Here is a 111,649-nt window from a genome sequence, read left to right as displayed (position 1 = left end):
GCCGAGGCCACGGTGGACCAGATGAAGACCGTTGCCAGCCCGAAAGCCATGGCCTTGCCGCGATTGGTCATGGAGTGCTCCTTGTTTCTTCAACAGCCCGGTACCGATAGCTTTTTTTGCACCATGAGGGCAAGACGCAAAAACGCCCGGCAGCAATTCGCTGCCGGGCGTTCGCCAGCTTCTTTGGTGTGCCTAAAGGATGACGTGGCGCTTGATGTGCCCAACGGCCTCGTCGATATCGTCGGTGACCCTGAACAGGTCCAGATCTTCTTCCCTGCAGAAGCCGTCGCGTACGAGACGTTCCTTGAACCAGTCCACCAGCGGTCCCCAGAATTCCGTGCCGAGGAGCACGATAGGGAAGGGGCGGATGCGCTTTGTCTGGATCAGCACCAGCGCCTCGGAGAGCTCGTCGAGGGTGCCGTATCCGCCGGGCATGGCGACGTAAGCCATGGCGTATTTGATGAACATGAGCTTGCGGATGAAGAAGTAGCGAAAGTCGCAGCGTACATCCACGAACTCGTTGGCGCCCTGCTCGAGCGGCAGGTGAATATGCAGGCCGATGGATTCGCCGCCGGCCTCCTTGGCGCCCTTGTTGCCTGCCTCCATGAGGCCGGGGCCGCCGCCGGTGATGACCGAGAATCCGGCCTCGGCGAGTTTGGCGGCGAGCTGTTCCGTCTGCTGGTAGAGAGGTTCCTCCGGCTTGATCCGGGCGGACCCGAAAACCGACACGGCGGGGCCGATGTCGTTGAGCGTTTCGAAGCCGTCCACCACTTCGGACATGATCTTGAAGAGCCTCCAGGACTCCTTCATGGAGAGGTCGTCTATGAGGTACTGTTTTGACCTGGGCATGGTTTCTCCTTGAATTATGCGGGCATTGCGGTGATAACAATGCATGGTTGCCTGATTCGCCCTTTTGGGGCATGAACGTGGGCGCCGTGGCCGACCGGGTCGGCACAAGTCGTTTAGCATTGAATTTCGTCATCGGGAAGGGCGGTAGAACCTTCTTTCGGAGCCGGGAGCGAGTCATATGAAAATCACCTTCATGGGAGCCGCACGTGCGGTTACCGGATCCTGCTACATTCTTGAAAGGGAAGGCGTCCGTTTCGCGGTCGACTGCGGCCTGCATCAGGGCAACAAGGAAATCGAGGCGCGCAACCGCAACCTCGAGGACTACGATTTCGAGAACCTCGATTTCATTCTCGTGACGCACGCGCACATCGACCACAGCGGCCTGCTGCCCGCCGCGGTTTCCCACGGCTACAAAGGCCCCATCTACATGACGGAGCCGACCAGCGACCTGCTGGACATCATGCTCCTCGACTCCGCACACATTCAGGAGATGGAAGCGGAATGGGCCAACAGAAAGCGCAACCGCAAGGGCGAGGAACAGGTTACCCCCCTTTACACCACCGCGGACGCCGAGGCCACGACCCCGCTCTTCAAGCCGGTCAAGTACGGGACGGGCTTCGAGCCTGCCGACGGCGTGAAGGTTACCTTCAAGAATGCCGGTCACATCCTCGGCTCGGCCTTCATCGAAGTGGAATACGTGGAAGAGGGCAAGCACACCAAGCTCGTCTTCTCCGGCGACCTCGGCAGGCCTGAACAGCTCATCGTGCAGGACCCTTCGCTGCTGGACTGTGCGGACTATCTTTTTCTCGAATCCACATACGGCAACCGCGTTCACAAGGATGCACAGAATACGCTCGACGAGTTGGCCGAAGCGATCCGGTACAGCTATTCCAAGGGCGAAAAGGTCGTCATCCCTGCCTTTGCCGTGGAACGCTCCCAGCAACTCATCTATTCCCTCTTCCTGCTGCACAAGGAAGGGCGGCTGCCCGAGGATATGCCCGTCTATCTCGACAGCCCGCTGGCGATCCGCGCCACCGAGGTCTTCCGGAATCATCCCGAGTTCTTCGACGAGCAGACCATGGGCTATATCGAAAACGGCGAAAACCCGCTGGACCTGCCGAATCTGCGCCTGACGCTGTCCACGGACGAATCCATCGCGATCAACAACACTCCCGGGCCGGCCGTGGTCATTTCCGCGAGCGGCATGGCCAACGCGGGCCGCATCAAGCACCACCTGCGCCACAATCTCTGGCGGCCCGGCGCGAGCGTGGTCTTCGTTGGGTATCAGGGCGTGGGCACCATGGGGCGGCGCATCGTCAACGGCGCGGAAAAGGTCCGCATCTTCAACGAAGAGGTGGCAGTCAACGCCAAGGTCTTCACCATCAACGGATTCTCGGGCCATGCCGGGCAGGACGAGCTGCTGGACTGGCTGGAGGGCATCCGCGACAAGCCGGTGAAGATCATCGTTGTCCACGGCGAGGAAAAGGCGCAGGACGCCTTTGCGGAAGTCATCAGGGAGCGCTTCGGCTTTGATATCCACATCCCGGAGTACATGGAGGAGCTGATCCTCGAACCGGGACGCGAGATGACCCCGGTGGTGGATGCCGCCGCGGCAAGGCCCCGCGTGGACTGGGATTTCCTCGTGGCCGACTCCGAGAAGCTGTTCGAGGAGTTCCGCAAGCGCCTCGAAGATGTCAAGGAACGCCCGTGGCCGGAGCAGACCGATGTTCGCGACCGCCTCATGGAGATCAACCGGGCCATGGTCGAGCTCATTTCGGAGATGTAGGTCATGCGTATCATAGGCGGAGAATTCAGGGGCCGCACCATACGCACCTGCGAGGGACCGGGATACCGGCCCGCCACGGGCAGGGTGCGAGAGTCGATCTTTTCCATGCTGGAGGCGCGCGGCGTGCGCTGGCTGGGGCTTCGGGTGGTCGACATGTTCGCAGGAAGCGGCAGCCTCGCGCTGGAGTCCCTGAGCCGGGGAGCGCAGACTGCTCGGTTCATCGAAAAGAACCGCAAGGCAGCCGGCGTCATCCGACAGAACCTTTCCGATCTCAAACTCGGCGGTGCAAGAGCCCGCGTATTGTGCAAGGATATTTTCACCGTGCTTTCCCGCCCGCCGGAAAAGCCGTTCGGGCTTGGGTTCATCGATCCGCCCTACGGCAAGGACCTCATGGCCCCGGCGCTTGAGAAGGCCCTGGAAAGCGGCTGGTTCGAGGATGGAGCGTTCATCCTCGCGGAAGTTGAAGCCCGTGTGACCGCACCCGACGAGGGGCGGCTCGGGCGTCTGGAACTCATAGCGGACCGTGAATACGGTCAGACCAGGATACTCGTATGGAGAACCTGAACTCAAGGCTGGCAATATACCCCGGCACCTTCGATCCGGTGACCAAGGGGCATGTCTCGCTCATCAAGCGCGGACTCGGAATTTTCGATCACATCGTCTTTGCCATCGCGCGCAGCTCTCCGAAAAAGACGCTGTTTTCTCTGGACGAGCGCGTACAGATGGCGCGCGAGGTCTTCGCCGACGAGGACCGCATCATCGTGGAGCCGTTCCATGGCCTGCTCATCGACTACGCCAGAAGACGCGGAGCGGGATCCATCCTGCGCGGGCTGCGGGCCGTTTCGGACTTCGAGTACGAATTTCAGATGGCGCTGATGAACCGCAAGCTGGACCGCGGCGTGCAGACCGCCTTTCTCATGACCGATTTCAAGTGGATGTACCTCAGCTCCACCATAGTGAAGGAAGTGGCCTGTCACGGCGGCAACATCAAGGGGCTCGTCCCCGAGGCCGTGGTTTCCCGACTGTACGCCAAATACGCCACGCCGCCTTCTCTGGAGGAGGAGACATGAGCCGAAACGGGACCGTCGTCTGTCTCGTGGGACCGACCGGGGCGGGCAAGACCGCCTCGGCCCTCGCCATGGCCGCGAAGCGTCCCGTGTCGGTGATCAATTTCGACTCAAGGCAGGTCTACCGGGACTTCCCGGTCATTACCGCCCAGCCGGACCCAGAGGAGATGCAGGCCTGCCCGCATCTCCTTTACGGTTTTCTGCCAACGTACGAGACCCTCAACGCCGCCCGCTTCACGGAGATGGCGAGGAACGCCGTGGCCGAGGTGCAACGGGCCGGACGGCTCCCGGTCTTGGTGGGCGGAACTGGCATGTACCTGAAGACGTTGCTTTTCGGGATCGCTCCCATCCCCGAGATCCCCTCCGAGGTGCGTGCGGGTGTGCTGCGGCGTCTGGAGGCCGAGGGGCCGCAGAAGCTGCATCGTGAACTTGAGGGCATCGATCCGGAATATGCCGCAAGGATTCATCCCAACGACAGCCAGCGCAATGCCAGGGCCTTGGAAGTGTGGCTCGGCACCGGCAGAACCATGACCGACTGGCACGGCGAGCAGCATAAGAAAGCCGAGTACGACTATCTGAAGATCGGGCTTGAAGTGGCGCTGGACGATCTCACCCCGCACCTCGAAAAGCGTATCGGCACAATGCTTGGACGCGGTGCGCTGGAAGAGGCGAGAGCCGCGTGGGAAACGTGTGCCGACCCCGAGGCTCCCGGTTGGTCCGGCATCGGCTGTGCAGAGCTGTTGGAGCATCTGCGTGGCATCTCTTCGCTGGACCGGGCCGTGGAGAAGTGGGTTCGGAACACGCGAGCCTATGCCAAGCGTCAGCTTACGTGGTTCCGCAAGGAGACCGACATAGAGTGGTTCAGCCCCGAGGCGTCGGAGGCCGTGGCGCAAAGGGTTGAGTCGTGGCTTGCTCAGCTGCCAAGCAACGACAGGTGACGCGGTTGAAGATGCCAGAGCAGCAAGGACTGTGAAAACGTCGGGCTGGTCTCGATGCAGGTGAGCCCGCCGTTGGCGAAGTGCAGCTTTACACCGTCCGCACCTCCGAGCAGGCGGGATGCCACAAGTTCCAGCGAGGGCAGGTGACCCACCACGAGAATCAGTTCGGCAGCGTACTCCTCAAGTGCCTCCAAAGTTTTTTCGGGACGGGCCGAGGGCTTGAAGCGGGCGTCCGCCGTGATGCCTTCCACCGGGTAGCCGATGGTCTTGGCGATTATCTCGGCGGTCTGAAGCGCGCGGAGCTTGTTGCTGGTGATGATGCGGTCGAAGTCCATGCCGAGGGAACGCATGGAGATGGCGTTTCGCCGGATCAGGTCTATCCCGACAGGGCTCAGGGGCTGTTCCGGGTCGGCTTCCTTGGGCAGGCAGGCGCCGTGCTGCATGAGGTGGACGAGCATTTGCTTTCCCCTTTTTCCGGCAAGCCTAGCGCATGGGCGGTTCCACGGCAAGGCGCTCAAATTACGGGTTGCGATATCCGACACGGAACGGTACATGCGGACTGACCCGGAAATTCGGCATTCCTTAGGAAGTAACACATGATCATACGCAAATCATTATTGACCCTTTTTCTTCTGCTCGCGTTCACGCAGATGGCATTCGCCTTTCGCGGACACGTTCAGAGCCATGAGGGTGCCTCCGTGCACTGGGGCAACGGAGAGGTGGTCGCATCCGTGACCGTGGAACCCGTCGGCGACGTCCTCGACCCGGTGCGCCGCAAGTCTCTCGCCGTGCGCGAGGCCGCCGTCACCGCGAGAAAGCGGATGCTGGACGTCATCGAGCAGGTCCGCATCGACTCGGATCAGACCGTCGGATACCGGCTGGCTGAAGATCTGGAGGCATCCGAAGACGTTCGCATGTTGCTCCAGAATTCCCCGCTGACACTGCCCCTGCCTTCCGAGGAAGGGGCGACGGATTCCATGGGTGAAGTCTCCGCTTCCATCTCCATGCGCGGGGCCATGGCCGAACGCATGCTGCCGACCACCATCCCTTTCCTTAGCGGCATTCCGCCAAGACTGGACAAGGCCGAACAGGCGCCGCCCGAAGACATGGTCGACCCCACGGCACTCGGCGTCAGGCCGGGAACCGGCTACTCCGGCGTCATCATCGACGCGCGGGGGCTCGACGTCACTCCGGCGCTGTGTCCGGTTGTCTATGACGAAAACGGCGTGGGCGTTTACGGTCCCTTTGTGGTCAGCCGGTCCGTGGCCGTCAATTCCGGCGTGGCCGCTTATTCCAATTCCGATGAATGGGTCGTGGTTCGTAGCCGCGTAGGCGAAACCCCGCTGGTCGTGCAGGCCACCGGCAAGGCCACCGCGACCGATCCCGTCATATCCGCCTCCGACGCCGCTCTGGCCCGTGTGGTGCTCGGAAAGAAAGGCATCGGGGATCAGGCCCGCGTGGTCATCGTCCTCGACCAGGAGGCGGCTGAGGATGCTTCGGTCCTCGACGCCGAGACCCCCGCGGGCGAGCAGGGCGGCGGCATCCAATACGAAAGTTTCGACCTTGAGGAGTAACTCGGTGCGAACGTTTTTTCTGACTATACTTCTTACCTGTTTCGCGGTGCTTCCGGCCTTTGCAGGAAACGTCGAGGTCTCCGTGGTGGAGGAGGAGAACGAATCCTCCATGGATCTGCAAAGCCGCGCTATGAACGAGGCGTTTGCCGAAGCGGTGCACAAGGAAGCGCTCAGGCTGCTTCCGCCGCTCGGTGAGAAGCGCTCCGAGCTGTTGCGCGAAGACCTCAAGGAAAAGGCGGGCTATTACGTTCTTGGGTATGACAAGGTGGAGACTGTGCCTTCCGAGGAAGGACTCACCATGCGCATGAACGTCAAGGTCAACCGTCAGGCTCTTCGCGACGGTCTCAAGTCCATGGGCGTTTTTTCAACCGCTGAAGAGCCGATCTCGGCAGATGTCCGCGTAAAGGGGTTGAACGAGGAGGACCGCGGCGAGCTGGAGAGGCTTATGCTCCTCACCGGCATCGATCCGTCTGCCGACGTTGATTCGCCGGCCATAATGATTTCCAAGGACGGAAAGGAAATGTTTGATGCGCAGATGCGCATCCCCGGCCGTGTCTGGCGCGGACGCGGAAAGGATCTCGGCGTTGTGTGGAATGACCTCTGGAAGCGGTATTTCACCCGCCAGATGGCTCAGACCCCCAAGACCGGCATGGCGACACTGCGCATCGCGGGGTGGTTTACGCCCGATGGCGTGCGCGAGTTCGACCGTGTGCTGCGCAAGTGGGACGGGGCGTTGTCCGATGTTCAGCTGCTGGAACTGGACATGCAGGCTTCCGGCGTTTCCGGGATCTGGTCTGCACGCATCCTCAACCGGGAGCTGCTGACCGGAAGGCTGGAGGCGTTTCTGCCGGACCGAGGTCTTTCCTATAGTATTGATAAAAAGGCCAACGGGGAAAACGAGTAACCCTTCGGCCTGAAACGGATACAAAAAAAGCGGCGTCCCTCGGGACGCCGCTTTTTTCGGCTCGTTGAAATTTATTCTTTCTTTTCGTCATCCTTGGGGGTGACGTCGATCTCCTCGGGTTCGTTGCTCGCCTTTTTGAAATTGCTGATGGCCTTGCCGATGCCGTCGCCGATTTCCGGGAGTTTCTTGGCTCCGAAGATGACGAGTACGATGAGAAGAATGATGATGAGTTCCCAGACTCCGAATCCGCCAATCATATATGTTCCTCCGGTGTTGGTGTCCTTTGTCAGGCTGAAATCGCATATACACCCCGTGTGGCGGCAGGTCAAGACGGCTGCGACCGCCGCACGGTCGGACACCGTGATTCCCGTACTTTACATTTGGTCCCGCCGAACGTAAACCTTCCCCTGTGCGCCCGGCGCATACGCGGAGAACGCATGAGCGATATCAAACGAATGCCCGCCGACGACTGCCGCCATCATTGCCGCGGACGATGCCTGTACGAGGAGCGCCTGAATCCCGGTTATCAACGCCGCTGGCGCTGTAGCGTGATGATGCAGTGGGAGGCGGTCTTCGACGATTTTCTTCACCGCGCCGAGGCGTTCAGCGTCGGGCCGGATCAGGTCGGCAAGCTCTGGAAGACACGTTTCGAGCGTCTTGTGGGGCATAAGCCGGACTGTCCTGAGTATGAAGCCGACGCAAGCGGGGTGCCGCCGTTCTGCCGACATCATCACGATGCGCTGTGCCTGCTCGGTCTTGAACGGTGCGAAGGACGGTGCCGTCGCTTCGCTCCCGTAAAAAAGGATGCCGAGGAAACCTGATTTTGCAACCGGAGACTGCCATGCTTATACATTTCCCCGCCATGCATGCCGAACTTGCCTCCACGGGCGACGTTGACGAAGCTGCTTTTTTCGACCCCGGCCTTGCCGCCGATGACGGGGAGCGCTTTCGTCCAGACAATCTGCCGCTCGACGGCCGAACTGCCCGCGCTTTGGTGCGCGACTCGGTGAGCTTCGGCGAACAGTTCAAGAATCCGTCCGAAATGGCCTTTTTCGGCGCTCATACTCCCGAAGATTATTTCTCCGAGTCGGAGAGCACCATCAAGTCCCAGTTGCTTGTGGGCATAGGTGCCCTGCCACCTCGCGGCGGCAGCGTGGACGAGGATGCACCTCTTCGCCGCGCGCAGTTCATCCTGCTGCTGGCATGGGCCACTGAAGAGCGTCTCGTGGAGACCTCCGAACTCGAGAGGGGAGTGATGGACTCCTGGCAGCGCATGTCCGGCGAACTGGGCATCGAAGAGGATGACGAACGTACGGGCGAGCTCGGCAGGATTCTGAGCAACACTGCGCCTTCCTCGACTTCTGACCAGAGGCTGGCGTGGCAGCGCGTCATGGAAGGGATGGCCGCTTTTGTGCCGGAAGACGCCGTGCTCGTCTGCTCCGACCCCGAAATCATCGAGACCTGGCGTGAAGCCGGGCTGAAATTTACCCCCGCCGACACGGACGAACTGCCCGGGGAGGCGGAAGTGGTCACCGCTCCGGCATGGAAACTCGCCGGACGCTCCCGCGCACCGGAGGAACTGCCGTTTACCGAGCGCGGGATAACCGTGGCCTGCATCAGCAAATAAAGAACGATTCAGGGAGTATTCCGTGATTTATCTCAACGACCTGATGAAGACCGACGTATTCGAGAACATCAAATGCATCGTTTTCGACTGCGACGGAGTCCTCATCGATTCCATCGAAGCCAACACCGCCTATTACAACATGGTGAAGGAGCACTTCGGCCTTCCGCCAATGGACGACAAGGAAAAGGCCTTCGCTCACAGTGCCACCATGGCCGACGCCATGCGGCACATCCTGCCGGAAAAGCACTGGGAAGAAGCCTTCGAATACCAGAAGAAATTCGACTACGCCCGCGTCATGCCTTACATCAAACGCATGGAAGGGGTCTTCGAACTTATCTGGTGGCTGCGCGGGGCAGGATGTCAGCTGGCCATCAACACCAGCCGCAAGGACACCATGCCGATGGTGCTCGAGTCCATTGAACTGCAGGACACCTTCTTCCCCGTCATCACGGTCAACGAGGTGCGCCGTCCCAAGCCGCACCCCGAAGGCATGTACCAGATCATGAGCACCCTGGACCTCAAGCCCGAGGAGACCGTTTTCATCGGTGATTCCATCGTGGACTGCCAGGCCGCGCGCAATGCGGGAACCAGAATCTGGTCCTACCGCAATGAAAGTATGGACGCCGACCTGTATATTCCGGATTACTGGGCGCTCAAGCGCGGCCTCATGCGTCTGTACGAAGGTCCCGTTATCAGCTTTTAGCTCTTGATAAATCATCCGCCCTGTGACAGGGTGCAGTCATAGTGGGTTTTGCCCGCAAATGTGGAGGATATATGTCTCATCTGGTTTTCGCCATTGCTAAAATTCTCAGCATCGTCCTCAATGGATATATGTGGATCGTGATCATTTCGGCCCTTCTTTCCTGGGTCAACCCCGATCCTTACAATCCCATCGTTCGTTTTCTCCGCGGCCTGACCGAGCCCGTATTCCATAAAGTCCGGCAATGGATTCCCTTTGCCGTCGTGAGCGGCATCGACCTGTCGCCCATAGTTGTCATTCTGGCCATCCAGGTTCTTGACATGGTGCTCGTCGCCAATCTCATGGATCTGGCCTTCTCCATGCGCGGAGGCGCAGTGATGTAAGGGAGGTGTCGCCGTGACCGTTACCAAGATAGATCTTCTCAACAAACGTTTTTCCAAATCCATGCTCGGCTATTCCAGAGCCGAGGTGGACCAGTTCATGCTTGAGGTTGCCGAAACGGTCGGGGAGCTCGTGGATGCCGGAAAGGACATGCGCAAGAAGATCAAACGCATGGATGCGATGCTTCAGGAGTATCGTCAGCGCGACGAGTCGCTTCGCGATACGCTCATGAACACGCAGAAGGTCGTGGACGACATCAAGACCTCGGCACACCGCGAGGCCAAGCTCATTCGGGACGAGGCGGAGAGCAAGGCGGAAGAGACCATCAGGAAAGGTCATGAACGCCTTGCCAGCGTCTACGAGGACATCGAGAGCCTCAAACGTCAGAGGACCCAATTTGAAGCCCAGCTGAAAAGCCTGCTGGATGCACACCTACGAATGTTGGAACATTCCGACCCGGAAGTGGACCGCATCGAAGAATTGGAATCCAAACTGACGTTTTTGAAAAAGGCCGAATGAGCGAGCAACTCACCACAGAATCCCACGAATACATACGCCAGTCGCGACGCGGCGGGTGGCGTCTTTCCATCTGGGCACAGCCCGGCGCCAAGCGAAGCGAGGTCGTCGGGCCGTACCGGCAGAGTCTCAAGGTTCGCCTTGCCGCTCCCGCAGTGGACAACGAGGCGAACAAGGCGCTTGTGGCATTTCTTGCCAGACTGCTGGAGATCAAGCCCCGTCACCTGACTCTGGAGTCGGGGCATGCAAACAGGAACAAGGTGCTGGCTGTCGAGGCCGGCTGCAAACCGGACTTCAGCCGCCTGGAAAAAGCAGGCTGAGGAAAGGTCAATCATTACCAAAGGAGTGCTCATGGAAGCCAGAGAAATTGAACTCATCGAGAAGTTCCAGGTCGAAGATGCAGAGCTCAAGGCCCTATATGAACAGCACGTACAGTACGAAAAATTGTTGAATAAGCTGGAAGCCAAGAGCTACCTCAGCTCGGCCGAGCAGCAGGAAGTCAAGGAGCTGAAGAAGAAAAAGCTCGCTGGCAAGACCAAGCTCCAGTCCATGTTGGAGCACTACGTTACGGGAGATTAGAATGGAGATGACCGGGGCCCAGATTTTATTGAAGTGTTTGGAAAAAGAGGGCGTGGACGTAATGTTCGGCTTCCCGGGCGGAGCCGTGATCGACATCTACGACGAAATCCCCAATTTTTCCGTAGAGCATGTCCTAGTGCGCCATGAACAGGGCGCCATCCATGCCGCGGACGGCTATGCCCGCGCCACCGGCAAGGCAGGGGTATGCCTAGTCACTTCGGGTCCCGGCGCCACCAATACGGTCACCGGAATCGCAACGGCCTATATGGACTCCATTCCGGTGGTCATCTTCACCGGCCAGGTGCCAACGCCGCTCATCGGCAATGACGCCTTTCAGGAGGTGGACATTGTAGGTATCACGCGGCCGTGTACCAAGCACAGCTATCTGGTCACAGATGTAAACGATCTGGTCCGGACCGTCCGGCAGGCGTTCTTTCTCGCGCGCTCCGGACGGCCCGGGCCGGTCCTTGTGGACCTTCCCAAGGACGTCATGAACCGCAAGTGCAAGTTCGAGTGGCCCGAAGACGTGAGCATGCGCAGCTACAACCCCAACGTGAAACCGCATGTGGGGCAGGTGCGCAAGGTCGCCAAGCTCATCCGAAAGGCCGAGCGGCCGCTGATCTACTCCGGCGGCGGCGTGGTGCTTTCCAAGAGCCATGAGGAATTGCGCTGGTTGTCCGACAAGCTGGGCATCCCGGTCACTTCGACCCTCATGGGGCTCGGCGCCTATCCCGGCGACGGCGACAACTGGCTGGGCATGCTCGGTATGCACGGCACCTACGCGGCCAACATGGCGGTGAACCACTGCGACCTGCTGCTTGCAGTCGGAGCCCGCTTCGACGACCGGGTTACCGGCAAGGTCAGCACCTTCGCTCCGCACGCCACCATCGTGCACATAGATGTGGACCCCACAAGTATTCAGAAGAACGTTTCCGTTCACGTGCCGCTCGTGGCGGATTGCAAGAGCGCGCTCGCATCCCTCAAGAAGGAAATGCAGGCCCTCCACGAACAGGAGGACTGGAGCCTCAAGCATGACGAGTGGTGGTGCCAGCTCAAGGAATGGGACCGGATGCACCCGCTGACCTACAACGATGTGGAGGACGGCATAAAGCCGCAGTACGTCGTTGAGATGATTCAGGATATCACCGAGGGAGAGGCCATCATAGCCACCGAGGTGGGGCAGAATCAGATGTGGGCCGCCCAGTTCCTGAAGGTCAAGGAGCCCAATCGGTTCCTGACTTCTGGCGGACTCGGCACCATGGGCTACGGTTTTCCCGCGGCCATGGGCGCGCAGAAGGCCTTCCCGGACAAGCTGGTGGTCGATATCGCGGGTGACGGCTCCATCCAGATGAACATCCAGGAGATGATGACCGTGGTCTGCAACAAGTTGCCGGTCAAGATCGTCATCCTCAACAACGGATTCCTCGGCATGGTGAGGCAGTGGCAGGAGCTCTTTTATGATCGCAACTACTGCGAAACCTGCATGGACGCGCAGCCGGACTTCGTCAAGCTGGCGGAGGCCTATGGCGCGGAAGGGTACCGGATCACGCAGAAGAAGGATGTCGGCCCAGTGCTGAAGAAGGCTTTCAGCACTGACAAGCCCGCCATCATCGATGTGCGCGTGACGAACGAGGAAAACGTCTATCCCATGGTCCCGGCGGGAGCGTCGTTGACCGAGATGCTTCTGGTGTAGGGAGGTTAAGCGGTATGCGACACACACTTTCCATCATGGTCGAAAACGAGCCCGGAGTCCTGTCCAGGGTCGCCGGTCTCTTCAGCGGTCGCGGATTCAACATCGAATCCTTGAACGTTGCCCCCACGCTCGAAAAGGGCGTTTCCCTCATGACCATCGTTGCCGAGGGAGACGACGCCATCATCGAGCAGATCGTCAAACAGCTCAGAAAACTCGTGCCCATCATCAAGGTGGTGGACATGACCGAACTGCAGTCGGTGGACCGAGAGATGATCATCATCAAGGTCAACGCCGAGGATTCCAAGCGCGCGGAGATTCTGCGCATTACGGACATTTTCCGCTGCAAGGTCGTGGATGTGAGCATGGACGAGCTTTCCATCGAATGCACCGGCGACCGCGGCAAGATATCCGCGATCCTGAACCTGCTATCCAGGTTCGGCATCAAGGAAATCGCCCGCACCGGCAACGTGGCCATGCGCCGCGCCATGCAGGCCGCCGAGTAGCGACACCCCCCGATTTCCCGCTGGACATTGCGCCCCCCGGCCTGTAATTGGCCGGGAGGGTTGCGCTGTCGTTATGTCGGGGGATTCTACGTCACCCCACCCCGCAGTTTGTATGCGGGAAAACCCCTCAGGAGAGAGCAATGAAGGTGTATTACGAGAAGGACGCGGATCTGAAATTTCTCAAGGGCAAAACCGTCGCCATCATCGGTTACGGATCCCAGGGCCACGCCCATGCCCAGAACCTGCGTGATTCCGGCGTGAACGTCGTAGTCGGTCAGCGCCCCGGCGGCCCGAACTACGAGCTCGCCAAGGAGCACGGCTTTGAGCCGGTGAGCGCAGCCGAGGCAGCCAAGCAGGCCGACCTCGTCATGATTCTGCTTCCCGATCAGGTACAGAAGACGGTCTTTGACAACGACATCGCCCCGAACCTCGAGGAAGGCAACGTCATCGCGTTCGGTCACGGCTTCAACGTGCATTTCCAGCAGATCGTTCCGCCCAAGGGCATCGACTGCATGCTGATTGCGCCCAAGGGACCGGGCCACATGGTCCGCCGCACCTTTGCCGAAGGCGGAGCGGTCCCGGCGCTGGTCGCCATCGAGCAGGACGCCTCCGGCAGCGCCCTCGATATTGCTCTGGCGTACGCCAAGGGCATCGGCGCCACCCGCTCCGGCGTCATCGAGACCACCTTCCGCGAAGAAACCGAGACCGACCTCTTCGGTGAGCAGGCAGTGCTTTGCGGCGGCCTGACCGAGCTGTGCAAGGCCGGTTTCGAAACGCTGGTGGAAGCCGGCTATCAGCCCGAAGTCGCCTACTTCGAATGCCTGCACGAACTCAAGCTGATCATCGACCTCATGTACGAAGGCGGCATGGCGGCCATGCGTTACTCCATCTCCGACACCGCGGAATTCGGCGACTACGTCACCGGCCCCCGCGTCATCTCCGATGAGAGCCGCGCAGCCATGAAGACCGTCCTCAAGGAGATTCAGAACGGCAAGTTCGCGCGCGACTTCATCCTCGACAATCAGGCCGGACAGCCCATGCTGCGCTCCCAGCGTCGTCTCGGCGCCGAGCACCAGATCGAGGAAGTCGGCACCCGTCTTCGCGAAATGATGAGCTGGCTCAAGAAGTAGCTTCGTTTCAATTGGAGTATATGAAGGGCGGTTCCCGAAAGGGGGCCGCCTTTTTTGCGTAGTTTCAAAAAAGGCGAAGGCCGGAGCCTTCGCCTTGAAGAATGTTATCTCGGTCAGGGGTTAGGACGGGCTACCCTGTTTCATGACCTTGTAAGTGCACAGCTTGCACTTGACGTTCTCGTTGCGAAGGTAGTCGGCTTCTTCCATGCTGAGCAGTTCCCATGCGTTGGAGCGCTCAAGGTCGATCATGTGGTCGCGGTAGCCGTAGTCTTCATATGCGCCGTCGCGGATGGTGAAGCAGATGTGCCCGCCGGGCTTGGTGATTCGGATCAGCTCGTCAAAACCCTTGGCGTCGACGTGTCCGTAGGTGAAAGTGCCTGCGCAGACGATGCCGTCGTAGGCGTCGTCCTTGATGTCCAGCGGCTTGCTCAGGTCGGCTTGCATGAGTTTTTTGTACACGCCTTTCTCTTCGGCTTCGTCGAGCATCTCCTGCGAATAGTCGAGCGCGTCGATGTTGTCGTACTTCATGCGCTTGAGCGACTCAGCCACAAGGCCGGTGCCGCAGCCTGCGTCGAGAATGCGTCCCTTGGAGTCTTCGCAGACTTTGTCCAGAGCGCGCGCGGTGAGTTCGTGGGCTACGTAACCGAATGCGTCCACGGTATCGGCGTCGTAGTTGCCCGCCCAGTCCTTGTAAGCGTCCATGAGTTCTTCGTGGTTGGTGGCGGTGTAGACCTTGTCCAGCGTCTTGTTGTCGGTAACCATGATTCCTCCTAGGCGTTTTGGACTTCGTAGATGCAGTATTTGGCGCTGACGTCTTCTTTCCTCAGGTAGTCGGTATCGACCATCTCCTTGAGCTCGAATGCCTTGTCGGCTTCGAGGTCGAGCATGCGCCGCCTGTAGCCGTATTCCTGATAAGCGCCGTCGCGAATGGTGAAGCAGATGTAGCCGCCGGGCCGGGTGATCCTGACAAGCTCGTCAAAGGCCTCGGGCCCGACATGTGCGTAGGTGAAGGTGCCGACGCAGATGGTGGCGTCGTAGGAGTTGTCCGCAAGCCGCAGGCGTCTGTTCATGTCTGCATGAAAGACGTTGTCATAGACGTCCTTCTGCTCGGCCTCGCGGAGCATGTCCCGGGAAAAGTCCATGGCTTCCAGGCGCTGATAGCCCATTTTGTTCATAACCTCGCCGACGAGTCCAGTGCCGCAGCCCGCATCGAGAATCCGGGCGGTAGGCTTTGCGAGGTAGCGGTCCAGCAGCCCTGCGGCGACCTTGGGACCGACATATCCCATGCCGTCGCAGCAGTCAGTGTCGTACTCGGATGCCCAGCATCGGTAGGCTTCCACCAATTCGTCGGCCGTCTGTGCCTCATAGGTCGCGACCCATTTTTCCGGTGTCTCTTGCATCATAACCCCCGTAAGGTTTTTGAAGCGCAAGAAGCTTCGCGATTATCAGAAATATCTCTTATGCATTTCTTCTCTATGCAGTTCCTCCACAATGCATTTTTGAAAAGTAGCATTGTTTTTATCAGTTAATGTCCATTGCAAAATGCAGGTTGTGAAAAAGCCTGAAAAAGAGAAATGCATCTCCTTTTCGCCCCACATTCCTGGCGGACCGGCCAATTCTGTTTCGATTAGTGCGGAAGAAATAGTCCGTTGCATCGTCTGTTAAACGGATTACCAGAGCTTGTCAAATCGGATAGGGCTATTTTGCAATAGTCCTGCATTTGACGATAAGAGGCTCTTACCGCTTATAAACATTGAAAATCGATATGCCGTCAAACGAGACTTCTAAAGTCTCATGGAAAATTCGATAAGTTTTTTCCGGCTTGAAACGTCCTTCTTACCGAACCGAAATATCACTGCCACAAAAAGAACGCATCGTTCCGGCTCGCGTAAGCATATGCCTGATGCTGTTGAAGGGCCGGGGTGAGTCTTTACAGAGTCGTCACGGAAAAATCGGTAAACCCGGGTTTTTCCGCTTGACCCAACGGGGCGTTATAACTATTCAGTCTGCCTCGCGAATGAAGGAGGGCAATAGCATGATGGAAAATACAATTATTTTGGGTGGTTTAATATTTCTTTCAGAGGTCGTGGCGCTGACGCTCGGGACTGTCAGAACCATGATGACCGTGCAGGGTGAGACCAGGATGGCGTTCTTGCTCGGCGCGCTCGAGATGACCATCTGGGTGCTCGGGACGTCGGCGGTCATATCAAAGGTCGGTCAGGAGCCGGTGCTTGGCATCTGCTATGCTCTCGGATTTGCCGTGGGCAATGTGACCGGCATCTGGGCTGAGCGGAAAATGGCGCTGGGGCACGTCGTGGTGCGCTTCATAAGTCCTGCATCCGGCGCGGTGCTGGCGCAGGCCATGCGTTCGGCCGGGTTCGGCACTACCGTCGTAGCCGGCGAAGGCTCCGAAGGTCCGGTCACCGTACAGTTCGTGGTCTGCCGTCGTCGCGACTTCAAGCAGGTGATCGGCATCGCAAGAAGCATTGATCCGAACGTGTTTTACACATATGAAAGCGCGGGCGTGGCCTGGTGTCATTCCCCTTCTCAGGGGCAGTGTCCGTCCGAGGCCAGAGCTGTTGCAGAAGCTGGCTAAGGGGCAGTGTGGCGGAGCCATTTTTCAAATGGGTACCACTCGGTCCCAAACCTGGATACAAAAAAACCGGCCTGAGCAGGCCGGTTTTTTTGTGGAGTTTCTATCGATTTAGTGGTGATGGCAGTCGTGATGGTCGCACTCGATCAGCTGGTCCTTGACTTTACCGGCCAGATACTGTCTGGCGATGTCGTCCACGCTGCCGGAGCAACCGCGAACAACTTCGATGCCGTTCTTCCCGAGCACCTGAACCGCGCCCATTCCCATGTTGCCGGCCAGCATGACCTTCACGCCCATGTCGGCCAGTACCGTGGCGACATTGGACTTGCATCCGCAGCCTTCGGGAGCCGGGAGGGTTTCGGTTTCGGAGATGGCACCTCCCTCAATGGTCATGATGGTGAAGTGCTGGCAGTGGCCGAAATGTTCGTCCACGAGATTGTCGCGGGTGGGGATTGCTATTTTCATGAGTACCTCGCTTGCTTGATTGAGAAAGAACCCCTATACATCATACCGGAAATAAATGAAAGGCTGGCATAAAATCATACTTTTCTTGTGTGAATAGCGGTTGCCCGGCTGAAGGATGGGGAATAAGGTAGAGCAAAGGAGGGTTGGGGTGGCAAAGCGATATGAATCGGCCATGCATACGGCTGAACATGTTCTCAACGGCGTCATGGTTGATATGTTCGGCTGCGGCAGATGCTTCAGCGCTCGGATCAATCCGGGAAAGTCTAAATGCGACTACCGCTTCGAACGCGCGCTCTCTGACGACGAGGCGGATGAAATCGCGCGACGCGTCAATGAGCAGGTGTTGCGCGATCTTCAGGTTTTGGAAGAGGTTGTCACCGTGGAGGAGGCATCCGGACGGTTCGATCTCGGTCGGCTTCCTGATGGCGTCGACCATGTGCGGGTTGTTCATGTCGGCGATTTCGACAGCTGTCCGTGCATCGGAGAGCACGTGGACAGAACTTCGGAAGTGGGTGTGTTCCGGCTGACCACACATGACTTCACGAACGGGGTCCTTCGCATCAGGTTCCGGCTTGATTGAGGCGATTCATATCGCCTGCCTACGTCTGATTTCCTGGCGGAGCCGCTCGCCGCATGACACGCATTCCCACACCTCTTTGATTATCAGCGGATTCCGAAGCGGGTTGAGATACCGGTGGTATGTGTTGGCTTCGCAGCGCTTGCAGTACTTGACTTGAAAGAGACATCCCATGAACATGCAACCCTCCGGCAGGAAAGATGAATTGTTCATGTTGCAGGAGTATGACGCGTTTGTGACGCATTTCCCGTCGACTTACTAATATCAGCCCCGTTGCCCGGGTGGACGCCTCGTGGTAGGAAATATTGTGAATTACAAGATGTTGGTAATGCCCGTTTTATGGGTCTTCTTTTGTGTCCAGTCGGCAGCCGCTTCCCCGGATCGTGTCGTTTATGCTTTGTTTTCCCGTGGGTGGCCTCCGTTCGAGATGGTTACGGACGAGACTCCGGGAGGGCTCGTGCTGGATGTGCTTGAGCGAGTGCTGCCGCCCGATGTCCAGCTGGATGTTCGCCCGGACCCTGCCCCCAGAACGCTTCTCAAAAAGAATGAACCTGTCCATGTGAGAGCGGAAGCTCCTGAATGGATGTACGGAGACTATGAAGGCCTGCTCTGGTCCATTCCGGTCCTTGAGGTCAAAGACGTCATCTTTTCCCGTGCCTCCGACCCTCTTGAATTCCAGTCGCTCTCCAATCTTGCCGGAAAGCGCGTGGGTTGCATAACCAATTATGTCTACCCACAGCTGCAGTCGCTCTTCGATTCGGGCCTCTCTGAACGATATGACGTGAACAACGAACAGCTGCTTTTCAGAATGCTCCGTGCCGGACGAATCGACGTGGCGGTTATGGATCAGGCTTTGGGCAGATGGATCATTCGTAAAGAACGTGAGTTCGCCGCCTCCGATTTCCATGCTTCCTCCAATCCCGTCAACAGCGTCGGGTTGCGGTTTGTATTCAGCGGCGGCGAGGCGATGAAAAAGCGGATGCCGCAGATCAATGAACGCATTCGCAGGCTTCTAGAGTCCGGCGAGATCGACAGGATCATGTCGTACTATCAATGATCCGTGCATCTGCCTGCTGTGAACTGACTGCAGGTGAGAGGACAGAGAAAACGGGCCCCGCAAAAGCGGGGCCCGTTGTTTTTGGCCTTGTTTCGATCGGAGATGAATGCCGTTAGGCCGGCTCTTCTTCGGGCTTGGCGCCTATGACGAACTTCACGAGGAAGAGGGCCAGTGCGGCGACTGCGCCCGCGATACCGGCTATCACCGAGATGTCGTAGCTCAGGTTGAGGCCGATGGTGGCGTTGCAGATGAAGGTCACGCAGACCGCGGTCATGAATGTTGCAGGAACCGTAGCGATCCAGTGCAGCTTTGCGCGCTGAGCGAGATAGACCGCGGCGGTCCAGAGAACCAGCGTTGCGAGGCTCTGGTTGGCAAAACCGAAGTAGCGCCAAATGGTGGAGAAGTCCTGTGTGGAGATGATGTATCCCAGCACAAACAGGGGGACGGCGACCATCAGACGCTTGGCGACGGCGTTCTGCTTCATGTTGAAGGCTTCCGCCACGATGAGGCGGGTGGAGCGGAAGGCGGTGTCGCCGCTGGTGATGGGCAGGACGATGACGGCCATGATCGCCATGAAACCGCCGACCTGTCCGAGCAGGCTCTTGGACACCTCGGCCACCACTGCCGCGGGGCTGCCTGCGGACACGACGGCGGAGAGGGCCTCGGGAGAGTTGTAGAAGGAGAGGCCGAGGGTGCACCAGATCAGACCGATGATGCCTTCGATGATCATGGCGCCGTAGAAGACTGAGCGTCCTTCGCGCTCGTCCTTCACGCAGCGGGCCATGAGGGGCGACTGTGTGGAGTGGAAGCCGGAAATCGCGCCGCAGGAGAGGGTGATGAAGAGCAGCGGCCAGAGCGGCTTGTCGTCGGGGTGCGTATTGGTTGTGAAGTCAAGAGCCGGAAGAACGTCGTGGCCGGAGAAGAACAGGGCCACGACCAGCGCCACGGTCATGGTCAGCAGCAGCGCGCCGAGCAGCGGGTAGAAGCGACCGATGACCTTGTCGATGGGCAGGATGGTGGCGAGGAAGTAGTAGCCGAAAATGGCTGCAACGAGCAGGCCGGTGTCGATGCCGGTGAGACCGTTGAGCAGCTTGGCCGGGCTGAGCACGAAGACCACGCCGACGAGCATCAGCAGGACGAAGGAGAACACCCGCATGACCTGACGGGCGGACATGCCGAGGTATTCGCCCACCACTTCCGGAACGCTGGCGCCCTTGTTGCGTACGGAGAGCATGCCGCTGAAGTAGTCGTGAACCGCGCCTGCGAAGATGCAGCCGATGACGATCCACAGCAGCGCTGCCGGACCGTAAAGCGCGCCAAGGATCGGGCCGAAGATGGGGCCGATGCCGGCGATGTCCAACACCTGGATGAAGATCAGCTTCCATTTTGGAAGCGGCATGTAGTCGATGCCGTCGCGCATGGAGTAGGCGGGCGTGGCCACGCTGCCGTTGGGAGCGAAAACCTTGTCCACGAACTTGCCGTAAGTGAAGTAGCCCGTGATGAGCAGAGCTACGCAGAGAAAAAAGAACAGCATAGGAAACCTCCGAGAAATTTTCGTTGCACCCCCTGCGGGGTGAAAATCTCATTAGAGGTTTTCCTGCGCGCGTATCAACGGTTTGCGTCTGAAGTGACTTTTCGGCCGGATGAAATGCCCTGTGGCATGCTCAACAGGTCAGTGAGCGCTTGCTGCCGCGGCTTTGGGAACTTCGGGAATGCGGAAACGGATATCCGTCCCCATGCCCGGCGTGCTGCGGATGTCGAGCGTGTACTGCGGCCCGTAGATCTGCTCCAGCCGGTTAAGGCAGTTGCGAACGCCGATGCCCTGCGACCGGGACTCCACGCAGTTTTTGGAGTAGAACTGCTGGAGGGTCTCGCCGTCCATCCCCGCGCCGTTGTCGGATACGGAGATAACGAGGTGACCGTTCTCGCATGAGGCGGCTATGGTCACGGTGCCCCCTTCCTCGCCGGAGAGCAGGCCGTGGCGCACGGAATTCTCCACCAGCGGCTGGATGGTCAGGGGCGGAATCGGCCACTTGCCGCATTCATCGCTCACCTCGATCTCCGCCCTGATGCGGTCTCCGAAGCGGGCCTGCTCGATGGCAAGATAGCTGCGCACCTGATCCAGCTCTTCCGAAAGGGGAATGAAGCCTCGGCTCAGGTCAAGGTTGCGGCGCATGTAGTAGGAGAGGTCCTTGAGCAGGTCGCGGGCCTTCTCGGAGTTGGTGCGGCAGAACGAGGTGATGGTGTTCAGCGAATTGAACAGGAAGTGGGGGTTGATCTGCGACTGCAGACGGCGGATCTCCGCATGGGCCAGCATCTGCTCCTTGACCTGAATGTCTTCGAGTTCAAGCTGGGTGGAGAACAGGTTGGCCAGCCCCTTGGCGAGCTCGACGAGCGTATTGTTCAGCGGCGTCTTGCGGGTGCCGTAGAACTTGAGGGTGCCGATGATCGCGCCGTCCTTGTAGAGCGGGACAACGATGGCTGAGGTCATGGGGCAGTCAGGATCGTCGCAGCGGATGTGCTCCCGCGTGTCCAGAAAGAGGGGCTCTCCGTTCTCCAGCACTTCCCGCGTGGCGAGAGTGCGTACGGTGTGCCCTGCGAGGTGATGATCCTCTCCCGCGCCCACATGGGCCAGCACGTTGCGGGTGTCCGTCACCGCCACGGCGGCCACCTCCACGCGTTGCCGGATGATGGTGGCCATGGCCTCTGCCGAGCCGATGGTCAGCCCGGACCGGAGATAGCTAACGGTATGGTTTGCGATGTCCAGAATCTTCTGTGCGTGGATGGAGTCGCGCCGCTCCCGGTCGCGGGAAAAGATGTTGATGATCTCCACGAAGAGCGCCGCGCCGACCGTGTTGATGATGATCATGGGCGGTGCGATGAGTTGGACGAGCGCGACGGCCTCGGGAAAAGGACGCGAAAGAATCAGGATCAGCGCCATGTGCAGGCTTTCGCCGAGCAGAGCGAGCGTGGCCGCGGCTTTCCAGTTCATGGTACGGCCGGAGAACCACAGGCTGACCAGCCCCGCAGCGAGGCCTTCGATGGCGGTGGATATGCCGCAGGGCCAGGCGCTGAACCCGCTGAGGTCCGTCACGATGCGGTGCACTCCGGCGATCAGGCCGGAGCCGATCCCGACAACCGGGCCGCCGAACAGGCCGCCGGTGATGACGACCATGGCGCGCAGGTTCGCCACGGATTCGAAGACGAAGTTGCCGGTGTAGGTGCCGAGGATGCCGCACAGCCCGAAGAACACTGTCAGCAACAGCGTGCGGCTTCTGCTCTGGCCCTGCGAAAAGCCGATGCGCTGGGCCGGGGTGATGGTCATGAGAAGGAATACACCCCCCACGAGCAGCCCGAAGCGCTCGGCCAGCGTGAGAATGATTTCATAGGTGCTCATGAGTCCCCTAAAGCTCGATGGCTTGCTTGAATTCCCTGACGCGGGCCTTGCTGACGGTGACCTCGGTCTCGTCGGTGTTGTCGAGGGTCAGCACGTATTTACCGTTGAACCACGGGGCGTAGGCCCGGACGCGCGAGAGGTTCACCAGCTGGGACCGGTTTGTTCGGAAGAAACCGAATCCGCCCAGTCTGGCTTCCAGTCTGTCCAGCGTAAGATCGGACTGGCAGGGATAGGCGCCGCCGGAGGTGTGAGCGTAGACGCGTCTGGACGAGTATTCAAAGTAATCCACCTCGCGGGGGTTCAGGAGGACGTTCTTGCCGGAATGTTCGACGCTCACGCGAGCCACGCCGGGCTTGATGCCGACTTCCGCGAGCAGTTTCTGGAGAGAGGTGGAGGAGTTCTCGCTCTCCTCGGCTTCGTCGAGGCGCTCGCGCACCCGTTCGAGGCTTTTCTTCAGCCTGTCTTCGGGGACCGGCTTGAGGATGTAGTCCACGGCGTTCTCCTCGAACGCGCGGATGGCGTATTCGTCGTATGCCGTGATGAAGACCACCAGCGGGGCCTCGCGTTCCTGCATGATCTCCGACAGAACGTGGAAGCCGTTTTTGCCGGGCATCTGGATGTCCAGAAACACGAGATCGGGGCGAGCCCGCCTGACGAGTTCAACCGCGGAGGCCGCGTTTCCCGCAGCACCGACAACCTCCACGTCCGAATACCCGGAGAGCAGGTATGCCAGCTCGTCGATGGCGGGCGGCTCGTCGTCTACCAGTATGGTTCGGATGGTCCTGTTCTGTGTCACGAGGATTCTGTAAGGACTCTTTTGAGGATTGGCAACAGTGCAGACGCGGCGAGCGCAACCGCTCGTCAGGCCGTGAAATGGTATTTTCCGGTATTACGGAATGATGGCGGTTCACGCAAAATCGCGTTTTTAACGTTCTGTTGCCGGAGCGGAGGCCGCTTTGGACAGACGCGCGATTATTGCAATCTATATAATTGATGCGGATCTGATCGGTGGTATCGTGGCGGGAAATCGAATTGGCATAGCAAATCCGACATCAAAGAGGTTTCCATGAATCTTTTACAGACGCTCTCGATCCGTAACAAACTGCTGCTTTCCAGCGCCGTGTTTCTGGTGCTGATTTTCGGACTCGCCTTTTTCCTCAAGGACAGTTTTGATCAGCACATATCCGTGGCGAGGCAGGAACAGCGGGGGAACGAGTACCAGCAGCCGCTTCAGCGTATCCTTGCCGAGGTGCCGCGCTGGCAGGTCGGCGTGCTCTCGGGACGCGATGCGCTTGCCCGCGAGGCCGAGCGGGCCGTGGACGCGGCTCTGGATCGGTTGAAAGAAAGGCAGGAAGAATACGCGAAGGCGCTGGAGGTTACGCCCGAAGGACTCAGGAAGCGAAGGCGGCGGCACCTCTCTCCCGAAAAACTGCTGGACCGCTGGCGGGAAATCGAAGGGGAGCGGGATTCGGAAGCCGCAGTCGAAATCTCCCGGTTCCGGGATGATATCTCGGAGCTCGTCTCTCACATAGGCGATACTTCGGACCTCATTCTCGACCCTGTTCTTGACAGTTATTATCTCATGGACATGACCCTCTTGGCGATTCCCACCGCTCACGTGCGCCTGAGCAGGCTGGCGGAGTTCGCCATGGGCGTGCTGCAGGAGGGGACGATATCTCCCGCCGAGCAGGCTCGGTTGAGGGTGCTGGCGAGTCGCATCGCCTCCGACAGGGAGCACGTTCAGGAGTCCATGGACAAGGCCATGACCGAAGACGCCGGAAACCTCGGCCGGTCGGACACTCTGCATGCCAAGGTGCCGCCGGCATTCGAGCGGTACCAGCAGGTCAACGCACGGCTGGTCGCTACGGTGGAACGCATGGCGGACGGCGAGCTTGATGAAGGCGTATTCATCGAGGATCTTCTGGATGCGTCCTCCGGGGCCATGGAGCTTTGGCTTACAAGCAAGGCGGAATTGAACCGGCTTCTTGAGATTCGGGCCGACCATTATCAGAATCAGGAACTTGTGGCGCTGGGTGTCACCATCGTGATTCTTGCGCTGGCGCTGACGCTCGTCTTTTTCATTGGTCGGTCCATCCTCATGCCGCTTCGCAAGGTTGTCGGGTATACCGAGGAAGTGGCCTCTGGAAACCTGGATGCTTCCATTGATGGTGAATTCACTGGCCTGCTGGGCAAGCTGCAGCACTCGACGCAGACCATGGTCGAGAACATCAAGGAGCGTCTGGACGAGATCGAGGAGTCAAAGGACGCGGCGATGCATTCGCAGCAGCAGGCCGAGATCGCGCTGGATCAGGCCCGGGAGCAGGAGCAGACCATGGAGCGTCAGAAAGAGTCGCTCGCGGAAACCGGGCTTCAGATCGTTCAGGTCGCCGAGCGTGTAGCTTCGGCCTCGGAAGAGCTTTCCGCATCCGCGGACGAACAGGCGCGCGGTGCCACCTCGCAGATGGAACAGTCCAACTCGGTGGCCACCGCCATGGAAGAGATGGTCGCGACAGTCGTGGAGGTGGCCGACAACGCTGCCACGACGTCACGCGTGGCGGAAGAGGCTACCGTCTCTGCGCGGGATGGCTCCGAAATGGTCCGCACCGCCGTGGATTCGGTTGAGAGCGTGTCCCGCTCGGCTGAAGATCTGGAAGAGGTTCTGGAGACCCTCGACGGACAGGCCGGGGAAATCGGCCGTATCATCATGGTGATCAACGACATTGCGGATCAGACAAACCTGTTGGCCTTGAACGCGGCCATCGAGGCGGCCCGAGCTGGCGACGCAGGGCGCGGCTTCGCCGTGGTCGCGGACGAAGTCCGCAAGCTGGCGGAAAAGACGGTCAGCGCCACCAAGGAAGTGGAGCAGGCCATCGGTCAGATTCAGAATGGTTCTCGTCGCGCGGTGGATTCCATGGGCACGACCAAGCAGCAGGTCGACCGTTCCACCGAGTCTTCAAACAAGGCGGTGACGGCTCTTGAAGAGATCATGAGCCGCATCGAGGACATGAACAACCGTGTGGCACAGATAGCCACGGCCGCCGAGGAACAGTCGGCAGCAGCTGAGGAGATCAACAAGAGCGTGGACGAGATAACGGGTATCGCCACGGAGGCCGCTGATGGAGCGGAACAGGCAGCCATGGCTACGTCGGATCTCGCGGAACTCTCCTCGGAACTGCTGGAGCTGTCCATGCGCTTCAAGTCGGACAGGGAAGACAGCTCAAAACTACGCGATTCAAAAGGTAAGATGCGCGGCATCCTGCCGAAATTCTATTCGGAGTTCATCCGGGAAGAATATGGCGAGGAGGCGCACCGAACCGTGATGGAGCGGATGGGCAATCCCACCTTCATGCCGACCAAGAATTACCCCGACCAGGTGCTCAGACAGATGGCGGATCTGGTGCACGAAGTGACCGGAGAGTCGGTGAGGGATTTCTTTACCAAGGTGGGCCAACATACCATGTCGGCCTTCGTGAAGATGTACCGCAGGTATTTCAAGGGAGACAACCTCAAGGAATTCCTGCTCTCCATGAACAACATCCATGCGAATCTCACAAAAGACATGCCCGGCATCAAGCCGCCCAAGTTCGAGTATGAGGACAAGGGCGACACGCTCTCCATGACGTATGTTTCTTCAAGGGATTACGGTGAGTACTTTGTGGGAATTCTCAAGGCTGCCGCGGATTACTTCGGGCAGCGCATCAGCGTGAAGGAGACTAAGCTCGGTCACGGCAGGGTTCGCGCCGACATCACCTTCAGGTAATTCTGACGGAAATTGAGATTGTCGGTTTCCGCCCGGAACTCCGGGCGGAAACCGAATCTTGCAGACTAGCCTTCCTCTTCAGCCTGTTCGATGGATTCGCGAATGAAGGAGTCGATGGATCCGAACAGGTGCATGGCGGTTTCCGCCGCCTTCTCTTGCTCCATGCCGGAAGCAATGAGGGTGCAGGTGGCCGCGGTCAGGTTGGAAGAGACGAGCATCCGGGTGTCCGGATTGCCGGGAAGCATGAAAGGATTGTCTTCGTTACTCATGAAATGGTCCTTGTTTTTCTGTTAGAAAGTGGGGGAACGGATAGCAGATCAAATGTCGATTTCCAAGGGGGATCACGATCGAAGGCTGGTCCGGCGAGGTGTGGGTTTTTGCCGTGAAAGGTTGGGTACATTCTATCCATGCCCTGCAAGGTGAACTGTTCATGGCTGCATGAACTACGGAGTTTAATTGAGTGAACGCATCCGCAGACGATAGGCCGGAGCGAAGGAAGGGGAGACGCTCGGACAGGGTGAAATCCGGTTTTCATTCGTTTCTGGCTATTGCAGTCATGACGGTCATGATGCTGTTTCTGGACGGCATGTATTCGCAACAGCTCATGAAGCAGGAGCGCGCCGAAATCGCCCGCAAATCCAAACAGGTGGCGATGACCATAAATAACGCCATCAATAACAAGTTTTCCCTGTTGCAGGGGCTCAGGGCGTTTACCGGCACCTACGTCAGACACGACTCCTGGGATTCCAACTTTTCCGAGACATTTGAAGTTTTCGCGTCCGGTCTGTACGCATCCAGCGGCAGCATCAGGAATTTCATCGTGGCACCCGACGGGGTCAACCGGTTCGTGTTCCCTCTTGAGCGTAACAGGAAAGCGCTGGGACACGATCTCGTCAATGACCCTCGCCCCCGGGTGCGCGCCGATGTTCGTCGTGCCATTGAAACGGGAAGGATTACTCTCAGCGGACCGTATAAACTGAGGCAGGGAGGTCTCGGTCTGGTATGTCGCGTTGCGGTGTACGATGAGGGATATTTCTGGGGCCTCGTTTCCATGGTTGTTGATCTGCCGAGCGTGTTCGAGGAGATCCATCTTTCCGCTTTCACGGAGAGTTATCACCTGAGTCTGTTTGATCAGAGTGGAAACATGTTCTACGGCGAGGAGGGCTCGCTCGGACAGGAGGTGCTGAAGAGTACGATTCCGATGCCTGAGGGGTACTGGACGCTTGCCATGGCTCCCGAAGAAGGGTGGGGCGCCGATGACGGATGGGCGTTATGGCCGTTCAGGGTTCTTGCCGCACTCGTCGTTCTGTTGACGGGCGTAGCTGTTTATCTCTTTTCGCATAAAGCCGAACGGCTGCGAAGGGCTGTCGCCGAACGGACCGCCGAATTGGTTCAGGTCAACTCAAGGCTTCAGAGCGAGAACGAACGGCGCAAGGCTGCGGAGGAGACGCTCAGGCGTGAACTGGCCGCAAACCATGCGCTTGCGGACATTGGCGTGGCGCTCACGGAGCCCGGGGCGGACATTGTCAGCGTGTCCGACGTTGTTCACCGCCACGCGCTCGGCATAACAGGCAGCAGGGCGGGGTATGTCTCTTCCATTGACCCGGAAACAGGCGACAATGTCTGCCATACCGTTACCTCCATGCTTCCCGGCGATGCCTGTCAGGTCTCCGCCGGGAGGGTGGCTTTTCACAAAGGAAAAAACGGCTACCATGGTCTCTGGGGGCACAGTCTCAACACCCTTTCGGGCTTTTATACCAATGATGTGCGCTCCCATGAATTCTTCAAGGGGTTTCCAGAAGAGCACTTTCCGGTGGAAACCTTCCTTTCGGCCCCGGCGGTATTCGAGGGCGAACGCTATGGGCAGATCGCCCTCGGCAATGCCGATGACCCGTATGACGACAAGGATCTGAGCATGGTCCAGTCCCTCGCTCGTCTTTACGCCATGGCGGTCTACCGGATTCGTTCAGAAAAGGCTGTTATGGACGCCAAGGAGCTTGCCGAGTCCGCAAGCAAGGCCAAGACAGAGTTTCTGGCAAACATGAGTCATGAGGTGCGCACCCCTCTCAACGGAGTGAAAGGCATGCTCCAGCTGATTCAGGGGTCCAGTCTGGACAGCGAGCAATCCGATTATGTACGGACGGCTCTTGAATCGGTAGACCGGCTTACGACGCTCCTTGCTGACATTCTGGATATTTCCAGAGTTGAGGCGGGCCGAATGCCATTTCGGTTTGAACCGTATGTTCTCAGGGAGGCGGTGGAGAAAGTCAGGCAGCGCTTCGCGCTTGCGTATGCTCAGGCCGGCATTCAGCTTTCAGCAGATGTTGACGGGGATTTGCCGGAAGTCGTCGTCGGAGACAGGTTTCGGGTTGAGCAGGTTCTGGACAACCTCTTGGGCAACGCCCTGAAATTTACGGACGCCGGGACCGTCTCGGTTTTCGTCAATCGGGATTCCGACGAAGAGACAGGGGCGGCCATGGTGCTGTTCCGCGTACAGGACACGGGGATCGGGATTTCTGACCAGCGTCTCGAAAAGCTGTTCGAGCCTTTCGAGCAGGGGGACCAGGGGTTCACCAGACAGTATCAGGGTGCCGGTCTTGGTCTGGCCATCAGCAGGAAGCTCGTTGAGCTTATGGGCGGGAGAATCTGGGTCGAAAGCGAACCCGGAGTCGGTACGGTGTTTTCCTTTACGGTTCCCTTTGAAGAAGGGCAGGCCGTGGAAAATGAAAATGAAACGCTGGTGCAGTCTCCAAATGAGATTGAGGGGACCCCTTGTGTTCTGTTGGCCGAGGACGACCGGGTCAGCAGGCTTTTCATCGAAAACGCGCTGAAGCGCCTGGGCCTTTGTTACGAGTCGGTCGAAAGCGGCGACAAGGTTGTCAGCGCCCTCAAGGGAGGCGACTTCGACGTCATGCTCATGGATGTGCAGATGCCAGTCATGAACGGTATGGAAGCAACCCGACTTATACGCGACGGAAAGGCCGGTCCGCGTTATCGGAAGATTCCAATCATCGCCATTACGGCCTACGCCATGAGCGGAGACAGAGAGATCATGCTCGAGGCGGGCATGGACGACTACCTCTCAAAGCCCATGAATATTTCCGAACTGCACGAGAAGCTGGCGAGTGTGACGTCTTTCGGCAAGACAAGCGAGGGCTGACCGGAATCCCCTGATACAATGAAAACGCAAAAGGCATCGACCACGGGTTGATGTCCTGTGCGTTTGCGCGGCAAGCGTTGGTACTCCTGCGAGATACTGGCTTTACTGTGTAAACAGGTATAGCCCTGATGAGAGGATCATGGTAGCAATACAGCGGGTTGTAACTCTTTCTGGTCGAGGCCACGGATAGGCCCCCGTTTGCAGTCCGGGGGCAGATATTTGCGAGCCTGCGGCTGTCGCAGTCACTGAAAGGCCGTCGGAATTGACGGTCGCAAACGCATAGTAGAGCGATATCGATGAAATTCCTGCCTTCCCAGTTGCTGTACTTCTTTCATGACCGTCGCGCGCAGCGCAATCTTCACTCACTTGTCCGGTTCATCCTGTTCCTGTGCTTCTTCATAGTACTCTACAGTGTCCTCTTTCATGTACTCATGGAGATGGAAGGCCAGCATTATTCGTGGGTTACCGGAGTGTACTGGACCCTGACCGTCATGTCCACGCTGGGGTTCGGCGACATTACCTTCACATCGGATATCGGAAGGATCTTCTCCCTCTGCGTGCTGATGTCCGGCATAGTCTTTTTGCTGGTGATGCTGCCGTTCACCTTCATCCAGTTCTTCTATGCGCCGTTTCTTGAAGCGCAAAGCAAGTCACGCGCTGCGAGGGAACTGCCGGAAGAGACGTCGGGACACCTGATCATCATCGGCTCTGACAGGGTCGCCCTGAGTCTGGCAACGCGCGTCAGGCAGTTCAACTATCAGTATTGCATCCTCGTGGGTGAAGTGAATCACGCTCTGGAGCTGGTCGATCAGGGCTACAAGGCGGTAGTTGGCGACTCCGACAATCCTCAGACCTTCTCGCTCCTGCGAGCCGAGAAGGCTGCCATGGTCGTCTTGTTGAGCGATGACATGAAGAACACGAACGCGGCCTATACCATCCGCGAGGTGGCTCCAGACGTGCAGGTGGTGGCAAATGCCGATTCGGAGGAGTCTGTCGACATTCTCCAGCTGGCGGGCGCGAGCCACGTCTTCCAGTTTATGCGGATGCTCGGGGAAATGCTCGCACGACGCACACTCGGGACTGGTACCCGCAATAACGTCATAGGCAACATCAACAAGCTCAACATTGCGGAAGCACTCGCTGCGGATACCCCGCTCGTGGGACAGACCGTCAAGGACAGCGGAGTGCGCGACGCCACCGGCATGAACATTGTCGGATTGTGGGAGCAGGGTCGCTTGATGCCGGCTCTGCCGGATACGGTCATCGGCTCGAAGACGATTATGATACTGGCCGGAACCGATGAGCAGCTCAAGGCTTACGATGAATATGTCGGCGAAGCTCCACCAATGAACGCGCCGGTGCTCATCCTCGGCGGCGGTCGGGTGGGGCAGTCCGCGGCACAGGTCCTCGCCGAACGGGATGTGGATTACAAGATTGTGGAGAAGAATCCCAAGCTCATCCGTGACGAAACGCACTACATCCACGGCAGCGCATCGGACATAGATGTGTTGAAAAAGGCCGGCATCGACAGTGCGCCGTCGGTATTCGTCACCACTCATAACGATGACCTGAACATCTACCTGACGATTTACTGCCGGAGGCTCAGGCCGGACATCCAGATAATCAGCCGGGCGACGTTTGACAGAAACATAACGGTTCTGCACAAGGCCGGCGCAGATCTTGTCATGTCCTACGCTACCATGGCGGCCAACACGATCATCAACCTTCTCAGCCCGGGCAAGGTCATGACCCTGACCGAAGGGCTGAACATCTTCCGCGTCGAGGTGGGCCCCTCGCTTGCCGGCAAAACCCTCATCGAAAGCAACATCCGCGACGACACCGGCTGCAGCGTCATTGCTGTCTCCCAGGGCGGAGAGATGGAAATCAATCCGGACCCGACGCTCCCGCTGGAGAGAGGCGCATCGCTTCTGGTTATCGGCGCAGCAGAAGACGAACGCCGGTTCCTAGAGAAGTATCAGGCTTGATGAGCAATCCTGATCGCTTTCATGCAGGAAACTGGGGAAATTGGTTGCTGTGGTTGTTTCCTCGCGATGTGTGAATCCGTTGCCGTTTGCCGCGTCATTTATAAAGGGAGATTGAATTGAGATGAAAGATGGTAATGATAAGTACCAATTGGAAAACTGGGTCGACGAGCGCGGTGATCGCGAACTGCCTACTTCGGATTATTGGGACAATCCGAGCAATGAGGAGGGCAAAGCGTTCAATGTGATTGAAGGTGGATTTGAAGCGCTTGAGAATTCATCGAAACTGAGGGTTCTTTTTGAGCAGGCGAAAGATCTTCTGAAGCTCGGCGAGGTGAATCTGAACGGACGGATTCTCTCTTTGGCTGCCGGAACGTGTTGGCTGGAGTCCTGGTTGCTGAAGGGTGCCGCGTTTGAACATCTCACCGCCGTGGATTTTTCCGAGCACCGCATTCATCGCATTGCACCCAAGACTTTGGATCACTACGGAATAACCACCGGCAGGGTCACGCTTGCTTACGGAGATATTCTTGATCTGAAGGTTGAGGCGAAGAGTCAGGATGTCGTGCTTTTATGTCAGGCCTTCCATCATGCTTCCGAACCTCGCAGACTGCTAGACGAAGTCAAACGAGTTTTGAAAGATGATGGAAAGGTCATCATCCTTGGCGAACACTATTACAGTGCTTCTGTACGCATGAAGGCCATTTGGCGACATTTCCGCCGCTGGATTCGCAATCGAAAGAATTACCGCCGCATCCATTCATTTCTTCCCGAGTACCAAATGCTCTTTCCGCCTTCCTTTGAAAAGGGAGACATTCACTACTCGCTGTATTCCTATGATGTCATGTTCCGGTTTGCCAGCTTGGACTACCTCCATCAGGTTTCACCATGCAAGACCCTTCAGGGCTTTGTGCTCTGGAAAAACTAAACTGTTGAAACGGTGTAAGTCTACTGGATCATTAGGCATTTGGAATGAACTCAAAAGAAAAGGACTACAGATAGTTATCTGTAGTCCTTGTGAATTCATGGCGGAGAGGGTGGGATTCCCGCTGTACGACGTGTAACCCTCGGAATTATTGACTTTTTATGTCTGCTTCCGATGCCTTGGTGTAGCAGTTTGGGGAGCAGTTGGCAAGCCCACCACGCCTGTTGTTAGGCGAGTTCGCGCAATTTTCTCATTTCAAACTGCATCTGTCCGGGTACGCCTTTCGGCTGCCCACTTCCGGTTATCAAACCAGGGGCTTGTTCTTTTCCTTCAAGGGACAAGCTGATTTTTTCGACGGGGCCAAAAATGTTGTTCTTAGGGCCGTTCCAATGGGAAACGTCAATCGTAGCAGTGAAGCTGTCGGGACCACCTTCATCGCATGTTGGGCAAGTACCTTTGAAAAGAATCTATTCTACCCGGTCACTGGAATAATGACACGGATAAACAAAAAATAACACGCTATACCGCAAGTACCCGATAGAGCGTCTGGCGGCTAACCCCATACTCCTGGGCCAGGGCCTTCTTCTCCGCTCCTGCCGCCACCTTGTCCTTAATCTCCTGGACCTGTTCGGGTGACAGCGTGGGCTTCCTGCCCTTGTACTTCCCTGCGGCCTTGGCCTTCGCTATTCCCTCTGCCTGACGCTCTCTGATTATCGACCGCTCAAACTGCGAGACTGCCCCAAGCATCTGGAAGAGAAGCGTTTGGGTTGCATCCATCTTCCCGGAGAACGTCCAGCCTTCCTTGTGGAAACAGACGGTAACGCCTCTTCCAGTGAGTTCCTTCACGAGGTCTTCAATATCCCTCATACTCCTGGCGAGGCGGTCCATACTGTGAACGTGGAGCGTGTCACCGTCACGGAGGTAGTCGAGACACGCCTGGAGTTGCGGCCTCTTGGTGCTGGCTCCGCTGATCTTGTCCTCATACCGCTTGTCGAGTTCTACCCCGTCAAGCTGACGGTCGGTGTTCTGGTCTACCGTACTGACTCGGATGTATCCAATGTTCTTGCTCATGGTCCCTCCAGTGGTTCAATGTCGTGTTGCATTTGAATCTAGACCTAAGTGAGAATCGTGTCAAGAAAAAAATAATGGAGTCTATTGTGACACGAAAGACGTTGATTCTTGGAGCGTGTCGAGTGTTTCAGTAGGGTACACTTAAATAAGACACGGTAGAAAGCTATGAGCTATGCCTAGTCCTCCCTCCCTATTGGTAAGCCCCTCCTTGCTCATGATTCACCTGTCGTCGGCTCCTGGCTCATTGTAGGCCAGCGGCGGCCCCTATGGGGGGAAGCAGTGTTTATGTTATATCAAAAAGCGTCTCAGATTTTTCAGTCAAAATATTCCGGTCAACCTCCCCGATCTGGTCACTGTCGAGAACGGCAAGGCCACGACCACCAGCCTCAAGGTGGCCGAGGTGTTCGGGAAGAACCACTACCACGTCATGCGTGACATTCGTTCTCTCGTTGAAAAAGGAGTCTCCAATTTTGGATTGTCCTCTTACATCAACGCTCAGAACAAAGAACAGCCCATGTACCTCATGGACCGTGACGGCTTCTCCCTGCTCGTCATGGGCTTGAAAAGGGAGGGGCAGACTATGCCACCCCTCCAGAGAACCTATTCTAATTCTGCAAGTATCTTGAATAACTGATTCATCTTGTAGTTGTACTGAAACACATACTCCACGCCGTGTTTATCGGTGAAGGCAATTGAGCCATCCCCACGGCGTTCTACCGCAATGCTTTTGGTAGCCCCTTTCACGGTGACTTCCAGGGTGGTGGTGGGCAGGGTAGAATGAACGATAGTGGTTTCAGACTTGGCGGTATCAGGCATTTGTTACTCCTATTCGTGGGTAGTGTTATTGTCCAGAGACGTTGACAATCCCCATCTTCACAGCCGTCTTCCAGTTGATCTCGCCCTGAGTGGCAGTCAGCAGGACAACCTCATTGCCCACCTGTCGAGCCTCCAGGATACCTTCCCCAAGGTCAGCGTTCAGGATCGCCTCAGGGTTCACCTTGTCGAGGTCTGCCATGAACTCCCCGGCAAGGGCCTTGTATCCGGCGGTGGTGCGGCTTACGGCGTGGTCCATGATGGCCTTATGAAGCTCTCTGGGCTTGTTCTCCCGGACCCATTCAAAGCATTCGTCAGGGTCAATGCCCATATCAGAGACAGCCTTGTATGCCTGGGATTCAAACTGAGAGCGGAGGTTGCCCACGATCTCAGCCATTTCCCCCGGTTCCTTGCCCACCTGAGAGGCGGCACGACCGATGTAGTGTTCAAGGTCTTCGCCGGATGCAATGGTGTTCAATGCGCCCATGATGGTAGACTGATCGACCATGCTTCCGAGAGCGTGAAGCATCTTCTCGTTATCTTCGTCCAGAAGCTCCTCACGGCTTTCTTCCGGGTTCTCCTGATGGTTCTCCCCGGTAGAAGTCTCAGGAGCGTTCTGAGGGGATTCTGAGAACGTACCGTCAGGGTTTTGATGGAGCATACCAGCGACTACCAAATCCCCGACTCGTGCCTCTACGCCTCCCGGAAGGGTGACAAGGGAATCCTCGGTGATGCCACTCTGGTGCATGATCGGAGTGCCGGAGGAGGTACGGGCAGAGGTCAGGAAGTTGTCATTGGTGGCCTGGGAACGCTGATGGTCATCCCATACGTCACATTTGCAAGGGTCATCGTGGATGGTGATGTTCCCGGAAGAATCACAGGTCATGCCGTGTCCGTTGAAGCTGATGTCTCCGGTCCTGGGAGTGACAGGTTCTTTCGGGGCGTAGATGTTGGACATGCCTTCATCGTAGGTTTCGTAGTCGTACATGGTGTTTCTCCTGGTTATCGTGGGGGTTGAGGGTTGATGATGGGGAGTGCCGAATTTTCGGCCTACGTCATTCAGGGACTGCGCAATTTTGCGCACACCCCATTTAAAGGACTCCCCAAAATTGGGGGCATCTTGCGGGGACTGTCCATAATTGGACACTCCTCACACAGGGTCAGTGAAAGGTTCATCCATCCCTTGAAGTCTTCCTTGAAGTATCTGCCGCTCCTCCCGTTCCCGCTTGAGGATGTACCGGGAGACACGCAGGGCCAGGACTCCTATGCCCGAGTTGCATAGCTTCTCTGACAGGAAGTCCTTCACGCCTACCGTGATGCGGTCCTTGCGGTAGATGGTCTTGCCTTCCCATTCCTTGCGGGAGGACGGGAGGCGAAGGATACGGGTAACGAGGGAGTGTCGAAACTCTCGGTCGCTCCTGAATCGTCTGGGGTCATCCTCCTGCATGATGAACATGGCAATAATGACCGTCAGGATTTCGGAAGGAGTCACTCCGGCACTGCGGAGCTTGACCAGCCAGTTACTGACTCTGGGCCATGCGGCTTGGGATTTGTGGTTGATCTCATGCCATCGGGCTTTTGCCATGAGGTCGCCAAGCAAGACCCTGGCAGAGACAAGGGCAGAGTGGTTCTTGTTGGCCTCAGTAAACGCCTGGGCTTTTTTCAGATAAGGCTTGAGTTCTCCCTTGGTCACGGTCTTCCCCAAGGGATGCCCGGTATCCCTGTTCCTGTCATCATGGTAGCGGCAATACTGGGAGAAGTTTTTGCGGAACTCATAGCATCCTGGAATAGAGCAGTGTTCGGGATTGGCCTTCAGACGTGCAAGGCGTTTTCGGTCCTTTTCGTTCATGGTTATGCCTCCGCTTCTGTGGTTCATCCCAGTCTGTATTTGCCGTCCTTCCCTTTGGATGAGAAGCGTCCGTAGTTGCTCAAAGCCGAACTGCCGAGGGAAAGACCAGAAGCCAAGAGGCTCGGATTGTTCACAGGTGCCGGGGTGTACCTCTGGAAGCTCTTGCCTCTGTTCTGGGCCTCGCGACGGAAGCCCTTAATCTGGATGTCGTTCTGGACAGCGTCCATTTCCAGACTGTGCCTCATGGAGTCCCTGTACCGCGCTTCCTGCCTGTAGAAGTCGGCCATCAGGTTCTCAAACGAGACCCCAGCGGATTCACTGGAGGCCAAGGCAGTACCCGCCTTCTGGAGTCTTTCGATCTTGAGGTCCTGTATTTCCTCCGCTGTTGCCTCCCGTTTCTGCATGATTTCCATGTTGGCGGCAGCAGCTTGTTCTCGGTACGTCTGGTTGGCGATCTCGGCGTTCTGGAGCATGGCCCGTTGGTTCTCTTCAGCCATCCGTGCCTGATACTCGGCCTGTGCGTTCGCCTGTTCCTGCGACATCATGTAGTTCGCCCCGGCAGACGCCGCGCTCATCGCCATTGAAGCTACAAACATTTGAGTTGCCGTCATTGCTTCACACATGGGCGAATCCTCCTACTGATTCCATTCTTCGTCTTCGTAGGTGGGGAGGTCTGCGGCCATCTTCTCAAGAGCTTCCTGCATGGCAAAAGGGTCACGGAGAGCATCCTGAGTGATACCGTTGTCGCGGAGAAATTGCCGGACCACGTTGAGGAAGGATGCCTTCGGAGGTTCGTCTTCTGCTTTGAGCTGGGCAAGCATGGTGTCTCTGAGAGCGAACCAGAGTTCCTTGAGTTGGTCTTGTTCTGCTTTCTGCATTGCACTTTCCTCCAGTTATTTGATCGAGCTTTTTCCTCTCGACCCTGCAAGCATGAGGAACCTGATAAGTTCACGGTCTGACTCGTCGCCAGGCTTGAGGCTCTTGAGATGGTCGGAAAGAATGCTCAGAGAACGCCGAACGATGACGGAGGGCGACACGGAACGTCCGCCGAGCTTGTCACCGTACCAATTACGGATGAAGTCCAGATCTGCTTCAAGCTCCTGGGTGGTGCAGAAGGCGTACTTCCGGTTTCTGCCGGACCCTTTGAGGCGTACCTGGGGCTGGTTGTTTTCAATCTTCAATGCTTCATTGTGCTTGGTGTTTTTGGACATGGCGAAACTCCTGTATGTGGTGTTGAAAAGGTGAACATTCGATAAAAACAGGCAGGACAGCTCTGTTGAAGACTGCCCTGCCTAATGTCCCACGATGAAAAGGAGACGTAGGGACGAACGAAGGAGGAGGAAAGGAAGAGGGAGAGCAGGGAGGGAGAGGGCTTTCGTTCCTCGTCCTTCCTCCCTGTCTCCCATCATGTCTATGGTGGCCTATAGAGAACCTACAGGTTACTATAGGTTTCTATGATAAGGGGTTAGAGAAGAGGTAGGATAGGTAAACCTACAGATTACTACAGGTATCTACAGTATACCTATAGTATATCTATGTGTTTACCTTGGGAGGGGAGGGAAGGGTCTCCCCTTTCTTACTAGTGCGTCTTAATTATATTATATTGAAATTCTTACTGATTTATTCTTTGGGTATTGTTTAACTTCTGACCACCTGTCGAAAACGGTAGGAAGCCCCTTCCCGACAAACAAAGCCCCGATGAAGGGAACCTGGATGAAAACGGAATTGTGGGTGATCTCAAAGACGAAGCTCTTGACCTCAAACAGCATGATATACCTCCAGTTAAGATTGAAGTTTGGGTAAAGAGAACTGGAAACAGTATATGCCGGATTTAGAAGGTAAGGTCAATAGTTACAGTGTCATATGCAATCTTGCCAAGTGATGCCTTCGGTACGGAACAGGTACAGCTTGGCCTGGAGTTCAGGGCGAACCTTCTTGATCGTGAACAGCCAGCCATTGGCGTACTCGATGGGGAGCATGACTGCCGGGATGCGAGAGCCATCAGGACGCATCGTCACCATTTTGGTTACGGTGGTCGAGAGGACCGGATCAGCCATGATCTTTCTGTGTTGGACTTGCCACGCAATACCAAGCGCATCGCACACATGGCGCGGCGAGAAGTACGCCTTGTTGTCCTCGGTGACAGCCGCCAGGACACGTTCGCCTATATTTCGCTCATATTTTGCTTCTGACGCATTTTTCTGAGTCTCCCCTTGTCATCTATCGTTTGAAAAGGAAAAACTCCTTAGAATCAAAATATGGGCGTTTTATGACTTCAAGTGGTCAATCTCCAGACCAGGATAGCAAAGATTCTCAATGCCTTCCTTCAACCGCTTGAGGGGATACCCATTGCCGCCGTACTTGCGGCCTTCAGTGGTCGGAGCATGGCCCGTCAAAGCGTCACTGATTTCCTCCTGGACTCCACCTTCACGCAGGCCGTCTTTGAAGGCGTGGCGGAAACTGTGGAAGACCTTGAGCTTGTCAAAGCCTCCATGTTTCCTGGCGTATCTTCCCCACCATTTCGACCATGAGGCAGTACGTTTGTCACCGGAAGAGGCGAGGTAGGGGAACAGCCGGGTATGCCCATCTTTCCTGATCTCTTCGACGTAATCCAGAAAGCCAAGCTCGATGATCTTGGAGTGTATCGGTACACGGCGTTTTGAGCTTTCCGTCTTCCTGCGTTTCCCTTCGTCGAGGGTGGACATATCCAGATATTTGATGCCCTGGTCTTCCCGAATGTCGTTCAAGGTCAGTTGTCCGAGTTCCTCCAGACGTGCGCCAGTGTAGACCGCAAGCAGTGGCAACCATTTTGCCGCTTCTCCCGCTCCGGCCTGGGGCCTGTCGTTCCTGGTGTAGATCGGGAAGCGGAAAATGGTATTGAGGTCTTCGACGGAGTAGGGAAGACGTGCGGTTCTCTTCACCTTCATGGCCTTGACCTTCACGCCTGATGCCGGATTTGCCTCGATGTAGTCGTTTGCCTCTGCCCATCCAAGGACAGCCCCGATTGCTCCCAAGGCTCGATCATTCACTGTGCGAGGGGACATGACGGGCGTTTCAGGGTTTTTCCTCACATACTCAAGCAGTTGAGGAACAGTCATGTCCTTGAGCTTACCCACTCTCCGAGATGGATATTTGAGCATGGCGTCCTTGTAGTCGCGGACATGGCGTTTCGTGATCTGAGATACCGGAAGATCGCCGTGAAGCTCCACGAAGCGACGAACGTATGTCCCGAAATCCTTGACTGTTTTCTCCGGTCCTCCTGCCCGTATATGTTCGTCAGCCCACATTGCGTGAATACGGGAGATGGTAGGAGCGTCCTTGTCAGATTCCGTAGGTGTAGCAGTGACGGGGGAAGCGGGTTCTGGAGGTGTCTTGACCACTTTGCCTTCATGCCTTGCCTTGAGAGCTTCCAGGGTCTCCACCTTGGCTTTCAGAAGGGCATAGGCCAGTTGTTTATAGGCTTCGCTCCCCTTGGCAACCTTCATCCCGATTTCATCCAGGAGTTCGTCAAGGTCTCCAGAGATTTTGCTAAGATTTCCCGTTGCGAGGTGTTCCCTTGCCTCGACAAAGGCAGAGGTGATTGCATCGTACCATAACTGAAATTCTGTAGCAGAAAGGCCGCTAATGCGTGACTCTTCATCAGCCTTAAGGGCCTCATGCCGCCATATGGCCGTGATGCGTTCCACCTCGATCTCGGACAGTCTCTTGACCGCCTCAGCGTCCCTCTGGCGGCGTTTCTCGGCAAACTCCTGGTCGAGCTTCACAGACTCCATGTGAACACGTTGAAGGGCCTCCTGGCGGTCGCTTGTCTTGAGGCTAAAGAATATCTCTCGCTTGCCGTAGATGTCCTGTAGATCGACCGGAACCTTTGCGCGAAAATAGTAGTTCCGGCTCCCCTTCCGACGATGTAAACGAGTAGGTCTGGACAAGTCTTTCATGCCTCCCGGTGTAGCACCTTGGTGTAGCAGTTGGGAAGCAGAAAAGACAAAGCCCCCGGTCACTTTCAGTGATTCCGAGGGCTTAAAAAGCAAATGGCGGAGAGGGTGGGATTCGAACCCACGTACGGGGGATACCCGTAACTCGATTTCGAGTCGAGCGCGTTACGGCCGGACTTCGCTACCTCTCCGCATTTGGTGCGGCAATATGGCTAGTGCCGAATGGGATGCCGTTTATAAACGCTGTCGGCGTCGGATGCAAGTATGAATTTTAACGGCTTTTGCGACGGCTTCGGAAAAAACGTTGCAGGACCGAGGCGCACTCTTCTTCCATTATGCCGCCTATCTGCCAGAGGCGATGATTGGAGAAGCTCAGGGAGTGTCCTTCAAGGTTGGAAACCAGAGCGCCGCGCTTGGGGTCCGTTGCGCCGAAGACGACACCGGAAACCCGGGCGTGGAGGATGGCGCCCACGCACATGAGGCAGGGTTCGAGCGTCACAGCAAGGATGGTCCCGGGGAGCCTGTAGTTATTCAGCCCTGATGCGGCGCGGCGCAGACAGAGCACTTCGGCATGAGCTGTGGGGTCGTTGAGCGCGATGGGACCGTTATGTGCCGATGCGATCAACTCGCCGCTGGAATCGAAAAGCGCCGCGCCGATGGGAGCTTCCTCCGCATCGGCCGCGGCGTGTGCTTCGTGCAGGGCGACGTCCATGAGGGCTCGCCAGTTCATGCCCTCGGGAGGAACGGGCGCCGGACGCAACCTACTTCTCCTTCAGATACCGCACGCCGCCTTCGAGCAGGGCGGTGCCCAGAGTGCCCACGTCACCGCGCGTCCAGTGCGGGTGGTTCGTGGGATGGTTGAAGGCTTCCGGGTGCGGCATCAGGCCGAGAATGCGGCCGCTGGGGTCCGTTAGCCCGGCGATGCCAAGCGGAGAGCCGTTGGGATTGTAAGGATACTCCATGCTCACTTCGCCCGTCTCGGGATGAATGTATTGCAGGGCGATCTGCTGCGATTCGTTCAACTCGTCGAGGAGCTTCTCGTCTCTGGGGATTATCTTGCCTTCGCCATGACGTACCGGGACGTAGAGGGTGTCCATGTCCTTGGTGAAGACGCAGTGCGAATCCGGATTCGCCTTGAGCGTGACCCACCGATCTTCGTACTTGTTGGAGTCGTTGTAGGAAAGCGAGACCTGGCGTTCGAAATACCTACCGCCCACTGCGGGGAGCAGTCCCAGCTTGACCATGAGCTGGAAGCCGTTGCAGATGCCGAGGATGACACCTCCGGCGTCGAAGAACGCCTTGAGCTGGTCCAGAACCGGCTTGCCGTTTTCATCTTCGGACCAGCGCCAGCGGTGAGCCGCCGCCTGGGCCGCGCCCAGATCGTCCCCGTCGAGGAATCCGCCGGGAAAAATCAGGTAATTGAAGTCTTCCATGCGGACCAGACCGCGTGAAATATCGGAAAAGTGCACTATCGTGGCGTCGTCCGCCCCCGCCTTTTTGACGGAATGGGCGCATTCCTGTTCACAATTGGTGCCGTATCCGGTAATGACCAGTGCGTTGACGCGGGCCATGGATTCATCCTCCCGTATTGACATATCCGTGCGGCCCTGCAAAATACTCGTGGCCGCGTTGCTTGCCGACGTACATACGTGCGGGCGCGGCAGCAGTCAACAATCCGGGCAGGAGCCCGGTATCATTTTATTAAGTCAATAGGTTCAACCAAGGGGCAAACCGAAATCATGAAAACCAAGTTCATCTTCACAACGGGCGGCGTTCTCTCTTCTCTGGGCAAAGGCCTGGCTGCCGCTTCCATCGGCGCATTGCTGCAGGCTCGCGGGCTCAAGGCCACCATCCAGAAGCTCGACCCGTATATCAACGTCGACCCCGGGACGATGAACCCGTTCCAGCACGGTGAAGTGTACGTGACCGACGACGGCGCGGAGACCGACCTCGACCTCGGGCATTACGAGCGTTACCTCGACGTGCCCATGAGCCAGCGCAACAACTATACCTCCGGGTCCATCTACAATACCGTTATTCAGAAGGAGCGCCGCGGCGACTACCTCGGCGGCACGGTGCAGGTCATCCCCCACGTCACCAACCAGATCAAGGAATCCATCCTGAGCATGCCCCGCGACGAGGATGTGGCCCTCATCGAGATTGGCGGCACCGTCGGCGACATCGAAGGTCTGCCCTTTCTGGAGGCCATCCGCCAGCTGAAGAACGAGCTGGGCAAGGAAAACGTCCTCTACATCCACCTGACGCTCGTGCCTTACATGAGCGCGGCGGGCGAACTCAAGACCAAGCCGACCCAGCACTCCGTCAAGGAACTGCGCAGCATCGGCATCCAGCCGGATATCATCCTCTGTCGCTCCGAGGTGAATCTTGACGAAGACATCAAGCGCAAGATCGCCCTTTTCTGCGACGTGGACCGCGACGCGGTGTTCAGCGCCGTGGATGTGAAGAATATCTACGAAGTGCCGCTTTCCTTCTATGAGGAAGGGGTGGACCAGAAGATCGCCATTCTCCTCAAGCTCCCGGCCAAGAACGCCGTGCTGGAGCCGTGGGAGGAGCTGGTGGACAAGCTGCAGAATCCGAGCGGAACCGTCCGGATCGGCATCGTCGGCAAATACGTCGATCTCACCGAGGCATACAAGTCCCTGCATGAAGCCCTTGTGCACGGCGGCGTGGCCAACGAGGTGAAGGTGGAGCTGGAGTACGTCAACTCCGAGAAGATCACGCCCAAGAATTACGAGCGCAAGCTCAAGCACCTTGACGGCATCCTCGTCCCCGGCGGCTTCGGCTCCCGCGGCGTGGAAGGGAAGATTCTCTCCATCAAGTATGCCCGCGAGAACAAGGTCCCGTTCTTCGGCATCTGCCTCGGCATGCAGTGCGCCGTCATCGAGTTCGCCCGCAACGTGGCCGGGCTTGAGAGCGCCAACTCCGAAGAGTTCGATCAGACCGTGCAGAACAACGTCATCTACCTGATGACCGAGTGGTACGACTTCCGCACAAAAAAGACCGAAGTGCGCGACGAGAGCTCCGAGAAGGGCGGCACCATGCGTCTGGGCGCCTATCCCTGCAAGCTGCACAAGGACACCAACGCACACAAGGCTTACGGCGTCGCCAACATCGACGAGCGCCACCGCCATCGCTACGAATTCAACAACAAGTTCTCCGACGTCCTCAAGGAGAGCGGGCTCGTCCTCTCCGGCACCTCGCCGGACGGCGAACTGGTCGAGATCGTCGAAATCCCGGATCACCCGTGGTTCCTCGGCTGCCAGTTCCATCCCGAGTTCAAGTCCAATCCCATGCGTCCGCATCCCCTGTTCCGCGACTTCATCAAGGCCGCGAAGGAAAACAAGTCGGACGACTAGGAGCCTGATGGAATCCGCCAAGCTATACGAATCCTGCCGGTCCGGCCTGTTTTTCATGGCCGGACCGTGCGCGCTTGAGAGCCGGGAGCTGGCGCTCGATGTGGCCCGTCATCTGGCGGACATGGCGAAGCGCCTCGACCTGAACCTGATCTTCAAGAGCTCCTTCGACAAGGCCAACCGGACCTCGGTGACGAGCTTCCGAGGACCGGGCATGACGCGCGGGCTGGAGATACTGGCCGAGGTCAAGGAAACCACCGGACTGCCTGTGGTGACAGATGTCCACATGCCCGAGCAGGCTGCCGTGGTCGCCGAAGTGGCGGACGTCATTCAGGTGCCCGCCTTCCTGTGCCGCCAGACGGACCTTCTCGTGGCAGCCGGGGAGACGGATCGGATCGTCAACGTCAAAAAAGGGCAGTTCCTCGCCCCCTGGGACATGGACAACGTGGTCGGCAAGCTGCGTTCCACGGGCAACGAGAAGATATGGCTCACCGAGAGGGGCGCCATGCACGGGTACAACAACCTTGTGGTGGATTTTCGCTCCGTGCCGGAGATGCACGCCTTCGGCGTTCCCGTGGTGTTCGACGCCACCCACTCGGTGCAGAAACCGGGCGGTCAGGGCGCCAGTTCGGGCGGCAATCGCGAATATGTCCCGGTTCTGTCCCGCGCCGCCGTTGCCGCCGGCGTGGACGGAGTATTCATGGAAGTGCATCCCGATCCGGATAACGCGTTCTGCGATGGCCCCAACAGTTTGCATATTGATAGCGTGGAGCCGCTCGTCAGGCAGCTGCTCGCCGTCCGGGAGGCCGTTGCATGAGTCGCGCACAGGAGCTTGCCGCCAAGACGGAACTGCTCGTGCTTGACTGCGACGGCGTGCTGACCGACGGCGGTCTGTACTACGACGAGTCCGGCATGCGCATGAAGCGGTTCAACGTGCAGGATGGTCTGGGCATCAAGATAGCGCAGGCCGCCGGGCTTGAGGTCGCCGTCATCACCGGGCTGAACCAGCCGCCGGTGGAGCGCCGCATCAAGGAGCTGGGCATCCGGCATTACTATCCGGGTAATCATCACAAGGTGCCGCTTTTCGAAGAGATCTGCGAAAACGTCGGGGTCAGCACGCAGAACGCCGCCTTCATGGGCGACGACTGGGTGGACGCCGGGGTGATGGGGGTGGCCGGGTTCGCGCTTGCCGTTCCCAACGCCCAACCGGAAATCCTGAGCATGGCTGACTGGATATCCACGAAACGCGGCGGCGACGGGGCCGTTCGCGAGGCCATAACCTTCATTCTCAAGCACCGGGGTCTGCTCGAAGAACAGTGGAACAAGTGGGTGGGGTGACATGAAGCTTCGGCCGTTCCTGCTTTGGGGAGCGATCTTTTTCAGCGGGATCGTCTTCGGGTTCATCGTTAAGGAGTATGTCTCCCATTCCGAGCCCGAAAAACCTGCGTCCACCGACAAGCGGACCATGGAGGACAGCCCGCTGGTTTCCAGCGCGGAAATCAGCGCGGAGGACATTCTGCTTGAGCAGGGTAGCGGAGGTGCCCTCGACTGGAGGTTGCAGGCACGCAAGGCCGCCTACGATCAGGACAAGGGGCTCGTTGTCGTCGAGCGTCCGCAGCTCACCGCCTATTTCGGCGATGACAGGCAGGAAGTATACGTGCGTGCCGACAGCGGAGAAGTGGACCAACAGAACGACAATCTCACGCTCTACGACAACGTGGACGGCCGTTTCGGCATGTTTACCGTGCAGGCCAAGAACTTCGACTATGTCGGGGCCATCGATAAGGTCGTCATCAAGGGCGGTGTTTCCGTGACCCGGCCAGACCTGAAGGTGAAGGCCCCCGCCGTCGAAATAGATCTCCTCTCACGGCGGATGGTGGCCGCTGGTGGCGTCGAAGCGGTCGTGAGTACCAGCGCGGTCGGCTCTGACAGGGCTGACGAACAAGCGGAGCAGTAAAATGATTTTCAATCGAGTCTTGTATTTCATGGTGGCGGCGCTGTTTGTGGCTCTCCCTGCGACCGATGCCTTCTCCCAGCAGCGCGGTGAACTGCGTGAGACTTCCGTGAATCTGAACGTTCGCGAGGCCAGAAGTCCCGGTGCCGAGCATGTTCGCACCCTCATGAAAGGCGATCGCGTCCGTGTGGGATACCCGCAGGATGGCTGGGTGGCCGTCTTTGAACCCGGTGCCTCTGAATTCCCCGAGTCTGCGGCTATCGGCTATGCCAACGCCAAGTATCTCGAAAAAATTCCCGACCCGCGCGAGTCTGCTGAAAACAAGGCCGAGGCGCCTGAGGGAGTGGAGCCGGCCGAAGGCGTCGGGCAGGTCGTTTCCGACATTCAGGACGTTCCGCCCAAGCCGCGGCAGGCACCCACCGGCGTCCCCGTCAAGGTCAACGCGGACCGCATGACCTACGACGAGCAGGGCAAGGTCGTGGCCTTCGAGGGAAACGTCGTTGCCAAGCATGAAGGGCTCACGCTTACCGCCGACAAGGTCTCCGCCTTTTTTGTCACGGGTGACAAGCGGTTCGATGTGAAAGGTATTGATCGCATCATTGCCACCGGGAATGTCCACGCGGAGAAGGGGAACACTTCCGGTGACTGCGGCAAGCTGACCTATCTGGTCGAGCCGCGGATTCTGGTCATGGAGCAGGACCCGGTCCTGCGCGACGGCCCCAACAGCATCACCGGCGACAAGATTCGTTTTTATGTTCGGGAAAACCGCAGTGAGGTGGTCGGCGGCGAAGGCAAGCGCGTCGAAGCCGAGTTCTTCACCAACAGCGGTCTGGAGATTCAGTAGATGGAAAAGGGCCTCTCCGCCTCCGATCTCAGCAAACGTTACGGTCGCAAGGAAGTCGTTCACAGCATTCGCCTGTCGCTCGGCCGCGAGGAAGTCGTCGGACTGCTCGGGCCCAACGGCGCGGGCAAGACCACGACGTTCTACATGCTCGCCGGGATCGTCAAGCCGTATTCGGGAGACGTCTATCTCAACGGCAGGAATATCACAGACCTTCCGTTGCACGAACGGGCGCGGCTCGGCGTGAGTTATCTGCCGCAGGAAAGCTCCATCTTCCGCAAACTGACGGTTCGCGAGAATCTGCAGATAATCCTTGAGCAGACGGATATGACGCCGCGCCAGCAGCGCGACCGCGCCGATGAGCTTATGGAGATGTTCTCCATAACCAAGCTCGCGGATCAGGCTTCCATGTACCTCTCCGGCGGGGAAAGGCGCAGGCTGGAAATAGCCCGGGCGCTTATCATGAGTCCGGATTTCATTCTTCTCGACGAGCCGTTCGCCGGCATCGACCCCATCGCTGTCATTGATATTCAGGAAATCATCTCCGTGCTCAAGAGTATGGGCATCGGGATTCTCATCTCTGACCACAATGTCCGGGAAACTTTGAATATCTGCGACAGAGCCTACCTTGTGTACGAGGGCACCATCATCCTCGACGGCACGCCTGCCGACATCGTGCAGAGCTCCCGGGCCCGGCAGATCTATCTGGGCGAAGACTTCTCTCTCTAGTTTTTTTCGAGAGTTCCACCCTTTGGTCGTTTACAGTCGCCCGGAAGGTTGGTACAGTTTTTTCATGCTCATTGTGTTGTGTGTGTAAAATCAACATTTGCAGTTGGTTATCCGGTCTTTCTTGCGGTAGTGGAAAGCATGTGGCATACTTCAACACAAGTGATTCGGGTTGTGTACCCCGAGCAAATGACCAATTTTATGTCGAGAACCGGGTGGGACGCCCGCATGAATAGAGAAACCGTATGGGGCTTGAACTCAGGCAACAACTCAAGCTGACGCAGCAGCTGGTCATGACGCCGCAGTTGCAGCAGGCAATCAAGCTGCTGCAGATGTCGCGTCTCGAGCTGGTTGAAACGGTTCAGCAGGAGCTTCTTGAAAATCCTTTTCTGGAGGAATCCGAAAACGAGGCCGTTCAGGAGGCTCCGGAAAAGGAGTCGGACTCCCTCAAGGAAGCGGGCGAGGGGACCGATGAATCCGTCATGCGTGACGCGGACTGGGACAACTACATGGGCGAGTTCTCCAGCTCTTCCAAGCAGTCGCAGGTCCGCGAATACGAGTCCCCGGAAGAGGGCCTGACTTTTGAGGCCCGTCTCGCGTCTAAGCCTTCCCTTGAAGGGCACCTCGGCTGGCAGATCCGTCTCTCCGACTTCTCGGAGCAGGAGGTCGCCATTACCGATGTAATCATAGGCAACCTTGACTCCAACGGTTATCTTCAGGCCAGCATGGAAGAGCTCTGCGAGATGATTCCCGGTGTCGACGAGGATCTCGTCGAGTCCGTGGTCAGGCGCATCCAGCGTCTCGACCCTGTCGGCGTTGCGGCCCGTACTCCGCGTGAATGTCTGCTTGTGCAGATGGAGATGCTCGGCATCGACGATCCCATTCTTGTGTCGATAGTCACCGAACACCTTGAGGACATCGAAAAGAACCGCTTCAAGCCGCTTGCCCGAAAGTTCAAGATTTCTCTGGAAGAGCTCAAGGGGTATCTTGAAGAGCTTCAGAAGCTCGACCCCATGCCTGGCGCCAATTTTTCGAGTACCGAGCCGCACTACGTCAGCCCCGACGTGTATGTTTACAGCTACGGGGACGATTTCGTGATCGTGCTCAACGAGGACGGTCTGCCGCGTTTGCAGATGAACCAGTTCCTCGCCGACACCGTGCAGGGAAGGGCGGATCTGGACAAGGACTATTTCCGCGACAAGATGAGCTCCGCGGCATGGCTGATGAAGAGCCTGTACCAGCGCCAGCGCACGCTCTACAAGGTCATGGAGAGCATCGTGAAGTTTCAGCGCGAATTCTTCGTGGAGGGCGTGACCAAGCTCAAGCCCCTGATCCTCAAGGAGGTCGCCGAAGACATAAACATGCACGAGTCCACGGTCAGCCGCATCACGACGAGCAAGTACGTGTCCACACCGCACGGCATTTTCGAGCTCAAATTCTTTTTCAACAGTGCTCTCGACCTCGGCGACGGTTCGCAGGTCGGGTCGGAAAGCGTCAAGGCGCTCATAAAGAAACTCATAAGCGAGGAGGAGCCGAAAAAACCGCTCAGCGACGAAAAGATCGGCGAGATACTCAAGGAGCGGCTGGACGTGAACATCGCCCGCAGGACCGTGGCAAAGTACCGGTCCGCCATGGGGATTGCATCATCGTCCAAGCGCAAGAGCTATTTTTAGTCAAGGCTTGTTCACTACCCATAACCAGGAGGGTATTCCATGAATATCAGCTTCACCTTCAAGAACTTCGATCCTTCTCAGCATCTGCGGGATTATGCCAACAAGCGCTTCGCCAAGCTCGGCAAGTTCTTCAAGGACACCGACAATGCGGATCTTCAGGTGAACCTCATGGTGGAGAAGCTCCGTCACAAGGCGGACGTCATCCTGGATGCGGACACCATGCACCTGACGGCGATCGAGTCCTCCGAGGACATGTACGCCACCATTGATCTGGTGCTGGACAAGCTTGAGGCGCAGCTTCGCAAGCAGCGCGAGAAGATGAAGGGCAAGACCAGAAAGGTCCGTCAGGAACGGGAGGTTCGCATGAACTACCTGAACTATGGCGAAGACCGTCTTTCCGAGCCCACCATTGTGGGAACGGACAGCTACGTGCCCAAGCCCATGTCCGTGGACGAGGCTGCCATGCAGCTTGACACCATGGATCATGAGTTCCTCGTCTTCAGGAATAGCGAAACCGAGGGCGTCAACGTCATCTACAAGCGCGACAACGGAGACTTCGGCCTCATCGATCCCGGATTCTGATCAATGAAACTTGGTGACTACCTTGAAAAGGACCTGATTCTCTCCGACATGGCCTCGGCCGACAAGGCCGGGGCCCTCGGAGAGCTTGTCGTTCCCTTGCAGGAACGCTTCCCGGACATGGATGCCGACAATGTCCTGCGCGTTCTCAAGGAGCGCGAGGAGCTCGGCACCACAGGCATCGGCGACGGCGTCGCCATTCCACACGGAAAGCTGGACTCTCTGGAACAGATCGCCGTTGTGGCAGGCCGAAGCCGGGAAGGGCTCGACTTCGAGTCGCTCGACTTCAAGCCGTGTCATATATTCTTTCTGGTGCTCGCTCCTGAACAGGTCGCGGGGATGCATCTGCGCATTCTGGCGCACATCTCGCGGCTTTTGAAGGACGACTCCTTCCGCAAGGCCTTCATGGAGGCGGAGGGACAGGATGAACTCTGGAAACTGCTCAAGAGCGCATAACCCGCCATGACACCACGCAACGCCTTCACGGTCATCATTGTAACCGGCCTTTCAGGGGCGGGGAAGAGTACCGCCATCCGGGTCTTTGAAGACCTCGGCTTTTTCTGCGTGGACGGGCTGCCGGTGAGCATGGCACCCAAGCTCGCGGAGCTCTTTCGGCAGAAGGATGACCCCCGGCAGCGCGGGCTGGTGCTCGGACTGGACCTGCGTCAGGACGACTTTCTCGAAGAGTGGAACGAGGCGCTGGAGTCCATGGACAGCATGGGCGCCCGCGTCGAAATCTTTTTCGTGGAGGCTCGTCTCGAAACGCTCGTGACGCGCTATGCCATGACTCGTCGTCCGCATCCGCTGGAGAGTGCCAGCCTCGGACTGGAGCAGGCTCTTGAGAAGGAACGTGATCTGTTGGACCCGATCCGCAAGCAGGCGGCCCTTGCCATCGACTCCACCCAGTACTCGGTGCACGACTTGCGCCGGGTTATTCAGGAAAAATGGACCACGGTGCAGGAGCCGGGCAGGGGGATGCGCGTCCACGTGCTGTCCTTCGGCTTCAAGTACGGAATGCCGATTGAGGCGGACCTCGTGTTCGACATGCGCTTTCTGCCCAATCCCTATTTCGACGCGGACCTCAAGGCCGGCTCCGGAAAGGATGCCGACGTGGCCGAGTTCGTGCTCGGCAGAGAGCCCGGGAGCGAATTCATCGGCAGGTTCAGGAATTTCATCGACTACATCCTCCCTCTTTACGCTGACGAGGGGCGCTACAGGATAACCATCGCCATCGGTTGCACCGGCGGCAGGCACCGCTCCGTGGCCGTGGCCGAGAATCTTTTCGCCAATCTGAAGGATAACGGATACTCCGTGACTCTGGAACATCGACACATGGAACTTGGGTAGGCACTCATGGCTGAGAGCGAACAGGAAATCGGCGCGGGCGTCCTTGTGGTGACGCACGGAGCTTTTGGAGAGGAACTCATCAAGGCGGCCGAGACCGTGCTCGGTCCTCAGGAGCGGGCCGAGTCCGTGGGCGTCGACGTCGACCGTGGCGTGGACAAGACCGTCGAGGCTATTCGGGAAGCCATCCAGCGCACCTCCGACAAGCGCGGCACCATCATTCTGACAGACCTTTTCGGCGGTTCCCCGACAACGCTGAGCCTGTCCCTGCTCAAGTCGGAAAAGGTCGAGGTTGTCACCGGCGTCAACCTGCCTATGCTCGTCAAGGCGCTCCAATCGCGCCAGAAGCCGCTTGCGGAGATCGCCTCTGATGCGGCCGAGGCCGGGCGGCAGGGCATCAAGGTGGCCGGTGCGCTGCTCAATGCCAAGCCGGGCTCCAAGAAGGGGAAGCACTAGATGGCGCTTATTCGCATCGACAGCCGCCTCATCCACGGTCAGGTCATAGAGTCGTGGCTGCCGTATACCGGGGCAACGGTGATCGTGGTGGCCAACGACGAACTTTCCGCCGACATCATGCAGCAGCAGATCATGTCCCTCGCCATCCCCGGTGGCGTGGAATGTCTCTTCGTGCAACTCGATGACCTCGAAGCGCAGCTTTCCGAGTTGGACAAGGAGGATGTCCTTGTGCTTGTCTCCAACTGCGCCGATGCGCGGCGCGCCTATGATCTCGGCTGGTCGTACGATGATCTGAACATTGGAAACGTGCATTACAGCCCCGGTAAAAAGCAGTTTTCTCCAAGCGTTTCACTTTCTTCGGAAGAAGAGGGCTGTCTGCGCTACCTTTACAAAAAGGGCGTCGTGCTCGACTTTCGGTGCGTGCCCAATGATCCGGTACAGGTGAGGTTCCCCGCATGATCGCATCGCCGTACATCTGGTTTGCCGTCGTCGCTTTTTTTTTGCGCTCTTCGCGCTTTTCAGAAGCACCGTAAGCATCGGGCTGCTTGAGCGGCCGCTTGTCATCGGGCTTTTCTGGGCTCTCGTTACCGGACATTTCGAAACATGCATGGCCATTGCCATATTTTTTGAACTGTTCTGGCTGGACCTGCTTCCCGTGGGGGCATACATCCCTCCGCATCTCACCGCCGCCGCCTTTGCCTCTCTCGCCATCGTCAGCTGGTTCGAAATGGTGGACCCGTCAAGAATCATGGTGGTTCTGTTTGCCTCCATGCCGCTTGCGTGGTTGGGTGCACAGCTTGAGGGTGTCCAGCGAATGCGAGAAAAGAAAAGTTACAACAAGCTGCTCAATTGGTCGCGCAAACCTGTTCATCACGGCCTGCCGGGCCAACTGATTCTTCGCTCGGCCATGACGCATTTTATAACGGCATTTGTTCTGTTCTATGTCATACTCATTGGATATACTTGGGTTTTCGAGATGATCCTGCCGCGCATTGGCGGTCTGCTCTCTTCGCTGAAGGTCCAATGGGCGCATCTGCTTATTGCCGCGACCCTCGGAGGGGTCATGGCATTACGTGTAAGGCGCGCATATGCTGTACTTTTTGCCTGTGCGGCGCTTGTGCTCTTTTTCTCATTCCGCCATGCTTTCTGACTTGGCAGCCGGTGGACTTTGTGATAAATGGAACATTCTTGATTTTAGGGTGTAGCCGTTTGCTGCAAACCAATCCATTTTAGGAGGACTTGATATGGCTATCGTAGTTGTTGGACACAAGAATCCGGATACCGACACCATTGCTTCCGCCATTGCGGTTGCTGATCTCTGGACCAAGCGCGGCATGGAAGCCAAGCCCATCGCTCAGGGCGAAATCGCTCCCGAAACCGCTTTTGTTCTGGAAAAGTTCGGTTTTTCCGCCCCCGAAGTGATGACCGACGCCACCGATCAGAAGATCGTGCTGGTCGACCACACCGACCTGTCCCAGTCCATGGACAACCTTGAAAAAGGTGAACTCCTGGGCGTTGTGGACCACCACAAGCTCGGCGACGTCACCACCCCGAACCCGCTCGAAATGTGGGTCTGGCCTGTCGGCTGCACCGGCACCGTCATCAAGGCCATGTACGACTTCTACGGCATCGAAATGCCCAAGAACGTCGCCGGCATCCTGCTCTGTGCCATCCTGTCCGACACCGTCATGTTCAAGTCCGTCACCTGCACCGACGCCGACAAGAAGGCCGTCGAAGAACTGGCCAAGATCGCCGGTGTCGCCGACGTGATGGCTCTGGGCATGGAAATGTTCAAGGTCAAGTCCGCCGTTGACGGCGCTTCCGCCGACGAACTGGTTTTCCGTGACTACAAGGACTTCGACATGTCCGGCAACAAGGTCGGCATCGGCCAGCTGGAAGTCGTTGACCTGTCCATGCTGGACGCTCACAAGGAAGCCCTGCAGGCCGAGATCGAAAAAGTGAAGACCGACGGTCGTCACTCCGTCTTCCTGCTGCTTACCGACATCATGAAGGAAGGCTCCGAAATGCTGATCGCTTCCGACGACGCTTCCGTTGTCGAGAAGGCTTTCGACGGCGTCAAGGTCGACGGCAACTCCGTCTGGCTGGAAGGCGTGATGTCCCGCAAGAAGCAGGTCGCCCCCAACTTCATCAAGGCTTTTGAAGGTTAATCACCGCAAGAGCTTGTTGTAGCGCAAAGTCAGGCCCGGTGCGATCGGCGCACCGGGCCTTTTTTGTGCCTGAATTTCACAAGCGCGATTATTAATTGCCGGTTCCGCGTTTACACGCTTGCTCCTGAACGGTATATAAGAGGATGTGCGAAATCCTTTTCGAACCGTAAATTGGAGGAACGACCAATGGCCAATTGTCATGAAATGAAGCCCGGCGACATCTACTACTGCGAAAAGTGCGGACTTGAACTCAAGGTTGAAAAGTCTTGTTCGTGCAGCCCGGGCGGTGAGGAATCCTGTACGGTGCCGCTTTCCTGCTGTGGGCAGGAAATGACCAAAAAGTAGGTCGATAGAAATCCCCCTGACGATCTTCGGCAGGGGGATTTTCTAGTCTTGGGTGTCCCGCGCGAATTCCTGAGCGCAGCGCCAGAAGCCTTCCGGGTTGCCGGTATCGTGAACTTCCTCAGCAACGGGTAGGCCGTAAATCGGGATGTCGGCTTCAAGCATCGCGCGCCGGACCATGCCGTCACTGAGTTCCTGCCGTCCGATCTCGGCAAGCCCTCTTTCTATGAACTCGAAGTAGTGGGGCAGCGCGAGGTAGATGCCGCAGGTTCGCATTTCTCCTTCATGCCGAGGTTCGAAGTGTCCTTCCCTTTTGGGATGAATCGATCTCAGACGAATGCGGTTTCCTTCAGAGAAGTCCTCGAGGTCCACGCGGCCTGAGTTGCTTATACAGTGCTTGTTCTCGTCGTTGACCTGCATGAGCGCGACAAGGTCGGCGGGTGCCTTGGTGAATTCGTCGAGCATCTTTGCCATCACGCCTGAGGGTCTGCACACGTTGTCGGGATAAACCACGGCGAAAGGATTGTCTTGGACGACATTACGGGCAAGAAAGATGGCTCCGCACTCGCCGTCGAGCTGTTCCTGTTCGATAAAATGGAAGCTGCTTTTCTCAAGTACGGCATCCAACTCGCTTTGATGCTCATCCTTCATGCCACCGGGGTATTGCCCTTTGTCAAACAGGGTACGGATGATTTCCTTGCCGCGCCGGGTGATGATCGTGAAATCTCGGATTCCTGCCTGAAAGCCTTCGACCACAGCATGCTGAATGGCCGCCCGACCGCCAATGGGGAGCATCTCCTTGGGGAAATGACCGGGGATGCCCGGAATCGCGCCCGCCATCCTGCGTCCGAGCCCGGCTGCGGGAATGACCATGTGCTGTATCTGGTTCATGGAGTATCCTCTTTGTTTTCCGGACCATATCCTGCGTGAGCCCGCTTGTCACCGACAGGTTTTCTTTTTGCGGATGCTGGGCTAGATTGCCGGAAACCCTCTGGAGATCAACAGTGCTCAGCAGCTTTTACAACGCTTTCGACACCGAGTGCCAGAACCACGGTCAGAACCGTAAGGAGAAGGGGCGCACCCCGTTTGAACAGGATCGCGACAGGATCATATATTCTCCGGCCTTTCGACGACTGCAGAACAAGACTCAGGTCTTTCTGTCCGGGGAATTCGATTTCTATCGCACCCGCCTGACCCATTCCATAGAGGTCTCGCAGATCGGGCGGTCCATCTGCAATCACCTGAACCGGTTGCACGACGGCCCTCTCGGCGACGATTTCATCGTGGACCAGAATCTTGTGGAGGCGGTCTGTCTGGCGCACGACATCGGGCATCCTTCGTTCGGCCATGCGGGCGAGGCCGCGTTGAACGAGCTTATGTATGATCGGCGCGCCGGGGGCTTTGAGGGCAACGCCCAGAACCTGCGCATTCTCAACGACCTGTTCTACCGTAGCGGGGCGGAGTGGAAAGGCATGAACCCCACACGCGCCTTTCTGGACGGGATGCTGAAGTACAAGATTCTCCACAGGGACTCTGGGAAGAAGAAGCACCATTTCATATACGACTTCCAGCAGCCCACGCTGGATTTCGTTTCCGGTCAGCCATCCTTCCGGGATGCACTTGAAGGCGACGAGGAGAGCCTCAATTCCTTCAAGAGCATCGAATGTCGCATCATGGACTGGGCCGACGACATTGCCTACAGCATCCACGATGTTTCCGACGGCATACAGGCCGGATTCGTCACCGTTAAGACTATTCGCAACTGGCAGGACTTCAAGAGCGAAGACTACACTGGCGAAGATGACGCGCATCTGGACCGACTGTGCGAAGCTGTCATGAAGGATCGGCACAACGGGTATCTCAACGGGATGATAGGCAAGTTCATCCATGGGACCACTGTCGTGGAAAGGCAGAACTTTCTCTCGGACCGCACCAACCGGTATGCGTACGACATAAAGGTCGATCCGGCCATGCGCGCTCTGTGCAGGCTGATGAAGAAGCTGTCCATGGCCCTCGTGTTCCGGACGCCCCAGATTCATCAGACCGAATACAAGGGGCGACGTATTCTCAAAGAACTTTTCGAGGTGTTCGAGAAGGAGTACGTGCTTCTCAAAGCACCTCGTTACCAGCTTCTGCCAGCGCATTATGGTCGGGCAATAGCTTCCTTGCAGGATAAGGACTGGAAATACCGCATCATTTGCGATTACATTTCGGGCATGACCGACGGGTTCGTGGTACGGACCTATCGACGTCTGTTCGATCCCCAGTTCGGCTCCATCACCGACCTGGTCTGATTCAAGAGCATGTTGCAATGAAGAATCCCCCGCATCGGGTCGATGCGGGGGATTTTGCTATTCCTCACATTTGGCGGTGGCCTGACAGAAGCGTTCAAGCTCCTCGTAGTCGCTTTCCACCGTCTGCTGGATGAAGCCGATTTCCTTCTCGGTGAGATGGCGGAACCGGCGCTGGAGTTTCAGGTAGTCGCCGATCGGTTTGACTTTCTTTATCTTCTTGGTGAAAGCGAAGCGCCCTCCTGTCACCTCATAAAGCGGGAACAGGTTGGTCTCCACCGCGAGCTTGGCAATCTCGATGGACTTTTCACCCTTGCTTCCCCAGCCGGTGGGGCAGGGAGAGTAGATGTGCAGATAGGCCGGGCCGTCCACGGCGAGAGCCTTGGCGACCTTGTCCATGAGGTCCGTGGGATGGCTCGGGCTGGCCGTGGCGACGTAGGGCACGCCGTGCTCTGCGATGATGCGCGGCATGTTCTTTTTCTGCGTATGCTGGCCGATGCTTTCCGAGCCGCATGGCGACGTGGTGGTGGATGCGCCGTAGGGTGTGGAGCTGGAGCGCTGGATGCCAGTGTTCATGTAGGCCTCGTTGTCGAGACAGACATAGAGCATGTTGTGCCCGCGTTCCATGGCCCCGGACAGGGAGCCGAAGCCGATGTCGGCCGTGGCTCCGTCGCCCCCGAAGCAGATGATATTCGGCTTTGAGGAGAGCTTTCCCTTGCGATGCAGCGTCTTGATCGCCGCTTCCACGCCGGAGGCCACCGCGCCCGTGTTCTCGAAGGCCACGTGAATCCACGGCACCTTCCATGCGGTCTGCGGATACGGGGAGCTGATGATTTCCATGCATCCGGTGGCGTTGCATACTATCGTATCCGGCCCCGCGACGCGAGTAACCATGCCCATGGCGAGCACCTCGCCGCAGCCCTGACAGGCGCGGTGTCCCGAGGAGACCATGGACTCCATCTTATGAATTTCCTTGAGCTTCGTCTTGCCGACACCGCTCAGGTCGATATCCTTAAGCATCGCTGTCCAACCCCCAGAGCGTGTAGGTTTCGTCGAGTTCGCCATTTTCGGCAAGCTCGACCATCTTCACGAAGTCGTCCACGGGCACGTCGCGCCCGCCGATTCCGGCAATGACGTTGACGATTTCCGGGGCGTCGAGGCGACCGTAGAAGACGCTTTTCAATTCCTGCGCTACAGGACCGTTGACAGAGCCGGGGCTCATGGCGCGGTCGATGACGAGCAGTTTTCCGGCCCCCTTGACGGCGTCCATGAACTCTTCGACCGGGAACGGTCTCCAGAGGCGGATGCGGGCCTGTCCTACGGCCTTGCCTTCGGCGTTCATGCGGTCCACTGCGGTCATGACGGATTCGCCGAGCGAGCCCATGGTCACGATGACGGTTTCCGCATTCTCGGCGCCGTTGGTCTCCACCAGCCCGTACTGTCTGCCGAACGTATGGTTGAGATCGTCGACAACCTCCCTGACCACGGACTTGGAGTCGAGAAGCGCCTGTTCACACTGTTTCTTGGCTTCGAGGTACACCTCGGGAACACCCACGGGGCCGAAGGTGACCGGGTCGGCGGTGTCCAGCTTGATCTGCGGTTCGTAAGGCGGCAGGAAGGCGTCCACCACTTCCTTGTCGGGAATGGTGATGGGTTCGATCATGTGGGACATGATGAAGCCGTCCATGTTGAGGATTACTGGCAGCATCACCCGTTTGTCCTCGCCGATGCGGAAGGCCGCCCAAGTAAGCTCGAGGGCTTCCTGTCCGTTTTCCGCAAAGAGCTGGACCCAGCCGATATCGCGCTCGGCCATGATGTCCGAGTGGTCGTTCCAGATGGAGATTGGGCCTGACAGGGCGCGGTTGGCCACGGTCATGACCATGGGCAGCCGCATGCTGGAGGCGATGAACAGAATCTCGTGCATCAGCGCCAGTCCCTGTGCGGACGTAGCCGTGTAGACCCGCGCTCCGGCGGCCGCGGCTCCCACGGCCGCGCTCATGGCGGAGTGCTCGGACTCCACGGGGATGTACTCGGCGTCAAGCTCTCCGTTCGCCACGAACTCGGACAGCTCTTCAACAATGTGTGTCTGGGGGGTGATGGGATAGGCGGAGATGACGTCCGGTGCGGCCATCTTGACCGCATCCGCCACTGCAAGCGATACTTCGGTTCCGATTCTGCGTGCCATGCTACTTCTCCTCCATGACCATCGTGATGGCGGTCTTGGGGCATTCGTTGGCGCAGATGCCGCAGCCCTTGCAGTAGTTCAGGTCCGGACGGAAAAAACCGTCCTCGTGTTCCGAAATGCAGAACTCGGGACAGAATACCGCACACATGGTGCACTTGATGCACTCGTCCTCGTTCAGCACGGGGACGAGGGTCCGCCAGTCGCCTGTCTTGAGCGCCGCGGCGTTGCCGGGGTCGCGGATGGCCGCTCCCGGTTCCAGCCGCTGCCACGCGCAGATGGACTGTTTGCTCATGCCAAGCCTCCTCCTTGGTTGACTGTAATGCAATCCTTCGAGGCTTCTTTTTAGCAAACTCCCTGCGCTTTCACAAAAGCAATTCGGCAAACGGCAGGAGGGAACCGTGAACGGTTACAGGTTCAGCAGGACTGACGCGTGGGTAAGAATCCCTTCCATCTGGCTTTCGTTCAGTCCGAGCCGATGCTCAAGGGTGTGCAGCTCTCCGCCGGGATCATACAAGGGGTAGTCGCTGCCGAAAAGCAGGTGGTCCAGTCCGTGATGTCTTGCAAGGTCGCCGAGGAGCTTGTCGTCCACAAATTCAAGGGTGCTGGAGGTGTCGAAGTAGACGTCTTTTCCGCAGAGATGCTCCAGCACATGATCCCAGTGTCGGTATCCGCCCATGTGCGCGGCGATGATGGTCGGCTGCGGAAACGCTTCGCGGATGGCTGCGAGCTTTCTGGGGCAGGAGGGGTTCTCGTCCGGAGGCAGCACATCGCCCACATGGAACATGAGCGTGAAGCGGCCGTTCACGATTTCCATGAGCTCGTAAAACTCTGGATCATTCATGCGGAATCCCTGAAAGTCGGGGTGGAATTTCAGCCCCTTGACACCTTTGCGCTCCAGGCGCTGCAGCTCCTCCTCGATGCGGTCGTAGCCCGGGTGCATTGTGCCGAAGGCAATGATGCGCGGGTCGCCGGCCATGAGCTCGAGCGCCCAGTTGTTTGCGGGAACGACCTGCGAGGGATCGGTCGCGGCGGTGTGGATCACAACCCCGTCAAGCCCGGCCTTGTCGGCCCGGTCCAACAGGTCGCAGGGGGTTCCGGTACCGACGGGCGCAATGCCGTAATGCCCGTGCAGCTGTTGGAGGACTTTATTGGCGATTTTCGGATGGAATGCGTGGGTGTGGACGTCGAGTTTCATGATGATATTCCGGTTTGGTGCTCGTGCGAAAACGATGTGCCTGCCGTGAGGCAAGCCACTTCATAGAAAGCGGTGGCGGGGGGCGGCTATCGGAACAGGTCGCGCAGCCAGTCGGGGCAGCGCACGATGCGTCCGTCCGGGGATACGCATGCGTGTTCGGTCATGCCCGTGGCGTAAACGGTGGACATGTCCGCGTCGCGGATTTCGTAAGCGAAGCGCATGGAGGCTTTTTTCCATTCCTCCACGCCCATGCGTACGATGACTTCCTGATCGTAGCTCACGGGCTTGCGGTATCGGCAGCAGGCTTCGCGCACGGGCAGGATGACGCCGCGTTTTTCCACCTCTGCGTAGCTCATTCCCAGCTCACGCATGGCGAAGCTGCGGGCGCGTTCGAAAAGGTGGAGATATTCGGCGTTGTAAAGGACGCCCATGGCGTCGGTTTCACCGTATGAGACGAAGTGGCGGTATCGGAACTCCGGCTGGGGGAACTCCCGGGACATTGGCTATTTCCTTGTGTTTTCGACGGCGAAGGGCAGAAGGCCGTGTCCGTCTTCTATGCGGATGCCAGTTGAATCTGCGCTCTTCTCCGTGAAGTTGTCAAGGTTGGATGCCTCGCATCCGGGGCCGTTGACGATGAACGGCACCGGGTCCTTGGTGTGAGTGCGCTCCACGCAGGGGGTGTAGTGGTCGCAACAGACCAGCCATGCAGTTTCCTCGTCCTTGAGAGCCTCGCGGAGCGGCGCCACCACCCGGCTGTCGAAGCGTTCGATGGCTTCGCGCTTCTCTTCAGGATTACCGCCGTGACCGCACTCGTCCGGGCCTTCCAGATGCACGAAGACGAAGTCTCCGGTCTCAAGGAATTTGAGCGCGGCTTCCACCTTGCCTTCATAGTTGGTGTCCAGCAGGCCGGTCGCGCCGGGAACGTCGATGACTTCCATGCCGGATGCGAAGCCAAGTCCCTTGATGAGGTCCACTGCGGAAATGACCGCGCCCTTCATATGAAAGAGTTCCTCGAAGCCGGGGAGCGACAGCGGGCGTCCCTGTCCCCAGGGCCAGATGGCGTTGGCGCGCGTGGTGCCGTTCCGCACAAGGATTTCACGGGCTTCCTGCAACAGGTCCCAGAATTCAGGGTTTCGCGAATAGCGCTGCATGTCGCGGTTGATGGGCTTGTCGAGGATGTCATGGGGCGGGTTGATGTCCAGCTCCGCCTCTGCACCGAGCGCGCCGTCCTTCTGCACCAGCAGGTGTCGGTACTGGACCCCCGGAACAAAGCTGTAGGTGTCGTTGCCCACGAGTTCCTGCATCTTTTCCACGAGCGGTCTGGACTGCTCGGTCTCTATATGCCCGGCCGAGTAGTCGCGCATGATGCCGTCCGGCCCGTAATCCTCGACCGTCACGAGGTTCATGCGCCAGACCAAGTCGTCTTGGCCGGCCTGAAGGTTCTGTGCGGCTGCCTCGATGGGGCCGCGTCCCGTATGGTATTTCTCTGGATCGAAACCGAGCAGGGCCATGTTGGCCACGTCAGACCCCGGCGGCATGGATTTCGGGATGGTGGCGCAGCGGCCGACCATGCCGGTGCGGGCCAGTTCGTCCATGGCGGGCGTGTTCGCCGCTTCAAGCGGGGTGCGGTGTCCGAGGGCCTTGTGCGGCCAGTCGCCCATTCCGTCGGCAACGAGAAAGAGAAATTTCATATGGCTTTCCTTAGAGGATTCTGAAACTTACGCAGGGCTGAACCGTGAAGTCCATGGCATCGATCTCGTCGATGCAGGCGGCTACGTCACGGGCGCGGGATTCGTGGGTGATGAAGACCACGGGCACGCCTTCGGACTGTTCGTCGCCTTTCTGCACCGCCTGAGCGATGGAGATGGAGTGATCGGCCATGCTTTTCGAGATGGCCGCCATGACGCCGGGGCGGTCCGCCACGGTGAATCGGAAATAATAGCTGCTGCGGGATTCCTCCGGCGGCAGAATGTCTGCCAGCGGGATATCCGCGTTGCGGAAACCGGTGTTGTCCGGACGGTACGCCTCGTCGCAGCCGCTGCGGTCGATGTGTTTGGCGAGGTCGATGATGTCGGCCAGAACCGCGCTGCCGGTGGGGGTGTCGCCCGCGCCCTGACCGTGCAGCATGACCGGTCCCACGGCGTTGCCGACCACGCGCACCGCGTTGTAGTTGCCGCCGACGCGCGCCAGAAGATAGGTGTATTTGACCAGAGCAGGATGCACGCCCGCTTCGATCTTGCCGTCCACCACGCGGGCGTGGGCCATGAGCTTGATGCGGTAACCGAACTCGCGGGCCAGATCAATGTCCAGCGGGGTCACGGCGGTGATGCCCTGAATCGGCAGTTCGGCGAGGGGGTAGTCCAGCCCGAACGCGAGGCGGGACAGGACGCAGAGCTTGTGCGCTGCGTCGAAGCCCTCCACGTCGAACGTGGGGTCGGCCTCTGCGTAACCGAGGTCCTGCGCTTTGGAAAGGGCGGTGGCGAAGTCCATGCCCTTGGTGGTCATTTCGGAAAGGATATAGTTCGCCGTGCCGTTCAGGATGCCGAGCATTTCCAGCACGCGGTCGCCCGCAAGGCTGTTCTTGAGCGTCTGCACGATGGGAATGCCACCGGCGCAGCTGGCCTCGAAAGACAGGCCGGTGCCGTTTTCCCGGGCGATGGCGAACAGTTCCGGCCCGCGCTCAGCGAGCAGATGCTTGTTGGCTGTGACAACGTGCTTGCCCGCTTCGAGCGCGGACCGGATCAGGTCGTATGCGGAATCCAGACCGCCCATGCACTCCACCACGATGTCAATTTCGGGGTTCGCGGTGAGTCGGGTGAGGTCCGTGGTGAACTCGGTGCCGGGAGCGGTTGCTGCGGCGCGGGGCTTGTTGAGGTCGCGCACCACCACGGTGGCGATTTCAAGCCTGCGTCCGATGCGGCGTTCGATCCATTCCCCGTTTTCCTCGAGGATTGCGGCAAGGCCGGAGCCGACGGTTCCGAATCCGGCGAGTCCGAGTTTCACGCTTTTCATCTGATATTACCCCTTTGCGAAGAATTTTCGCAGATTTCGTATTGCCTGATTGGTTCGGTGGCGGTTTTCCACGAAGGCGAACCGTACGTGGTCGTCGCCGTACTGGCCGAAGCCGAGCCCCGGAGAGACGGCCACTTCCGCTTCCTTCAGAAGCATCTTGGAAAACTCGACGGACCCCATGTGCCTGAACTCCTCGGGAATCTGGGCCCACAGGAACATGGTCGCCTTGGGCGGTTCGACTTCCCAGCCAATGCGGTTGAGTCCCTCGCACAGGGCGTCGCGCCGGTCCTTGTAGATGTCCATGATCTCGGTCACGCATTCCTGATCACCGTTTAATGCGTGCGTGGCTGCCACCTGTATTGGAGTATATATGCCGTAGTCAAGATAACTCTTGATTCTGGTGAGCGCCTGAACCATGTCCTGATTGCCGCAGCAGAAGCCCACGCGCATTCCGGCCATGGAGTAGCTCTTGGTGAGCGAGAAGAACTCGACGCCCACGTCCTTGGCCCCGTCCGCCTGCAGGAAGCTCGGCGCCTCATAGCCGTCGAAGGTGAAGTCCGCGTAGGCGAGGTCATGGATGACGTAGAGCTCGTGCTCCTTGGCGAAGTCCACGATGCGCTGGAAGAACGCGATGTCCACGCACTCTGTGGTGGGGTTGTGCGGGAAGTTGATGATCAACAGCTTGGGACGCGGCCAGCTGTGCGTGACGGCGACCTTCAGGTCCTCGAAGAAGTCCCGGTCCTTGCCGATGGGCACGCGCCGCACGTCTGCCCCCGCGATGATGGATGCATAGGGGTGAATGGGGTAGGCCGGGTCCGGGGCGAGCACCACGTCGCCGGGCGTAAGCATGACCAGCGCCAGATGTGCGAGGCCCTCCTTGGCGCCCATGGTGACGCAGGTCTCCATGTCCTTGTCGAGGTAGACGTCGAAGCGGCGCTTGTACCAGTCCGCTATCGCCTTGCGCAGCCCCTTGATGCCCTTGGACGCCGAATAGCGGGAGTTGCCGGGGCGATACGCCGCCTCGCTGAGCTTGTCCAGGATATGCTTGGGGGTGGGCACGTCGGGGTTGCCCATGCCCAGGTCGATGATGTCGGCGCCCTGGTGGCGCATCTTCATCTTCAGTTCGTTGACCTGAGCGAAGACATAAGGCGGCAGCCGGTGCACGCGGGCGAATTGCTGCATGGACGGAACTCCTCGCTGTTGAAAGGTTTTTGTTGGAACTTGTTTTCATATCCGCGCCCCGCGTCCGCTGTCAAAGTGAAATTTGTTTTCCGAAAAGGTTTGTCGAGGTATGAAATTCCTTTGAAGACGAGGGGTTGCGTTTCCAAAACAGCGGAAGACAAAGTGCCGTTCTTTCGGTTTGGGCGAAAGTGTTTCGCAAATGCTTTTTCATCGGAAAAAACGGGGAGAACCCGGGAGGTTGAAGGAGGGTTTCTTATGCGTCTTTTTTACGTCGATTCTTGACCCCGGCACCGCCTTTTATTAGCTTCATTCGTTCAATAGTCGGGAAATACCCATTAAGGAGAGCATAGAAATGGTTCAACAGTCCGAGTTCATCTGGTTCGACGGCGAGCTGGTCCCCTGGGAGCAGGCTAACGTGCACGTCCTCACCCACGCCCTTCATTACGGCACGGGCGTTTTCGAAGGCATTCGCGCTTATGAATGCACCGACGGCAGCTCCGAGGTCTTCCGTCTGGAAGAGCATATGGTCCGTCTACTGGATTCCGCCAAGATTCTCGGCATCAAGGTGCCCTACGGCCTCGACGAACTGGTTCAGGCCACTGACGAAACCCTCAAGGCCAACAAGCTCAAGGGGGCCTATGTCCGCCCGCTGGTCTTCGTGGGCGACGGCGCCATGGGCGTTCATCCCGGCAACAACCCGATCCGCGTGTGCATCGCCACCTGGCCGTGGGGCGCGTATCTCGGTGATGAGGCGCTTGAAAAAGGCATTCGCGTCCGCTGCAGCTCCTACACCCGTCACCACGTGAACGTGATGATGACCAAGGCCAAGGCCTGCGGCAACTATGTCAACTCCGTGCTGGCCAAGACAGAGGCCGTGGCGGACGGCTACGACGAGGCCATCCTGCTCGACACCACCGGCCACGTTGCCGAAGGTTCCGGCGAGAACATTTTCATGGTCAAGGGCGAAGTGCTCTACACCCCGCACCTCTCGCAGGTGCTGGGCGGCCTGACCCGCGACTCCGTAATCCAGCTCGCCTCCGACCTTGGATACGAGGTCCGCGAAATGGCCATCGGTCGCGATATGCTCTACACCGCGGACGAAGTCTTCTTCACCGGCACCGCGGCCGAGCTGACCCCGATCCGCGAGATCGACCGCCGTCAGGTGGGCGAGGGCAAGGCCGGGGCCGTCACCAAAGCGCTGCAGACCGAGTTCTTCAAAATCCTCAAAGGCGAGAACGAGGATTACGAGCACTGGCTGCACCGTTATTCGGTGGATTAGCGGCCGCTGTTCTGCTATTGACCGGGGAGTCCGGCGGCACTGGCCGGGCTCCCCGTTTTTTATATTGACCGAGCGAGCATCAGCATGAGCACCAGCAGCCTTACCGCCAAGTACCGTCCCCAGACCTTTGCCGACGTGGCGGGGCAGGAGTCGGTCAAGACCATCCTCTCCCGCGCGGCCCAGAACGACCGCGTCGCGCCCGCATATCTTTTCAGCGGCACCCGGGGCGTGGGCAAGACCACCGTGGCGCGCATCTTCGCCAAGGCGCTCAACTGCGTGAACGCCCCGACCTCGGAGCCTTGCAACGAGTGCGCCCACTGCAGGCAGATCACCGCAGGGGCCGCCGTGGACGTCATCGAGATGGACGGCGCGTCCAATCGCCGCATCGACGACATCCGGTCTCTCAAAGAGGATGTCGGCTACGCGCCCATCGACGCCCGTTACAAGGTATTCATCATCGACGAAGCGCACATGCTTACCAAGGAGGCCTTCAACGCGCTGCTCAAGACGCTTGAAGAGCCGCCGCCGCGCGCCACCTTCATCATGGCCACCACCGAGGCCCACAAGTTTCCGGCCACCATCATCAGCCGCTGTCAGCATTATACTTTCAAGATGCTGCCTCAGGCCGGATTGGTCGCGCACCTGGCTGCGATTCTCGAAAAGGAAGGCATCCCCTTCGAGCAGGGCGCGCTGGACATCATCGCCAAACGCGGCGCGGGCAGCGTCCGTGACTCCATGTCGCTCCTCGGACAGTCGCTCGCCCTCGGTGGCGACAGCCTCAGCGAGGCCGATGTCCGCAACTTTCTCGGCCTTGCCGGACAGGATGTATTCTTCCGGCTCATGGAGGCCGTTCACGAGCGCGACCTCGTGGGACTGGGCACCATGCTGCGCGAGGTGCTTGATCAGGGGCTGGATCTGGGATTCTTCCTGCGTGAACTCGTTGGCTGCTGGCGCAACATGTTTCTGCTGCGGCAGTCGGGCCGTTCCGCGCTGGAACTGCTCGGCCTGTCCGGCGAGGAGGCCGAGACCTGGATGGAGTGGGCCGGCAAATTCGAGCCCGCGCACATCCACGCAGCTTGGCAGATGACGCTAGACGGGCAGAAGCGGGTCATGTCGAGCCTTGAGCCGGCGCTGGCCCTTGAGCTGCTGCTGTTCAACCTTGCTTCGCTGCCGGAACTGGTGAACCTTTCGGAGGTCGGAAAAGGCGGCGCACCGAAAGGGTCTTCCCGCGGCGCTCCGTCCGGTGGCCCGCGTCCCGGTCAGCCGGGGATGAATCGTGGTCAGCAGCCGCCGCGTCCGCAGGCTCCACCGCAGCCGCCGCAGAGCAGGCCGGCACCTACTCAGCAAGGTGGACCGCAGGGTGGACAGGTGCCCCAGCCGCCGCAGCGTCCCGCTCCTCAGGGCGGAGCACAGCCCAAGGCTGCCGCACCGACGCCTCAGGCCCCGCCGCAACCGCCGACCGGAGCTCCGACGCCCCCGCCTCCACCGCCAAACGGGGCGCCTAATCCGCAGGTTCCGCCGCCTCCGCAGCCGCCGGGGCAGGGCGCCATACCGCCTCCGCCCCCGCCGCCGCAGCCCATGGATCCCACGGTTCCGCCGCAGCAGGCGCCGCAGTCCGGACAGCGGGAGACTGGCGCGAAACCTTCGGCTCCGAGACAGCACGGTCAGCAGCAGCGGCAGCCGTCTTCGGCCCCCGATCAGGAGCCCGAGCCGGGGCGGTTCGAGGGTGTACCCGATCCGGCGGACGCTGAGGGCTGCTCCTGTGATATGCCCGACCGTTCGGGTGATCTTCCTGAACCGACCGGCCCGCGGACGTGGAGCGGTTTTGTCGAGTATATCTGCACCTCGGACTGTCAGGGCAAGCCCGCTCAGATTCGGCAGGCATCGGGCGAACTGAAAGGAGACACGCTGACGATCACCTGCGGCAGCAATTTCCTTTGCAGAACGCTTACCGACCCGGCCACGAAGGGGTTGCTCGGGAACTTTGCGGAGAAATATTTCGGACCGGGGACGAAAGTCGAGGTGGAAACCGTCGACCTGCCTGAAAGGAAAAGCTACAAGCAGCTTCACACCGAGGCAGAAGCCAATCCGGTCGTGAAGAAGGTGCTTGACCGTTTCGGGGCGCTGATTGAAAACGTGTCACCGATCAACGGGTACTAAAAGAAAAGAACAGCAAGGAGACCATAATGCGCGGAATGAATGAAATGATGCGTCAGGCCCAGATGATGCAGAAGAAGATGACCCAGATTCAGGAAGACCTGAAGACCCGCGAAGTGGAATCTTCATCAGGCGGTGGCATGGTCAAGGTCAAGGCCACCTGCAGCAAGGAAATCGTTTCCGTGGAGATCGAGCAGAGCGTGGTTGACTCCGGCGACGCCGAGATGATTCAGGATCTCGTGCTGACCGCCGTGAACGACGCGCTCAAGACCGCGGGTGAAGTCATGGAAAAGGAAATGTCGGCCGTGACCGGCGGCATGAAGATGCCCGGCGGCCTCTTCTAGGGGGATTTTGTGAGCAGACTTCCGGCCCCGCTTCAGGAAGCGGTGGACCAACTCTCCAGCTTGCCGGGCATAGGCCCCAAGTCGGCCCTGCGCATCGCGCTTACGCTGCTGAAGATGCCGCCTGAAAAGGCGCGCGGAGTCGGCGGCAGCATCATCGAGCTGCGCGAAAGCCTTTGCATGTGCGAGGACTGCGCGAGTCTGGCCGAGGCCAGCCCCTGCGCCCTGTGCTCCGACCCGGAACGCGAGCGCTCGCGCATGTGCATCGTCAGCGAATGGGACGCGCTTCTGGCTCTGGAGGAAATGGGCATGTTCAAGGGGCGTTATCTCGTCCTTGGCGGCCTCATTTCCCCTCTGGACGGCGTGGAGCCGGGGCATCTCGAGTTCGACAGACTGCGACGGCACCTCGACTCAGGCGAAGTCGATGAGCTGATCCTCGCCCTCGGTGCGACCATGGATGCCGAAAGCACGGCTTCCTACATCAAGAACATGGTCGAAAAGGAGTACCCCGGCGTGACGGTGACCCGTCTGGCACAGGGGATTCCCATCGGAGGCGAAGTCAAGTATATGGATAAGGAGACCCTCAGACAGTCCCTGCTGCACAGGCACGGGTTCTGACGGTCCAGCAACGCTAGGGTCGGTTTCTTTTGCGAGGGATTGCGTGCCGACCCGGGCACAACCTTCCAACGGGGGAAACATGATCGAAATCAGGCTGCACGGCAGAGGTGGACAAGGTGGCGTAACGTCCGCTGAGCTGCTGGCAAAGGCTGCCATCGCCGAAGGCAAGTACGCGCAGGCGTTTCCGAGCTTTGGCCCGGAACGGCGCGGCGCGCCGGTGATGGCGTTCGTGCGCGTCGACGACCAGCAGATCAGGCTGCGGGAGAAAATATATTCTCCGGACATCGTGCTCGTGCTCGACCCGAGCCTTCTGGACATCGTTGATGTTGCGGAAGGGCTTTCGGAAAACGGGACCGTGGTGGTCAACTCCGCCATGACACCCGAGGAACTGAAAGAGAAGTACGGATTCCCGAAGGTCGCCACCGTGGATGCCAACAAGGTCGCCATGGAAGAGCTCGGGGTGCCCATCACCAACACGACCATGCTCGGAGCGCTGCTCAAGGCCTCGGGCATCATCGGCGTGCAGGAGATGGAGGAGCCCATCGGCGAGCGTTTCGGCGGCAAGCTCGGCCCCAAAAACTTCAAGGCTCTCGAGCGAGCCTACGGCGAGACAATGGTCGCCTAGCGGCCACACCCGACGATTCCACGAGGGCCGGGGAGGACCCGGCCCTTTTTTCATGCGAGCCAATGAGCGATAACGAACTGAAAACACTTGCTTCCGCCGAAGTCCGCTCCATCGTCTTCCAGAACGAGGAGAACGGCTATACCATCGCGCGCGTTACGGCCAAGGACGAACCGGGGCAGATCACCGTCACCGGAACCATGGGCGACATCTCGCCCGGCGAGGTGCTCGATTTGCGCGGCAAGTGGAAGGTCCATCCCAAATTCGGACCGCAGTTCGAAGTCCGCACCTTTGAGCAGACACGACCGGCCACCGAACAGGGCGTGGTCCGCTTTCTTCAGACTTCCATCAAGGGAGTTGGAGAAAAAACCGCCCAGTTGTTGCTGGAAACCTTCGGCATGGGGATTCTCGACATCCTCGACGACGATCCGGAGCGACTGCTTGAAGTAAAGGGAATCTCCAAGCGCAAGCTCAACGACATAGTGGAGTCGTGGTCCAAACAGCGGACTATCAAGAATCTGCTGGTATTCCTGCAGTCCAACGGCGTTCCCACCACCTGGGCCGGAAAGATATTTCATTTGTACGGAGCGCAGGCCGAGCAGAAGCTGCGCGACAATCCGTATGATCTTGCCTACGAGATCCGAGGCGTGGGATTCCGTACCGCGGACCGCATGGCCCTGAAGCTGGGATTCCCGGCCGATGCTCCGCAACGACTTGAGGCGGCCATCGTCTACACATTGTTCTCTCGCTGCGAACGGGGAGGACATCTTTTCATATCCAAGGACGCGCTGTTGGACGAAGCGGCGCGCATGATGGAGGGCGTGGACTTCGACAAGCTCGAATGCGCGCTCTATTCGCTTGAGGAAAAGAAACGGGTTCGGATTGAGGACCTGCCTGAACAGGAGGTGGACGAGGCGGTCTACCTCATGCACTTTTATCATTACGAAAACGAGGCGGCCCAGCGTTTCTACCAACTGGTGAGCCATCCCACGCCGGTCAGCCGCGACAAGATCGCCGAGGCGCTGCCCAAGGTCGAAGAGACGCTCGGCTTCTCCCTTTCAGACGAACAGCGCGAAGCTGTTTTCGAGGCGTGCGGGAACAAGGTCTTCATCATCACTGGCGGCCCCGGCACCGGTAAGACCACCATTACCAAGGCAATCGTTCTCACGCTCAAGGAGCTCGGCCTTAAAATCAAGCTGGCCGCCCCCACGGGCCGCGCGGCGAAGCGGCTATCCGAAGCTACGGGTATGGGCGCGCAGACCCTGCACAGGCTTTTGCAGTATCAGCCGGACGGTGGTTTTCACTACGATCAGGACCAGAAGCTCAAAGCTGACGTGCTCGTGGTGGACGAGGCAAGCATGATCGACGCGCAGCTCTGCGTCGCGGTGCTCCGGGCGTTGCCGCACACCTGTCGCCTTGTCTACGTCGGCGACGTGAACCAGCTCCCGAGCGTGGGGCCGGGCAACGTCCTTGCCGACATGCTCAACTCCGAGCGTATCCCAAGCGCACGGCTGTCCCACATTTTCCGTCAGGCGCAGGAAAGTTTCATCGTCGTCAATGCGCACCGCATCAATAACGGGCAGATGCCGCGGCAACATCCCATGCCCGCTCCGGAGGCCGACTACTACTGGATTCCACAGGAGGATTCGGCCAAGGTCCAGAAACTGATTCTGGACAGTGTTTGCGAGCGCATTCCGAAGGTCTACGGTATGGACCCCATGCGGGATGTGCAGGTGCTCACACCAATGCACAAGGGCGACGTGGGCACGCAGGCGCTCAATATAGCGCTTCAGGAGCGGCTGAATCCCTTCAGAGGGCGTGAGGTGAAGCGCGGCAATACGAGTTTTCGCAAGGGCGACAGGGTGCTTCAGCTGCGAAACAACTATGACAAGGATGTCTTCAACGGCGACCTCGGCTGGGTGGCGGACCTTGATCCGGAAGACACGGAACTGCTGGTGGAGTTCGATGACGGCAATACCGTGCACCTCGAAAGCTCGGACCTTGATGACCTCTCGCTGGCTTATGCCGTGAGCGTGCACAAGTCGCAGGGAAGCGAATACCCGGCGGTGGTCATGCCCGTGGTGACCCAGCATTACATCATGTTGCAGCGGAATCTGCTCTATACCGGGCTGACACGGGCGCGCAGCCTCGCTCTGATGATCGGCTCGGACAAGGCGCTCAAGCTGGGGTTGAACAACGTCACCTCGGGCAAGCGTGGAACGAACCTTTCTTTCCGTCTGCGCCACCTTTTCGACAACAGTCTTCTTCACGCCGGAAGCTGATCGGTCTGTCTCCCAAAAACAAGGGCTGCCCCGAGTGGAAACAGCCCCGAAATCCGTGCGTCGGCTACGACGTCGGATACAAATCGCTTACGGCAAATCAATCCCCTTCGATTATTCCCGAGCCATGAAGTCGAACATGAACGCATAGGTGTCATGCATTTCGCTCTCCAACTGGCTGAAACACTGCTGGGCCTGCTGCATGTCGTTGGCCTTGGTGGCGTTTTCCAGCATGAGGCAGGCCTGCCTGACTCGTTCCGCGCCGATGGTGGCGGAGCCTCCCTTGAGGGAGTGGGCCAGATGCCGAAGCGTATCCACGTCACCCGAATCGAGGGCTTCGCGAATCTGCTGTATTCTCTTGGGTTCCTGGCTGACGAAAACCGCAAACATCTTCTTGATGAACGGCCGCTTCTCAGCCATGGAATCAAGGAACGAAGAGTCGATAATCTCCGTGCCCATGATGCTGTACCTCCCCTCGACTGTTATCCCTTAATGCAAATCATCGGCATGAGTCTGGCGACCGGAGCCGCTAGACCCGCGCCCGTAACGGACGTAATGACATCGCTACTTTCCTTGTACGCGCCCGGAGCCTCTTCGGCAACGGATTTGAGACTTTTGCTGCGAACAAGTATCCCTCTGTGACGCAGGGATTCCCCTATATCCCTTCCGTCGAATTTCCTCTTCGCTTCCGTGCGGGAAAGAGCACGCCCGGCGCCATGATTTGCCGAACCGAAACTCTTGCGCATGGCCTCCTGCGTTCCGGCCAGAATATAGGAGGCCGACCCCATGCTGCCGCCTATGAGCACGGGCTGCCCGGCTTCACGAATGTCCTCGGGCAGCGACTCGTGTCCGGGTGGATATGCCCGGGTGGCCCCTTTGCGATGCACAAAGAGTTTGCGCGTGCCGTGCTCGCCTTCATGTTGCTCGACCTTGCAGGTGTTGTGCGACACATCATAGAGAAGGGGCAGGGCGGCTTCGGGCATGACCGAGGCAAAGGCCTCTCTCACTAGGTGCGTGATGACCTGCCGGTTGGCGAGCGCACAGTTGATGCCGCAGTGCATGGCGGCGAGATAGTCCTGCGCCTCCTTCGAATCGATGGGTGCGTGGGCGAGCTGTTTCGGGTGCTTCGGTTTTGGAGGCCGTCCCTTCCTTTTTTTCCCACTATTACCCTTGGACGGCGTCATGGCGTTGAGAAAATCCGTGCCGATCTGGTGGCCAAGTCCGCGCGAGCCGCAGTGGATGCTGACCAGCGCATCCCCCTCGAAAATTCCGAAACTGGCGGCTTTTTCCTTATCCAGAATCTCTTCGACGTATTGCACTTCAAGATAATGGTTGCCCCCGCCGAGGCTGCCGATCTGATTGCGGATGCGTTTTTTTGCATCTTTTGAGACCTTGGCGGGGTGCGCGCCACGTGAGATGCCGTTGTCCTCGATGCGTTCCAGATCCGCCTTGTTGCCAAGCCCCCGCCCCACGGCCCAGACCGCACCTTTCATCAGCATCTCATCCAGTTCGTCACCATCAAGCTGAATGTCGCCTCCGCGACCAACACCTGCCGGAACGGATTCGAACAGGGCGTCGGCCAACTTTTCCTGACGAGCAATAATGTCATCCCGGGTTGCGCCGGTCAGTAGCGTCCGGACGCCGCAGGCAATGTCGAAACCGACACCGCCAATGGAGATGACGCCGCCGCGCTGAGGATCGAATGCCGCCACGCCACCGATGGGGAAGCCGTATCCGGCGTGGGCGTCTGGCATGGCCATGGATGCGCGGACGATGCCGGGCAGGCAGGCCACGTCGCGGACCTGCTTCAGCGCCTCTTCGTCCATGTCGGCGAGAATGGACTCGGAAGCAAAGATAAGCCCGGGCACCCGCATGTCGCCATGCATGGACAGCTCCCACTCGAAAGGGCTTTTTCGGACAAGGTGGCGTTTCATATCAAAGCATTATAGCCCGATATGCGGCTTTGGTTCAATACTTTAGGGAGAGCGAAAAAAGGCTCCGCCTTGAGAGCGGAGCCTTCTTGCTAGAACGTGTCGAAATCATTCCATTCTTCATCATCTCCCGGAGGAAGGGACGCCTGAGGCTTTTTCTTTTCGTTTTTGCTGTAGGCGCTGTCGGGAATGTTGAAGTGCGACATGGTGTGGATGAGCTCCTGAGCCTGCGCCGCGAGGTTCTCACTGGTACTGGCGAGTTCCTCGGATGCCGAGGCATTCTGCTGAATCATGCTGTCGAGCTGCTGCAGGGCATCATTCACCTGCTGTGCACCGGAGTCCATTTCATTGCTTGAGGACGCAACCTCGTTTACCAGATCCGTTGTTTCACGAATCTTGGGTACCATGTTGGTGATGAGCTCGCCGGCTTCCTCGGCCACGCTCACGCTGCGTGTGGACAGCTCGCTTATTTCCCCTGCGGCTGCGCCGCTTCGTTCTGCGAGCTTGCGTACTTCGGCGGCGACCACGGCGAATCCCTTGCCGTGCTCCCCTGCACGGGCGGCCTCGATTGCGGCGTTGAGGGCCAGAAGGTTGGTTTGTCTGGCTATTTCCTCAACGATGGTGATGCGTTCGGCAATGTCTCGCATGGCCTGAACGGTCTCTTCCACGGCCTTGCCACCCTTTTCCGCCTCCTGCGCAACGCTGGTGGAGATGGTATGGGTCTTCTGGGAGTTCTCCGCATTGCTTCTGATGTTACCGGACATTTGCTCCATGGATGAGGAGACCTCTTCGACGTTTGCGGCCTGAGTCGAGGCGCTGTGGGAGAGAGTCTCACTGGAAGAGGCGATTTCCTCGCTGCCCGAAGCTACGGTTTCGGAGACGGAGGTGATGCTGATAACGGTCTCCGACAGCTTGACCGCCATTTCCTGCATGGCCTTGCGTATGCCGGTTGCATTCCTGTCCATGTCGAGGCTGAGATCGCCGTTGGCCACGTTGCGCGCGATCTGTCCGATTTCGTCGGGTTCGCCGCCGATCTGCTTCAGAATTCTCCTGATTATGAACCCGGCAGCAAGGAAGCAGGCCACTATCGCCAACGGAATTAGAATCAGCATGAATGTGCGGCTGAACTGGTATTCGGAAAGATTTCGCTGGTAGACCTGTTCTGCCACGCGGAGCTGGAGGTTCACCAGTTCGCCATACTTCTCCGTTACCGGGTCGATGACCGGGTAGAGCTCCTCGATGGTGAAGCGTTCAAGCGCCTTCATGTCTTCTCGCCGCAGGATGTCTTCGAGGTTGGCTATGGTCCGGTCTGCCTCGGTGAGCAGAGGGCGGACCTGATCCATGAGCGCCTGTTCGTCAGCCGTCATGTTTGTGGCGAGGAAATTGTCCAGCTTTTCATTGATGACCGATTTGGCCTCGCTCACGGATGCCAGTCCCTCGTTCCAGCCGAGGTTTCCGTTGCGAACCTTGTGCGACACGTCAACGATATTGATCGCGTACATATCGGAAATAGTCTTGAGCTGTTCAAGCGGGACAACGCGGTCCCTGTAGATTTTTTCCATTCCGTTTACGGCGTCTGAAGCGTTCTTCAATCCGATGTAACCAACCAGAACCGTAACAGCCATGGCGAATGCAAGTAATGAATAGAGCTTGGTGCCTGTCTTCATGTCGTCCACCTTTGAGTCATTTTTTTGATAATCATTCCTGAAAAGAGTATTGCAGGTGATTGTGTCAGGGAGGTGTCAGCCGAGTGAAGACCTGAAATCCCGCCCCTTCGCATGAAGGGGCGGGAAAACGGTATTCCTTGCCGTGATCGGGCGGGCTACTTCATCGGCATGTCAGGGCGTACCGTGCTTCCGCCGGTGCCGGGGAAGGGCTCATACTTCGGAGCGGGTTCGCCGGTGCCGAGAATCTTCTCGGCTTCTTCCATGAAGACCATGTAGCGGTGCTTGCATTCGAAGAAACCGTGCCACCACGCATAGTCCGGGGCCATCATGGCCGCACCCATGCGTGCGCGACGTCCTTCGTGGTGCCAGAGGAAGTAGTATTCGATCTCGGGCTTCTGGTCGAAGGGGTTGTCCTTGTCCAGCAGGCCCTTTTCGTACATTTCGTCCAGCTTGGCCTTTACAGGCTTGTAGTATGTCTCATTGTAGTTTTCTACAGCCTGATCAAGCTTGTTGTAGTGGTCGTCGACCCACTTCTGACCGTGGCACTGCTTGCAGATCTCCTTCATCTTGTCGCGCTCGGTCTTCCAGTCGGTCTTGGCCGGGAACGGCTTGAAGTTCTCGGGACGGACCGTGAGCGGAGCCTGCGTTTCCCAGCTCAGGCGTTCGGTGACGTCATGAGTTGTCATGACCTCGCCCGCGCCGGACATGTGGCAGCTGGCGCAGGTGGGACCGCGATAGTCCACGCCGGGTGTCCAAGTGCCGGGAGCGGCGCGCCAGTTGTACTCGTCGCCGAAGGCGTCGTAGATGGCGCCATGCTTTGATTCGTTGTAGATCTCGATCTGCGGGTGGTCCGGACCGAGGTGGCACTGACCGCAGGCTTCGGGCTTGCGTGCTTCCATGACGGAGAAACGGTGCCTGGTGTGGCAACTGGAGCAGGAGCCGAGGCTTCCGTCGAGGTTCACGCGGCCGACACCGACGTTCGGCCAGGTGTCGGGATCGAGTTCACCTTCTTCGTTCACTTTCAGGATGCTGCCGTGACAGGCGTAACAGCCGGTGGAACGTTCGACGGTGTTGTTGAGTCCCTTTTTCATCCAGAAGTCGATCTTCCAGACGATGATGTTGGTGTTGGCGTGTTTGGAGCGGCTGTACTGCTTCACCTCGTCCGGGTGGCAGCGGGAGCAGTCCTTCGGTGTGACCACGCCTGCCACCGGAACCTTGTACTCGCTCACGCCCCATTTCGTGTCGGAGCGCTCGTACTGTTTGTAGTGAGACTTGCTGACGTCCTTATCGTGTTCGTCAGCCTGGTGGCAATCAAGACAGGTGATGTTGGCGGCGGCGTGGCGGCTTGCCGCCCAGTCCGCGAAGAGTCCGGGAGATTCCTGCTTGTGGCACTGGAGACAGGCCATGGCCTGTTTCGACATGCCGCGTTCGATGCGGAATTCCTTCTTCTTCTGCAGATCAGCGCCGGAAGCCGGTGCTGCCAGAAGCAGCAGCGCGGCCAGAAGCGTCAACAGCGTGTAAGTCTTTCTCATCTCCTCTTATCCCCCTTTGATGATTAGAGACCTGGTCGCTTGTAGTTGTAGTAGGGCCGATCGACGTGAACCAGATTCTTGTGGCAGTCGAGACATTTCTTCTCGTAGCCGGGCCTCGGGTACATCACCTGCTTGTGCGCCAGCATGGCTCCACGCTTGTAGGGCATGTAGAGCAGGTTGCGGTGACATTTGAGGCACTGTTCGTTCTTGATGGACTTGCGGGCCTTGGCGGCTTGTTCCTCCCGATCGTACTCCACCCCCATGAAGTGCGCGACAACGTCTTTTATGCCGTGTGCGGTCTTGGTATAAAAGAAGTTCACGGTGTCCTGGGGGGCCGGAAGGTGGCAGTCCATGCAGTCTGCCACGAAGCCCTGTGGGTTGTTCACGTGCGTCGAGGTCTTCCAGGCCATGTAGGCTGCCTGAATTTCATGGCATGAGGCGCAGAACTCCGGCGTGGAGGTCCGCACCATCGTGTAGTAGGCCATGCTGAAGACCGGAAACCCGAGAACAATCCCGAGGACGATCCATAGGATCGGCCGGTAGGGTTTTTTCATAGGCAAGCTCCGTCCTTTTTTTGGGTTTTACGACAAGGAATTAAGCCATGTTACTTCTTCGCGACCATCAAAGATTTGATTCAAGTCAAAAAACACGACTATGGTCACGACTATCACAAATTTATAGAATCTCCAGAATTATTATATTGCTTATCAAAGGGTCAGGGGAAAGTTGCGTAAAGGGGTAAACGTGCGTAGAGAGTTTGCCGTCGGCAATAGCTGAAAACAGCAAGGAGTCTGAATTGCGGATAATCATCGTCGGAGCCGGGGAAGTCGGCTTTCACATCTCGCGCCGTCTGGCCGTGGAGAACAAGGAAGTCGTGGTCATCGACCGGTCTGAGAAAGCTCTCAAGCGAGTGGCCGAAGCCACGGACGTGCAGACCATTCAGGGTTCCGGAAGCAGCCCGCAGGTGCTCCTCGACGCAGGCATCAAGGGCGCGGACATCATGCTCGCGGTTACAGACAGCGACGAAATCAACATCCTGTCCTGCTTCTACGCCAACCAGCTTTCTCCCAACCTGACCAAGCTCGCCCGCATCAGAAACGACGACTACACGCACTTCGCCGACCTCATCAAAAACGACGCCATCGGCATCCGCAAGATCATCAATCCCGACCTTGAGGTCGTGAACGCCATCCTGCGGCTCATGAGCGTGCCGGGCGCCGTTGAGATTAACGAATTCGCGCAGGGCAAGATCCGTCTCATCGGCGTGAACCTGCCTGCCAAATCTCCGGTCATAGGAACCAAGCTGCTGAACCTGCGCGACCGTATCGGCGAGACCCCGGTGGTCATCGCGGCTCTCGTCAGGGACGACGAGCTCATCATCCCCAGCGGCGTGGACGAAATCCGTCAGGGGGACATGGTCTACTTCGCCTGCGATATCCGCGATCAGGACGAAGTGCTCGAGAGCCTGGGCATCCGCAGCGAACCGGTGAGCAAGGTGCTGATCGTCGGCGGCGGCAATATCGGATATCATCTGGCCAAAGCGCTGGATTCAAAACATTTTCATACCAGAGTCCTCGAATCCAATCCCGAGCGCTGCCAGTTCCTGTCCGAAAATCTTGACCGTCCCATCGTGCTTCAGGGAGACGGAACCGATCAGGACGTGCTGCATGAGGAAAACGTCGGCAACATGGATATGGTCATCTCCGTCACCGGCGACGAGGAGATCAATATTCTCACCTGCCTGCTTGCCAAAAGCCTCGGCGCGAAGAACACGACAACGAGGGTGAACAATTTCGCCTACATGCGGCTCATCGACCCCATCGGCATCGACCACCTCGTTTGTCCGCGACTTTCCGCAATCAATTCGATCCTTCATTTCATCAGGCGCGGCAAGGTCATATCCACGGCAAGCATCAAGGCCGACGCGGCCGAGGTGCTCGAAGCCATCGCGCAGGAAAACTCGGACGTGGTGGGCAAGCCCGTCATGGAGCTCGGCTTTCCCAGAGGAACGCTGGTGCTGTGCTTCCAGCGCGGCAAGGACGTCATCATCCCCAGAGGCGACACCGTCATCGAGCCGGAAGACCGGCTGATCATTCTCACGGCCCGCAACAACATCAACAAGGTCGAGAAGGCGCTGGACGTCAAGGTGGAGTTCTTCTAGATGCGCTGGCGCAACGTCCTGCACATCATCGGCGCCCTGAGCGCCTGCGTCGGCCTGACCATGCTCTGGCCGCTGCTCTGGGCGCTGTGGTACGGCGACTCCGGGGTGCAGCCGTTCCTGCTGGCCTCCGGCCTGACCGTGGCCTCCGGGGCCGGACTCTTTTACGCGTTCAGGCAGGGCGGGAGCAAGGTGATCAGCCACCGCGAGGGCATGGCCATCGTCGCGCTGGGCTGGCTGGCCGCCGGGATATTCGGCGGTCTCCCGTTCTTTTTTGCGGAGACCTTCCCGACCTTCACCGACTGCGTCTTCGAGTCCCTCTCGGGCTTCACCACGACCGGAGCCAGCGTGCTCTCGGATATCGAATCCGTGCCGCGCAGCATCCTCTTCTGGCGCAGCCTGACCCACTGGCTGGGGGGGATGGGCATCATCGTCCTGTCTCTTGCCATCCTGCCGTTTCTCGGCGTCGGCGGCATGCAGCTTTACAAGGCGGAGGTCCCCGGGCCGGTTCCAGACAAGCTCAAGCCGCGCATCAAGGATACGGCGATGGTGCTGTGGAAGGTCTATCTGGCCTTTTCCGTCATGGAAACCGTGCTCCTCATGTTTGGCGGCATGGGGCTCTTCGACGCGCTCTGTCATACATTCGGGACCATGGCCACCGGCGGTTTCTCCACCAGAAACACCTCCGTGGCCGCGTTCGATTCGGCTTACATCGACTATGTGATCACAGCGTTCATGCTCATCGCCGGGGTGAACTTCTCGCTGCACTATCTTATGCTCAAGGGCAGACTGAGCGCCATGATCAAGGACCCGGAGTTTCGGGTCTTCGCCGCGCTGTTCCTTGTCTTTACGGTGGTACTCACCCTCACCGTGTACATGGCTGGAAGCTATGATTCGACCGCCGACGCGGTCCGGTTCACCTCGTTTCAGGTGGCTTCCATCCTGACCACCACAGGTTTTGCCACGGCGGATTACGAACTCTGGCCCGCCCTGTGTCAGGCCGTCCTGCTCTTTTGCATGTTCATCGGCGGCTGTGCCGGTTCGACCGCAGGCGGCATGAAGGTCATGCGCATCATGCTCATCCTGAAACAGTCCTATCAGGAGCTGTTCCGGCTGATTCATCCGCGCGCTGTCTCCAAGGTGAAGCTCGGGCGCAAGCCGGTATCGGATGACGTTATTCGCGGCGTATGGGGATTCTTCATCCTCTGGATCGGGCTTTTCATGCTGGCGGCGTTCGTGGTTTCGTCCACAGGCATTGACGTGGTCTCGTCCTTCGCCGCGGCGCTGGCCTGCATCGGCAACATCGGTCCCGGCATCGGTTCAGTCGGTCCCACGGACAACTATGCGCACCTGCCTCAGCTGGCAAAGATGGCGCTGACGCTGTGCATGGTCCTCGGACGGCTTGAAATCTACACCGTCATCATTCTTTTCGTGCCGGAGTTCTGGCGAAAGTAGTTCGTGGTCTGCATTTCATGAGAATGACAAAAGCCCGCCGGACAATGTCCGGCGGGCTTTTGCGTTCCGGGTGGATACGGGCAGAGCTCAATCTGCCCGGAAGTGACAACCCTTGGATTGCCGGTTCCGCATCGCGGAAAGCGTTATGACGTACGCCGTCTGGCAGCCGTGGAAAAGATCCACGAGCGGCTTGCTGATCGGCGTGTTCTTGTAGAAGTCCTGAAGGTTCTTGGCCAGAGTCCGCATGTCGGTAAAAGCCCGATGCAGGCGTCCCGAGCTTCTGGAGATGCCGACGTAATTCCACATGGTGTTGCGAATGGTGGCCCAGTCCTGATTGATGAGCGCCGGGTCTTCGTTGTGTTCGTCGCCGGCGTTGACCCAGTCGCGGATGGAGTCCCTGAGCTTCTCGCTCATGGGTTCGGTCTTGCTGATGCGGCGTGCGATGTCCCGCCCGGAGGTGACGCCCCAGACAAGGCCTTCGAGCAGGGATGTCGAAGCGAGACGGTTGGCTCCATGGACGCCGGTGCAGGAACATTCGCCCACAGCGTACAGTCGCTCCAGCGTGGTGCGGCCGTCGAGATCCGCGAGCACGCCGCCGCAGAAGTAATGGGCGGCAGGTACCACGGGAATCGGCTCGCTGGTGATGTCCACATTGATGCTGCGGCACCGCTCGCTGATGGTCGGAAACCGCTTGACGATGTCCTTTTTGATGTTCCGGGCCGCGTCGAGATACACGCAATCGTCGCCGGTCTTGAGCATCACGTCCATGATGGCGCGGGTGACGATGTCACGCGGCGCGAGGTCCGCGCGGTCGTCGTAACGTTTCATGAAGGCGTCGCCGCAGCCGTCCACGAGGACGGCTCCCTCGCCGCGAACCGCTTCGGAGACGAGGAAGCGCTGTCCGCCGCGTTTGCCCGCATAGAGGGCAGTAGGGTGGAACTGGACGTATTCGCAGTTCAGCAGTCGCGCGCCGGCGCGATGGGCCATGGCGATGCCGGAACCGATGGAGCCCGGGGTGTTGGTGGTGTGCAGATATACCTGCCCGATGCCGCCGGTGGCCAGCACCGTATAGCGCGACAGGAGGGTCTCCACTTCGCCGGTATGCTCGTTGAGCACGTAGGCGCCCACGCAGCTGTTGGCGAGGCTGTACTTGAAATCCATGTGCGACGAATGGTGGTGCGTGGTGAGCAGGTCGATGGCGGTGCGCTTGGTCAGCACCGTGATGTTGGGGTGCTCGCTCACGGCCTTGGCAAGGGCTTCCATGATGTTGCGCCCGGTGTGATCGTCGCAGTAGAGGATGCGGGGCAGGGAATGGCCGCCCTCGCGAGTGAGGAACCAGTCGCCGGGAGTGCGCTGGTTGAACGGTATGTGCAGCTTGTCGATGAAGAGCTCCTGCAGCACGTCGGGGCCGAGTGCGCAGAGTTGCCGGACCGCCTTGGCGTAATTGTGGTTCCAGCCGGCGGTCATGATGTCTTTTTCGAGAATCTCGGGTTCGTCTTCTTCCGCGTGGAAGACGATTCCCCCCTGGGCCAGCTCGGAGTTGCCGTAGGAGAGGCGTTCTCCGGCGGTAATCACCGTGCAGTGCACGCCCTCGTCGGCCATGGTCAGGGCGTTTACGCAGCCGGCGATGCCCGATCCGATGATCAGGACGTCGCTGATGGACCTGTGGTGTTCCATTCTTCCCCCTTCGAGGGTGATGCAGAAACGGGAATGTCCCTGCCTCGGTCCGGGGGGTCGTTCTCCGGACCTTTCAAGTTGCCGCCTGCGCGTGCAGCGAGGGCTATGCGCAGGCCTTGAGCATGCGTTCCAGCGCTTTACGCGCGGGTTCGCGGACCTCCTCGGCAACGTCAACGGGTTCGGCGGTGTCGAGTTCCGAAAGATTTGCGGCCAGCTTGGCCTCGGTGGTCTTGCCCATGTCCTCGCAGCGTTGCACCGTGAGCGGACGGATGGTCTTTTCGTCACGGTGGCGCTCGGCAAGGCGTTCCACGAGGTTGGCTTCGGTGGCGACATAAATGGTGCTGCCTGCCGGCGCTTCCGCCACGTACTTGATGATGAACGAGGTGGAGCCGTCGGCATCAGCCTCACGAGTTACCGCGGGCGTACATTCGGGATGCACGACAATTTTCGCTTCGGGTTCCCTGTCGCGAATCCGGAGCATGGTGTCGAGGGTGAACTCCTCGTGAATCGGGCAGCATCCGGGCCAGATGAGCAGCTTTTTGCCTTCGACCTCGTCAGGGCTGACATGCAGGGAAGGGTCCTCTTCAATCACGCTGTCGTTGAGGATGTGGCGCTGGTCTTCGGGGATGCCGAGGGCATCGGCGGTGTTGACCGCGAGATGCCGGTCGGGAAGGAAGAGGACGGCGTCGCCGCGTTCCATGGCCCATTCGAGCATGCGTTTGGCGTTTGCGGACGTGCAGACCGAGCCGTCCCAGCGTCCGACCACCGCTTTCACGCCTGCCGAGGAGTTCACGTAGGTCAGCGGAATGATCTTCTTGCCGCTGCGGGAAAGGATCTCCAGTGCCTTCTCCACGGACCGGGAGACGGCCATGTCCGCCATGGGGCAGGACGCATCGGGCGCCGGAATGTGGATTTTCTGCTCGGGGCGACGCAGGATCGCGGCGGTTTCCGCCATGAACCAGACGCCGCAGAAAACAATGTGTTCGGCCTCAAGTCCTTCGATGCGTCGGGCGAGTTCAAGTGAGTCGCCGGTTATGTCGGTATGCGCGAGGACTTCGTCGGACTGGTAATGATGTCCGAGGATGGCGAGCCGGTCGCCCCGCTCGCTCCTGATGCCTTCAATGCGGGCTGCATCGCTCATATAAGCACCTCTTAAAGCGTAATGAATTGCATGCTGAAGTCGGCTGCGGGCGCGGAGTGGGTGAGTCGACCCACCGAAACGAAGTCAGCGCCGAGGCTGCCGATTTCCGTAATGTTGTCCAGGCTGACGCCGCCGCTGATCTCCGTCTCGATGGTTTCGGGGATATTGGAGAGCGCTTCGCGGATCTGGTCCGGCGTCATGTTGTCCAGCATGATGCGTTCAGGCTCGGCCTGCACGGCGGTCATGACTTCTTCCAGGTTGCGACATTCGACTTCCACTGGCGGACAGGGATCATATTCGGAGCGAACCAGACGGACCGCTTCGAAGATTCCTCCCGCGCGGTCGATGTGGTTGTCCTTGAGCATGATCATCTCGGACAGGTTCTTGCGATGGTTCTGTCCGCCGCCGACGAGAACGGAGTACTTTTCAACGTACCGAAGTCCAGGGAGGGTCTTGCGCGTATCCAGAACAATGGTCTCGTAATCATCGAGCGCCTGCACATACCGACGGGTGAGTTCGGCGATGCCGGACATGTGGGAAATGAAGTTGAGGATGACCCGCTCGGCCTTGAGCAGCACCGTGGCGGGGCCCTGCAACGCTGCGACCATGGTGTCGGCGCCGATCTTCTCGCCCTCGTCCACGTTGAGCATGTGTTTGCAGCCGCCTCCGGCCATTTCGAGCACGAGAGGGATGATGGGCAGCCCAGCGATGACGGTGTCCTGCTTGGCGATTATCTGTGCGTTTGCCTGATCGTCTTCCTTGAAAAGGGCGGCCGACGTCAGGTCGGAGCCGTCCTCGGCAAGGGCCACCTTGATGGCCGTGATCAGGAACATGCGGGCTTCTGACTGGAAAAATTCGTCAAACGATGTATTCATAGCGGTTTCCAATGGTTTTCTTCAGGTTGAATGGGAGTATGACACCGAGTCCTTTTCGTCAAGTAGGTGAAGCGTTCATGAAATATTTCACAAAGATGTCGCATTCAAAAGACCTTACTCTTTGACCTGAAACCGCGATTGGTCTAATTAGGGTCGGATGAGCGTGAAAGAATCCATCCCCGAGCTTTTCGAAGCCGAAGAGCACGGCAGCAGCGAGCACGATTACGACCAGCATCCCGCGGACGCAGCCGAGCATATCGGCGGTCTGGATGTGGACGAGCAGGTCAAGTTCATCAAGCAGCTTACCATCAAGGACGCTGCCGATTCCATTGCGGAAATGGATACGCAGGATCAGCACGAACTCATAAAGAATCTTCCTCAGCGACTCGCGGCGCGCATCGTCGGGCAGATGTATCCGGACGACGCCACAGATCTGTTGGAGGACCTTGACGAATCCCATCGCAAGAATCTGCTCGGCAACCTGAAGGCCGAAGATCGCGCAGAACTCAAGACGCTCATGACGTTCGACCCCGACACCGGCGGCGGGGTCATGAACACCGAAGTGGTGGTCCTCTCGCAGGACCTTTCCGCGGACGAGGCCATCAACAAGCTGCGTGAGGAGGTGGAGGACAAGGAAATTCCCTACTACGCCTACCTCGTGGACGAGCGCGAGAGGCTGACCGGCGTTGTCTCGCTGCGCGACCTGCTGGTCTCCCGAAGAGGCAAGAAGCTCAGGGAACTCGTCAAGACGCAGAAACTCATTTCGGTGAGCTACAACGTGGACAAAGAAGAAGTCGCACGTCTCATCGCGCATTACAATTTTCTGGCTCTTCCCGTGGTCGATTTCGGCAACCGCCTGCTGGGTGTCGTCACCGTCGACGACGTCATCGACATTATCCATGACGAAGCGTCCGAGGACATGCAGACCATGGTCGGTGCGGGCGCTGATGAAACCATTGACTCGCCGGTGGGATTTTCCGTCCGCAAACGGCTGCCGTGGCTGCTGGTCAACATGCTGTTTTCCGCGGTCTCGGCCTGGGTGGTCCACATTTTTGAAGGCAACATCGCGCAGATGGCTGTTCTGGCCGTTCTCATGCCCATGGTTGCCAACCAGGCGGGCAACACAGGTCAGCAAGCGCTCGCGGTCATGATTCGCCAGCTCGCCATGGAGAAGTTTGACCGGAAGCGCTCATGGCTGGCCGTGTTCCGCGAAATGAAAATCGGCCTGCTCAACTCCCTGATGATTACGGTGCTGGTCTTCGGCGCCATATTCTTCATGTTCGGCAACCTGAGGCTCGCCGGGGTAATGTCTTTCGCGCTGGCATTCGACATGCTCATAGGAGCTTTCGCAGGGGCGGCCATCCCGTTGTTGCTCAAGGAAATGGGCCGTGACCCGGCGCAGGCTTCCAGCATCTTCCTCACCACCATCACCGACTCGCTCGGCTTCCTTTTCCTGCTTGGCCTCGGCGGCATCGTCCTGCTGACGCAGTAGGCGCCTTGGCGACGACGGGAGCGCCTGTCGCAACGGTTCTGTGGCTGGCCGGAGCCGCATCTTTCGAGAGGCTCCATAGAAGGGCTTTCATTACCGTTTCCGGTTCGGAAAGATGACGTCCTACTCCTCGTAGCCGCTTCCAATAGCGGAGAAGGGGAGCTCCACTTCGAGCTCCGGTACACGCTCCAGCACCCACGCGGTGAACGTATTGCTGTTCGGACCGGGGAAAGCCTTGTAGGTTTCGGTCCACGGATAGTCCCGCGCCGCATCGTCAATCCTGAAGATGAGTTTCTCGGCGTCGGAGCCCCGTAAATCCGCCAACAGTTCCGGTCGTTCGCCGAACCAGTAGCGGTCGGGCGTATCCCTCTCAATGCGCACCACTGGCAGACCTCGCTTTTGCCGCCATCCGACAACTTCGTAGACCGTATAGCTCTCCTCACCGGCTTCCTTGGTGGCAATCCACGTGTGTACGGCAAACCAGCCACGCCATCCCCAGGTGGGAGCTGCGTATACCTGAATCACGGCTTCATGGGTCGAAGCCGGATCCGGCGCAATGCCGGCGGGCTCCCTGCTGGCAGTTCTCCAGTCCCCTGTGGAGCAACCGGCAAGGCAGAGAATGATCAGGATGCACCAATATATTCTTTTCATTGAATCGGTTCTCATTGTCACACCATTAATGAACATTTGGGATGCCCCAATTGGCTTAGTGTTCACCGGGCAGCAACGGGATAGTAAATCTAAAAATATGCCCTTGGTTTCATAAGTCCAGCATAAACGGGAGAAAAAGTATGAGGCGGGTGGGAGGGGCTATATATTCGGGGTATGGTTCGGCCACAAAAAAAGCCCGCCTTGCGGCGGGCTCGATATCGGAATCGGGTCCCTTGCTAGAAGCGGCGGGGACGACGTTCACGAGGCTGGGCTTCGTTGACGCGCAGGTCACGGCCCATGAAGTTGAAGCCGTTGAGGGCTTCGATGGCTTCGTCGCCACCGGACTCCATTTCCACGAAACCGAAACCGCGGGAACGGCCGGTTTCACGGTCCTGAATGACACGTGCAGAGGAGACTTCGCCATATTCGGCAAAAAGGTTGTGAAGATCAGAATCGGCCGCGGACCAGGCAAGGTTGCCTACGAAAATGTTCTTGGACAAGGGAAAAACCTCAAACTAAAAAATGAAACCTAACACCCGAAAACCGGCTTCCCAGATTCGGGCTCGAACGGAGCTTCGGCAGCTGCAACGACGCAATGTGCACCGATTCCGTTCACTCAACTCTAAAGCCCAATATCTGCCATTGGCCCCTCGGGTCAATAGTTTTTTATGGAAGATTTTAATTTTTTCATCATAAAGACGGACGCACTACGGCAACAGTACAGGTGACATATCAAGGTTCGATACCGTGAAGCCACGATGGATCGCGCGTATGGCGGGAATAAAAAAGGACTCCCACGCAGTGAGAGTCCTTCTGAATCTGATTCTGCTTCGGTTTGATTAATCCATGCCAAGCGAAGCGAGCAGGTCGTCCACGTCGCCCTGATTGCTTTCCTCCGCCGGGCCCTGCAGATCGCTCGCCTTGGACTGGGCCTCTTCGCGAAGCCCGTTGATGTCTTTTTGCGGAGCTTCCTCTCTGGCCTTGATCATCAGTCCGGTGGAGACCATGACCTCGCGCACGATTTCTTCCACCTTGCGCAGCGAATTGATGATTATCTTGATGCGCTGCCCGGTGAGGTCCTGGAAACTCAGGGTGACCATTATCTGGCTGAGGTCGTTGGAGAGGGTGGAGTTGATCACCTTGAGCTTTTCACGGTTCTCCTTGGTGACCCCCCCCGATTCGAAACCTGTGACGATGTCGTCGAGGGTGGAGGACATGTCCTGCAGCTTTTCAACGATGTCGATGATGTCCACGGCGGCCTTTTCGGTCGTGCGCAGCACGGCGTCGAGCTGATCCGAGGTCTCCGAGAAAATCTCGTCGGGATCAATGTCTGCTTCGATGTGCTTGACGACCTCGCCGGTCTTGGCGGCCTTGACCTCGTTGTAGATCTGCTTGAGACCTTCCTGAAGGTCCGCGTTGACGCGACGATAGAACTCGCCTTCGAGCAAGGCGGTGGAGAGGTGATTGGCGATTTCCTTTTCCACCGACTTGGTGATGGAGTCGCGAAGGCTCTCGGTGAGCTTCGCCGCCACATTGTCCATCATGTCTCTGACGATATCTTCATTGGCCGTCATGAATCCCCTCCCGGATGAGCTTATGCGATCAGGATCGTCTGGAGCTGCGGATATCTTCCCGCTGCCGTTGGAATACGAACTGGATGATCATCTCAAGGTCCTGTTCGTTCATGTTGACAAATTCGAAGCGATGAATTCCGGAGTCCGGGCCGCCGTCGACGACCTTTCCCTTGGAGCCGGCCAGACGCAGGGGAACCCTGTCAAGCACGACCACCACTTCGAGAAGGTCTCCGGTGCGAATGTTTTCCGAGGTGCGGAACTTCATGCCCGCGCCGGATATCTCGGTGACCTCGAGAAGCAGCGGAAAGTCGTCGCGCAGGTGTTCGCGGCTGAGCAGGCCGAGGATTGTGTCGAGCTTGCGGTCCATTTCCTTGAGGAAGCCGGTGACCTCTTCCGGCAGCTTTCCGCTGCGCAGGTCCGCCTGCATGGGCTGTGCGTGGCTCTGGAAGAGCCGGGGCGAGTCTAGGTCGTGCGCCTGGCGCGCGTGAGCCTTCAGCCTGACCGGGACCCTTGAAAAAGACCGCTTCTCACTGCTCATACCGTTCTCCGTGACTATTGCCTGTCCCCGTCTTCAAGATCGAGGCTCATGGCCTTGACCGGACAGACCCGTGTACACATGCCGCATGCGGAACACTTTTCCACGTCGAATTCCACGGTGCGGTCCGCCTTGTTGATGACGAGGGCCTTGGTGGGGCACATGGAGATGCACAGTCCGCAGTGGACGCAGCTGTCCTCGTCGCGGAAGATCTTGTGGGCGACCGGGGTTATGCGGATGCCCGCTTCCTTCAGGTAGGCGATTCCCTTGTGGAAGTCTTCCTCAAGCCCTGTGATTTCGAGGGTCATTGTGCCTTCGTGCCTCGGGCTGATGTCGGCCTTGAGGATGTTGAAGCTCAGGTCGAACAGCTTGGAGAGGTTGGAGACCACGGGACGTCCCGACTCTTCCGGCGGGAACGTGAGGTAGACGATTTTCCTGAATCCTTTGATGAGTTCCTTCATGGGTATCCTGCTTATATTCGTTTTATGGCATGCCTTCCTTCAAGGGGCAAGCCGCTACTTCTTTTCCAGATACTGCAAAGCCTGCTTGGCTTCCCGGGAATCGGGGAACCGCTTGACCAGCAGGTTGAGTGCCGCCTTGCCCGCCTTCTGCTTGCCGAGGTTCATCAGGGCGTACCCCTGCTTGAGCATGGCCGCGGGGACCTTGCTGCTCTTGGGATACTTCTTGATGACGTCGTCGTAAAGCAGCGCGGCGCGGCCGTAGTCCTTGAGCTTGTAGTAGCTCTGGCCCTGCCAGAAAATCGAGCTGGCGCGGTAGGGGTGCTCCTTGAACGTCTCGGAGAACTCGGCCCAGTAGGTACGGGCCTTCTCGTAGTTGCCCTGCTTGTACTCGCCCATGGCTTTGTCATAAAGCGCCTTGGCCGGGTCCGCAGGCTTCTTCTCGGGCTTCGGGGCAGTCCGGGGTTCGGCGGCAGTCCCGTTGGATTCCGCAAGGGTGGCGTTGGATTCAACGGGCATTTCGGAAGCAGCGCGGGCAGCCTCCATTGCAGCTACGGTCTCCAACTCCACGTTGAGCTCGTTTTCCATGGCGAATTCCACCGCGCTCAAGCGTTCGCGAAGGGTCGGCATGGTGGCGTTCGTTGAGCCGAGCTGGTTGTCCATGCGCACCTGCATGACCTCGAGCTGTCCGTTGAGCAGGGCGACTTCCTGCCGCAGGGTGTTGAGTTCCACCCAGATGTCGGCAGTCTTCTGGGCTACCGGCGTGTTGGTCTGCTGGATTTCCTGACGGAGCTGCTGGCGGGCTTCCGCAAGCTCTCGCTCAAGCTGCATTATCAGGCGGCGCTGTTCCTCGCTGGTCCTGCGGGAGCGGGCCTCGATGGATTCAACCTGTTGCTTGGAAGCACATCCGCCAACAAGAAGCGAAAGCATCACAAGCATCATGGATAGAATAATGACCTTTTTCATCAGATTGGCTCTCCTCGTTTTCTGCCGATGAGAACATAACTCAATGCCCCGATGAGGGGAATGAAAATGATGAGCTGAATCCAGCCCACCTTTTCTCCGTTACTGTCGAAATCGCGCTTCCAGGCGTCGAGAATGGCCCATGCGCTGAAGGCGAAAAGGGCCAGCACAACGCCGCCCGCGAGCGCCCATTGCAGGGCGGTTATCTGCGAAATACGTTCAAGCATTCACGTAGCTCCTGTTGTTTCTCATGAGAAGGTGGAGTCCGAGCAGTAGAAAAAAACCGGTGACGACCTGCGTCACGCTGGCGAACCCGAAGTCGCCGCGCCAGTCGGCACGGAAGAATTCCACGATGATGCGAAACGCGCCGAACAAGACGAGATACTGGCCGGCGGTTCTGCCCGGCGCGGGATTGCCGCGGGAAAATCGGACAAGTGCGAAGAAGGTAAGAAAGCCCGCCACGCTTTGGTATAATTGCGTAGGGTGTATGGGCGTGCCGATGGGGGCGAGCCCGTTGGGGGCCGTGAATATCACCGCCCATGGGACATGGGTTTTCGCTCCGTAGCAGCACCCGGCCATGAAACAGCCGAGTCGCCCGACTCCCTGCCCCAGTGCCACGGCCGGAGCAAGCGCGTCGACCCACTCGAGTCGCCGGGGCTCGCGTCTCAATTTCATGTAGCCCAGCAGGGCGGCGAGCGTCAGCCCGCCCGAAAAGACGAGACCGCCGTTCCAGAAGGCGATTATTTCCGACGGGTTGAACAGGAAGTGGGGGAGGTCGATGAGGACATAAAGGAGCCGGGCGCCGAGAACCGCGCCCAGTACGATGCGGAACACGAGTCCCGGCAGGATTTCCGGATTCAGGTCACGGCGATTCATCTCGCGCGACGCCCACCAGATGGCGGCGAGAAACGCCAGCGCAACGAGCACCCCGTACGAGTGCAGCGTGAGAGGGCCGAGCCTAATCAGTTCCGGGTGCATCCTTCCTGTTTATCCAGAGCGAGACAAGCACCGCGCCAGCGCCAACAGTCAGGGCCGAGTCGGCCACATTGAAGGCGGGCCAGTGGTATGTGCCCACATAAAAGTCCAGAAAATCGACAACTTCTCCAAGGCGGACCCTGTCGATGAGGTTGCCGACAGCTCCGCCCGCGATCATGCCGAGTCCGGCGATCATGAACCTGTCGGACTCCTCGGTCTTGCGGAGCAACTGCGTGATGAACACGAGCGCGACCACGGTTATGCCAATGAAGAGCGGCACCTGCCAGTCGATGTCGTCCCGGTCCAGAAATCCCCAGGCCGTGCCTTTGTTTCGCACATGGACAAGGTTGAAGAATCCGGGAATGACCTTCTTCCAGCTCCAAAGCGGAAACGTCTCGATGACGAGCCACTTTGTCCATTGATCAAGGGCGACCATGACGGTCGCCCATATTCCGGCCTTGGCGTAGCGGTTCATCCCTATTCCTGATCCAGCGTTTCAAGGACGGCGGTGCAGCGCGGGCAGGCTTCCGGGTGCTCCGCATTGCCGCCAAGCTCCTCGCTGATGCGCCAGCAGCGCTGGCATTTCTCACCCGGCGCGCGTTCAACAAGAATCTTGAGGCCCGGGACCTCTTCCGCTTCGAACGCGTCCGCGCCTGCCTCGGATTCCGGAGCGAACGCCAGAGAGGAAACGATGAAGAATTCCTTGGCGTCGAAGTCATCCAGCTCGAACAGGGGCTGAACATCGCCGAACAGGGTTACGCGGGCGTCCAGCGGTTTGCCGATGACGCCTTCCTTGCGTTTGGGTTCGATGGTCCGGTTCACTTCGTGACGCACGGCCAGACGCTTTTCCCAGGCGGTGCGCTCGGCGTCATCCATGTTCACGGCGTCCGGCGCAAAGCGCAGGGCGAATACTGTCTCCTGCTGCGACAGGGAATTCCTGATGGCTTCGGGCAGATTCTGGAACGCTTCCTCCGCAGTGAAGGAGAGCACCGGTGCCATGTCCACGAGCAGCATCATGAGAATCTGCCAGAGGGCGGTCTGCGCGCTGCGGCGCTTGCGGCCGTCCTGCTCCTCCACATAGAGGCGGTCCTTGAGGATGTCCAGATAGAAGGAGGACAGGTCCACTACGCAGAGATTGTGCAGCGTGTGGTAGACCTTGTGGAATTCGTAATTCTTGTAGGCGTTCTGGATGGTCTCGTGGCTGCGGCTCACGAGGTCCAGCGCGTAGCGGTCCAGCGGAAGCATGTCCTCCACGGACACGCGATCCCTGGCAGGATCGAAGTCGTTCAGATTCGACAGCAGGTAGCGGCAGGTGTTGCGGATGCGGCGGTAGGCGTCCACGAGCCTGTCCAGCGTCTCGTCGGAGATACGCACGTCCTCCTGATAATTGGAGGCGGAGACCCACATGCGCAGGATTTCCGCGCCGTACTTGTCGATGATCTCCTGCGGCGCGATGACGTTGCCGATGGACTTGGACATCTTGCGCCCTTCGCCGTCGACCACGTAGCCGTGGGTCAGCACGGATTTGTAGGGCGCCTTGCCGCGAGTTCCCATGGAGGCGAGCAGGGAGCTGTGGAACCAGCCGCGATGCTGGTCGGACCCTTCCAGATACAGGTCCGCAGGGTAGCTGGTCTCCTCGCGCTGTTCGACGACGGCGGAGAAGCTGGTGCCGGAGTCGAACCATACGTCGAGGATGTCGCGTTCGCGCTTCCAATGCGCTGCGCCGCACTTGGGACAGGTCAGCCCCTCGGGCACGAGCTCTTCGATGGGAGCCTCGAACCAGTAGTCGCAACCCGTGGGGTGTTTGGCGTATTTGTCGCAAATGTCGTAGACCCACTGCGCGTCGAACCACGTCTCGTCGCACTCCTTGCAGATGAGCGCGGAAATGGGCACGCCCCAGTTGCGCTGCCGGGAGATGCACCAGTCGGGGCGGTTGGCGATCATGTTGTGAATGCGTTCCCTGCCCCATGCCGGGATCCAGTTCACTTCCCCGTCGATGGCCTTGAGGGCGCGACCGCGCAGGTCGTTCTGCTCCATGCCGATGAACCACTGGGTGGTGGCGCGGAAGATGACCGGCTGCTTGCAGCGCCAGCAGTGCGGGTAGGAGTGGCTGATCTTGGAGGATGCCAGCAGGTTCCCCAGCTCTTCGAGTTTCTCAATGACACTGGGGTTGGCGTCGAAGACGTTCATTCCGGCGAAAAACTCCACTTCATCGAGGAACTCGCCGCGGTCGTTCATGGGAGAATAGATGTCCAGCCCGTAGCGCTTACCGGTCACGAAGTCGTCGGGGCCATGTCCGGGTGCGGTGTGAACGCAGCCGGTACCCGCTTCAAGCGTGACATAGTCGGCCAGCACCATGGGGGATTCGCGGTCGTAAATGGGATGCTTGGGCTTGAGCCCTTCCAGCTCGGCGCCCTTGACCGTTGCCGCTACCTTCGGGGAATCCCAGCCGGCGGCCTCGGCCACGGTCTCCAGCATGCCTTCGGCTACCACGTAGAAATCGCCTTCAACCTCGACGAAAACATAGTCGAAATCGGGGTGTACGGCCACGGCCATGTTATCGGGGATGGTCCACGGAGTGGTGGTCCAGATCACGACGTAGGTCTTCTGAGGGTCGACACCGGCAATGTCCCTGACCTTTTCATCGAACATGGGAAAGCGGACGTAGATGGACGGGGAGGTGTGGTCGGCGTACTCGACCTCAGCCTCGGCCAGCGCGGTGTGGCAGTCGCAACACCAGTAGATGGGTTTCTTGCCGCGGACCACGCCGCCGTTTTCCATGAATCTTCCCAGTTCGCGGGCAGTGGCAGCCTCGTATTCGGGCTTCATGGTCATGTACGGATCTTCCCAAGTGCCGAAGACGCCAAGGCGCTTGAACTCCTTTCGCTGCACGCCCAGCCACTTTTCGGCGTACTCGCGGCAGATCTTGCGGACCGTGAGAGTTGGCAGCTCCTTGCGCTTCTTCTTCAACTCCTGCTCGACCTTATGCTCGATGGGCAGGCCGTGGCAGTCCCAGCCCGGCACGTACTGAGCCTTCTGGCCCTGCATGTTGCGGGACTTGACCACGATGTCCTTGAGCACCTTGTTGAGCGCGGTGCCCATGTGAATATGTCCGTTGGCGTAGGGAGGACCGTCGTGGAGGCAGTACTCGCCGTGCTCTCCTCCGGAGGAAATCATCTGATCGTAGGCGTCGATCTCGGCCCAGTACTTCAGGGTTTCCGGTTCGCGCTGCTTGAGGTTCGCCTTCATGGGGAACTTGGTTTTGGGCAGCAGAAGAGTTTTCTTGTAATCACTCATGGTTGGCCGATCCTCCGGGGACGTATATTTCTTTAGAAAGAGTAGGTGGTCCAAAAAGAGCGGCTAGAATGGTTCAAGGGTGGGCGGAAGTCAAGACCCGAAGCGGGAGAGTCCGAAGATACGCCATGTTGCGCGAAACGGGAGAATCTGGTTTTTCCATCGGTCCTAGTCTGTGATATGTCGTCTGAATAGGACAATCGCTCGTACGAACCTTAAGGGCCCATGCTCCGTGAAACCCGTACAAGGTGGTATTTCATGACTCTCGCATCGAAGATCTTCAACGAAAACACTGAAAAATGGTATTCCGGATACGCCTTTCAGGGGGCCGTGGTGCTCGGTGTCGCGCCCATCCTCATTCCGATCATCGTGGGGAAGGCCGCGGGAAACGGCGCAGCGGGGATAGTCGTAGCCGCGTTCTACGCAGGGCAGTTGCTCTCACCACTGCTTGGCGGGCTGGCAGACAGGACCGGCAAGCTGCGGATGATCTGGGCGTTCGGGTACGCCATCCTCGGCCTGTGTCTCGCGGTGTTCGGCGGCACTTCGAACCTGGTCTTCTGGATGGCCCTTTGTTTCCTGCAGGGCGTCGGGGCCGCGGCAAGCAACACCGTGGCGGCCATGTTCATCGTTGAGTTCAAGCCCAAAAGTCAATGGGACGACCGTATCGGCTGGCTTCAGACATTTTACGGGGCAGGGCAGGCCGTGGGGCTGGGACTGGCGGCGGCGCTGCAGGCCGCGCCTGAGTTCGGAATGCTTGCCTCGGGACTGCTCATGCTTCCCGGCTGGTGGCTCGGTCGCAAAGGACTCCCGGCCGATGAAGACCGCACGCCGCAAGAGTCCGGACAGCGATGCGGAGGCAGCAGACCCGCCCGTCAGCCGGTGCCGCACAGTCATCATCGTCTCGGGCGGCTGAAGCACTTTTTCGATCTGCTGACCCGCCTCAGGTCGGATTACGGGTTATTCGTTTTCAGCTGGTTCCTTTCCATGCTCTCCATGTGGCTGATCTTCAACCTGTATCCGCTTCTGATGCAGCAGACCTACGGCATCGGAGCTTTCGCATCTTCCCTGTATTATGCTGCCGGGGCATTCATAGGCATCTTTGCCTATGCTCCGTCCGGAGCGCTGGGGAGGAAGGTCGGCAACGGCTATGTGGTGATGGTCGCTTACGCGCTGGTAATCGTTTCCGTGGCCGGGATGACGGTTCTGGCGCTGACGGACAATGCCCAGAGTGTCTGGCTCGCGCCGCTTTTCTTTCTGCTCACCCCCATAGCATGGTCTCCCGCCATCGTCGCCGGCACGGCCTACGTGGCGGAACTGGCCGACTTCGAAGAAGGCAGCGCCATAGGCATCTTCAACGCAACCACCGCCATAGGCAGCGTCTTTGCGGCGCTGGGCGCGGGCGGGATGGCGGATTCCCTCGGATTCTCAAGCGTGCTGGTGCTTTCGGGCATACTCGGGCTTGCGGCGTGTGTTCCTCTCGTAAAGGTCATGATTTCCCGCAGGAAGAATGATCCTGCCTCGCAGACGGCGTAATCTCTGCCGCAGATTCTCAAAGAGAAAGGAAAACGGATGCAAACAAGGAAAGTGCTATGTCTTTTCAACGAGATACTGGGCAACGCGACCATGAGTCGGAATATTGCCAGAGCTCTGGAGTCCATGCCGGGGCTGGAGTTTGACGCCGAGAGCCTGCGCCACGACGATTACAGGAAATACACGGCTCCGAAGCTGCTCAGGGCCAGCAACATTGCTGAAACGTCGTGGGTGGCGGACCGCAGATTCGAGAATCTGGATTTCACAAGTTACGACGCGGTTATCCTTGGATGCTTTGAATTTCTCTGGGTGGTCCGACGCGTCCTGAACAAGGTTCCTGTAGTCCTTTTTCACGATACCACCCCTGTTGCCGCGCGCAGGTTATATGCTCCGCTGGCGCAGGGCTTCAAACAGAAGTTCAAGAATTCTGTGCTGCTATCCCTCTACAAAACCATGTACGCCAAGCCGTTTTCTGATACGCGTCTTTTCTTTCCCCGAACTCCCTGGTGCGGCAGAACCTTGCAGGAAGACTTCGGCGTTGACGAAAAGCGCATCATCCCGACGTTCACGGCACTCGATCTGGAAATGTGGCAGGCCAAATCCTACGACCGCACGGCAGAAGGCAAGTTACACCTGCTGTTCGTCGGCAACGAATTTGAACGAAAGGGTGGCGGCGGACTTCTCAAGGTCTGGGACAAGCTCTCCGAGACATGCAGCCTCACCATCGTCTCCGGCGACCCTTCGCTCGACTCCACCCTTGAGGGGCGACACGGAATTCGGCTCCTGCGCAACGTTGACTATGAAGAGATGCCGGCTGTTTTTCGTGAAGCGGACGTCTTTGTCTTTCCGACGTTGCGGGACCAGCTGGGCATAGCAGCCACCGAGGCCATGGCGAGTGGCCTTCCCGTTCTGGCAAGAGCCGTGGGTGGTCTTCCCGACATCGTTGAAGACGGGGCAAACGGCTTCCTCTTTTCGTATGAAAGCGTGATGGACGACTGGGTTGAAAGCATCCTCTCCCTGTCTCACGATAGGGGACTCGTTGAAACCATGGGGAGACGGGCGCGTAACACGGCGGAAGAAAAGCTGGGGCGTGACTCGTTCGACTACAAGGTCCATACGGGACTCTCGATGGTGCTGAACGGAACTCTATAGCAGGCGGCAATGGTGTGGCTGCAATGAAGCAAAGAAATAAGGCGGGAGGTGTTGCCCTCCCGCCTTGCTTCTTACTTGGAACCGAGTTCGATGCTGCGTAGGTAGGATTCCGTGACCGCGTCCACGATGTTGCCGCGCGTCGCCGTGCGATCAAGATGCAGCAGCGCCTTGATGGTCGTTCCGGCTGGGGAGCTGACCATCTCGCGGAGCTGGCTGACATGGTGGTCGGACTCCATGGCGAGCTTGGCCGAGCCGCTGAACAGCGCCTCGACCATTTCCGTGGATTCCTGTCGTGTCAGCCCCAGATTGACCCCGGCTTCCATGAGCGCCTCCATGAAGTAGAAGACGTATGCGGGGCCGGAGCCGATGACCGCCGTGAAGGCGTCGAACTGTTTTTCCGAGAGCACTTTGACCAGCCCGAGCCCGTCGAAAATCTCGGGGATGAAGCTTTTGCTTTCGTCGGACAGCTGTTCGTCGTCAAGACAGATCGCGAAGACGCCTTCGCCGACCATGGCGGGCGTGTTGGGCATGATGCGGACCACGGGGCATTCCTGTCCGGACATGTCGCGGAGCGTGTCCACGGTGAGTCCGGCGCAGATGGAAACGAGGCACTTGTCCGGGCCGAGGGCGGGGGAGATGCTTTCCAGAACCTTGGACGCGTGCTGCGGTTTGACCGCGAGCACGACATAGTCCACCGCTTCGGCGAGTGCCTTGGCGTCCGGCTGTGCCTTGAGGCCGCATTCGTTTTCGAGGGTGGCGATGACCTCGGCGTTGAGGTCGGTGCCGTGAATCTCGACGTCATCACGCACGGCCATGCCGCGAATGATGGCGGAACCCATGTTTCCTACGCCTATGAACCCGATTTTTTTCATTTAGTTCACCTGTTCAATGCTGCTGAAGAAGTAGGCCGTTTCGACTGCGGCGGTTTCGGGAGCGTCGGAGCCGTGCACGGCGTTGTTCTGGATGTTGGTGGCGAAGTTCTTGCGGATGGTGCCTTCCTCGGCCTGCTCGGGGTTGGTGGCGCCCATCAGCTCGCGGTAGCGGGCGATGGCGTTCTCGCCTTCGAGGATGGAGACCACGGCCGGGCCGGAAGTCATGAATTCCACCAGTTCGCCGAAGAAGGGACGTTCCTTGTGAACCGCATAAAAGCCTTCGGCTTCCTTCTGGCTCAGCTGGACCATCTTCATGGCCTTGATCCTGAGGCCCGCGTCGCTGATCATCTGCAGGATGGCGCCGATGTTGCCCGCTGCGACGGCGTCGGGCTTGATGATGGAAAGAGTGGTTTCTACAGTCATACCTAATTGCCTCCGATTATTGGTTTTACCCTTGTTACCATGACGGTCCCCCCGGACCGCCTTTTGGCGCTAGCCCAGCAGCATGCGGTCGGTGACTCCCTCACCGCCGCGCAGCTTGGCAAAGCGCTGCAAAAGATCTTCAACTTTCAGGCCCTGCTTCTCCTCGCCGTGGATGTCCATGACGACTTCGCCCCGGTGGAACATGATGAGCCTGTTGCCCAGGCTGATGGCCTGCTGCATGTTGTGCGTCACCATCAGTGTGGTCAGCCGCTGTCCGGAGACAAGCTCGTCGGTCAGGTCGAGGATCATGCTCGCGGTCTTCGGGTCGAGAGCGGCCGTGTGCTCGTCGAGCAGCAGCAGGCGCGGGCGCACCAGCGTGGCCATGAGCATGGTCAGCGCCTGACGCTGGCCGCCCGAAAGCAACCCTGTGGCCGTGCCGAGACGGTCCTCGAGTCCGAGGTTCAGAGTGGACAGCCGCTCGCGGAAATACTCGCGGTCGCGCCGCTTCACGCCCATGCCGAGCCCGCGCAACTTGCCGCGTTTCATGGCCAGAGCCAGATTCTGTTCGATGGTGGCGCCGGCGCAGGTGCCCATCAGCGGGTCCTGAAACACGCGGCCGATGCGTCCGGCTCGCTTGTGCTCCGGCCAGCCTGTCACATCGTCGCCGTCCAGCTCGACCGTGCCCGAATCGAGCCTGAAGGTTCCGGCAACAGCGTTGAGAAAGGTGGATTTGCCCGCTCCGTTCGAGCCGATGACGGTGACGAAGTCGCCTTCGCGCACATTCAGGCTGACGCTGTTTAGGGCAATAACTTCGTTGACGCCGCCCCTGTTGAATACCTTGATCCCTTCGGAAACATTCAGCATCGAGCTCATGCCCGCCTCCCGGCAAAGAGTTTCTGCTTCATCTTGGGAGCTGTGAGCGCAATGACCACAAGGACGGCGGTGATAAGATTCAGGTCGCTCGGCGTGATGGAAAAGGAGCCGAGCTTGAGGCCGAGGGCGAGGGCGATGGCAACGCGATAGAGCACCGACCCGAGCACGGCGGCGATCAGGGCGCGGCTGATGGATTTATCCCCGAAGACCGTCTCCCCGATGATGACGGAGGCGAGGCCCGCGATGATGGTTCCAACGCCCATGTTCACGTCCGCGGCCCCTTGGTTCTGAGCCACGAGAGCGCCGGAGACCGCCACCAGGGCATTGGACAGGCCCACGCCGAAGATGATCACGGTGTCGGTATTCACGCCCTGACTGGTAATCATGCGCGGATTGTCGCCTGTGGCGAGCACGGCAAGCCCGATTTCCGTGTGCATGAACCAGATCAGCAGGCCGACAACGGCAAAGGAGATGATTCCGAAAAGGATTGGCGTGGACTGAAACATGGGCAGCCCACTGAATGTATTGAACTGATCCACAACCGTGTCCGCGCCGAGAAGCGTCATGTTCGGCTTGCCCATGATTCTCAGGTTGACGGAATACAGCGCGATCATGGTCAGGATGGATGCCAGCAGGTGCAGGATCTTGAGCTTTGTATTGAGGATACCGGTAACCATGCCGGCAAGAAAGCCCGCGCCGGCGGCCATGGCGCAGGCCAGCGCCGGGGAGTGTCCGCCTGAGATCGCAACGGCGGAAACCGCGGCGCCGAGCGGCAGGCTGCCGTCGACCGTAAGGTCGGGAAAATCGAGGATGCGGAACGTGATGTATACGCCAAGGACCATCAGGCCGAAGGCGAACCCCTGTTCCAGCGCCCCCAGAAGGGCGTACGTCGTCATGTGAGCTTTCTTCCTGTCCTTTGAGGCGGCACGCAAAAAACAAGGCGCGTCCGACAACGCGCCTTGTATCGTCATTATGCTCTTTTCGCAACGCCTGTTACTTCACGACCTCGTCGGCCTTTTCAAGCATTCCGGCGGGTATTTCGAGCCCCATTGACTCAGCTGCGCCGGGGTTTACGTAAAGCTGAAGCCGTTTGATGGTTTCCACCGGCATCTCGGAAGGTTCCGCGCCTTCGTTCAGGATTCGTGCGGCGATGTCCGCGGTCTGGATTCCCATTTCGCGGTAGTCGATGGCAAGCGCGGCGATGGATCCGCGGCGAACGGAGTCTGTATCGCCGGTGAACAGGGGGATACGGTTCTGGCGGCAGACCTTGATGGCGGATTCAAGCGCGGAAATGGCGGTGTTGTCCAACGGTATGTAGATGGCATCCGCACGTCCCACAAGGCTCTTGGCCGCCTGGTAGACGCCCGAGGAGTTGGCGATGGTGGCTTCCTCGATGGTTACTCCCTCTTCCTTGGCAAAACCCTTGAGCAGATTGATCAGGGTCACGGAGTTGGGTTCGCCTGCGTTGTAGATGACTCCGAGGCTTTCCAGCTCAGGCACGAAGTCCTGCACGAGGTTGAGGTGCTTGTGCATGGGGCTCATGTCGGTCATGCCGGTGACATTGGCGCCGGGTTTGTCCAGATGGGCCACGATGCCCGCGCCGACCGGATCGGTGACGCCCGTAAAGACGATGGGGCGGTCCTTGATCTTCTGCACGGCGTGCTGGGCCGAAGGTGTGGTGATGGCCAGCACGAGGTCCGGCTGTTCGCCCTTGATCTGGTTGGCGATCTGAACGCTGGTTGCGGGGTTGCCCTGCGCGATGTGTTCCTTGAATTCCGCGTTGATGCCGAGCTCAACGATTCTGTCCTTGAACCCCTGACGCATGGCGTCGAGGGAGGGGTGCTCCACGATCTGGGTGATGGAAATGAGGCGGGACTCTCCGGCTGCTGCGCCGGTCGCCATGAGCAGTGTCAGGCAAAGCGCGATGATGATGCGTTTCATTATTCTCTCCTTGGAATGGCGGATAGGTATTGGATATCACGACATCAAGGAGCGAGGAAAGTCAAGTATCAAGAGAAGGGAACTCTTCAGAAGACGGCTGGAGGGAGCGGCAGAGCGCCTCTGAGGGTATCAGAACCTGATGTCCTCTTCCTTGGACACCTTGAAGGCCTTGTTGCCCTTGACCCGTCCGGGCAGGCCGTAGAATTTTTTCACGCCTTCCACCTCGGCCTCGAGCAGGTTGTCCTCGTCGGTATCGAGCAACATGATGTCGCCTTCTTCAAGGTTCAGCAGCTGGCGCCCGGTGATGGTCGTCCTGCCGAGGCGCACCACCATTTCCACGGGCGTGTCCATGAGCCGTTCCTTGAAGCGGTTGATCCAAACATGGTCGACCTCGAGGCGTTCGGACTGGAAGGATGCGTGCAGTTTGGAGCGGATGGGCTCCATGGTGGCGTAGGGCAGGCAGACGATCAGCGAACCGATGGCGTTCTCGAGTTCCACCTCGAAGGTGATGACGATGACGACGTCCGAAGGTGGAACAATGGCGGCGAACTGTGGGTTGACCTCGGTGCGTACCATTTCGATATGCACTTCGTGCACCGGTTGCCAGGACTCCTCCATGTTATTAAGCGCGATGAGCACGACCTTTTCGACGATGGCCTGTTCGATGGGGGTGAAGTCGCGGCCTTCGACCTTGGGCTGGCTGCCGGCGCCGCCGAAGAAGTTTTCGACAAGCGCGAAGACGAGCCGGGAATCGACGACAAGCAGGGCGTTGCCGCGCAGGGGATCCATCTTGAAGATGGAGATGGAGGTCGGCACCGGCAGGGAACGCATGAAGTCGCCGAACTTGGACATATCGATGGAGATCGGGTTGATGTCCACCCGTTTGCGCATGGTGTTGGCGAGCGCGTTGGTGCACAGCCGGGCGAAGCGGTCGTTGACGATTTCCAGAACCGGCATCCGCCCCCGGATGATCCTGTCCTGATTCGCGAGGTCGAATGATACGACCCCGGAATCGTCCTCCGGAAGCTCCGCCTCGGTCTCGACATCCCCTCCAGAGAGTCCCCGGAGCAGGGCATCGACTTCGTCTTGTTCAAGAATCTTGCTCATTCGGCATCCCTGTGCGTCGTTCTGTTCGCGAGTCCTGAACCGTCATCTTTTCAACGGTCACGGCAGTCTCAAGCAAGAAGCGGGCCGATCGTCGCTCTGAAAAAGCGGCATAACCGGAACAAACCACTACCTTTTCTCTACACTCCACCTGCCTGCATTGCAAGGATTGCAGGCATTGAAGCATGTATCGCGCCTAGAAAAAGCCTAAAAAATGTCTAGAAAACATACAATAAATCGAAATTTCAGGATGTTGTAGACCGCATCATTTGCGAGGGCTACTGAGCCTCGCCAGAGGCGGACCCAAGAGACACAATGGGCGCCTCTTTCTTGAATTCCGGAGAAATCTGCGTGATCGGGACGATGGAAACCTTGCCGTCAAGGCTGTTCTGCCACTTTTCAAGGGCGGCAACCGTTTCCTTGTGGGGGTGGCCGATGGCTATGGACACGCCGTGCTTGCGGGCGATTCGTTCCGCCTTCTTGAGCTGGAGAATGATGGCCTGAACATCGCGAGTGTTGTCGATGAAGACGTCACGACGGTAGAAGGGGATTCCAACCTTTCTGGCCGCCTTGCGACCGGCAGAGCGCGATGTGGTGCGGCTGTCCAGGAAAAACAGCCCCTCTTGATCAAGCTCGTCGAGTACGACCTTCATGCCGGTATAGAACTCGGTGAAAGCCGATCCCATGTGGTTGTTCACGCCCTGCGCTCCGGGAACAAGTTCAAGGTTCTGCCTGACGATCTTCTTGATCTGGTCGGCGGTCATGTCCGTGAAAACGGCCCCCTTGCCGGGGTTGGTGTCGGGCCATCCCTGTGGCTGCATGGGGAAGTGAACCAGTAAAGGATCACCGGACTCGCGTACCAGACGCGCGGACTCCGAAGTATGAGTACTGTGCGGCCAGACAGCATAGGCCAGCGGGATATCGAGCTCCAGCAGTCTGCGCAGCAGGTACATGTTTTCCCCCACATCGTCTATGACCACGGCCATTATCGGACCTTCGGGAGCACCGTCGCCAAGCAGAGGCGCCTCGGGTATGTGGGAAAAGGAAATGGTATGCGTTTTCACGTCGTCGACGCTTATGACGATCGCATCGGATGCAACCATCTCTACAACAGCCCGTGACAAACGGCGATCAAGCGCGGCATGAAGGTCATCGAGAAACGCCTTCATGTCTTGGGGTTCAGGCAGCGTCATCTTTTGGAAGTGGTAGTCTTCACCTTCGTGCCTGCGAACCTCGACATCGTCGAGGTGCAATTCGCTGAAATCCGTCTCGTGGACCTTGAGAGCTTCCAGCAGGGAGAAGTCGACCAACCGGACCTGCTCTGCGATTCCCGGGCGCTGCGGCTCCTCGTAAGCACGCCCCACTCCGGTCTTCTGGGAGGAAGTGGCGTTGCTCGCGGCGCTTTCGATACCGGAGGGCGGAAGGGTGGCATCGGGAGCCGTTCTGAGGCTGAAAAAGACGGACAGCGTTACCGCCAGACACAAGGCCACGGCGGTAGCCGCTATGGGGACGGGCCGGAGGAGCTTGTTGCTCCACCGGCCCTTTTCGTCTTCATGTTCCTGAACCTCGTCAGGTCCCTTGTATTCGTCGTTCATCGGCGTTTCGAGTGTTGTTACTTGATGCTGCGGAGCTTGGGCAGCTTCTTCACCAGTTCAAGCGCCATGCGCAGCTGGTTGTCGCGCCCGAGCATTTCGGCGACCTTCTCCGAAACTGTCTTCTTGTGGACCGTATCGCCGTTGGCGTTTTCAAGATGGCCGCTCAGATCCTTTTCGCGGAAGAAACGGTGGGGGCGGTCGTCGTCCTTTTCGCTCGGCTGGATGAATGGAATGGTCAGGTCCGGTTCGATGCCTGTGGCCTGAATGGAGCGCCCGCTCGGAGTGTAGTACAGGGCAGTGGTAAGCTTGATGCCCGCTCCGCCGGGGAGGGGGTAGAGCGACTGCACTGAACCCTTGCCAAAGGAGCGTTCGCCGATGAGCAGGGAGCGGTCGTGATCCTGAAGCGCGCCCGCCACGATTTCCGCGGCGGATGCGGAGCCGGAGTTGATCATAGTGACCAAAGGCACCGTGATGTCATCGCTGCGGGTGGCGAAGTAGTCCTGACGGTTTGCTTCGTCCCGCCCCTGCACGTAGACGAGCAGACCGTCCTCAATGAAGGTATCGGCCACGGACACGGCCTGACCAAGAACTCCGCCCGGATTGTTGCGCAGGTCGAGCACAATGCCCTTGAGCTCCGAGCCGTCCTTCTGGAAGTCGTGGATGCTCTCGCGAAGCACGCGGGTGGTATTCTCGTTGAAACGGGTGAGACGCACCAGCATGTACCCGTTGCCCAGACTGTGCGTCTTGACGCTCACGATGGGCACGGTGCCGCGCACGATCTCAATGTTCTCAGCTGCTTCGGCACCTTCGTGCAGGATGTTCAGCGTGACGGTGGTGCCCTTTTCGCCGCGGATGAGTTTCACCGCATCGTTCAGGGTCATGTCGTAGGTGGGGGTGCCGTCGATTTCGAGGATGATGTCCCCGGCCTTCAGTCCCGCTTCGTAAGCCGGGGTGTCCTCGATGGGAGTGACCACGGTGAGGCGGTTGTTCTCCATGCTGATTTCAATGCCGATGCCGCTGAATTCGCCGCTGGTGCTTTCCTGCATTCCGGAGAATTCTGTGGGAGTCAGATAGTTGGAGTGCGGATCGAGCTGTTCGAGCATGCCCTTGAGGGCGTCGTCGATGAGTTCCTCGCGGGAGATGGGGTTGACGTACTGTTCGACGACCAGTTCAAGAACCTGGCTGAAACGGCTCAGAACCTGAAATCTATCCGGATCCTTTCCCGCGACGCTCGGTCCCGGGGAAACCGCGAGTGCGAAGAGAAGAAGGGCCGTGGCCAGCCAAAGAGTGATTCTCATCAGGTCCTCCCGTGGTGGGGGAGCTTTCGGGCTCGAAGCGAGAGCCCGCTTAGTTTTATCGAGAAGTTAACCAATGCTTTGGATTAATGGGTTTTTGGTGAAAACGCAATTCAAAATACAGACCTGAACCACCCACCAGAGGGTAGTATCCCGTTTTTCCGAGTGGTTCGTCCTTTTCCACCTCCTGTCCGGTCTGCACGAAAGTCTCGGACATGAAGGCATAAAGGCTATAATAATCGAACCCGTGATAAACGATGACCACCTGCCCGAAACCGCGGAGCAGGTCGTTATGCACCACCTTGCCCCAGAATACCGAGCGCACCTCTTCCTGCTCGCCGGTCTCGATGGAGAGCCCCCGTCTGGGCGGGGTGGCAGAAGGGCTGAATCCGGCAGCAACAGAGCCCGATGCGGGCCAGGGGAGCGCACGCTTGTAGTGCTTGAAATTCTTCGTTTTCTGTGTCTGAAGGCGGTAGTTGAGCGTCTTGATGTCCGCAAGAATTCCCTTGAGCTGGCTCTCGAGGTCCTGTTTCTTTTTCCTGACGCTACGCAGTTCGCGCCTGAGGGCAAGTTTGTCGCGCAGCAGTCGGTCCTTTGAGGCGTTCACGCGTTCGAGCTGCGCTTCGGCCTCCTTTTCCAGCAGCCTTTGCCGTTCGAGGTTCTGCGCCAGCTTTTCCGTTGTCTCACGTACCGCGACGAATTTCTTCCGCGTGGCTCCGTATACCTCGGCAAGCCAAGTGAACCGTCTGTCCGCGCTGTCCCAGCTCGCGATGTTCCCGAGTTGGGCTCGCAGATTGGTCAGGTGCACCGGCCAGATCGATTTGACCAGATTTCGCAGCTCGGCAAGCAGTTGCTTGCGCCTGGCGTCCAGTTCGTAGTGCTCCTGCCGAGCTTCATGTTCGTGTTCCCGGATTTTCTGCAACTCGGCTTCCTGCGCGCGGACTTTTGGCAACAGGGTCTTCATGCGGGAACGGATGTCTCGCAACTTCTGCGACAGCCCCCCCTCGCGAGCCTCGAGCCTGTTCATGAGCTGCTCTGTACGGTCGGCCTCCTGCTGCTTTTCCTTCAGCTGCTTGTGCACAGCCTGAGCCATGGCGTGCGTCCCGAAGGTCACAGCAACGAGGCAGATGAGGAATATGAAGAGCAACCGCTTGGAATACTGCATTTAATCCAGAAAAGGCTTGAGGGGGCATGTATCGCAAAGGGGCGCCTTCTTTCGGCACCAGTCCTTGCCGGTTCGCACTATCAAAGCGTGAAACTCGTTGTACAGTGCCACATCCGGGGTCAGAGCGTCCATGAAAAGGGACTGCAGCTCCTCATAGCTCACTTCTTCGGGAGCCATGCGGTGGCGTGAAATCATTCTCGCGGTGTAAGCGTCCACCACGAACACGGGCCTGTCGAAAGCGTACAGGAGCATGGAATCGGCTGTTTCCGGACCTATTCCCTTGACCGAGAGCAGGATTTCCCGCAGCTCACCAGTCTCGAAATCGTCAAATGTGGCAATATCCCAGTCGCAGCGACTCCGGATTAGGTCGAGAAAAGCACGCAGCCGCGCGGCCTTGATATTGTAGTATCCGGCTGGCCGGATCAGGGCGGCAAGCTCTTCCCGAGGCAGGTCGTACATGGCTCGAGGGTCCATGCAGTCAGCCTTTTGCAGAGCTGCTATCGCCTTTTCGACGTTGGTCCACGCGGTGTTCTGCGTGAGGATGGCCCCGACGCACACCTCGAAGGGAGTATCTCCGGGCCACCATCCGCTCGATCCCAGCGAATCGAGCATGGCCCGGTACATGCCCTCAAGCCGTGCGGCGTTGCCCATGGCTAGATAGAGACCTCTTTCCAGAGCAGCGCGACCCATTCGCCCTGACTGAGAATCTCCGGCTTGGGAAGCCCGCGGCGCATATAGGCTGCGGCCACTCGATCGGCCTGCTCTGCAAGGATGCCGGAAAGGATCAGGCTGCCGCCGTCCTTGACATGTCGGACGAGGTCGCCCGCCATCTCGATGAGCGGTCCGGAGAGGATGTTCGCGACCACCAGATCATAGGACCGGTCCGCCGCGACGCTTTCCACGCCGCCCACGGAGAGGGCTATTGTCTCGGCGCACTCGTTGGCGTTGACATTCTCCCGTGCACACACCACTGCCTGCGCGTCGATATCCACGGCGAGACCTTGCAGTCCCAGCTTGGCGAGGCCGATGGCGAGGATGCCGGACCCGGTGCCCATATCCAGAAATTCCTTACCCTTGGCGATACGTCCTTCCTTTGAAAGTTCGCCGATGAGCTCCAGACAGAGAGATGTGGTAGGGTGATGGCCGGTACCGAATGCCATCTTGGGTTCGATGACGATGTGCGTCATGCCGTCATCCACTTGATCCTTGAGCCACGGCGGCAGGATTTCGAAACGGTCGCCGCAGGAAACCGGAGCAAAGAAATCCTTCCAGGCCATGGCCCAGTCCTCGGATTCCTGCTCGTGATATTTCAGGCCACATTCGGGAAATCTCGACTCTATCTCGCTAACCAGCTCCATGCCCAGAGGGTGGTCTTCAAGAAACAGGGTATAGTTGGAACGGCCACCGGACTCGATCTCCTCCCAGCCGTGGGGCACTTTGGTGGAGAGAAATTCGGTGCAGTCGTCGGATTCATCAGCGGGAACGGAGAATTCTATCTTGAGCAGGGTCGCCATATCGCCTTAATCTTCCCTTGAAGTAGAGGTTTAAGAAAAAATGCAGTCAATTCTATGTGTTCAATGTCATGTCATGAAGTCAACGAGGGACCCCTTGCCCGTATAGACCTGATTCATCACCGAGTCGTTGAAGCTCCGGCTTTGCTCGACGGGGTCGTTGTGCGGAGAGTCGGTGCGCTGGCCGGTCTGCGTATCGTTGTCCGGGCCGCTGGAGCGCTTGACGGAGACACGTTCCTCGCGCCGGGCGAGATTGTCCACGCCCGCGTCGGCAAGTCCGTCATAGGCACTGTTGATTCCGGAAATCTCCATGGGCTCCTCCATGTTGCCTCTTGAGGATAAACCCCCGGCGCATCATGGTCAAGAAAGCGGCTTCGCCGGTATCCGGGCTGCGAGGCAGTCAATGGAGCGGTTGAAGGCATCGGCTTCTTCCCAGAAGGGCATGTGTCCGCTCTGGTTGAAGATTTCAAGGCGGCAGTCCGGCATGGATTCAGCGGTGAACCGACCGGTCTTGGGGCCGAAGCAGGCTTTGGCATGCGAGCCGAACGCGGCCAGCGAAGGGACCGTGACCCTCCGCAGGGCGTCAACGTAGTCGCAGCGTGCATACTCCCGGTAGATTGCCGCCGCGGAGGAAGGCCTTGCCAGAAGGTATTCAGCGAACATCCAGTCGAAATCGCTTCCTGCCGCTCCAGCCGCGAACATGCCGTTGACGAATGAACGCCCGTATCCGCTGCGGTTGGCGACGAAGGCGTTCAGGAAGATGTCCAGCGCCATGGCATCGCGTCCGCTCAGGCCGTGGGTGTTCCATTCAGCCGGATGCATGGGGGCGGGAGTGGCCTCGATCAGGCCTAGTGCGTCAATTCGGTCATCCTCGAAATGGTTCCAATATTCCAGCACCACTGGGACAGCCAGCGACCAGCCGCACAGGATGCAGCCGCGCAGGTCGAGGGATTCGATCAGTTCGCGCAGGTCGAGGGCGTAGCGCTCAACGGTGTGCCCGCGCCGCGAGGTTTCGGAACGCCCGTGCCCGCGAAGGTCGTAGGTCACCACCTTGAATCGGTTTGACAGCTCCTTCACCTGACGATCAAAGAAACGGCAGCTCATTGTCCACCCGTGCACGAGCACGAGGGGACGGCCGACACCGTGCGTCTCGACATGAAGCCTGACGCCGTCGCTGGTGATCATTCCTTTTCGTTGAGTTCTGCCAGTTTACCCTTCCATTTTTTGGGGAAAGGCTTGATGTCCATGACGGGGGTGCCGTCGATGGCCTCCAGCGGCTCGACCTCAAGGCGGGTACCCTCAATGCGCATGACGCGGACCCTGTGCAGGCCCACCGGATTGGGGCGGAAGGGGGAACGGGTGGAGAACACGCCACGCTGTGGTTTGTCCTCCTTGCCGCGCGGATGGACCTTGAGCGTCTTGCGGTTCGACTCGTGAAACCACGTGAACAGCTCGATCCAGTCGCCCTCGGAGAGACCGTCGAGGCCGGCCTCGTATTCCGGCTCGATGTCGATGACGGCCCGGACCGCGCCGTCTTCGTCCTCCATCTTGGGGGCGGTGTTCCTGTCCGTTATGCTTGAGCTGATCCAGCCAACGGGATGAATGGTAAGGTCCATGATGCCTCCTACGCGAAGTGGTCGAAGCCGCTGGTTGAAAAATCCTTTCCGTTTACCCGGACGCCGGGGGTGGCGCTGACCTTGCCGAGCATCTGTGCCCCGGGAACCGAGCGCACCTTGAAGCCGGTCTCGAAGTCGGCGGTGCCGAGAAGCGCATAGTCCTCGCCCCCGAGCACGAGGGTCTCCACCGGGTCGAGCCCCTTATCCTCGCAGTAGCGTACCACCTCGGGCGGGATCATGTCTTCGGGAATCTCAATTTCCAGGCCCTGTTCGGGAGTCACCAGCCGGGGCAGATCTCGTGCCAGCCCATCGGATACGTCCATGAGCGAGGAGGTACCGGCCGCAGTGAGCAGAGAGGCGATCATCAGCTTCATCTTGGGTCGCAGATGCGCACGGCAGGCGGCGGGATAGGTTTCTTTGGCTGCGGCGCCCATCTCTTCCATGGCGAGCATGCCCACGCGGGCGAGCCCGAGGTCGCCGCAGACGAAGACGCCGTCGCCGACGTTTGCCTTTCTGCGCTCGATGAAGCGGCCCTTGGAACCTCCGGCACCGAAGATGGTGATGTTCACGCCGAGCTTTTCGGCCCGGCTCAGGTCGCCGCCTGCAAGCACCAGATCATTCTGACGGGCAAGGGAGGCCATGGATGAGAAGAACTCGTCCCAAAAACCGTCCGGCAGACCGTCGGGAATCATCAGGTCCATGTTGAACGCCACGGGGCGCCCCCCCATTCCGGCAATGTCCGAGAGGTTGACCGCGAGCGCCTTGTAGCCGATGTCGCCAGCCGAAAAATAGGAGCGTCGAAAGTGGACGTCCTCGAGAAAAAGGTCCGAGCTGACGCACAGGTCGGACTCGTTGGACAAAATGCAGCAGTCGTCCCCGCGTCCGAGCTTCACGTGCGGATTGCTCAGGGTGAAATGGGAATCGATGAGTTCCAGAAACGCGTCTTCGCTGGTGGGGTTCATGACATTCTCCATTACAAGAGTTCCACGTAATCTTTGATGATAACCTTGAGTCCGAAGCCCGGAAAGTTGATGCGATACTTGTCGGGCGGGATGCGGGCGATGATCTTGCCTTTTCCGAAAATCTTGTGGCGACAGAATCCGAGCTTCTCGGAATCGTCGGAGCCGGCTCCTGAAGCGTTGTGCACCTTGTTGGTCACCTTGGAGGTCCCTTTCGGCTTCGGAGCGTTCTGTTTGCGCTCAAGGCCGCCGGAATAGGATTCGTGCAGCCTATCGAAGCACTCGTTCGGCAGCTCCATGACGAAGGGTGAAGGCATCGCGGGGTCCGAGGTGCCGTTGAAGCGGTTGTAGATGGTCTTGGGCACCATCAGGCTCAGATGTTCCTTGGCACGTGTGCAGGCCACGTACATGAGGCGGCGTTCCTCTTCGAGGTCCTCGGGGCGCTGGATGGCCCGTTTGGACGGGAAGCGGTCCTCAACGAGGTCGATGAGAATGACCGCGCTCCATTCAAGTCCCTTGGAGGAGTGCACCGTCGAGAGCACAACGGCATCCTCGTCGATTTCTTCGTCTTCAGGATCGCCGTCGAGGGACAGGTCGGCCAGAAACTGGTCCATGGTGCGGTAGTTGGCGGCGATCTGGGCCAGCTGCTCCAGTCCCTGCTGCCGCTTGGGGTAGTCGTCCGGGAACTTCTCCGTGAGAATGGGCTGATAGAACGCCATGAGGCGGTCCAAGGTCCCCGCGGGCGTCAACTGGGACCGGCGCACGGCGTCCAGTTCGTCCAGCAGCTCGGCCACTGCGGGATGCTTCTTGCGCATGCTGGCCAGATACTTTTCCCGCCCCTGCGTGTGCAGCGCCTCGTAAATCTTGGCCACGGTTTTGGGCCCGACGCCTTTGACATGATCCAGCGCCCGCTGCCAAGCGAGCAGGTCGTTGGTGTTCACGCTCAGTCGCAAGAGCGACATGATGTCCTTGATGTGCGCGGCTTCGCTGAAGCGTATCCCACCAAACTTGCGGTAGTTCACTCCAAGGCGCGTGAGCGACGTTTCCAGGTGGAAGGACTGGAAGCCGGCCCGGAAGAGCACGGCGATCTCGTTGAGGGAATACCGCTTCTCCAACTCCAGAATCTTGTCCAGCACGATGCGCGCCTGCGTCTGATCGCTGATGGGGTAGACCACCTCGGGCTTGCCGCGCCCCCGGATCTCGGAGAAAAGGTGCTTGTCGAACTTGGTGCGCGCGTTTTCAAGAATGTTGTTGGTCAGGTCGAGGATTTCCTGCGTGCTGCGGTAGTTCTGCTCCAGCCGGATGACTTTGGCTCCGGGGAATATTTCGGGAAACTTGAGGATGTTGTCCACTTTCGCGCCACGGAAGGCGTAGATGGACTGCGCGTCGTCCCCGACGGCCATGACGTTGCCGTCGGCTCCGGTGAGCTTTTGCACGATGCGCGCCTGAACGAGGTTGGTGTCCTGATACTCGTCCACCATGACGTACCGGTAGCGCGTGGAGAGCTGGTTGCGCAGCGGTTCGTTCTCGGTGAGTAGCCTGTCGAATTCGAACAGCAGGTCGTCGTAATCAAGCAGGGCGTGTTTGCGCTTGAACCCGGCGTAGGCCGAAGCGATTTCCGCAATATCGTCGATGTAGGGGGAGAGATGGTAGGCCTCGCGTTGCACGATGGCGTCCAGCGGCTCCTCCTTGTTGCGGGACTTGGTGATCATGTCCAGCACGGTGTTCTTCTTGGGAAACGACTTGTCGCCCTTGCCGAGTTCGAGTTCGGCACGGATGTCGCGCACCGCGTTTTCCTGATCCCCACGGTCCATGAGCGTGAAGCCGCCGTCGAATCCGAGGTCCATGGCGTTGCGGCGCAGGGTGGCATAGGCGAAAGAGTGAAATGTCCCGCCGCTGGTGCCGTCGAGCGGACGCCCGAGGATGCCTTCGGCGCGGGCGAGCATTTCCTGCGAAGCCTTGCGGGTGAAGGTAAGCAGCAGGATCTGCGCAGGGTCCACGCCCTGCTCCACGAGGTGGGCCAGCCGGTAGACGATGGTTCGCGTCTTGCCGGAACCGGCTCCCGCGATGACCAGCACGGGACCTTCGGTGGTGGTGACGGCCTCGTACTGGGCCGGATTCAGTTGATTCTTCAGGTCGATGCTCATTATGGGTCCAGATTGAAATGCTTGAGTATTTCCTGCCCGATTTCGCGCATGCGGCGCGGTTTCGAGCCTTGGGAGTCGTACCAGATGGCGCCGCGGATGGTATGGGCGCCGGTGCGTCCATGAAATCCGAAGATGCTGTCGCGGCCGAACTTCGCCTTGAGGTCGTACCCCGGACGGGCCAGACAGACAAGGTCAGGAGCTCGGTCACGAAGCGGGCCGGGATAGAGTTCATCAGCCGTGAAGACACGTTCCATGACCTGTTCACCCGCATGGGTCAAGCCTTCAAGGGCCGCTTTAAGCTCCGGGATCATCCTGTCTGAATCGGCATCCCGCAGGCAGCCACGCGAAAAGCGGGAACGCCGGTGCAGGTAGATTCTCCCCGGATCAAGAGCAAATGCGCGGGCCTGCGGAGAAACCTTGGAGGAGTCCCACTCGCCTTCCGGCGGGAAATCCAGCGCAAGCAGGCCGTTTGAGACCAGCCAGGTATTGAGGCAAACCTCGGTCTTCAATTCAGTGAACCCGTGGTCCGCATGGACCATCAGCCGCTTCGGCTCCGGCAGCGCGTCGTACCGTTGCAGAAAGTCGCCCACGGCTTTGTCCCATTCGCGCAGGAAGTCCATACATTCCCGGTGAAGCGGATGC

General features: G+C 58.7%; 118 protein-coding genes and 1 tRNA gene (2 of these 119 only partly in view). 51 read left to right on the top strand and 68 right to left on the bottom strand.

What is annotated here, in order from left to right; all coding sequences use genetic code 11:
• Positions 1 to 71, bottom strand: the beginning of a protein-coding gene (locus BR24_RS15340; protein ID WP_496542347.1) for a DMT family transporter. Its footprint begins 829 nt before the window's first position; only the first 71 of its 900 coding nucleotides appear in the window; its start codon is at positions 69 to 71; the stop codon falls past the left edge of the window.
• A 121-nt stretch (positions 72 to 192) separates the two neighbouring features.
• Positions 193 to 849, bottom strand: coding sequence for an LOG family protein (locus BR24_RS15335; RefSeq protein ID WP_496542346.1), 657 nt, complete (start codon positions 847 to 849; stop codon positions 193 to 195).
• Between the two features lie 178 nt (positions 850 to 1,027).
• Between BR24_RS15335 and BR24_RS15330 the strand changes: the two genes are divergently transcribed.
• From BR24_RS15330 to miaA, 4 genes are read left to right on the top strand one after another with little or no spacing between them, the layout of a single operon-like run.
• Positions 1,028 to 2,635: an MBL fold metallo-hydrolase RNA specificity domain-containing protein gene (locus BR24_RS15330; RefSeq protein WP_496542345.1), complete on the top strand. Its 1,608-nt coding sequence runs from the start codon at positions 1,028 to 1,030 to the stop codon at positions 2,633 to 2,635.
• Between the two features lie 3 nt (positions 2,636 to 2,638).
• Positions 2,639 to 3,199: a 16S rRNA (guanine(966)-N(2))-methyltransferase RsmD gene (rsmD, locus tag BR24_RS15325; protein ID WP_496542344.1), complete on the top strand. Its 561-nt coding sequence runs from the start codon at positions 2,639 to 2,641 to the stop codon at positions 3,197 to 3,199.
• Positions 3,187 to 3,705, top strand: coding sequence for a pantetheine-phosphate adenylyltransferase (gene coaD / locus BR24_RS15320; protein WP_496542343.1), 519 nt, complete (start codon positions 3,187 to 3,189; stop codon positions 3,703 to 3,705). Before rsmD ends, coaD begins: the two co-directional genes overlap by 13 nt.
• Entirely contained in the window at positions 3,702 to 4,640 is a 939-nt protein-coding gene (gene miaA / locus BR24_RS15315; protein ID WP_496542342.1) for a tRNA (adenosine(37)-N6)-dimethylallyltransferase MiaA, read from the top strand. Before coaD ends, miaA begins: the two co-directional genes overlap by 4 nt.
• Here the strand turns inward: miaA and BR24_RS15310 are convergent.
• Entirely contained in the window at positions 4,616 to 5,098 is a 483-nt protein-coding gene (locus tag BR24_RS15310) for a SixA phosphatase family protein (RefSeq protein WP_496542341.1), read from the bottom strand. The two genes, miaA and BR24_RS15310, sit on opposite strands and share 25 nt — an antisense overlap.
• Before the next feature lie 138 nt (positions 5,099 to 5,236).
• Here BR24_RS15310 and BR24_RS15305 point away from each other — a divergent pair, with 138 nt between their 5' ends.
• On the top strand, positions 5,237 to 6,214 hold the full coding sequence (locus BR24_RS15305; protein WP_496542340.1) for a TP0624 family protein: 978 nt from the start codon (positions 5,237 to 5,239) through the stop codon (positions 6,212 to 6,214).
• Between the two features lie 4 nt (positions 6,215 to 6,218).
• Positions 6,219 to 7,118 carry a hypothetical protein gene (locus BR24_RS15300; protein ID WP_496542339.1) on the top strand — a complete coding sequence of 300 codons (900 nt, stop codon included), beginning with the start codon at positions 6,219 to 6,221 and terminating at the stop codon, positions 7,116 to 7,118.
• A 71-nt stretch (positions 7,119 to 7,189) separates the two neighbouring features.
• Here the strand turns inward: BR24_RS15300 and tatA are convergent, their stop codons facing one another.
• Positions 7,190 to 7,375 carry a twin-arginine translocase TatA/TatE family subunit gene (gene tatA, locus BR24_RS15295; RefSeq protein WP_462966911.1) on the bottom strand — a complete coding sequence of 62 codons (186 nt, stop codon included), beginning with the start codon at positions 7,373 to 7,375 and terminating at the stop codon, positions 7,190 to 7,192.
• Positions 7,376 to 7,555: 180 nt separating this feature from the next.
• Between tatA and BR24_RS15290 the strand changes: the two genes are divergently transcribed.
• From BR24_RS15290 to ilvC, 10 genes are all read left to right on the top strand, one after another.
• Entirely contained in the window at positions 7,556 to 7,939 is a 384-nt protein-coding gene (locus BR24_RS15290; protein WP_496542338.1) for a hypothetical protein, read from the top strand.
• A 20-nt stretch (positions 7,940 to 7,959) separates the two neighbouring features.
• The gene (locus BR24_RS15285) at positions 7,960 to 8,745 is read left to right on the top strand and encodes a hypothetical protein (RefSeq protein ID WP_496542337.1); all 786 of its coding nucleotides are present in this window, start codon (positions 7,960 to 7,962) and stop codon (positions 8,743 to 8,745) included.
• Between the two features lie 22 nt (positions 8,746 to 8,767).
• The gene (locus BR24_RS15280) at positions 8,768 to 9,448 is read left to right on the top strand and encodes an HAD family hydrolase (protein ID WP_496542336.1); all 681 of its coding nucleotides are present in this window, start codon (positions 8,768 to 8,770) and stop codon (positions 9,446 to 9,448) included.
• Positions 9,449 to 9,519: 71 nt separating this feature from the next.
• Complete coding sequence (locus BR24_RS15275) at positions 9,520 to 9,828, top strand: YggT family protein (RefSeq protein ID WP_496542335.1); 309 nt, start codon at positions 9,520 to 9,522, stop codon at positions 9,826 to 9,828.
• Between the two features lie 13 nt (positions 9,829 to 9,841).
• Entirely contained in the window at positions 9,842 to 10,345 is a 504-nt protein-coding gene (locus BR24_RS15270) for a DivIVA domain-containing protein (RefSeq protein ID WP_496542334.1), read from the top strand.
• Positions 10,342 to 10,662, top strand: coding sequence for a DUF167 domain-containing protein (locus BR24_RS15265; protein WP_496542333.1), 321 nt, complete (start codon positions 10,342 to 10,344; stop codon positions 10,660 to 10,662). Before BR24_RS15270 ends, BR24_RS15265 begins: the two co-directional genes overlap by 4 nt.
• A 31-nt stretch (positions 10,663 to 10,693) precedes the next feature.
• Positions 10,694 to 10,921, top strand: coding sequence for a DUF465 domain-containing protein (locus BR24_RS15260; protein ID WP_018125422.1), 228 nt, complete (start codon positions 10,694 to 10,696; stop codon positions 10,919 to 10,921).
• Between the two features lies 1 nt (position 10,922).
• Complete coding sequence (gene ilvB, locus BR24_RS15255; RefSeq protein ID WP_496542332.1) at positions 10,923 to 12,614, top strand: biosynthetic-type acetolactate synthase large subunit; 1,692 nt, start codon at positions 10,923 to 10,925, stop codon at positions 12,612 to 12,614.
• Positions 12,615 to 12,628: 14 nt separating this feature from the next.
• Positions 12,629 to 13,117: an acetolactate synthase small subunit gene (gene ilvN, locus BR24_RS15250; protein WP_018125420.1), complete on the top strand. Its 489-nt coding sequence runs from the start codon at positions 12,629 to 12,631 to the stop codon at positions 13,115 to 13,117.
• A gap of 140 nt (positions 13,118 to 13,257) precedes the next feature.
• Entirely contained in the window at positions 13,258 to 14,247 is a 990-nt protein-coding gene (gene ilvC, locus BR24_RS15245; RefSeq protein WP_496542331.1) for a ketol-acid reductoisomerase, read from the top strand.
• Between the two features lie 120 nt (positions 14,248 to 14,367).
• Here the strand turns inward: ilvC and BR24_RS15240 are convergent, their stop codons facing one another.
• From BR24_RS15240 to BR24_RS15230, 3 genes are read right to left on the bottom strand one after another with little or no spacing between them, the layout of a single operon-like run.
• Positions 14,368 to 15,009 carry a class I SAM-dependent DNA methyltransferase gene (locus tag BR24_RS15240; RefSeq protein ID WP_496542330.1) on the bottom strand — a complete coding sequence of 214 codons (642 nt, stop codon included), beginning with the start codon at positions 15,007 to 15,009 and terminating at the stop codon, positions 14,368 to 14,370.
• A gap of 8 nt (positions 15,010 to 15,017) precedes the next feature.
• A complete protein-coding gene (locus BR24_RS15235) occupies positions 15,018 to 15,650 on the bottom strand; it encodes a class I SAM-dependent DNA methyltransferase (protein WP_496542329.1) in 633 nt (210 codons plus the stop codon).
• 42 nt (positions 15,651 to 15,692) lie between these two features.
• Positions 15,693 to 15,902 (bottom strand): hypothetical protein, encoded by a 210-nt coding sequence (locus BR24_RS15230; RefSeq protein WP_496542328.1) that lies wholly within the window; start codon positions 15,900 to 15,902, stop codon positions 15,693 to 15,695.
• A gap of 431 nt (positions 15,903 to 16,333) precedes the next feature.
• Between BR24_RS15230 and BR24_RS15225 the strand changes: the two genes are divergently transcribed.
• Positions 16,334 to 16,843, top strand: coding sequence for a DUF2179 domain-containing protein (locus BR24_RS15225; protein ID WP_496542327.1), 510 nt, complete (start codon positions 16,334 to 16,336; stop codon positions 16,841 to 16,843).
• A 108-nt stretch (positions 16,844 to 16,951) separates the two neighbouring features.
• Here BR24_RS15225 and BR24_RS15220 read toward each other — a convergent pair whose 3' ends face one another.
• Entirely contained in the window at positions 16,952 to 17,305 is a 354-nt protein-coding gene (locus BR24_RS15220; protein ID WP_496542326.1) for a NifB/NifX family molybdenum-iron cluster-binding protein, read from the bottom strand.
• Between the two features lie 148 nt (positions 17,306 to 17,453).
• Between BR24_RS15220 and BR24_RS15215 the strand changes: the two genes are divergently transcribed.
• Together BR24_RS15215 and BR24_RS15210 are read left to right on the top strand one after the other, a co-directional pair.
• Positions 17,454 to 17,885: an alanyl-tRNA editing protein gene (locus BR24_RS15215; RefSeq protein WP_496542325.1), complete on the top strand. Its 432-nt coding sequence runs from the start codon at positions 17,454 to 17,456 to the stop codon at positions 17,883 to 17,885.
• Positions 17,886 to 18,189: 304 nt separating this feature from the next.
• Positions 18,190 to 18,939 carry a substrate-binding periplasmic protein gene (locus tag BR24_RS15210; protein ID WP_496542324.1) on the top strand — a complete coding sequence of 250 codons (750 nt, stop codon included), beginning with the start codon at positions 18,190 to 18,192 and terminating at the stop codon, positions 18,937 to 18,939.
• Between the two features lie 112 nt (positions 18,940 to 19,051).
• On the opposite strand, the gene BR24_RS15205 is transcribed toward BR24_RS15210, so the two are convergent.
• The 3 genes from BR24_RS15205 to BR24_RS15195 all read right to left on the bottom strand — a co-directional run bounded on the left by BR24_RS15205 (position 19,052) and on the right by BR24_RS15195 (position 23,132).
• Positions 19,052 to 20,473: a carbon starvation CstA family protein gene (locus BR24_RS15205; RefSeq protein WP_496542323.1), complete on the bottom strand. Its 1,422-nt coding sequence runs from the start codon at positions 20,471 to 20,473 to the stop codon at positions 19,052 to 19,054.
• A gap of 138 nt (positions 20,474 to 20,611) precedes the next feature.
• The gene (locus tag BR24_RS15200) at positions 20,612 to 22,336 is read right to left on the bottom strand and encodes a LytS/YhcK type 5TM receptor domain-containing protein (RefSeq protein ID WP_496542322.1); all 1,725 of its coding nucleotides are present in this window, start codon (positions 22,334 to 22,336) and stop codon (positions 20,612 to 20,614) included.
• Between the two features lie 7 nt (positions 22,337 to 22,343).
• A complete protein-coding gene (locus BR24_RS15195) occupies positions 22,344 to 23,132 on the bottom strand; it encodes a LytR/AlgR family response regulator transcription factor (RefSeq protein ID WP_496542321.1) in 789 nt (262 codons plus the stop codon).
• A 270-nt stretch (positions 23,133 to 23,402) separates the two neighbouring features.
• Between BR24_RS15195 and BR24_RS15190 the strand changes: the two genes are divergently transcribed.
• Entirely contained in the window at positions 23,403 to 26,096 is a 2,694-nt protein-coding gene (locus tag BR24_RS15190; protein WP_496542320.1) for a methyl-accepting chemotaxis protein, read from the top strand.
• Between the two features lie 65 nt (positions 26,097 to 26,161).
• Here BR24_RS15190 and BR24_RS15185 read toward each other — a convergent pair whose 3' ends face one another.
• Entirely contained in the window at positions 26,162 to 26,365 is a 204-nt protein-coding gene (locus BR24_RS15185) for a hypothetical protein (RefSeq protein ID WP_496542319.1), read from the bottom strand.
• A 287-nt stretch (positions 26,366 to 26,652) separates the two neighbouring features.
• Between BR24_RS15185 and BR24_RS15180 the strand changes: the two genes are divergently transcribed.
• The 3 genes from BR24_RS15180 (at position 26,653) to BR24_RS15170 (ending at position 32,166) form a co-directional block, all read left to right on the top strand.
• Positions 26,653 to 29,256: an ATP-binding protein gene (locus BR24_RS15180; RefSeq protein WP_496542318.1), complete on the top strand. Its 2,604-nt coding sequence runs from the start codon at positions 26,653 to 26,655 to the stop codon at positions 29,254 to 29,256.
• A gap of 296 nt (positions 29,257 to 29,552) precedes the next feature.
• Positions 29,553 to 31,241, top strand: a complete 1,689-nt coding sequence (locus tag BR24_RS15175) for a potassium channel family protein (RefSeq protein ID WP_496542317.1) — start codon at positions 29,553 to 29,555, stop codon at positions 31,239 to 31,241.
• A 121-nt stretch (positions 31,242 to 31,362) separates the two neighbouring features.
• Positions 31,363 to 32,166 (top strand): class I SAM-dependent methyltransferase, encoded by an 804-nt coding sequence (locus BR24_RS15170; RefSeq protein ID WP_496542316.1) that lies wholly within the window; start codon positions 31,363 to 31,365, stop codon positions 32,164 to 32,166.
• A 516-nt stretch (positions 32,167 to 32,682) separates the two neighbouring features.
• Here BR24_RS15170 and BR24_RS15165 read toward each other — a convergent pair.
• Positions 32,683 to 33,234 (bottom strand): recombinase family protein, encoded by a 552-nt coding sequence (locus BR24_RS15165; protein WP_496542315.1) that lies wholly within the window; start codon positions 33,232 to 33,234, stop codon positions 32,683 to 32,685.
• Positions 33,235 to 33,526: 292 nt separating this feature from the next.
• Between BR24_RS15165 and BR24_RS15160 the strand changes: the two genes are divergently transcribed.
• On the top strand, positions 33,527 to 33,868 hold the full coding sequence (locus BR24_RS15160) for a Rha family transcriptional regulator (RefSeq protein WP_496542375.1): 342 nt from the start codon (positions 33,527 to 33,529) through the stop codon (positions 33,866 to 33,868).
• Here the strand turns inward: BR24_RS15160 and BR24_RS15155 are convergent.
• The 11 genes from BR24_RS15155 to BR24_RS15105 form a co-directional block, all read right to left on the bottom strand.
• Positions 33,835 to 34,050, bottom strand: a complete 216-nt coding sequence (locus BR24_RS15155; RefSeq protein ID WP_496542314.1) for a hypothetical protein — start codon at positions 34,048 to 34,050, stop codon at positions 33,835 to 33,837. The two genes, BR24_RS15160 and BR24_RS15155, sit on opposite strands and share 34 nt — an antisense overlap.
• A 25-nt stretch (positions 34,051 to 34,075) precedes the next feature.
• Positions 34,076 to 35,035, bottom strand: a complete 960-nt coding sequence (locus BR24_RS15150) for a hypothetical protein (RefSeq protein WP_496542313.1) — start codon at positions 35,033 to 35,035, stop codon at positions 34,076 to 34,078.
• A gap of 162 nt (positions 35,036 to 35,197) precedes the next feature.
• Entirely contained in the window at positions 35,198 to 35,896 is a 699-nt protein-coding gene (locus BR24_RS15145; RefSeq protein WP_496542312.1) for a hypothetical protein, read from the bottom strand.
• 23 nt (positions 35,897 to 35,919) lie between these two features.
• Positions 35,920 to 36,507 carry a virion core protein, T7 gp14 family gene (locus tag BR24_RS15140; protein ID WP_496542374.1) on the bottom strand — a complete coding sequence of 196 codons (588 nt, stop codon included), beginning with the start codon at positions 36,505 to 36,507 and terminating at the stop codon, positions 35,920 to 35,922.
• Positions 36,508 to 36,531: 24 nt separating this feature from the next.
• A complete protein-coding gene (locus tag BR24_RS15135; RefSeq protein ID WP_496542311.1) occupies positions 36,532 to 36,774 on the bottom strand; it encodes a DNA packaging protein in 243 nt (80 codons plus the stop codon).
• A 15-nt stretch (positions 36,775 to 36,789) separates the two neighbouring features.
• The gene (locus BR24_RS15130) at positions 36,790 to 37,107 is read right to left on the bottom strand and encodes a hypothetical protein (RefSeq protein ID WP_496542310.1); all 318 of its coding nucleotides are present in this window, start codon (positions 37,105 to 37,107) and stop codon (positions 36,790 to 36,792) included.
• Positions 37,108 to 37,755: 648 nt separating this feature from the next.
• A complete protein-coding gene (locus tag BR24_RS15125) occupies positions 37,756 to 38,049 on the bottom strand; it encodes a phage antirepressor N-terminal domain-containing protein (RefSeq protein ID WP_496542373.1) in 294 nt (97 codons plus the stop codon).
• Positions 38,050 to 38,163: 114 nt separating this feature from the next.
• Positions 38,164 to 39,834: a DUF6538 domain-containing protein gene (locus BR24_RS15120; RefSeq protein ID WP_496542309.1), complete on the bottom strand. Its 1,671-nt coding sequence runs from the start codon at positions 39,832 to 39,834 to the stop codon at positions 38,164 to 38,166.
• Positions 39,835 to 39,928: 94 nt separating this feature from the next.
• Positions 39,929 to 40,022: transfer RNA gene (locus BR24_RS15115), tRNA-Ser, on the bottom strand.
• 80 nt (positions 40,023 to 40,102) lie between these two features.
• The gene (locus BR24_RS15110) at positions 40,103 to 40,561 is read right to left on the bottom strand and encodes a nucleoside deaminase (RefSeq protein ID WP_496542308.1); all 459 of its coding nucleotides are present in this window, start codon (positions 40,559 to 40,561) and stop codon (positions 40,103 to 40,105) included.
• A gap of 31 nt (positions 40,562 to 40,592) precedes the next feature.
• Positions 40,593 to 41,402, bottom strand: coding sequence for a phosphoribosylformylglycinamidine synthase subunit PurQ (locus BR24_RS15105; protein WP_496542372.1), 810 nt, complete (start codon positions 41,400 to 41,402; stop codon positions 40,593 to 40,595).
• Positions 41,403 to 41,570: 168 nt separating this feature from the next.
• On the opposite strand from BR24_RS15105, the gene pyrG reads away from it, so the two are divergent.
• The 15 genes from pyrG (at position 41,571) to BR24_RS15030 (ending at position 53,291) form a co-directional block, all read left to right on the top strand.
• A complete protein-coding gene (gene pyrG, locus BR24_RS15100; RefSeq protein WP_496542307.1) occupies positions 41,571 to 43,208 on the top strand; it encodes a CTP synthase in 1,638 nt (545 codons plus the stop codon).
• Positions 43,209 to 43,215: 7 nt separating this feature from the next.
• Positions 43,216 to 44,022 carry a 3-deoxy-8-phosphooctulonate synthase gene (gene kdsA / locus BR24_RS15095; RefSeq protein WP_496542306.1) on the top strand — a complete coding sequence of 269 codons (807 nt, stop codon included), beginning with the start codon at positions 43,216 to 43,218 and terminating at the stop codon, positions 44,020 to 44,022.
• The gene (locus BR24_RS15090) at positions 44,019 to 44,543 is read left to right on the top strand and encodes a KdsC family phosphatase (RefSeq protein ID WP_496542305.1); all 525 of its coding nucleotides are present in this window, start codon (positions 44,019 to 44,021) and stop codon (positions 44,541 to 44,543) included. Before kdsA ends, BR24_RS15090 begins: the two co-directional genes overlap by 4 nt.
• 1 nt (position 44,544) lies before the next feature.
• Positions 44,545 to 45,162 carry an LPS export ABC transporter periplasmic protein LptC gene (lptC, locus tag BR24_RS15085; RefSeq protein ID WP_496542304.1) on the top strand — a complete coding sequence of 206 codons (618 nt, stop codon included), beginning with the start codon at positions 44,545 to 44,547 and terminating at the stop codon, positions 45,160 to 45,162.
• A 1-nt stretch (position 45,163) separates the two neighbouring features.
• On the top strand, positions 45,164 to 46,003 hold the full coding sequence (locus BR24_RS15080) for an LptA/OstA family protein (protein ID WP_496542303.1): 840 nt from the start codon (positions 45,164 to 45,166) through the stop codon (positions 46,001 to 46,003).
• Positions 46,004 to 46,729 (top strand): LPS export ABC transporter ATP-binding protein, encoded by a 726-nt coding sequence (lptB, locus tag BR24_RS15075; protein WP_496542302.1) that lies wholly within the window; start codon positions 46,004 to 46,006, stop codon positions 46,727 to 46,729.
• 242 nt (positions 46,730 to 46,971) lie between these two features.
• Positions 46,972 to 48,399, top strand: coding sequence for an RNA polymerase factor sigma-54 (gene rpoN, locus BR24_RS15070; RefSeq protein ID WP_496542301.1), 1,428 nt, complete (start codon positions 46,972 to 46,974; stop codon positions 48,397 to 48,399).
• A gap of 39 nt (positions 48,400 to 48,438) precedes the next feature.
• Positions 48,439 to 48,981, top strand: coding sequence for a ribosome hibernation-promoting factor, HPF/YfiA family (gene hpf, locus BR24_RS15065; RefSeq protein WP_496542300.1), 543 nt, complete (start codon positions 48,439 to 48,441; stop codon positions 48,979 to 48,981).
• 3 nt (positions 48,982 to 48,984) lie between these two features.
• Positions 48,985 to 49,434 carry a PTS sugar transporter subunit IIA gene (locus tag BR24_RS15060; protein WP_496542299.1) on the top strand — a complete coding sequence of 150 codons (450 nt, stop codon included), beginning with the start codon at positions 48,985 to 48,987 and terminating at the stop codon, positions 49,432 to 49,434.
• A gap of 6 nt (positions 49,435 to 49,440) precedes the next feature.
• Positions 49,441 to 50,325 (top strand): RNase adapter RapZ, encoded by an 885-nt coding sequence (gene rapZ / locus BR24_RS15055; protein ID WP_496542298.1) that lies wholly within the window; start codon positions 49,441 to 49,443, stop codon positions 50,323 to 50,325.
• A 6-nt stretch (positions 50,326 to 50,331) separates the two neighbouring features.
• Positions 50,332 to 50,778, top strand: a complete 447-nt coding sequence (locus BR24_RS15050; protein WP_496542297.1) for a PTS sugar transporter subunit IIA — start codon at positions 50,332 to 50,334, stop codon at positions 50,776 to 50,778.
• On the top strand, positions 50,779 to 51,237 hold the full coding sequence (locus tag BR24_RS15045; RefSeq protein WP_496542296.1) for a PTS sugar transporter subunit IIB: 459 nt from the start codon (positions 50,779 to 50,781) through the stop codon (positions 51,235 to 51,237).
• Between the two features lie 4 nt (positions 51,238 to 51,241).
• Positions 51,242 to 51,928 (top strand): PTS sugar transporter subunit IIC, encoded by a 687-nt coding sequence (locus BR24_RS15040; protein WP_496542371.1) that lies wholly within the window; start codon positions 51,242 to 51,244, stop codon positions 51,926 to 51,928.
• Positions 51,929 to 52,022: 94 nt separating this feature from the next.
• The gene (locus BR24_RS15035; RefSeq protein WP_496542295.1) at positions 52,023 to 52,946 is read left to right on the top strand and encodes a manganese-dependent inorganic pyrophosphatase; all 924 of its coding nucleotides are present in this window, start codon (positions 52,023 to 52,025) and stop codon (positions 52,944 to 52,946) included.
• 186 nt (positions 52,947 to 53,132) lie between these two features.
• Entirely contained in the window at positions 53,133 to 53,291 is a 159-nt protein-coding gene (locus BR24_RS15030; protein ID WP_496542294.1) for a hypothetical protein, read from the top strand.
• Between the two features lie 42 nt (positions 53,292 to 53,333).
• Here the strand turns inward: BR24_RS15030 and BR24_RS15025 are convergent, their stop codons facing one another.
• Positions 53,334 to 54,179, bottom strand: a complete 846-nt coding sequence (locus BR24_RS15025) for a sugar phosphate nucleotidyltransferase (protein WP_496542293.1) — start codon at positions 54,177 to 54,179, stop codon at positions 53,334 to 53,336.
• A 113-nt stretch (positions 54,180 to 54,292) separates the two neighbouring features.
• On the opposite strand from BR24_RS15025, the gene dgt reads away from it, so the two are divergent.
• Positions 54,293 to 55,582, top strand: a complete 1,290-nt coding sequence (dgt, locus tag BR24_RS15020; protein WP_496542292.1) for a dGTP triphosphohydrolase — start codon at positions 54,293 to 54,295, stop codon at positions 55,580 to 55,582.
• A gap of 57 nt (positions 55,583 to 55,639) precedes the next feature.
• On the opposite strand, the gene porB is transcribed toward dgt, so the two are convergent.
• From porB to BR24_RS14980, 8 genes are all read right to left on the bottom strand, one after another.
• Positions 55,640 to 56,599 carry a pyruvate synthase subunit PorB gene (gene porB / locus BR24_RS15015; protein WP_496542291.1) on the bottom strand — a complete coding sequence of 320 codons (960 nt, stop codon included), beginning with the start codon at positions 56,597 to 56,599 and terminating at the stop codon, positions 55,640 to 55,642.
• Complete coding sequence (gene porA / locus BR24_RS15010; protein ID WP_496542290.1) at positions 56,592 to 57,764, bottom strand: pyruvate ferredoxin oxidoreductase; 1,173 nt, start codon at positions 57,762 to 57,764, stop codon at positions 56,592 to 56,594. The genes porB and porA overlap by 8 nt, the downstream gene beginning before the upstream one ends.
• A 1-nt stretch (position 57,765) precedes the next feature.
• Positions 57,766 to 58,056, bottom strand: coding sequence for a 4Fe-4S dicluster-binding protein (locus tag BR24_RS15005; protein ID WP_018125382.1), 291 nt, complete (start codon positions 58,054 to 58,056; stop codon positions 57,766 to 57,768).
• A 114-nt stretch (positions 58,057 to 58,170) separates the two neighbouring features.
• The gene (locus BR24_RS15000) at positions 58,171 to 58,959 is read right to left on the bottom strand and encodes an amidohydrolase family protein (RefSeq protein ID WP_496542289.1); all 789 of its coding nucleotides are present in this window, start codon (positions 58,957 to 58,959) and stop codon (positions 58,171 to 58,173) included.
• Between the two features lie 86 nt (positions 58,960 to 59,045).
• Entirely contained in the window at positions 59,046 to 59,459 is a 414-nt protein-coding gene (locus BR24_RS14995; protein WP_496542288.1) for an acyl-CoA thioesterase, read from the bottom strand.
• Between the two features lie 3 nt (positions 59,460 to 59,462).
• Positions 59,463 to 60,650, bottom strand: a complete 1,188-nt coding sequence (locus tag BR24_RS14990; protein ID WP_496542287.1) for a cofactor-independent phosphoglycerate mutase — start codon at positions 60,648 to 60,650, stop codon at positions 59,463 to 59,465.
• Between the two features lie 10 nt (positions 60,651 to 60,660).
• Positions 60,661 to 61,971, bottom strand: coding sequence for a homoserine dehydrogenase (locus BR24_RS14985; RefSeq protein WP_496542286.1), 1,311 nt, complete (start codon positions 61,969 to 61,971; stop codon positions 60,661 to 60,663).
• Positions 61,972 to 61,977: 6 nt separating this feature from the next.
• On the bottom strand, positions 61,978 to 63,153 hold the full coding sequence (locus BR24_RS14980) for an aminotransferase class I/II-fold pyridoxal phosphate-dependent enzyme (RefSeq protein WP_496542285.1): 1,176 nt from the start codon (positions 63,151 to 63,153) through the stop codon (positions 61,978 to 61,980).
• Between the two features lie 352 nt (positions 63,154 to 63,505).
• Between BR24_RS14980 and BR24_RS14975 the strand changes: the two genes are divergently transcribed.
• The 6 genes from BR24_RS14975 to recD2 all read left to right on the top strand — a co-directional run bounded on the left by BR24_RS14975 (position 63,506) and on the right by recD2 (position 70,452).
• Complete coding sequence (locus BR24_RS14975) at positions 63,506 to 64,432, top strand: branched-chain amino acid transaminase (protein WP_496542284.1); 927 nt, start codon at positions 63,506 to 63,508, stop codon at positions 64,430 to 64,432.
• An 84-nt stretch (positions 64,433 to 64,516) separates the two neighbouring features.
• Complete coding sequence (gene dnaX, locus BR24_RS14970) at positions 64,517 to 66,592, top strand: DNA polymerase III subunit gamma/tau (protein ID WP_496542283.1); 2,076 nt, start codon at positions 64,517 to 64,519, stop codon at positions 66,590 to 66,592.
• A 26-nt stretch (positions 66,593 to 66,618) separates the two neighbouring features.
• Entirely contained in the window at positions 66,619 to 66,933 is a 315-nt protein-coding gene (locus tag BR24_RS14965) for a YbaB/EbfC family nucleoid-associated protein (protein WP_496542282.1), read from the top strand.
• A gap of 9 nt (positions 66,934 to 66,942) precedes the next feature.
• Positions 66,943 to 67,548 (top strand): recombination mediator RecR, encoded by a 606-nt coding sequence (gene recR, locus BR24_RS14960; RefSeq protein WP_496542281.1) that lies wholly within the window; start codon positions 66,943 to 66,945, stop codon positions 67,546 to 67,548.
• Positions 67,549 to 67,627: 79 nt separating this feature from the next.
• The gene (locus BR24_RS14955; RefSeq protein ID WP_496542280.1) at positions 67,628 to 68,173 is read left to right on the top strand and encodes a pyruvate ferredoxin oxidoreductase subunit gamma; all 546 of its coding nucleotides are present in this window, start codon (positions 67,628 to 67,630) and stop codon (positions 68,171 to 68,173) included.
• Positions 68,174 to 68,235: 62 nt separating this feature from the next.
• On the top strand, positions 68,236 to 70,452 hold the full coding sequence (gene recD2 / locus BR24_RS14950) for an SF1B family DNA helicase RecD2 (protein ID WP_496542279.1): 2,217 nt from the start codon (positions 68,236 to 68,238) through the stop codon (positions 70,450 to 70,452).
• A gap of 111 nt (positions 70,453 to 70,563) precedes the next feature.
• On the opposite strand, the gene BR24_RS14945 is transcribed toward recD2, so the two are convergent.
• The 5 genes from BR24_RS14945 to BR24_RS14925 form a co-directional block, all read right to left on the bottom strand.
• Positions 70,564 to 70,908: an Hpt domain-containing protein gene (locus BR24_RS14945; protein WP_496542278.1), complete on the bottom strand. Its 345-nt coding sequence runs from the start codon at positions 70,906 to 70,908 to the stop codon at positions 70,564 to 70,566.
• A 23-nt stretch (positions 70,909 to 70,931) separates the two neighbouring features.
• The gene (locus tag BR24_RS14940; RefSeq protein ID WP_496542277.1) at positions 70,932 to 72,383 is read right to left on the bottom strand and encodes an RtcB family protein; all 1,452 of its coding nucleotides are present in this window, start codon (positions 72,381 to 72,383) and stop codon (positions 70,932 to 70,934) included.
• Positions 72,384 to 72,472: 89 nt separating this feature from the next.
• On the bottom strand, positions 72,473 to 74,047 hold the full coding sequence (locus BR24_RS14935; protein ID WP_496542276.1) for a methyl-accepting chemotaxis protein: 1,575 nt from the start codon (positions 74,045 to 74,047) through the stop codon (positions 72,473 to 72,475).
• A gap of 155 nt (positions 74,048 to 74,202) precedes the next feature.
• On the bottom strand, positions 74,203 to 75,579 hold the full coding sequence (locus BR24_RS14930; RefSeq protein WP_496542275.1) for a multiheme c-type cytochrome: 1,377 nt from the start codon (positions 75,577 to 75,579) through the stop codon (positions 74,203 to 74,205).
• Positions 75,580 to 75,602: 23 nt separating this feature from the next.
• Complete coding sequence (locus BR24_RS14925; RefSeq protein ID WP_496542274.1) at positions 75,603 to 76,133, bottom strand: cytochrome c3 family protein; 531 nt, start codon at positions 76,131 to 76,133, stop codon at positions 75,603 to 75,605.
• A 242-nt stretch (positions 76,134 to 76,375) separates the two neighbouring features.
• Between BR24_RS14925 and trkA the strand changes: the two genes are divergently transcribed.
• On the top strand, positions 76,376 to 77,740 hold the full coding sequence (gene trkA / locus BR24_RS14920) for a Trk system potassium transporter TrkA (RefSeq protein WP_496542273.1): 1,365 nt from the start codon (positions 76,376 to 76,378) through the stop codon (positions 77,738 to 77,740).
• A complete protein-coding gene (locus tag BR24_RS14915) occupies positions 77,741 to 79,192 on the top strand; it encodes a TrkH family potassium uptake protein (RefSeq protein WP_496542272.1) in 1,452 nt (483 codons plus the stop codon).
• 87 nt (positions 79,193 to 79,279) lie between these two features.
• On the opposite strand, the gene nadB is transcribed toward BR24_RS14915, so the two are convergent.
• The 3 genes from nadB to nadC form a co-directional block, all read right to left on the bottom strand.
• Entirely contained in the window at positions 79,280 to 80,869 is a 1,590-nt protein-coding gene (nadB, locus tag BR24_RS14910; protein ID WP_496542271.1) for an L-aspartate oxidase, read from the bottom strand.
• A gap of 103 nt (positions 80,870 to 80,972) precedes the next feature.
• Positions 80,973 to 82,010, bottom strand: coding sequence for a quinolinate synthase NadA (nadA, locus tag BR24_RS14905; protein ID WP_496542270.1), 1,038 nt, complete (start codon positions 82,008 to 82,010; stop codon positions 80,973 to 80,975).
• A gap of 11 nt (positions 82,011 to 82,021) precedes the next feature.
• Positions 82,022 to 82,885, bottom strand: coding sequence for a carboxylating nicotinate-nucleotide diphosphorylase (nadC, locus tag BR24_RS14900; protein WP_496542269.1), 864 nt, complete (start codon positions 82,883 to 82,885; stop codon positions 82,022 to 82,024).
• Positions 82,886 to 83,042: 157 nt separating this feature from the next.
• Here nadC and mgtE point away from each other — a divergent pair, with 157 nt between their 5' ends.
• Positions 83,043 to 84,377: a magnesium transporter gene (gene mgtE / locus BR24_RS14895; RefSeq protein ID WP_496542268.1), complete on the top strand. Its 1,335-nt coding sequence runs from the start codon at positions 83,043 to 83,045 to the stop codon at positions 84,375 to 84,377.
• A 120-nt stretch (positions 84,378 to 84,497) separates the two neighbouring features.
• Here mgtE and BR24_RS14890 read toward each other — a convergent pair whose 3' ends face one another.
• The 10 genes from BR24_RS14890 to ileS all read right to left on the bottom strand — a co-directional run bounded on the left by BR24_RS14890 (position 84,498) and on the right by ileS (position 92,827).
• Positions 84,498 to 85,025, bottom strand: a complete 528-nt coding sequence (locus BR24_RS14890; protein WP_496542267.1) for a DUF3750 domain-containing protein — start codon at positions 85,023 to 85,025, stop codon at positions 84,498 to 84,500.
• Between the two features lie 236 nt (positions 85,026 to 85,261).
• Positions 85,262 to 85,525: an RNA-binding regulator gene (rbp, locus tag BR24_RS14885; protein WP_018125359.1), complete on the bottom strand. Its 264-nt coding sequence runs from the start codon at positions 85,523 to 85,525 to the stop codon at positions 85,262 to 85,264.
• Positions 85,526 to 85,864: 339 nt separating this feature from the next.
• Entirely contained in the window at positions 85,865 to 86,599 is a 735-nt protein-coding gene (locus BR24_RS14880; protein WP_496542266.1) for a protein phosphatase CheZ, read from the bottom strand.
• 28 nt (positions 86,600 to 86,627) lie between these two features.
• Positions 86,628 to 87,137, bottom strand: coding sequence for a PilZ domain-containing protein (locus BR24_RS14875; protein WP_496542265.1), 510 nt, complete (start codon positions 87,135 to 87,137; stop codon positions 86,628 to 86,630).
• A 14-nt stretch (positions 87,138 to 87,151) separates the two neighbouring features.
• Positions 87,152 to 87,595 carry an NIL domain-containing protein gene (locus tag BR24_RS14870; RefSeq protein ID WP_496542264.1) on the bottom strand — a complete coding sequence of 148 codons (444 nt, stop codon included), beginning with the start codon at positions 87,593 to 87,595 and terminating at the stop codon, positions 87,152 to 87,154.
• Between the two features lie 54 nt (positions 87,596 to 87,649).
• Positions 87,650 to 88,558 (bottom strand): tol-pal system protein YbgF, encoded by a 909-nt coding sequence (gene ybgF / locus BR24_RS14865; RefSeq protein WP_496542263.1) that lies wholly within the window; start codon positions 88,556 to 88,558, stop codon positions 87,650 to 87,652.
• On the bottom strand, positions 88,558 to 88,782 hold the full coding sequence (locus BR24_RS14860; RefSeq protein ID WP_496542262.1) for a PLD nuclease N-terminal domain-containing protein: 225 nt from the start codon (positions 88,780 to 88,782) through the stop codon (positions 88,558 to 88,560). Before BR24_RS14860 ends, ybgF begins: the two co-directional genes overlap by 1 nt.
• On the bottom strand, positions 88,775 to 89,533 hold the full coding sequence (gene lgt, locus BR24_RS14855; RefSeq protein WP_496542261.1) for a prolipoprotein diacylglyceryl transferase: 759 nt from the start codon (positions 89,531 to 89,533) through the stop codon (positions 88,775 to 88,777). Before lgt ends, BR24_RS14860 begins: the two co-directional genes overlap by 8 nt.
• A complete protein-coding gene (gene lspA / locus BR24_RS14850) occupies positions 89,514 to 90,005 on the bottom strand; it encodes a signal peptidase II (RefSeq protein WP_496542260.1) in 492 nt (163 codons plus the stop codon). The genes lgt and lspA overlap by 20 nt, the downstream gene beginning before the upstream one ends.
• Before the next feature lie 2 nt (positions 90,006 to 90,007).
• Positions 90,008 to 92,827 carry an isoleucine--tRNA ligase gene (ileS, locus tag BR24_RS14845; protein WP_496542259.1) on the bottom strand — a complete coding sequence of 940 codons (2,820 nt, stop codon included), beginning with the start codon at positions 92,825 to 92,827 and terminating at the stop codon, positions 90,008 to 90,010.
• Between the two features lie 255 nt (positions 92,828 to 93,082).
• On the opposite strand from ileS, the gene BR24_RS14840 reads away from it, so the two are divergent.
• Positions 93,083 to 94,357, top strand: coding sequence for an MFS transporter (locus BR24_RS14840; RefSeq protein WP_496542258.1), 1,275 nt, complete (start codon positions 93,083 to 93,085; stop codon positions 94,355 to 94,357).
• Between the two features lie 90 nt (positions 94,358 to 94,447).
• Positions 94,448 to 95,506, top strand: a complete 1,059-nt coding sequence (locus BR24_RS14835; RefSeq protein WP_496542257.1) for a glycosyltransferase family 4 protein — start codon at positions 94,448 to 94,450, stop codon at positions 95,504 to 95,506.
• 71 nt (positions 95,507 to 95,577) lie between these two features.
• Here BR24_RS14835 and proC read toward each other — a convergent pair whose 3' ends face one another.
• The 17 genes from proC to BR24_RS14750 form a co-directional block, all read right to left on the bottom strand.
• Positions 95,578 to 96,378 (bottom strand): pyrroline-5-carboxylate reductase, encoded by an 801-nt coding sequence (gene proC / locus BR24_RS14830; protein ID WP_496542256.1) that lies wholly within the window; start codon positions 96,376 to 96,378, stop codon positions 95,578 to 95,580.
• Positions 96,379 to 96,801: a nucleoside-diphosphate kinase gene (gene ndk, locus BR24_RS14825; RefSeq protein ID WP_462998173.1), complete on the bottom strand. Its 423-nt coding sequence runs from the start codon at positions 96,799 to 96,801 to the stop codon at positions 96,379 to 96,381.
• Positions 96,802 to 96,870: 69 nt separating this feature from the next.
• Complete coding sequence (locus tag BR24_RS14820) at positions 96,871 to 97,665, bottom strand: ABC transporter ATP-binding protein (protein WP_496542370.1); 795 nt, start codon at positions 97,663 to 97,665, stop codon at positions 96,871 to 96,873.
• 5 nt (positions 97,666 to 97,670) lie between these two features.
• Entirely contained in the window at positions 97,671 to 98,570 is a 900-nt protein-coding gene (locus BR24_RS14815; RefSeq protein ID WP_496542255.1) for an ABC transporter permease, read from the bottom strand.
• 97 nt (positions 98,571 to 98,667) lie between these two features.
• On the bottom strand, positions 98,668 to 99,615 hold the full coding sequence (locus BR24_RS14810) for an ABC transporter substrate-binding protein (RefSeq protein WP_496542254.1): 948 nt from the start codon (positions 99,613 to 99,615) through the stop codon (positions 98,668 to 98,670).
• A gap of 129 nt (positions 99,616 to 99,744) precedes the next feature.
• A complete protein-coding gene (gene fliM / locus BR24_RS14805; RefSeq protein WP_496542253.1) occupies positions 99,745 to 100,722 on the bottom strand; it encodes a flagellar motor switch protein FliM in 978 nt (325 codons plus the stop codon).
• A gap of 275 nt (positions 100,723 to 100,997) precedes the next feature.
• Positions 100,998 to 102,314, bottom strand: coding sequence for a divergent polysaccharide deacetylase family protein (locus BR24_RS14800; protein ID WP_496542252.1), 1,317 nt, complete (start codon positions 102,312 to 102,314; stop codon positions 100,998 to 101,000).
• 17 nt (positions 102,315 to 102,331) lie between these two features.
• The gene (locus tag BR24_RS14795; RefSeq protein WP_496542251.1) at positions 102,332 to 103,612 is read right to left on the bottom strand and encodes a S41 family peptidase; all 1,281 of its coding nucleotides are present in this window, start codon (positions 103,610 to 103,612) and stop codon (positions 102,332 to 102,334) included.
• 55 nt (positions 103,613 to 103,667) lie between these two features.
• Entirely contained in the window at positions 103,668 to 104,774 is a 1,107-nt protein-coding gene (locus BR24_RS14790; RefSeq protein WP_496542250.1) for a murein hydrolase activator EnvC family protein, read from the bottom strand.
• A complete protein-coding gene (locus tag BR24_RS14785; RefSeq protein ID WP_496542249.1) occupies positions 104,775 to 105,425 on the bottom strand; it encodes an endonuclease III domain-containing protein in 651 nt (216 codons plus the stop codon).
• A gap of 2 nt (positions 105,426 to 105,427) precedes the next feature.
• Positions 105,428 to 106,288, bottom strand: coding sequence for a 50S ribosomal protein L11 methyltransferase (prmA, locus tag BR24_RS14780; protein ID WP_496542248.1), 861 nt, complete (start codon positions 106,286 to 106,288; stop codon positions 105,428 to 105,430).
• Between the two features lie 66 nt (positions 106,289 to 106,354).
• On the bottom strand, positions 106,355 to 106,597 hold the full coding sequence (locus BR24_RS14775; protein WP_496542247.1) for a hypothetical protein: 243 nt from the start codon (positions 106,595 to 106,597) through the stop codon (positions 106,355 to 106,357).
• Between the two features lie 48 nt (positions 106,598 to 106,645).
• Complete coding sequence (locus tag BR24_RS14770; protein WP_496542246.1) at positions 106,646 to 107,470, bottom strand: alpha/beta fold hydrolase; 825 nt, start codon at positions 107,468 to 107,470, stop codon at positions 106,646 to 106,648.
• Entirely contained in the window at positions 107,467 to 107,901 is a 435-nt protein-coding gene (gene tsaA / locus BR24_RS14765) for a tRNA (N6-threonylcarbamoyladenosine(37)-N6)-methyltransferase TrmO (protein ID WP_496542245.1), read from the bottom strand. The genes BR24_RS14770 and tsaA overlap by 4 nt, the downstream gene beginning before the upstream one ends.
• Positions 107,902 to 107,909: 8 nt before the next feature.
• Positions 107,910 to 108,863 (bottom strand): thiamine-phosphate kinase, encoded by a 954-nt coding sequence (gene thiL / locus BR24_RS14760; RefSeq protein ID WP_496542244.1) that lies wholly within the window; start codon positions 108,861 to 108,863, stop codon positions 107,910 to 107,912.
• Between the two features lie 11 nt (positions 108,864 to 108,874).
• Entirely contained in the window at positions 108,875 to 111,007 is a 2,133-nt protein-coding gene (locus tag BR24_RS14755; RefSeq protein ID WP_496542243.1) for an ATP-dependent helicase, read from the bottom strand.
• Positions 111,007 to 111,649, bottom strand: the 3' portion of a protein-coding gene (locus BR24_RS14750) for an alkaline phosphatase family protein (protein WP_496542242.1). Its footprint extends 656 nt past the window's final position; the window shows 643 of its 1,299 coding nt (coding positions 657-1,299); the start codon falls outside the window, past its right edge — the gene reads right to left on this strand; it ends in the stop codon at positions 111,007 to 111,009. Before BR24_RS14750 ends, BR24_RS14755 begins: the two co-directional genes overlap by 1 nt.

This window comes from Pseudodesulfovibrio halophilus DSM 5663, assembly GCF_059568665.1.
This window is presented reverse-complemented; position numbering and strand designations above follow the sequence as displayed.

Excerpts from the sequence above, each read along its gene's own strand:
- BR24_RS15290 (WP_496542338.1), top strand. The coding sequence starts at position 7,556 with ATGAGCGATATCAAACGAATGCCCGCCGACGACTGCCGCCATCATTGC.
- recD2 (WP_496542279.1), top strand. The coding sequence starts at position 68,236 with ATGAGCGATAACGAACTGAAAACACTTGCTTCCGCCGAAGTCCGCTCC.
- BR24_RS15230 (WP_496542328.1), bottom strand. The coding sequence starts at position 15,902 with ATGCAACGGACTATTTCTTCCGCACTAATCGAAACAGAATTGGCCGGT.
- BR24_RS15090 (WP_496542305.1), top strand. The coding sequence starts at position 44,019 with ATGAGTCGCGCACAGGAGCTTGCCGCCAAGACGGAACTGCTCGTGCTT.
- BR24_RS15185 (WP_496542319.1), bottom strand. The coding sequence starts at position 26,365 with ATGAGTAACGAAGACAATCCTTTCATGCTTCCCGGCAATCCGGACACC.
- BR24_RS15240 (WP_496542330.1), bottom strand. The coding sequence starts at position 15,009 with ATGGTTACCGACAACAAGACGCTGGACAAGGTCTACACCGCCACCAAC.
- BR24_RS14940 (WP_496542277.1), bottom strand. The coding sequence starts at position 72,383 with ATGAAACGCCACCTTGTCCGAAAAAGCCCTTTCGAGTGGGAGCTGTCC.
- BR24_RS14755 (WP_496542243.1), bottom strand. The coding sequence starts at position 111,007 with ATGAGCATCGACCTGAAGAATCAACTGAATCCGGCCCAGTACGAGGCC.
- BR24_RS14945 (WP_496542278.1), bottom strand. The coding sequence starts at position 70,908 with ATGGGCACGGAGATTATCGACTCTTCGTTCCTTGATTCCATGGCTGAG.
- BR24_RS14975 (WP_496542284.1), top strand. The coding sequence starts at position 63,506 with ATGGTTCAACAGTCCGAGTTCATCTGGTTCGACGGCGAGCTGGTCCCC.
- lptB (WP_496542302.1), top strand. The coding sequence starts at position 46,004 with ATGGAAAAGGGCCTCTCCGCCTCCGATCTCAGCAAACGTTACGGTCGC.
- BR24_RS14815 (WP_496542255.1), bottom strand. The coding sequence starts at position 98,570 with ATGACGACGTACGCCCTTCTGGGGGCGCTGGAACAGGGGTTCGCCTTC.
- tatA (WP_462966911.1), bottom strand. The coding sequence starts at position 7,375 with ATGATTGGCGGATTCGGAGTCTGGGAACTCATCATCATTCTTCTCATC.
- BR24_RS14790 (WP_496542250.1), bottom strand. The coding sequence starts at position 104,774 with ATGCAGTATTCCAAGCGGTTGCTCTTCATATTCCTCATCTGCCTCGTT.
- BR24_RS14890 (WP_496542267.1), bottom strand. The coding sequence starts at position 85,025 with ATGAAAAGAATATATTGGTGCATCCTGATCATTCTCTGCCTTGCCGGT.
- BR24_RS15330 (WP_496542345.1), top strand. The coding sequence starts at position 1,028 with ATGAAAATCACCTTCATGGGAGCCGCACGTGCGGTTACCGGATCCTGC.
- BR24_RS15105 (WP_496542372.1), bottom strand. The coding sequence starts at position 41,402 with ATGGCCCGCGTCAACGCACTGGTCATTACCGGATACGGCACCAATTGT.
- BR24_RS15145 (WP_496542312.1), bottom strand. The coding sequence starts at position 35,896 with ATGAACGAAAAGGACCGAAAACGCCTTGCACGTCTGAAGGCCAATCCC.
- BR24_RS14965 (WP_496542282.1), top strand. The coding sequence starts at position 66,619 with ATGCGCGGAATGAATGAAATGATGCGTCAGGCCCAGATGATGCAGAAG.
- BR24_RS15275 (WP_496542335.1), top strand. The coding sequence starts at position 9,520 with ATGTCTCATCTGGTTTTCGCCATTGCTAAAATTCTCAGCATCGTCCTC.
- BR24_RS14800 (WP_496542252.1), bottom strand. The coding sequence starts at position 102,314 with ATGAACGACGAATACAAGGGACCTGACGAGGTTCAGGAACATGAAGAC.
- rsmD (WP_496542344.1), top strand. The coding sequence starts at position 2,639 with ATGCGTATCATAGGCGGAGAATTCAGGGGCCGCACCATACGCACCTGC.
- ndk (WP_462998173.1), bottom strand. The coding sequence starts at position 96,801 with ATGACTGTAGAAACCACTCTTTCCATCATCAAGCCCGACGCCGTCGCA.
- BR24_RS15265 (WP_496542333.1), top strand. The coding sequence starts at position 10,342 with ATGAGCGAGCAACTCACCACAGAATCCCACGAATACATACGCCAGTCG.
- BR24_RS14810 (WP_496542254.1), bottom strand. The coding sequence starts at position 99,615 with ATGAAACGCATCATCATCGCGCTTTGCCTGACACTGCTCATGGCGACC.
- ileS (WP_496542259.1), bottom strand. The coding sequence starts at position 92,827 with ATGAGTGATTACAAGAAAACTCTTCTGCTGCCCAAAACCAAGTTCCCC.
- miaA (WP_496542342.1), top strand. The coding sequence starts at position 3,702 with ATGAGCCGAAACGGGACCGTCGTCTGTCTCGTGGGACCGACCGGGGCG.
- BR24_RS15170 (WP_496542316.1), top strand. The coding sequence starts at position 31,363 with ATGAAAGATGGTAATGATAAGTACCAATTGGAAAACTGGGTCGACGAG.
- rapZ (WP_496542298.1), top strand. The coding sequence starts at position 49,441 with ATGACACCACGCAACGCCTTCACGGTCATCATTGTAACCGGCCTTTCA.
- BR24_RS15205 (WP_496542323.1), bottom strand. The coding sequence starts at position 20,473 with ATGCTGTTCTTTTTTCTCTGCGTAGCTCTGCTCATCACGGGCTACTTC.
- BR24_RS15180 (WP_496542318.1), top strand. The coding sequence starts at position 26,653 with ATGACGGTCATGATGCTGTTTCTGGACGGCATGTATTCGCAACAGCTC.
- dnaX (WP_496542283.1), top strand. The coding sequence starts at position 64,517 with ATGAGCACCAGCAGCCTTACCGCCAAGTACCGTCCCCAGACCTTTGCC.
- BR24_RS15135 (WP_496542311.1), bottom strand. The coding sequence starts at position 36,774 with ATGCAGAAAGCAGAACAAGACCAACTCAAGGAACTCTGGTTCGCTCTC.
- ilvC (WP_496542331.1), top strand. The coding sequence starts at position 13,258 with ATGAAGGTGTATTACGAGAAGGACGCGGATCTGAAATTTCTCAAGGGC.
- BR24_RS14995 (WP_496542288.1), bottom strand. The coding sequence starts at position 59,459 with ATGTCCCGGGAGTTCCCCCAGCCGGAGTTCCGATACCGCCACTTCGTC.
- BR24_RS14925 (WP_496542274.1), bottom strand. The coding sequence starts at position 76,133 with ATGAAAAAACCCTACCGGCCGATCCTATGGATCGTCCTCGGGATTGTT.
- ilvN (WP_018125420.1), top strand. The coding sequence starts at position 12,629 with ATGCGACACACACTTTCCATCATGGTCGAAAACGAGCCCGGAGTCCTG.
- BR24_RS15165 (WP_496542315.1), bottom strand. The coding sequence starts at position 33,234 with ATGAGCAAGAACATTGGATACATCCGAGTCAGTACGGTAGACCAGAAC.
- BR24_RS15050 (WP_496542297.1), top strand. The coding sequence starts at position 50,332 with ATGGCTGAGAGCGAACAGGAAATCGGCGCGGGCGTCCTTGTGGTGACG.
- nadC (WP_496542269.1), bottom strand. The coding sequence starts at position 82,885 with ATGAATACATCGTTTGACGAATTTTTCCAGTCAGAAGCCCGCATGTTC.
- BR24_RS14985 (WP_496542286.1), bottom strand. The coding sequence starts at position 61,971 with ATGAAAAGCGTGAAACTCGGACTCGCCGGATTCGGAACCGTCGGCTCC.
- lspA (WP_496542260.1), bottom strand. The coding sequence starts at position 90,005 with ATGAACCGCTACGCCAAGGCCGGAATATGGGCGACCGTCATGGTCGCC.
- rpoN (WP_496542301.1), top strand. The coding sequence starts at position 46,972 with ATGGGGCTTGAACTCAGGCAACAACTCAAGCTGACGCAGCAGCTGGTC.
- BR24_RS15000 (WP_496542289.1), bottom strand. The coding sequence starts at position 58,959 with ATGAAACTCGACGTCCACACCCACGCATTCCATCCGAAAATCGCCAAT.
- porA (WP_496542290.1), bottom strand. The coding sequence starts at position 57,764 with ATGGCACGCAGAATCGGAACCGAAGTATCGCTTGCAGTGGCGGATGCG.
- prmA (WP_496542248.1), bottom strand. The coding sequence starts at position 106,288 with ATGGCGACCCTGCTCAAGATAGAATTCTCCGTTCCCGCTGATGAATCC.
- pyrG (WP_496542307.1), top strand. The coding sequence starts at position 41,571 with ATGAAAACCAAGTTCATCTTCACAACGGGCGGCGTTCTCTCTTCTCTG.
- BR24_RS14840 (WP_496542258.1), top strand. The coding sequence starts at position 93,083 with ATGACTCTCGCATCGAAGATCTTCAACGAAAACACTGAAAAATGGTAT.
- BR24_RS15060 (WP_496542299.1), top strand. The coding sequence starts at position 48,985 with ATGAAACTTGGTGACTACCTTGAAAAGGACCTGATTCTCTCCGACATG.
- BR24_RS15045 (WP_496542296.1), top strand. The coding sequence starts at position 50,779 with ATGGCGCTTATTCGCATCGACAGCCGCCTCATCCACGGTCAGGTCATA.
- lgt (WP_496542261.1), bottom strand. The coding sequence starts at position 89,533 with ATGCACCCGGAACTGATTAGGCTCGGCCCTCTCACGCTGCACTCGTAC.
- ilvB (WP_496542332.1), top strand. The coding sequence starts at position 10,923 with ATGGAGATGACCGGGGCCCAGATTTTATTGAAGTGTTTGGAAAAAGAG.
- BR24_RS14880 (WP_496542266.1), bottom strand. The coding sequence starts at position 86,599 with ATGACGGCCAATGAAGATATCGTCAGAGACATGATGGACAATGTGGCG.
- BR24_RS15310 (WP_496542341.1), bottom strand. The coding sequence starts at position 5,098 with ATGCTCGTCCACCTCATGCAGCACGGCGCCTGCCTGCCCAAGGAAGCC.
- hpf (WP_496542300.1), top strand. The coding sequence starts at position 48,439 with ATGAATATCAGCTTCACCTTCAAGAACTTCGATCCTTCTCAGCATCTG.
- thiL (WP_496542244.1), bottom strand. The coding sequence starts at position 108,863 with ATGAACCCCACCAGCGAAGACGCGTTTCTGGAACTCATCGATTCCCAT.
- BR24_RS15030 (WP_496542294.1), top strand. The coding sequence starts at position 53,133 with ATGGCCAATTGTCATGAAATGAAGCCCGGCGACATCTACTACTGCGAA.
- BR24_RS15140 (WP_496542374.1), bottom strand. The coding sequence starts at position 36,507 with ATGACGGCAACTCAAATGTTTGTAGCTTCAATGGCGATGAGCGCGGCG.
- BR24_RS14875 (WP_496542265.1), bottom strand. The coding sequence starts at position 87,137 with ATGAGCAGTGAGAAGCGGTCTTTTTCAAGGGTCCCGGTCAGGCTGAAG.
- BR24_RS15220 (WP_496542326.1), bottom strand. The coding sequence starts at position 17,305 with ATGAAAATAGCAATCCCCACCCGCGACAATCTCGTGGACGAACATTTC.
- BR24_RS15110 (WP_496542308.1), bottom strand. The coding sequence starts at position 40,561 with ATGAACTGGCGAGCCCTCATGGACGTCGCCCTGCACGAAGCACACGCC.
- mgtE (WP_496542268.1), top strand. The coding sequence starts at position 83,043 with ATGAGCGTGAAAGAATCCATCCCCGAGCTTTTCGAAGCCGAAGAGCAC.
- BR24_RS14935 (WP_496542276.1), bottom strand. The coding sequence starts at position 74,047 with ATGAAGACAGGCACCAAGCTCTATTCATTACTTGCATTCGCCATGGCT.
- BR24_RS15025 (WP_496542293.1), bottom strand. The coding sequence starts at position 54,179 with ATGAACCAGATACAGCACATGGTCATTCCCGCAGCCGGGCTCGGACGC.
- BR24_RS15260 (WP_018125422.1), top strand. The coding sequence starts at position 10,694 with ATGGAAGCCAGAGAAATTGAACTCATCGAGAAGTTCCAGGTCGAAGAT.
- BR24_RS14870 (WP_496542264.1), bottom strand. The coding sequence starts at position 87,595 with ATGAAGGAACTCATCAAAGGATTCAGGAAAATCGTCTACCTCACGTTC.
- BR24_RS15305 (WP_496542340.1), top strand. The coding sequence starts at position 5,237 with ATGATCATACGCAAATCATTATTGACCCTTTTTCTTCTGCTCGCGTTC.
- BR24_RS14955 (WP_496542280.1), top strand. The coding sequence starts at position 67,628 with ATGATCGAAATCAGGCTGCACGGCAGAGGTGGACAAGGTGGCGTAACG.
- BR24_RS14860 (WP_496542262.1), bottom strand. The coding sequence starts at position 88,782 with ATGCTTGAACGTATTTCGCAGATAACCGCCCTGCAATGGGCGCTCGCG.
- ybgF (WP_496542263.1), bottom strand. The coding sequence starts at position 88,558 with ATGAAAAAGGTCATTATTCTATCCATGATGCTTGTGATGCTTTCGCTT.
- lptC (WP_496542304.1), top strand. The coding sequence starts at position 44,545 with ATGAAGCTTCGGCCGTTCCTGCTTTGGGGAGCGATCTTTTTCAGCGGG.
- BR24_RS15120 (WP_496542309.1), bottom strand. The coding sequence starts at position 39,834 with ATGAAAGACTTGTCCAGACCTACTCGTTTACATCGTCGGAAGGGGAGC.
- kdsA (WP_496542306.1), top strand. The coding sequence starts at position 43,216 with ATGGAATCCGCCAAGCTATACGAATCCTGCCGGTCCGGCCTGTTTTTC.
- BR24_RS15285 (WP_496542337.1), top strand. The coding sequence starts at position 7,960 with ATGCTTATACATTTCCCCGCCATGCATGCCGAACTTGCCTCCACGGGC.
- BR24_RS14795 (WP_496542251.1), bottom strand. The coding sequence starts at position 103,612 with ATGAGAATCACTCTTTGGCTGGCCACGGCCCTTCTTCTCTTCGCACTC.
- BR24_RS15130 (WP_496542310.1), bottom strand. The coding sequence starts at position 37,107 with ATGTCCAAAAACACCAAGCACAATGAAGCATTGAAGATTGAAAACAAC.
- nadA (WP_496542270.1), bottom strand. The coding sequence starts at position 82,010 with ATGAGCGATGCAGCCCGCATTGAAGGCATCAGGAGCGAGCGGGGCGAC.
- BR24_RS15080 (WP_496542303.1), top strand. The coding sequence starts at position 45,164 with ATGATTTTCAATCGAGTCTTGTATTTCATGGTGGCGGCGCTGTTTGTG.
- BR24_RS15190 (WP_496542320.1), top strand. The coding sequence starts at position 23,403 with ATGAATCTTTTACAGACGCTCTCGATCCGTAACAAACTGCTGCTTTCC.
- BR24_RS15005 (WP_018125382.1), bottom strand. The coding sequence starts at position 58,056 with ATGAGCAAACAGTCCATCTGCGCGTGGCAGCGGCTGGAACCGGGAGCG.
- proC (WP_496542256.1), bottom strand. The coding sequence starts at position 96,378 with ATGAAAAAAATCGGGTTCATAGGCGTAGGAAACATGGGTTCCGCCATC.
- BR24_RS14770 (WP_496542246.1), bottom strand. The coding sequence starts at position 107,470 with ATGATCACCAGCGACGGCGTCAGGCTTCATGTCGAGACGCACGGTGTC.
- BR24_RS15235 (WP_496542329.1), bottom strand. The coding sequence starts at position 15,650 with ATGATGCAAGAGACACCGGAAAAATGGGTCGCGACCTATGAGGCACAG.
- BR24_RS15035 (WP_496542295.1), top strand. The coding sequence starts at position 52,023 with ATGGCTATCGTAGTTGTTGGACACAAGAATCCGGATACCGACACCATT.
- BR24_RS15335 (WP_496542346.1), bottom strand. The coding sequence starts at position 849 with ATGCCCAGGTCAAAACAGTACCTCATAGACGACCTCTCCATGAAGGAG.
- BR24_RS14980 (WP_496542285.1), bottom strand. The coding sequence starts at position 63,153 with ATGCAGCAATTCGCCCGCGTGCACCGGCTGCCGCCTTATGTCTTCGCT.
- BR24_RS14915 (WP_496542272.1), top strand. The coding sequence starts at position 77,741 with ATGCGCTGGCGCAACGTCCTGCACATCATCGGCGCCCTGAGCGCCTGC.
- BR24_RS15150 (WP_496542313.1), bottom strand. The coding sequence starts at position 35,035 with ATGTACGACTACGAAACCTACGATGAAGGCATGTCCAACATCTACGCC.
- BR24_RS14930 (WP_496542275.1), bottom strand. The coding sequence starts at position 75,579 with ATGAGAAAGACTTACACGCTGTTGACGCTTCTGGCCGCGCTGCTGCTT.
- porB (WP_496542291.1), bottom strand. The coding sequence starts at position 56,599 with ATGCTTAAGGATATCGACCTGAGCGGTGTCGGCAAGACGAAGCTCAAG.
- nadB (WP_496542271.1), bottom strand. The coding sequence starts at position 80,869 with ATGGAACACCACAGGTCCATCAGCGACGTCCTGATCATCGGATCGGGC.
- BR24_RS14775 (WP_496542247.1), bottom strand. The coding sequence starts at position 106,597 with ATGGAGATTTCCGGAATCAACAGTGCCTATGACGGACTTGCCGACGCG.
- BR24_RS15155 (WP_496542314.1), bottom strand. The coding sequence starts at position 34,050 with ATGCCTGATACCGCCAAGTCTGAAACCACTATCGTTCATTCTACCCTG.
- BR24_RS15200 (WP_496542322.1), bottom strand. The coding sequence starts at position 22,336 with ATGAGCACCTATGAAATCATTCTCACGCTGGCCGAGCGCTTCGGGCTG.
- BR24_RS15175 (WP_496542317.1), top strand. The coding sequence starts at position 29,553 with ATGAAATTCCTGCCTTCCCAGTTGCTGTACTTCTTTCATGACCGTCGC.
- fliM (WP_496542253.1), bottom strand. The coding sequence starts at position 100,722 with ATGAGCAAGATTCTTGAACAAGACGAAGTCGATGCCCTGCTCCGGGGA.
- coaD (WP_496542343.1), top strand. The coding sequence starts at position 3,187 with ATGGAGAACCTGAACTCAAGGCTGGCAATATACCCCGGCACCTTCGAT.
- BR24_RS14835 (WP_496542257.1), top strand. The coding sequence starts at position 94,448 with ATGAGTCGGAATATTGCCAGAGCTCTGGAGTCCATGCCGGGGCTGGAG.
- BR24_RS14785 (WP_496542249.1), bottom strand. The coding sequence starts at position 105,425 with ATGGGCAACGCCGCACGGCTTGAGGGCATGTACCGGGCCATGCTCGAT.
- tsaA (WP_496542245.1), bottom strand. The coding sequence starts at position 107,901 with ATGGACCTTACCATTCATCCCGTTGGCTGGATCAGCTCAAGCATAACG.
- BR24_RS14820 (WP_496542370.1), bottom strand. The coding sequence starts at position 97,665 with ATGCTGAATGTTTCCGAAGGGATCAAGGTATTCAACAGGGGCGGCGTC.
- BR24_RS14990 (WP_496542287.1), bottom strand. The coding sequence starts at position 60,650 with ATGAAATTTCTCTTTCTCGTTGCCGACGGAATGGGCGACTGGCCGCAC.